The following is a 113,897-nucleotide window of genomic DNA, read 5'->3' as shown; positions in this document are numbered from 1 at the left end:
ACGGCTCCGGTTCGTCCCGTGACTGGGCCGCCAAGGGCACCGCGCTGCTGGGCGTCAAGGCCGTCATCGCTGAGAGCTACGAGCGCATCCACCGCTCCAACCTCATTGGCATGGGCGTCCTGCCGCTGCAGTACCCGGCCGGCCAGAACGCCGCCAGCCTGGGCCTGACCGGCACCGAGTCCTTCTCCGTCGAGGGCGTCACCGCCCTCAACGAAGGCACCACGCCGAAGACCCTCAAGGTCACCGCCACGGCAGAAGACGGCACCACCACGAGCTTCGACGCGGTCCTCCGCATCGATACCCCGGGTGAAGCCGACTACTACCGCAACGGCGGCATCCTGCAGTACGTGCTGCGCCAGATCTCGGCGTAGGGCCCCGTGGTAAACCCGGCAACGCTTTTCCGCCGGGTTTACCACGGGATCGCCGAGATCGTCTCGGCCAGCTAGCACCACCGGCCGAGCCTCCCGGCGAGGCCACCCGAAGCCCCGGACCGTCACTGACGGGCCGGGGCTTCGGCGTTCCCGGGCCCGGCGGGGGAGCGGTGCGCGCGGCCGGCGGCCCGGGATGCGCAACCGGCGGACACGCCGAGGCGTTAGAGTTGTAAGGCATGTCTACTACCCGCAAGGAGGGCCGTTGGGAATCTTGGAGAGCATCCGGAGTCCGCAGGACCTGAACACGTTGTCCCAGGCGCAGCTGGACCAGCTGGCCGCCGAGGTCAGGGAATTTCTGATCGGCAATGTGTCCCAGACGGGCGGCCACCTCGGGCCCAACCTCGGCGTCGTCGAACTCACCATCGCCGTGCACCGCATCTTCGACTCGCCGCGCGACAGCATCGTCTTCGACACCGGCCACCAGTCCTACGTGCACAAGCTCCTCACCGGACGCCAGGACTTCAGCACCCTCCGCCAGCAGGGCGGCCTCTCCGGCTACCCGGACCGGGGCGAGTCCGAGCACGACATCGTCGAAAGCTCCCACGCCTCATCCTCGCTGTCCTGGGCCGACGGCATCTCCCGCGCCCGCCGGCTTACCGGCGACGGCGACCGGTACGTGATCGCCGTCGTCGGCGACGGCGCCCTGACCGGCGGCATGGCCTGGGAGGCCCTGAACAACATCGCCGCGGACAAGAAGCGCCGCGTCGTGATCGTCGTCAACGACAACGGCCGCTCCTACGCCCCGACAGTCGGCGGCGTCGCCGACTACCTCGCCTCGCTGCGCCCCACCATCGACTCGCTCCGCGCCGCCCCCGCTTACGAGGGCGCCCTGGACTGGTGGAAGAAGCGGCTGCAGAGCGGCGGACCCGTGGGCCAGTTCACCTACAAGAGCCTGCATGCCATGAAGAAGGGCATCAAGGACTGGTGGGCCCCGCAGGGCATGTTCGAGGACCTCGGCATGAAGTACATCGGCCCCGTGGACGGCCACAACCTCCAGGCGATGGAAAACGCCCTCTCCACGGCCAAGAACTACGCCGGGCCCGTGATCGTGCACGCCATGACCGAGAAGGGCCACGGCTACGCACCTGCCCGCGCCCACGAGGCGGACCAGTTCCACGCCGTCGGCATCATCGACCCGGAAACCGGCGAACCCACCGAGGCCGGCGGCGCCAAGTCCTGGACCTCCGTCTTCGCCGACGAGATCGCCGACATCGCGGACGAACGCAAGGACATCGTCGGGATCACCGGCGCGATGCTGATCCCCGTGGGTCTGCACAAGTTCGCCGCGCGGCACCCGGACCGCGTGTTCGACGTCGGCATCGCCGAACAGCACGCCCTCACCTCCGCCGCCGGCATGGCGTTCGGCGGCCTGCACCCAGTGGTGGCGGTCTACGCCACCTTCCTCAACCGTGCCTTCGACCAGCTGCTGATGGACGTGGCGCTGCACAAGGCCGGCGTCACCGTGGTCCTGGACCGCGCCGGCGTCACCGGCCCCGACGGCGCCAGCCACCACGGCATGTGGGACATGGCGATGGTGCAGATCGTCCCCGGCCTGCACCTGGCCGCACCGCGGGACGCCACCCGGCTGAAGGAAGAACTCCGGGAGGCCGTCGCCATCGAGGACGCGCCCACCGTGCTGCGCTACTCCAAGGGAAGCGTCGGTGCCGAGGTCGAGGCGCTCGAACGCCTGGCCGACGGCGTCGACGTCCTCGCCCGCCGGCCCGCCGGCTCCACCGACAACGACGTGCTGATCGTCAGCGTCGGCGCGATGTCCGAGCTGGCCCTCGACGTCGCCGGCCGGCTCGGGGCGCAGGGCATCAGCTCCACCGTCATCGACCCGCGCTGGGTGCTGCCCGTACCCGCCTCGGTGATCGCCCTCGCCTCCCACCACCGCCTGGTCATCTGCATCGAGGACGGCGTCCGGGCCGGCGGCGTCGGCTCCCGGATCCGCCAGAAGATGCGCGCCGCCGGAGTCGACACTGCCCTGAACGAGGTGGGCCTGCCGGTCGAATTCCTGGACCACGGGACCCGCAGCCAGGTGCTGGAACGCGTCGGCCTGACCGCCCAGCAGATCACGCACGACGTCGTCGCGCAGGTCCTCGGCACGAAGGTGCCGTTCGCGCGCCCGCTGCCCGGCCAGGAACACCCCAGCACCGGCAGCCTGCCGATCCTCTGACCGAACCACCAAAGGACACACAGTATGAGCGGCATCATCCGCGTCTACAAGCGCGACGAGGAAGGGGTCCTGCACTTCCGGGAGGCCTGGATCGACGAGGAATACTCCGAGTTCGTCATGAACCACGGCGTGGTGGGACACCAGAGCAAGACCGAGGAAACCGAGGTCGCAGACCCGGACGCCGGCGAATCCCTCATGGAGGCCTTCGCCGCGCAGTGCGCCGAGGACGGCTACGCCGAGATCCCCGAGGAGGAACAGTCCTGGGTGGTGGCCCAGTACGCCCTCAAAACCAAGGAGGGCACCAGCCGTGACCGCTACCTCGAGGAGAAGGCCAAGGACGCGCTGATCAGCCACCTCGCCTGGCGCGGCCTGGGCGTGGTGGACCGGTCCGAGTTCTCGGACGCCAAGCTGAACATCTTCTGCCTGACCCCGGACGTGGCCAAGACGGTCAACGCGATCAAGGTCTGCATCCGCGGCGAGGCCCTGGACTTCACCAAACTCAGCATCGGGGCGGCGCCTTATGGCTCCACGGACTATAAACTGAAACACTCCGCAAAGCCGGCCTCCAGCTTCTCGCTGTAACCGGCGGCACCTGCAAGGAGCCGGACCCGGCTCACCTGGAATTGGGGGCAGCGACTGGAAGGACACGCAATGACGCGCAAATCCCCACGACCCGGCAGCACCCCCCTCCCCGCCGGACTGGCCGCCCCGGCCCGCCGCTCCCTGGCCCACGCCGGGGTGGAGACGCTGGAACACCTTGTCCCGCTGGGCCGCCGCCAGCTCGCCGGCATGCCGGGCATCTGCCCGCGCACCCTGGCCCAGCTGCAGGACGCCATGGACGAGCACGGGCTGGAGCTTCCCGCCGGGTAGTTCTCACCACTTTGCCGTCGGGTCCTGCCTGCCACCCGCGGCGGCTGCGCGCTCCGGCCGGGTGCCCGGCGCGGGCGTTATAGGCTGAATTCCATGACTGATTACCGACGCGTAGGAAATTCCGGACTGACCGTCTCCGCCGTAGGCCTCGGCTGCAACAACCTGGGCCGGGCCGGCACCGCCACCGAGACGCAGGAGGGAACGGACGCCGTCGTCCACGCCGCGCTCGACGCCGGCATCACCTTCTTCGACGTCGCCGACGTCTACGGCCGCGAACCGGGCCTGAGCGAAACCATGCTGGGCGAGGCCCTCGCCGGCCGCCGCGATGACGCCGTCATCGGCACCAAGTTCGGCCTCGATATGAACGGCGCCAACGGCAACGACTTCGGCGCCCGCGGCTCCCGCCGGTACATCATCCGCGCCGTGGAGGCCTCCCTGCGCCGGCTCGGCACCGACTGGATCGACCTCTACCAGTTCCACACGCCGGACCCGCACACCCCCATCGAGGAAACCCTCGACGCGCTCAACGAGCTCGTGACCAGCGGCAAGGTCCGCTACATCGGCCACTCCAACCGCGCCGGCTGGCAGATCGCCGAGGCCGAATACGTGGCCCGCGCCCGCGGCGGCGCCCGCTTCATCTCCAGCCAGAACCACTACAACCTGCTGGACCGCCGCGCCGAACAGGAAGTCACCCCCGCCGCGGAGGCCTACGGCCTGGGCGTCCTGCCCTACTTCCCGCTGGCCAACGGCCTGCTCACCGGCAAGTACGCCAAGGGCCAGGCCCCCGAGGGCTCGCGCCTGAGCCACACCCGCACCAACCTGGTCAACGACGCCGACTGGGACCAGCTGGGCCGGTTCTCCGCTTTCGCCGCGGAACGGGACCTCACCGAGATCCAGGTCGCGTTCTCCTGGCTCGCAGCCCAGCCCTCGGTCAGCAGCGTCATCGCCGGCGCCACCCGCCCCGAACAGGTCCGGCAGAACGCCGCGGCCGTGGCCTGGGTCCCGGACGCCGCCGAACGGGCCGAGCTGGACGAGATCTTCCCACGCACGCCGAAGGTTGCCCTGTTCTGAGCGAGGCAGACCCCGGCGCCCCGGCCGCCGGTCCCCGCATCCTGATGGACGTCGACACCGGGATCGACGACGCCCTCGCCATCGTCTACCTGCTGTCCCGCCCCGAGGTGGAGGTGCACGCGATCACCTGCACCGCCGGGAACGTGGGCGCCCGGCAGGTGGCGCTGAACACCCTCTCGCTGCTGGAACTCTGCGGCCGCAGCGGGATCGAGGTGGCCACCGGCGCCGAGGTCCCGCTGCAGGTCCCGCTGGTCACCACCGAGGAAACCCACGGGCCGCAGGGCATCGGCTACGCCGAGCTCCCCGCCCCGGCCCAGCCCATGTCGGACCGGCACGCCGTCGACCTCTGGATCGAGGAGGCCCGCGCCTATCCCGGCGAGCTCACCGGCCTGATCACCGGGCCGTTGACCAACTTCGCCCTGGCCCTGCGCCGGGAACCGGAGCTGCCGCGGCTGCTGAAGTCCCTGGTCATCATGGGCGGCAGCTTCTACTACCAGGGCAACACGACGCCGACGGCGGAGTGGAACACCCACGTGGACCCGCATGCGGCCAAGGAGGTCTACGCGGCCTACCGCGGCCTGCCCGAGGACAAGCTGCCCATTGTCTGCGCGCTGGAGACCACGGAACGGATCGAGATGCGGCCCGAGCACCTGCGCCGGCTGGGGGAGGCCGCCGGGCTGCCGGAGCCGGAACTGGTGCTGCCGGAGCAGCCTGAGGGCCTGCGCAGCACCGCCGCGAACCCGCTGGTTGCCTGCCTTTCCGACGCGCTCCGGTTCTACATGGAGTTCCACCGGCTCTACGACCAAGGCTACGTGGCGCACGTGCACGACGCGTTCGCCGCCTGCGCCGCCGCCGGGCGCACCCCGTTCAGCACCCGGCTGGCGACGGTCGACGTCGAAACGGACTCGCCGCTGCTGGTGGGAACCACGGTGGCGGACTTCCGCGGCCTCTGGGGGCTGCCGCCGAACGCCCGGATTGTCTCCGGCAACGACCCCGATGCCTGCTTCGCCGAAGTGGTCGACTCGGTCGGGGCGCTGGCCCGCACCCTGGGCCCGGACCCGAAGCCGGAACCCGGGCCGAACCCCGGGCCGGTCACCAGGGTCCGCAAAGGCTAAGATGGTAGCTGCGCCGAGGTGACATCAGGCGGACTTTGCCGACCCCAGCCGAAGGATCCCCATGTCACAGCAGCCCCTGACTCTCCCCGCGACCGGACCCCGCGCCGGTGAACCCCGCGGCCGCCGTCGCCTGCTCCTGGAGATCGCCGGCGCCGTGGCCATCGCCGCCACCTACGTCTACCTGGTCCTGACCCAGCCCGTGGAACTGGCCGACGGCCCCACCAGCGCCTCCGCCCTCGTGGCCCTGGGCGGCTTCCTGCTCGGCGCCGTGCTGCTGCTCGTGGCCGTCCTGCCGACCCTGCCCACCTCCACCCTGGTGCTGATGCCGGTCGCGATCGTGCTCAACGTCGTCCTCGGCCAGCTGATCGGCACCACCGGGCTGCCGTTCTACATTGACGCCGTCGGTACCGTCCTGGTCGCGGTCCTCGCCGGACCGGCCGCGGGCGCCGCCACCGGCGTCCTGGGCAGCATCATCTGGTCCTTCTTCAACCCCACCGTCCTGCCGTTCGCCGCCGGCGCCGCGCTGATCGGCTTCCTCGCCGGCATGGCCGCCCGCGCCGGGCTGTTCCGCCGCTTCTACCTCGCCCCCGTGGCCGGGTTCGTCACCGGCATCCTGGCCGGCGTCGTCTCCGCGCCCATCGCGGCTTTCGTCTACGGCGGCACCGCAGGCCTGGGCACCGGCGCCCTCGTCAGCGCCTTCCGGGTCATGGGCGACACCCTGCTGGCCGCCATCACCAAGCAGGCTCTGATCTCCGACCCGATGGACAAGGCGATCGTCTTCACCATCGCCGCCCTCCTGGCCTACGCCCTGCCGCGCCGCACCACCTTCCAGTTCCCCTTCGTCCGCCGCTTCCGGGTCCTGGCCGGCAAGGCCCCGGCCACGCCCGACGCCTAGGGTGCGGCTGCACCCGCTCACCGCGCTCACGGCGGCGGCCTGCACCGCCGTCGTGACGACGGCGGCCGGCAGCTGGCCGCTGTCCCTGGCGGTCGCCGCCGGCGCGGCGCTGCTGGCCGCGCGGGCCGGCGTGGCCGGACGGGTGCTCGGCTCCGCGGCGGTGATCCTCGCCCCGCTCGTGCTCTCCCTGCTGGTGCTGCACGGTCTCTTCTTCCCCGAGGGGCGCACCGTCCTGGCCCAGTGGGGCCCGGCCCGGGTCACCACCGAAGGACTGAGCTTCGCCCTGGAGCTGGCCACCCGCACCACCGCCTCGGTGCTGGTGCTGCTGCTGTTCTCCTTCACCGTCAGCGTGCCCGACCTGCTGGCCGCCCTCGCCGCCCGGCGGATCCCGCCGCAGTTCAGCTTCGTGCTCGCCTCCGCCCTGACCCTGGCGCCCGGGATGGCGGCCAGGCTGGAACGCATCCGGCAGGCCCAGGAAGCCCGCGGCCTGGTGGTCTCCGGCGGCTTCCTCGCCCGGCTCGTCGCCGCCCGGCTGCAGGCGGTCCCGCTGGTCCTGGCCCTCGTCGACGACGCCGGCGTCCGTGCCCAGGCCCTGGACGCGCGCGGCTTCGGCAACCCCGGACCGCGGACCAGCTACCGGGAACTCGAGGACCCGGCCGGTCAGCGGGTGTTCCGCGCCTGCGCCCTGCTGATCGCGGCGGCCGCCGTTGCGCTCCGGCTTGCCGGCGGCTGGTTGGCTATTGGCTGGTCGGTTAGCGGCTGGTTGGGGGTGGGAGCGTGAGCCTCCTCGCCGCCGAGATCCGCGGCTTCACCTACCACGGCGACGACGCCCCGGCGCTGCGCGACGTTGTCCTCACCCTGCGGCCGGGCACCCTCACCGCCGTCCTCGGCGGCTCCGGCAGCGGCAAGACCACCCTCGGCAAGATCCTGGCCGGCTGGCTCCGCGCCGGCACCGCGGGCAGCCTCCGCGGCGCCCTGGCCCTCGGCGGCGAACGCCTTGAATTCACCGGCGGCGACGGCGACCCCCGGATCGACCCCGCCGCCTGGTCCGGCCGGGTGGGCTACGTGCCGCAGGACGCCGCGACCATGCTTTCCACCGTCCGCCACACCGTGGCCGAGGAACTCGCCTTCGGCCTGGAAAACCGGGGCGTGCCCCGCCCGGAGACGCTCCGGCGGGTGGCCCTCACGGCCGAACGGACCGGGCTCGGCGGCCTGCTGGAACGGAACCCGGAGCGGCTTTCCGGCGGCGAACTCCGACGCCTGGCCGTCGCCTGCGCCGTGATCGGCGAGCCCGAGGTGCTGATCCTGGACGAACCACTTGCCTCGCTGGACCCCGCCGGGGCGCAGGGCATCGCCCGCCTGGTGGACGACCTCCGGGCCGCCGGGACCGCCGTCGTTGTCCTCGGCCAGGCCGCCGACGGGCTCGCCCGCAGCGCCGCCTACTGGCTGGTCATGGCGGACGGAACGGCCGTGGCCGCGGGGAAACCCCGCGACATCCCAGGGCAGCTGCTCCGGGACGCCGGGGTCCTGGCGGGCGACGCGGCCGGGGGAGTCCGGCACCCGGCGCCCGTCGACCCTGCCGCCGCCCCCGTCCTGGAACTGCGGGACGTCGGCTTCGGCTACGCGCCCGGCGGCACCGGCCCGGCGCGTTCGGGGCCCCTGCTGTCCCGGCTCCGGCCTAAGAAAAAGCGCGCGGACGACGCCGACATCCCCCCGCTGCTGCGCGGGCTGGACCTGGCGGTCCGGCCCGGCGAGATCGTTGCCGTGACCGGGCCCAACGGCGCCGGAAAGTCCACCCTGCTGCGCCTGGCGAACGGGCTCCTGCAGCCGCGGCAGGGCGAGGTCCGGGTCCTCGGCGCCCCCATCGCCGGCGTCCCCGCCGGCCGGGTGGCGGACTCGGTGGGCCTGCTCTTCCAGCAGCCCCGGGACCAGCTGTTCGAGCGGACCGTGCTGCGCGAGGTCGGCTTCGGCCTGCGCCGGCTGGCCGGCCCGGACGGAGACGCCACGGCGCGCGCCCTGGACGCCCTCACCGCCGTCGGCCTGGCCGGCGCCGCCGCCGCGCACCCCGCCGAGCTGCCCTCGTCCCGGCAGCGGCTCCTGGCCCTGGCCACCGTGCTGGCCCGGCGCCCGGCCCTGCTGGCGCTCGACGAACCCACCGTCGGCCTCGACCGGCACGGCCTGGACCGGCTGCACGCCGCCGTCACGGACGCGGCCGAACGCGGCGCCGGCGTCCTGCTGGTCACGCACGACGCCGCCTACGCACGCGCGGCCGCGCACCGGGTCCTGGAACTCGACGGCGGCAAACTCCGGGAGACGTGGCGGCGGCCCGCACCCTGATCGCTGGCGATCTCCAACCCTTTTCCCGGTATTCCCCCAGCCACGGCCGATACCGTCCAGCCATGACCTCAAAAACCCTTGTCATCAACTCTGCCCTGGGCGCCCTGATTCTCGCGCTCGGAGCGGGCACCTACCTCTCCGTCACGGCCGCAGGGTCCACCACCCCGGCCGCCTCGGTGCGGACGGTTGCGGTGACCAAGGCCGGCATCTCCTCGGTGGCCACCGCCTCGGGCAACGTCACCTCCGCCACCACCACCGTGGTCAATGCCCAGAACTGCACCGGCGCCATCATCTCCGTCAGCGCCGCCGCCGGCCAGCAGGTCGCCGCGGGCCAGCAGCTGCTGACCATCGATCCCACCAACGCCCAGAACGCGCTCAAGACCGCCGAGGCCCAGCTCGCCTCCGTCACCGCGCAGGCCAACCAGCAGGAGGTCAGTGCCGCCGGGCAGGTGTCCTCGGCGAACCAGAGCCTCGTCAACGCCCAGCAGTCCGCCAACCTGGACGCCGCCCAGCAGGCGGCGGCCGTGGCAGCGGCGCAGAAGGCCGTGGACGCGGACAATGCCGCCGTCACCGCGGCCCAGACACAGCCGGTGCCCAACCCCAAGCCGGCCAACTGGACGGACCCCGTCGTCGCGGCCCAGAACCAGCTCGCCAAGGACCAGCAGGCGCTCACCAATGCGCAAAACCAGTCCTCCTCCACCCAGCTCAAGGACAAGCAGCAGCTCGCCACCGCCTCCACCGCGCTGGGTAACGCCCAGAACTCCGCGGCCTCCGCCGGCGGCACCAACATCACGAGTGCCCAGGTGGCGGTGGAGACCGCGCAGGCCAACCTGGCCTCCTGCAACGTCAACGCCCCGGCCGCCGGCACGGTCACAGCCGTCAACGCCACGGTGGGCGCCCTCGCCGGGTCCTCCGGCGGCTCAGGCTCCGCGGCGGCGGGGTCCACCGGAAGCAGCGGAACCAGCGGCGGGGCGTCCGGCGGGTCCGCCGCCTCCGCCGGCATCAGTGCCACCGGGACCAGCGGCGGCTCCTCCGCGGGCCTGGTCACCATCAGCGACACCACGCACCTCCAGGTGGTGGCCGGGTTCTCCGAGTCGGACATCGCCGCCATGAAGCCGGAGCAGACTGCCCAGTTCGTCTTCCCGGCCCTGAACGCGCAGGGCAACGCCCAGCCGGCCACTGCCGCACCGGTGACCGGCAAGGTGGTCTCAATCGCGCAGACCTCCAGCACCACCAACGGCGTCGTGACCTACCCGGTGACTGTGTCCATCGCCAACCCGCCCGCCGGCCTGCGCCTGGGCCAGAGCGCCAACATCACCGTCACCACCGCCGTCGCGGACAACGCCCTCCTGGTCCCGAGCCTCGCGGTGACCACCAGCGGCGACCGGCAGACCGTGAACGTGATCCGGAACGGAGTCACCACCCCCACCAAGGTCACCACCGGAATCACCGCCAACGGCAGGACGCAGATCCTGACCGGGCTCTCTGAGGGCGACCAGATCGAGCTGCCCGCCATCTCCAACACGCTGGACAGCGGCACCGGAACCACCCAGCAGGGCGGTTTCGGCGGCTCCGGGTTCGGCGGCGGCACCCGCGGCGGCGGCAGCCGGAACGGGGGCCAGTAGACCATGGCGGCGGTCATCGACCTGACCAACGTCAGCAAGGTCTACGGCAGGGGAGAGGCCGAGGTCCGGGCCCTGGACGACGTCAGCATCGGGATTGAACGCGGCGACTTCGTGGCCATCATCGGCGCCTCCGGGTCCGGGAAATCCACCATGATGAACATCATCGGCTGCCTGGACGCCCCCACCTCGGGCGGCTACTTCCTCGACGGCATCCGCACCGCGGACCTGGACGAGTACCAGCAGGCGCAGATCCGCAACCGCAAGATCGGCTTCGTCTTCCAGAACTTCAACCTCATTTCCCGCACCAAGGCCGTGGACAACGTGGCCATGCCGCTGGCCTACGCGGGCGTTGGCCGGCAGGAACGGCACACCCGGGCGCTGGCGATGCTCGACGCCGTCGGCCTCGCCAGCCGTGCCGACCACAAACCCTCCCAGCTCTCCGGCGGCCAGCAGCAGCGCGTGGCGATCGCCCGGGCGCTGGTCACCAACCCCGTGCTGCTCCTCGCCGACGAACCCACCGGGGCCCTCGACTCCAGGTCCTCCGACGAGATCCTCGACCTGTTCGAACGGCTGCACGCGGCCGGCCGGACGATCGTCATGATCACCCACGAGATGGACGTGGCGGAGCGTGCCGGCCGGGTGGTCCGGATGCAGGACGGCAGGATCATCTCGGACGTCCGGCAGCGTCCGCTCCGCATCCCCGCCCTGGCGGCCGCGCAGTGAGCCTCCTGGAGTCCGCGCGCTTCGCCCTCGCCGGCGTCGCGGCCAACAAGCTGCGCTCGGTGCTGACCACGCTGGGCATCCTCATCGGCATCGCGGCGGTGATCGTCCTGCTCGCCGTCGGTGCCGGCACCAGCAACGCCATCAAGGCGCAGATCGGCAAGCTTGGCACCAACGTCCTGACCGTCAGCCGGTCCACGTCGGTGGGCGGCCGCGCCGGGGCCGGCGCCGCGGTCAGCGGCACCCGGACCCGGAGCACCAACCTCACCCTGGACGACGAGAAGGCGCTGACGGACCCGGTGCTGGCTCCCGACGTCGCCCGCACCGCACCCATCGTGCAGGCCCAAGGGGTGACCGGGACGTACAACAACGCCACCCACTCGGTGGCGAGCTTCCTCGGCACCACGGCGCCCTACTTCACCATCAGCAACAGCACGGTGGCCGCCGGCAGCCTCTTCACCGACGCGGACCAGCAGGGCGCCGCCCCGGTCGCGGTCATCGGCGCCACGGTGGCCTCGGACCTCTTCGGCACCGCGACCGCCTCCGCCGTCGGCCAGACCATCCAGCTCAACGGCCAGAACTTCACTGTGTCCGGGGTGCTCACCGCCAAGGGCTCCTCCGGCCTGAACGACCCCGATGACATCGTGGTGGTCCCGCTTTCGACGGCGCAGAGCAAGTTCACCGGCTACGCCCCGACGCTCGCCTCGATCACCGTCCAGGCGGCGTCCGCGGACGTGATGAACCAGGCGCAGAACGAACTGCAGATGATCCTGGACGCCCGGCACGGTGTGGACGCCACCAACCGCGATTACCAGATCCGGAACCAGGCGCAGATCCTCACTACCGCCACCAACACCACCCAGACCCTGACCATCCTGCTGGGCGCCGTGGCGGCGATCAGCCTGCTGGTGGGCGGCATCGGCGTCATGAACATCATGCTGGTCACCGTCACCGAACGCACCCGGGAGATCGGCATCCGTAAGGCCATCGGTGCTTCCCGCGGCAGCATCGTCGCCCAGTTCCTGATCGAGTCGCTGATCATCTCCGTGATCGGCGGGGTCGCCGGGATCGTTATCGGCTTCGCCGGCAGCGCCTTCCCGGTGCTCGGCGTGCAGCCCGAGGTCCAGCCGTGGACGGTCTGGCTCTCGCTGGCCGTCTCCGCCGTGATCGGCCTGGTCTTCGGGGTCTATCCCGCCAACAAGGCCGCGAAGCTGCGGCCCATCGACGCCCTCCGCTATGAATAGGACAGCCATGAAGAACGTATTTGCCGGCGCCGACGGTGCGCGCCGCCGCCGGGGGACCGTGGGGGAGAACGACGGCGGGGCCGACCTTTGGAGCCCTGGCGCCGAAACGGCCGGTACCGAGGCGCTGCCGGTGACCGCGGATACCGGGTCCTGGGGAGGTCCGCACCCGGCCACCGAGACCCTGCCAGCCGGGGCCCCAGCGACTGCCGCGGTGCCTACCGAGGCGCTGCCGGCGGCGGCCCCGGAACTGCCGGACGCCGCGGACGAACCGTTCGTCCCGCGCAGCCGCTACGTCATGGGCCGGTCCACCAAGATCCTCGTCTGCGTCGCCCTGGTGGCCGGCGGTATGTTCGCGGGCTCCGCGGTGCAAAAGCAGATCGACGCCGGCAACCGCTCCCAGCGGGCCAATTTCGGAACCTTCCAGAACGGCGGCAATGCCGGCTCCCAGAACGGCGGAGGCACCGGGAGTACGACGCCGGGCCAGGGCCGCCGCGGCGGCCAGACGGGCACCGGCGGGACCACCGGCACCGCCGGCGGAACCGGCGCGGGCGGACAGGCGTCGGCGCCGGCCCAGAGCGGAAGCAAGTAGGCCGGACCCTGGCCGCGCCACGCAGGCTCAGCAGGAAGAAAGCACAGTAAAAAGAGAGCACAGCAAAGCGCCGCCGCTCCCGTCTGTGAGGACAGGGAACGGCGGCGCTCTGTAGCCGGAATAGTCCGGCGAACCAACGTGGGAGGCCGGCAGCCTACGCGGCCGGCTCCGAGGCCACGCCCGCGGGCAGGAACTTCTTCCCGTTGACCCGCTCCGAGGCGCCCACCCGGTCCAGGTAGGGGGTGATGCCGCCCAGGAACATTGGCCAGCCGGCACCCAGGATCATGCAGAGGTCGATGTCCTCCGGCCCGGCGACGACGCCCTCGGAGAGCATCAGGCCGATCTCCTCGGCCAGTGCGTCCTGCACCCGGTGCAGCACTTCCTCGCCGGTCGAGGGCGAGTCGCTGAAGCTCATCAGCGCCAGGGTTTCCTCGGGGATGCGGGGGGAGCCGGACTTCACCGAGGCGGGGTCCCAGACGGAGGTCACGCCGTTGTCGATCAGGGCCTGCAGGTTCTTCGAGACCGGGAAGCGGTCGCCGAAGGCCTCGTGCAGGGATTCCTGGACGTGCTGCGCGACCGGCAGTCCCACCATGGCGCCGAGGACGAACGGCGTCATCGGCAGGCCCATCGGGCGCAGGGCGTTGTCCGCCACGTCCGCCGGGGTGCCCTCGTCGAACGCGGCCGTGACCTCGCCCATCAGCCGCAGCAGGATCCGGTTGACCACGAACGCCGCGGCGTCCTTGACCAGAACGGCGGACTTCTTGAGGCCCTTGGCGAGGACGAACGCGGTCGCCAGCACGGCGTCGTCGGTCTTCGGCGCCCGGACGATCTCCAGCAGCGGCATCACGGCCACCGGGTTGAAGAAGTGGAAGCCCACCAGGCGTTCCGGGTGCTCCAGATCCTCCGCCATGGCGGTGACCGAGAGCGAGGAGGTGTTGGTGGCCAGGATGCACTCGGGCGAGACGATCGCCTCGACCTCCTTGAACACCTGCTTCTTGACGTTGAGTTCCTCGAAGACGGCCTCGATCACGAAGTCGGCGTCGGCGAAGGCTTCCTTGGACACGGAACCGCTGACCAGTGCCTTGGTGCGGTTCGCGGCGTCGGGGCTGATCCGCTTCTTCGCCAGCAGCTTGTCCACCTCGCCGTGGACGTAGGTGACGCCCTTGTCCACGCGGGCCTGGTCGATGTCCGTCATCACTACGGGGACCTTGAGCTGGCGGGCGAACAGCAGCGCCAGCTGGCCGGCCATCAGGCCCGCGCCGACGACGCCGACCTTGGTCACCGGCCGCGCGAGCTTGCGGTCCGGGGCTCCGGCGGGCCGCTTGGCTCGGCGCTGCACCAGGTCCAGGAAGGCGTACACGGTGGAGCGGAACTCGTCGGTCTGCATCAGGTCGGCGAGGGTCTGGCACTCCAGCTCGGCCGACTCGGCCTGGGTCATGGTGCGGTTGGCCTCAAGGACGTCCAGGACCTTGGCCGGGGCGGGGGAGGCGTTGGAAGTCTTGGCCTCCACGAACGCACGTCCCGCGGCGACGGCGCCCGCCCAGCGTTCGGCGACGGCGGGATCGGCCGGGTCGACGGCGGAGGCGCGTGCCGGGGTTTCGACGCCGGCGATCACCTTCGCGGCCCAGGCCACGGACTGCTCCACGAAGTCGGCCGGCTCGAAGATGGCGTCCGCGACGCCGAGCTCGAAGGCCTGCGGGCCGGTCAGGGTGCGGTTGTTGCTCAGCGGGTTCTCGATCATCACCTTGACGGCGTTCTCCGGCCCGATCAGGCGCGGCAGGATGTACACGCCGCCCCAGCCCGGAACCAGACCGATGAACGCCTCCGGCAGCGCCAGGGCACCCGCGCCGGTAGAGACCGTGCGGTAGGTGGACTGCAGCGCGATCTCAAGCCCGCCGCCCAGGGCCAGGCCGTTGATGAACGCGAAGCTCGGCACACCCAGGTTCGCCAGGGTGGAGTAGACGTCGTGGCCCAACTGGGCCATCCAGAGGCCCTGCTCGCGGCCGCTGACCGACTTGACCGTGGACAGGTCCGCCCCGGCGACCAGGAAGTACGGCTTGCCGGTGACGCCGACGCCGACGATCTCGCCGCGGGCGGCCCGCTCGCGCAGGCCCTCGAGGACGGTGCCCAGCTCCACCAGGGTGTTCGGGCCCAGGGTGGTGGGCTTGGAGTGGTCCAGTCCGTTGTCCAGGGTGACCAGCGCGAACGTGCCCGGGCTGGTGCCGTTCACGGCCGGAAGCGCGATGTCCTGGACGTACGAGTGGGTGACCGTCTCGTTCGGGAACAGGGTGGCAAGTTTCTGGAAATCGGCGGCGCTCATGCTGCTTCTCCCGTCTCGGTGGCGGTGTCGCCCGTGGTGGTGGTCTCGGCGCCGTAGTCGGCGTGGTGCGGGTTCTCCCAGATGACGGTGGCGCCCATGCCGAGGCCGATGCACATGGTGGTCATGCCGTAGCGGACGCTGTGGTCCTCTTCGAACTGGCGGGCCAGCTGGTTCATCAGGCGCACGCCCGAGGAGGCCAGCGGGTGGCCGACGGCGATCGCGCCGCCGTAGCGGTTGACCCGGGGGTCTTCGTCGGAAATCCCGAAGTGGTCCAGGAAGCTGAGCACCTGCACGGCGAAGGCCTCGTTGATCTCGAACAGGCCGATGTCCTCGATGCCGAGGCCGGCGTTCTTCAGCGCCTTCTCGGTGGCCGGGACCGGGCCGATGCCCATGACCTCGGGTTCGACGCCGGCGAAGGCGTAGCTGACCAGACGCATCTTGACCGGCAGGCCCAGTTCCTCGGCGGCGTCGGCGGAGGCCAGCAGCGCGGCGGTGGCGCCGTCATTGAGGCCGGCGGCGTTGCCGGCGGTGACACGGCCGTGCGCGCGGAACGGGGTGCGCAGCCCGGCGAGGTCCTCGACCGTGGTGCCGGGGCGGGGCGGTTCGTCCACGGAGTTCACGGTCCAGCCCTGGCCCGGCTTCATGGTGGCCACGGGGACCAGATCCGGCTGGATCTGCTCCTTGGCATAGGCCGCGGCGAGCTTGTCCTGGGATGCGACGGCGTAGGCGTCGGTGCGCTCCTTGGTGATGGCGGGGAACCGGTCGTGCAGGTTCTCGGCCGTGTTGCCCATATTAAGGGCGGCTGGGTCCACGATCCGCTCGGACATGAACCGCGGGTTCGGGTCCGCGCCGGCACCCATCGGGTGGTTGCCCATGTGCTCGACGCCGCCGGCGATGACGACGTCGTAGGCGCCGAAGCCGATGCCGCTGGCCGTGGTGGTCACCGCGGTCATGGCGCCGGCGCACATGCGGTCGATGGCGAAGCCGGGAACGGTGCGGGGCAGTCCTGCGAGCAGGGCGGCGGTGCGGCCGATCGTCAGGCCCTGGTCACCGGTCTGCGTGGTCGCGGCGATGGCGACCTCGTCGATCCGTTCGGCCGGGAGGGAGGGGTTGCGGCGCATCAGCTCGCGGATGCACTTGACCACCAGGTCATCGGCGCGGGTCCCGGCGTAGATGCCTTTCTCGCCGGCGCGGCCGAACGGGGTGCGCACGCCATCGACGAAGACGACGTCGCGCACGGCGCGGTGGGCGGAGCGGGGGGTGCCGCTGTTGCGGGCTCCGCTGGGGCTGGCTTGGCTCACGTGTAACTCCTCATTGAGACAGGGGTGCCGGGCCCGTCCCCGCGGCCGGTGACGGCTGGTGCGCGGGATGGCCCTGGCGGCATCGCTAGCAATGTTACTCGTGAGTAACATCACAAGCAAGGAGCCTGTTCAATGATGTCGGAGTGTCTTCGGTCCGACGTGTGACGTCCCGGAGGGTGCGCAGTCCGGCCGCCTGCCCTCAGGCGGCTGCCCTCAGGCGCCCGTCCGTCAGACAGCGGGCGGCGTGACCGGCTTCGGTTCCTTGGGTGGCAGCGGCTGCGGGTTGAGGAACGAGTCTGCGATCAGCCCGGCGGTGAGCTCGATCTGCCACTGGCGGGCGCCGAGGTTCTGCAGCTCCTCGGCGATGCCCTCCTCGCTGACCTCGGCCGGCGGGCGCCAGGCCACTCGGCGCAGGAAGTCGGGGGTGAGCAGGTTCTCCACCGGCAGGTTCAGTTCCTCGGCCAGGGCCTGCAGCCGGGGACGCGCAGTGGCCAAGCGGGCCGCGGCCTCGGGGTCACGGTCGGCCCAGACGCGCGGCGGCGGGGGAGCGTTGGTGGGCAGGTGCAGCGGAGGAAGGTCCTCGAGGTTGCGGGCGGTGCTGATGCAGCGGAGCCAGCGCGGGGCCTCGCGCTGGGCGGCGCGGCCGTGGAAGCCCTTGGTGCCCAGCAGCTGCGGGACCGTGGTGGGCATCGCCTTCGCCGCGGCCACCAGGGAGGAATCGGGGATCAGCCGGCCGGGGGCGACGTCGCGCTTCTGGGCCAGGGAGTCGCGTTCGAGCCAGAGTTCGCGGACCGCGGCGAGCTGCCGGCGGTCGCGGATCTGGTGCAGGCCGGAGGTCTTGCGCCACGGGTCCACCCGCGGGGGCGCCTGCCCGGCCTCAAGGATCGCGGCGAACTCCTGCTCGGCGTACTCCAGCTTGCCGTCCGAGGTCAGCAGTTCGATCAGTTCTTCACGGAGCTCGGTGAGGACCTCGACGTCGAGGGCGGCGTAGCGCAGCCAGGGCTCGGGCAGCGGCCGGGTGGACCAGTCGGCGGCGGAGTGTTCCTTCGCCAGGCCGAAGCCCAGGAGCTGTTCGATCACGGCGGCGAGGCCCACCCGGGGGAGTCCGGCCAGCCGGGCGGCGAGTTCGGTGTCGAAGAGTTTGTCCGGCCACATGCCCAGCTCGGAGAGGCAGGGGAGGTCCTGGCTTGCCGCGTGCAGGATCCATTCCACGCCGCGGAGCGCGTCGTTAATGATGGTCAGGTCGCGGAACGGTTCCGGGTCGATCAGCCAGGTTCCGGCACCCTCGCGGCGGATCTGGACCAGGAAGGCCCGCTGGCCATAGCGGAAGCCGGAGGCGCGTTCGGCGTCGACGCCGGCGGGGCCGTGGCCCGCCGCGAGGGCCGCGGCGCAGCGTTCCAGGCCGGCCTGCGTCTCGATCACGAGGGGTACGCCGTCGCGCGGGGCGTCTAGGTCGATGACCGCGGGGACCAGGCTGTCGAAGCCCTCGACCGTGATGTGCTCGGCTCCTCCGGGCTCCGGCGTGCCGGCCGCTGTGGCGGCGGCGGTGGGGGCGGCGGCTGGTGCGTCAGCCGTGTCTGCGGGGCTGGAGTCCGGTATCTGAGCGGTCATGGTGACTCCAGTTTACCGATAACCCCGCTGAGCAGGCCGAAAGCCGCTGGACGGGACCCCGCGGCAGGGTCCGGCGAGGGGTCTAAATCGGGCCGCAAGGGACGCCGGCAGGGGGTTCAGGCGGGCCGGGGGCGCCGGCGCGGGAGCGCGGCCACGCCCTCGGGGAGCGGCGGCAGCCCGGCGAAGGTGCAGACCATGTCGGCCCAGGCCTCCAGGTGGGCGCCGATGTCCCGTCCCTCCGGGGTCCAGGAGGCCCGGAGTTCGATGTCGATGGTGCCGGGACGGTCCGCCAGTGTGCCGAAGCTTTCCGAGAGAACGCGGGTGGCGGTCCCGCCGGCGGAGCGGTACGGGGCCCGGTGGTTTTCCAGCGCCTCGACCAGCCAGGTCCACGCCACGGAGCCAAGCATCTCGTCGTTGCCCATATCGGGTTCGAGCTGGGCACGGATGTAGGTGACGATCCGGAATTCGCCGGCCCAGACCTCGGAACCGTCCGGGTCGTGCAGGAGGATGAAGCGCCCTGTGGCGAGTTCGACGTCGTCGCTCCCGGCAGCCGGTGCCAGCGCCGCGGCAGCGGGGCCGTGGACCGCGCCCGGTGCCCCGTCGCCGGGTCCCACCACTTCGGCGCCGAGGGCGACGGAGAAGGGGGCCAGCCGGGCAGGGGCGGGGATCTCGTCGAGGCGCAATTCGCTGCGGCAGCGGGCTTCGCGGAGGGTGCCCAGGGCGAAGAGGAAATCCGCCGGCGCCTGGTCGAGTGCAGTCACAGGGACAGGGTAAGCACGGGGTCCGCCCCGGCCGGGCAGGCTCGCCGCCGGGCCGGAGCGGAGGGACGCCTAGTGGTCCGAGAGTTCGTGCCGGATGGCGGCGACAAACGCATCGACGTCGTCCTCGGTCGTGTCGAAGGAGCACATCCAGCGCACCTCGCGCCGCGCTTCGTCCCAGTCGTAGAACCGGAACGAGGTGCGCAGTCGGTCCGCCACGCCGGGAGGCAGGATGGCGAAGACGCCGTTGGACTCGGTCTTCTGGCTCAGCTCGACACCGGGGACGGACTCGACGCCGGCGCGCAGCCGGGCCGCCATGGCGTTGGCGTGCGAGGCGGAGCGCAGCCACAGGTCGCCCTCCAGCAGGGCGATGAACTGCGCGGACATGAACCGCATCTTCGAGGCCAGCTGCATGTTCATCTTGCGCAGGTAGATCAGGCCGTGGGCGGCCTCGGGGTTGAGGGCCACCACCACTTCGCCGAACAGCAGGCCGTTCTTGGTGCCGCCGAAGGAGAGGATGTCGACGCCGGCGTCGCGGGTGAAGGCGCGCAGCGGCACGCCCAGGTGGGCGGCGGCGTTGGCCAGCCGGGCGCCGTCCATGTGCAGCTTCATGCCCTTGGCGTGCACGTGCTCGGCGATGGCCCGGACTTCCTCCGGGGTGTAGCAGGTGCCCAGTTCGGTGGTCTGGGTGATGGAGACGGCCAGCGGCTGCGCGCGGTGCTCGTCGCCCCAGCCCCAGGCCTCCTGGTCGATCAGCGCGGGGGTCAGCTTGCCGTCCGGCGTCGGGACCTGCAGCAGCTTGATGCCGCCGATCCGCTCCGGGGCGCCGTTCTCGTCCATGTTGATGTGGGCGGTGGAGGCGCAGATGACCGCACCCCAGCGGGGCAGCAGCGACTGCAGGGAGAGCACGTTCGCGCCTGTGCCGTTGAACACCGGGAAGCATTCGATGCCGGTGCCGAAGTGCTCCTCCATCAGCTGCTGGAGGCGGGCGGTGTAGTCGTCCTCGCCGTAGGAGACCTGGTGGCCCTCGTTGGCGGCGGCCAGGGCGGCCAGCACCTCGGGGTGCACGCCGGAATAGTTGTCGGAGGCGAAGCCGCGGACCGCGGGGTCGTGCAGCCGGGCGATCGAGGGTGCTTGTTCGGGGGTGTGGACCGCGCTGGTCATCGTTTCGTTCACGCTTTCAGTGTAGGCAGGTGCCGGTTCAGCGGCTAAGCGGCAGGCGCCGGCCGTTGATTTCCCCGGCGGGGGTGTCGAAGAGCCGGACGACGGCGGCGGCCAGGTCGGCGACGTCTGTGTAGCCCGGGAATTTCCGCTCCGGCGCCGCGGCGCGCATGGCGTCGTCGACGAGCACCTTGACCACGAACACCGCCGCGGCGCTGTGCTGTTCCACCGGGTGTTCCTTGTGGCCGGACTGGTCCCGACGGAAGCCGTCGGCCACGGCCAGGGTCCAGGTCTCGGCGGCGGCCTTGGCCGCGGCGTAGCTGGCCGCGCCGGCGGTCGGGGCGGCCGCGGTGGTGGAGGAGACCATCGCCAGCCGGCCGGTGCCGGAGGCGGCAAGGTCGGCGTAGAAGGCGCGGCTGACGTTGCGGAGCGTGGTCACGGCGTTCCGTTCCAGGAAGTCCCAGTCCTCATCGGGCTGGTCCGCGATGCCCTTGGCGCCGCGCCAGCCGCCCACCAGGTGGATGACACCGTCGAGCCGGACGCCCCGCCCGGCGAGGTCCTCGCGCAGGGCGGCGACGGCGGCCGGGTCGGCCAGGTCACAGGTCAGCGGAACCACGCCCTCGCCGGCGGAGGCCGCGGCGGCCGCGATCCGGTCCGCGTCCGAGCCCACGGTGAAGACCGTGTACCCGGCGCCGCGAAGGGCGCGGGCGACGGCGATGCCGGAGGCGCCGCTGCCGCCCGCGACCAGGACGTTCAACACGTCAGCGCTCATGCGGCGGTTTCGGAGGTGCCGGTGATGCCCGCGGTGGACTCGATGACGGTGCGCATCTTCTTCTCCAGCGCCTCGTAGAACATCGAGAGAGGGAACTCATCATCGAGGACCTGGTCGGTCAGGCCGCGCGGCGGGCCGTCCAGGGGGAGTGCCTCCGGGCCCTTCGCCCAGACCGAGGCCGGGTTGGGCGTGACGGTCGAGGAGATGAGCTCGTACGCGGCCAGCCAGTGGGCGGTCTTGGGCCGGTCGATGGAGCGCCAGTAGAGTTCCTCGATCCGGGCGCCGAGTTCGACGACGACGTCGGCGGCCTCGTCCCAGTCGATGCTGAGCTTGCTGTCGGTCCAGTGCAGGACGTGGTGCTGGTGCATCCAGGCGAAGAGCAGCTGGCCGCCCAGGCCGTCGTAGTTGCGGACCCGGCTGCCGGTGATGGCGAAGCGGAAGATGCGGTCGAAGATCACGGCGTACTGCACCAGCTTGGCGTGCCGGCGGGCCTCCGGATCGGCGTCCTCGTCCTTTTCGATCTTTACGGACTCGCGGAAGGCGGTCAGGTCGCAGCGGAGTTCCTCCAGGGAGTACAGGAAGAAGGGCATGCGCTGCTTGATCATGAACGGGTCGAAGGGCAGGTCGCCGCGCATGTGGGTGCGGTCGTGGATCAGGTCCCACATCACGAAGGTTTCCTGGGTTAGCTCCTGGTCCTCGAGCAGGGCCGCGGCGTCGGCCGGCAGCTCCAGGGAGGTGATGTCCGCGGCGGCGCGCAGCACCCGGCGGAAGCGGGCGGCCTCACGGTCGGCGAAGATGGCGCCCCAGGTGAAGGTGGGGGTTTCGCGGACGGCGACGGTTTCCGGGAAGAGCACCGCGGAGTTGGTGTCGTAGCCGGGGGTGAAGTCGAGGAAGCGGATCGGCACGAAGAGCTTGTTGGAGTACTCGCCCGCCTCGAGACCGTCGATGAATTCGGGCCAGATGACCTCGATCAGGACGGCTTCGACAAGCCGGTTGGTGCTGCCGTTCTGGGTGTACATCGGGAAGACCACCAGGTGCTGGAGTCCGTTGACCCGGTGCTGCTGCGGCTGGAAGGCCTGCAGCGAGTCCAGGAAGTCCGGGACGCCGAACCCGCCGTCGGCCCAGCGGCGGAAGTCCGTGACGAGCAGGTCCAGGTAGGCGGCGTCGTGCGGGAAGGCCGGAGCCAGCGAGGTGATGGCCGCAGTGATGGTGGCGACGTGGTCCGCTGCGGCGGCGTGGTCCGCGGCCTCGGGCACCGACCCGTCCTTGATCTGCAGGGCCTGCAGGGCGGTGGCGGCGGACTTCAGGCGCTGCCAGTCCGGGGACTCGGCGGTGATCGGGGCGGAAACGGTGAGGGCGGTAGCGGTCACGTCGGCGGCCTTTCTGGTTGCTCGGGAATCTACGGCGAGCGTAGCAAGCAAGCAGCATCCCTAACGCAAAATTAGCGCGAGCATAAGAAAGACTGGGGCAACCGTGGTAGCCCCAGTCTTCTAGCTCAAGCTGTCCGCGCCCTTGGCTAGTCCTCGGCCGGGACCAGGGTCAGTGACACGGAGTTGATGCAATACCGCTGGTCCGTGGGGGTGCCGTAGCCCTCGCCCTCGAAGACGTGGCCGAGGTGCGAATCGCAGGCCGCGCAACGGACCTCGATGCGCTCCATGCCCAGGGTGCGGTCACGGATGTAGCGGACGTTGCCCTCCGCGAGGGGTGCCCAGAAGGAAGGCCAGCCGCAGTGCGAGTCGAACTTCTCTGCGCTGGTGAACAGCTCCGTACCGCAGGCGCGGCACTTGTAGACGCCCTGGGTGTGGGTGTCCCAGTACTCGCCGGTGTAGGGCCGTTCGGTGCCGGCCTGACGGAGCACCTGGTACTCGGCCGGGCTCAGTTCCTGGCGCCACTCATCCTCGGACTTGACCACCGGCTGCACGCCGGTGCCGGCAGACTCCGGTTCGGTGACGGGGGAGGTGACGGGTGAATTCTTGGGTTTGTTGCCAAAGATACTCATGGCATCCATAACGCTTAGGAGTCCCCGATAAATCCCGAGCCGGCATACAGGTGCAGCACCGGCAGGCCCAGCTTGTCCTGCGCCTCGTTGGCCCAGTCGGTGTGGAAGGTATCAGCCACCGCGTGCGGGCGGGTGATGACCACGGCCTGGCCTGCGTTGAGTTCCCGTGCCTTGGCAACCAGAGCATCCACCGGCTTGCCCTCGACCACCTCTCCGGTCACGCCGCCGCCGATGCCGCCCAGGGCGGTCAGCGAGGCCGCCAGGGTCTCCGCGGCGGCCGTGCGCTCGTGCTCCGGATCCGGCTGCTTGCCGGAGAGCTCGCGGAATGCCTTCGCGAACTCCAGCATGGAGAGGTTCTCCAGGAAGTCCACCAGCAGGTGCCGTTCGGTGTTGGCCGGGACCAGGACCACCAGCGGCATGTCGCCGTCGGCGACCAGGGTCTCGATGTTGACGCGGTCGTCCGCGTTCAGGGGCTCTTCTGTCAGGATGACAATCGGGTCGCTCATGCCCCCAGCCTAGTCCCCGCGGTCAGCATCCGGGCCGGTCCCGCGCCCGATGCCGGACTGGCGTGCCGGGTGGGTGAGAATGATGGCATGGTCTCCCTTCCGCGTCCCTCCCGGCGTCCGGCGCCGGCACCGATGTCAGCCGCCCTCGCCGGGCAGAGTCCGTCTCCGGCGTCTCGCACCATGCAGCGTTCTTCCGGCAGTGCGTTCCGCCGAGGCACCAGCCGCCGCGTCCTGCCCGTGGCGGTTGCCCCCGCGCCGGCCGCGTCCCTGACCCGCAATGCGAAGTGGGCGGCGGCCGGGATTGCCGGGGGCGGAGCCGCTGCCGGACTGCTGGCCGCCGGATCGTCGGCGCTGGCGCTGTACTTCGCCCGCCGCGTGGTAACCCCCGTCCGGGTACGGGAGGAGGACCAGGAGGTCCTGGCCGTGATCCGCGACGGCGGCGGGAAGCCGCAGGTCATCCTCAAGGCCACCCCGGACGCCGTGGTGGACGGCGTCTATGGGTTGTTCTTCGACGGCGGCCGCGGGCACGCCCGGATCGGCCGGATCGTCTCCTACTCCCCGGCGGAACAGACCGTGCTGCGCGAGGTGGAGGCCGTCTATGGCGGAGACCTCAGCCAGGTCCGGCGCGCCTACTGGAGCGGCGCCGTGCATCCGGATCCCGCGGCGCTGGGCCTGCCCGCTGAGGACGTCGAGATCGAGGTCGACGGCGGCACGGCGCCGGCATGGCTGGTGCGGCCAGCGCCGGCCGTCGACGCGCCGGCCGTCGACGCGCCGGCCCTCGACGACCCGGCCGCCGCTCCCGCCGCAGGTGAAGCCCCCGCCGCTCCTGGTGCCACGGCGCCGTCGTCGGACGTGTGGGCGATCATGGTCCACGGCCGCGGCGCCTCACGGCAGGAGGGCCTGCGGGCCGTCCGCGTGGCCCGCGACCTGGGTCTCACCAGCCTGCTGATCACCTACCGCAACGACGGCCAGGCGCCCTCGGCCCCGGACGGTCGCTACGGGCTGGGCTGGACCGAGTGGCGCGACGTCGAGGCGGCCATTGGCTACGCCCTGGAGCACGGCGCCCGGGAGGTGGTGCTCTTTGGCTGGTCCATGGGCGGCGCCATCGGCCTGCAGACCGCGGATCTCTCCCGCTACCACCACCTGATCCGCGCCATGGTGCTGGACGCTCCGGTGATCAACTGGGTGGACGTGCTGGCCCACCACGCCCAGCTGAACCGGATCCCCTCGGGCATCGGACGCTACGGGCAGCTGATGATGAGCCACCCGCTGGGCCGGCGCCTCACCGGGCTGGCCGCGCCGGTGGACCTCAAGGCGATGGACTGGGTGTCCCGCGCGGTGGAGCTGCGGACGCCCACGCTCATCATCCACTCTGTCGACGACGAGTACGTTCCGTACGGCCCCTCCGCGGTGCTGGCGGAGAAGAACCCGGAGATGGTCACTTTCGAATCGTTCGACACCGCGCGGCACACGAAGGAGTGGAACGTGGACCCGGAACGCTGGGAAGCGCTGGTTACGGCCTGGCTGGGACAGCAGTTGGCCCCGCGGGCCACCCCGGTGGATTAGGCAGAACGTCCGGCCGTTAGCGGCCGGTGCCGATCCGGGCCGTGCGGGCGCCGGTCAACCGGATCAGGTCCTGCGGGCTGAGCTCCAGGTCCAGGCCGCGCCGTCCGCCGGAAACCAGGATGGTCTCGAGGGCCAGGGCGCTCTCGTCCACCACGGTGGGGGAAGCCTGCCGCTGGCCCAGCGGTGAGATGCCGCCGAGGACGTATCCGGTGCGTCGCTCCGCGGTCGCCGGGTCTGCCATGGCAGCTTTCTTCCCGCCGAGGGCCGCCGCGATGGCCTTGAGGTCCAGGTTGCCGCTCACCGGCACCACGCCGACGGCAAGCCGGCCGTCGACGTCGACCATCAGGGTCTTGAACACCCGGGCCGGGTCAATGCCCAGCACCTCGGCGGCCTCCATGCCGTAGCTGGCGGCCGCCGGATCGTGGGTGTAGGGGTGCGCGGTGAAGGAAACCCCGGCCGCCGCGAGTGCCGCGGTGGCCGGGGTTCCCTGGGAGGCAGTCTTACGTGCCATGGTGCCGCTCAGCCCTGCTGCGGCAGTTCGGCGACCTTGCGCTTAATCCGGCCGAGCATCGCGGTCATGCCGCGCATCCGCAGCGGCGTGATGGCGCGGGTCAGGCCCAGCAGCTCGGGCATGTCGTCCGGCACCGCCAGGATCTCCGCGGGGCTCAGCCCGTCCAGTCCCTCGTGCAGGACACCGGCGAACCCGCGGGTGGTCGGAGCCTCCGGCGGGGCCTTGAAGAACAGCCGGACGCTCTCGGCCCCGGACTGATCCGCGGCGGGCTCGGTTTCGATCGTGAGGAACAGCGGCGACTGGCACTCGACCACCTGTTCCATCAACTCCGGGTGGTCCTGGAGCCGGGCCGGCGGGTCGGGCAGTTCGCGGGAGAACTCCAGCAGCAGCTGCAGGCGCTCGGATTCCTCGAGTGCCTGGAAGTCGTCAACGATCTCCGCCAGGGCGGTGGGCAGGGCAGTGGAAGTCACGATTCCAGCTTACTTTCCCGCGGGGACGGTGCCGCGCTCGGTGCCCCTGGCGATGGGGACGCGGACGGCGTTGCCCCACTCGGTCCAGGAGCCGTCGTAGTTGCGGACGTTCTCGAAGCCCAGCAGGTACTTCAGGGCGAACCAGGTGTGGCTGGAACGCTCGCCGATCCGGCAGTAGGCCACGACGTCGTCGCCCGGGGTCAGCCCCGCCTCGCCCAGGTACAGCGCCTCAAGCTCGGAGCGGTCGCGGTAGGTGCCGTCCGCGGCGGCGGCACGGGCCCAGGGGACAGAGGCGGCGGTGGGGATGTGGCCGCCGCGGAGGGCGCCCTCTTCGGGGTAGGCCGGCATGTGGGTGCGCTGGCCGGTGTATTCCTCGGGGGAGCGGACGTCGATCAGGGGCTTGCCCAGGTGGGCCAGCACGTCGTCCTTGAAGGCGCGGATCGGGGCGTCGTTGCGCTCGACCACGGGGTACTCGGCCGGTGCGACGGCGGTCTTGTCCGTGGTGAGCGGCCGGCCCTCGGCGATCCACTTGTCGCGCCCGCCGTCGAGCAGCCGGACGTCCTCGTGGCCGAAGAGGGTGAAGACCCAGAGTGCGTAGGCGGCCCACCAGTTGGACTTGTCACCGTAAATGACCACGGTGCTGTCACGCGAGATGCCCTTCGCGGAGGCCAGGGCGGCGAACGCTTCCCCGTCGACGTAGTCGCGGGTGACCTCATCGTTCAGGTCCGTGTGCCAGTCGATCTTGACGGCGCCCGGGATGTGGCCGGTCTCGTAAAGCAGCACGTCCTCGTCGGATTCGACCACCACAAGCTGGCCGTTCCCGACAGCCCCGTCCTCCAGCGCGGCGGCGAGCCAGTCGGTGGAGACCAGCCGCTCGGGGTGGGCGTAGCCGGCAAATTTCTCGTTCTGCTCAACGGGGTAGGGCATCAAGAGCGCCTTTCACTGGAAGTCGGGGGGGTGCCGGGCGGACGCGTGTCGCGGCCCCGGGCCTATGACAACACTAACCACGGGCGCGCAGGATTGTTCCTTCGGGGTTCTCAGGGGGAAATATGGTCTTCGTCACGGCCGCGGTCGCCGCCGGTGGCCACTGCGGCTTTGCCGGTAGTCTTTCTGGGGACACGAGACCAGCAGAACGGACCACCTTGGTACAGATCGAACAGCTCGCCGCCAGAACCCCGGCGGTTTCCGTGGATGAACTCCTCAAGGGTTTTTATCCATCGCCGCGCTTTGGTGAGGTCTCTTTCGCCAGCTACCGCCCCGATCCGGCCCAGCCCAGCCAGGCCCACGCGGTCCGGGCGCTGGAAACCTTCGCGGCCGGCGTCGGCGCCGGAAGCGGCGATGGCCTGTTCAAGCGGCTCTTCGGCAAGAAGGAGACGTCCCGCGCGGGCATCTACCTCGACGGCGGGTTCGGCGTCGGCAAGACCCACCTGCTGGCCTCGCTCTGGCACGCGGCGCCTGGACCCAAGGCGTTCGGCACCTTCGTGGAGTACACCAATCTGGTGGGTGCGCTGTCCTTCCGGAAGACCGTGGAGGCCCTGAGCAGCTACAAGCTGGTCTGCATCGACGAGTTCGAGCTCGACGACCCGGGGGACACCGTGCTGATGTCCCGGCTGATGCGTGAGCTCGCCGACGCCGGCGTCAAGCTCGCGGCGACCTCCAACACCCTGCCCGGTTCCCTGGGCGACGGCCGCTTCGCCGCCGTCGACTTCCAGCGCGAGATCCAGGTGCTGGCGGACCAGTTCGACGTCGTCCGGATCGACGGCGAGGACTTCCGCCACCGCGGCCTGCCCAAGGCACCGTCGCCGCTGCGCAACGACGAGCTCACGCACCACATGCAGCGGGAGTTCGACGGCAAGACCGTGGCCAAGGACGAATTCAGCACGCTGATCAACCACCTGGCCGGCGTGCACCCCAGCCGCTACCGGCAGCTGATCGACGGGATCGACGCCGTGGTGTGGCGCAACGTGGAGACCATCACCGAGCAGGCCGTCGCGCTGCGCTTCGTGGTGCTCGCCGACCGGCTGTACGACAAGGACGTCCCGATCCTGGCCAGCGGCGTGCCCTTCGACCGGCTCTTCACCGAAGAGATGATGACCGGCGGCTACATGAAGAAATACTTCCGGGCGGTCTCGCGCCTGACCGCCCTGGCCCGCGAGGGCCAGAACCACGAGCCGTCGTAGGGCGTACGGCGTCGGCTTCTCAGCCCAGCTGATTAAACGACGAAGGTGCCGGCGCCACCTATCGGCGGGACCGGCACCTCGCTGACGTACCTGGGTTAGAGGCCCTGCTGCCGGGGTTCCCCGGCTACTGGCGGGACTCCCGCGACGTGGGGTTCGCTGGCGGGACCCGTTTCGGGCCGGCCATTGGCGTTGTCCACATAATCGGAGGCGCCCCGCTGGACGGTGTCGACGCGGTCGGCGTACTTTCCGCCGGTCTTGGAATCGACGAAGTCACCGGCCTTCTCAATACCGTCCTTGATAGCCGTTTCGTTGCCATCAATCAGCCGCTGAGCCTTGCCCTTTAGATCGTCAAGTAAACCCACGGGCACCTCCTTTCAGTCGCGGAGCCAGATCGCTCCTAGCGCTTTCGATCCTAGCCCCGGCCCGGAGGCATGCCAAGGGTGCTGACGGTTTGTACGCCCAGAGGAGAAAGCCATGGCGGGATGGTCATCACGACGGCGGCCGGCCGCTGGGCCAGGAAGGGTGGAAACGAAAAAAGCAGCTCCCGGGGGAGCTGCTGTGAGAGTGGGCGATACTGGGATCGAACCAGTGACCTCTTCCGTGTCAGGGAAGCGCGCTACCGCTGCGCCAATCGCCCGCAACCGGAAGAATCCGGAGTGGATGGTAAAGAGAGCGGACGACGAGATTCGAACTCGCGACATCCACCTTGGCAAGGTGGTGCTCTACCAGCTGAGCTACGTCCGCATTTAGTCCGTCCGGCAATGCCGGCGGTACTGGATCAAGCAAGTTGCCTTGCTTTGGTGGGCGATACTGGGATCGAACCAGTGACCTCTTCCGTGTCAGGGAAGCGCGCTACCGCTGCGCCAATCGCCCCTATGCATCCGGCCGGAACCGGAAACCAGGGTTTTCACCGAGGTGGGTACGGGATTCGAACCCGTGTATACGGCTTTGCAGGCCGCTGCCTCGCCTCTCGGCCAACCCACCGTGTAGACAGAATCCGTGAAGATTCTTATCCGTGACAGTGTCCTGCGAGCGGACGACGAGATTCGAACTCGCGACATCCACCTTGGCAAGGTGGTGCTCTACCAGCTGAGCTACGTCCGCAGTGTTGATTGTTGATTTCCCGCCGCACTCGGCAGTTCCTCGCGTTCCAACGAGTAAGAACTCTATAGGAGGTTCAGGCAATCTACAAATCGACGGCGCTGCGCCGGCTTCCTACCCCCGCGGATCCCTGTAACCACGCGGATTTTGCTAATTACAGGGCTGTAATTCGAGGCCGTTTCAGGGAGCGCCAAATGGGGTTGAGAGTGCGGGTTGAGCGGGGCCATGCTCGGCATGGCGCAATTCGGGGGGTCCGCTTTGTTGGTCGGGCGCTCTCGAACCCTTGCTTTGCAGCTCCGCGGGTTCCACGGAGGATCCGACGCCAAGCGGTCCGGGTACACACCCGCAGTCGGACCCGATGTGAGGCGAAACCAAGTCGCCTCGAAGTCCCCGACGACGATGGGTTGCCCCGGGCGCCTCGGGATAGCGGGTCCCGGATCTGCTCGGGAACGCCCGACACCGACACTATGGCAACCCGCGACGCGAATACGACGCGGGCCGGGGATACGACGCGTGGCCTAAAGACGACGCGGGACCGGGAAGCAGCGCAGGCCTGGGGTACGAGGTCGCCTCGATTCCTCGATTCCCCGATGCCACTCGGCCGCGGCGGACGCTCATTCGACGACCCCGCGCAGCGTCGACAGGGCACTCAACGGGCTGCCTCGCCGCAGTTGAAGGCCGATTTTAGATTTCCGCCGGGGTGGGCTAGCATTCAAGGGCACCCGGGGCGATTGGCGCAGTGGTAGCGCGCTTCGTTCACACCGAAGAGGTCACTGGTTCGAACCCAGTATCGCCCACCAACAGATGGTCCGTTCCGCTCGTAGAGCGGGACGGACCATTGTTTTTTGGCGGTCAGGCGGCGTTATCGGCTGGGCCGGTCGGGCCGAGGCCAGGGCGGTCTTGGGCAACTCGGCGGATACCGACCGCGGGCAGCGCCTCCCGGCTATCTACCGGCTACCGGCTACCGGCGCACGCAACCGCCGTCGTCGTTGGTCGCCTCCACAGTTTTCATATCGCGTCAGACCCCTGTGAAAGAGTTTTTGCCATGACAGCCCCACTCCTCGCCCACGCCACCGAGTACGGACGGATGTACGCCCGTTCCACCTCGGCCCAGTTCACGGTTCCCTCGATCACCACAGTGATCGGCCAGCAGCCGCACGGACTGGATGGCTGGTTTGGCTACATGGGCGCCAACAGCCTGGCCGCCGATCCGTCCCTGCCGGAGATTCTGGGCAGCCCGGCAAAGGTCCGCCAGGCCGTCAGCCGGGCGGCGAAGGCCGCGGAAACATACCGGGACGACGCCGCCAAGCGCGGCGACCGGGTCCACAACTACTGCGAACAGGTTGCCTTGCGCGCCCTGGGCCGCCCTCACCAGATGAAGGAGACCCGCGAGGCACTGGCGGCCAACGGCGAGGAAGCCTTCGCCGCCCGCTTCGACGAATGGTGGGAGCTCTTCCAGGTCGAACCGATCGCACCGGAGATCACTGTCTGGAATCAGACGGTGGGATACGCGGGCACGCTCGACCTGGTGGCCAAGATCAACGGCCGCACCTGCCTGATCGACTACAAGACCAAGGGCACCACGCGGGACGGCATGGTGAAGCCGCTGGACGCCAAAGTGGTGATGCAGCTGGTGGCCGGCATGAAGGCCGAGGAGAGCCTGGTGGACCCGGTGGCGGGGGAGTGGGAGCCCTGGCAGCACGGTGACTCGCCCATCCTGCTGGCCGTGGCGATCGGCGAGACCGAGGTCCGCCCGGAACGCGCCAACCCGAATGTGCTGAAGCACCACTGGTGGAAGTTCTGCGCGCTGCGCAGGGTCTGGGAGATGTCGGCCGACACCGTGGCGGCAGGTCCGGCTCTGCTGCCGATCGCCCCGCCGATGGCACGCTAACCCTTCGCCTTAGCGCGTCTTTCGGGCCGAAACGCCCTTCCGCGAAGCGGCGCCGGGTAAGCACCCTAGGGCATGGCTAATCGGCGTAGCTCTCTTTATCACTGCATGGTCGGTGCCCTCACCATGGCACTGCTAAGCGGTTGCGCGGCTCCCGGCGGGCCGGGAGAGGGGACGGCATCCGCAGCACCCACCGTGGAATCGGGATCCCCGACCGCTCAGGCTCCTGGACCAGCGACCACGCCGGCATCCCGGTCGGGCGCCCCAGCCACTACGGCCGTGCCGGCGTCTGAGACTCCTGTGGCCGTGCCGTTCAACCTCTTCACGCATTGCGGTATCCGCGAGGCATTGGTCGACGGGACGTACTTTCTCGCCGATAAGATCCTCGACGACGGCAATGGCAACCCTCCCGGCGGCTGGGACAACCCTTACCAGGCCGGCACGATGACGGTCAGTGGCTCCACAGCGGTCTTCCGGGACGACGCGGGACACACAGTGACTTTCCGTTCGCGGCCGGGAGCCACCGGTTTCCTGAACATGTGTTCGTGACAAGGGTTCCCCGGAGTGCGACAGCACTGCCGCGCCGGCCGGATGCCTACCGGATGCCTATGGTCGCGCCCGGGCCAAGACAGCGTGGCCGGGGATGCCGGCGACAATGGGACGGAAGTATCGGGACGGAAGTAGCAGCACCGAGGTAGCGGGACGGAAGAACCGGCTAGGCAGCAACGGGACGGAAGAATCCGTTGCGGCGCGGTCTTCGGTCGGGGTCAACGTGCGGCGGCGGGATGAACCACGGCACCCCCAGGCGGACACGGAGCTCCCACTGCTCCTTATGGAGCACGTGGTGGTGATGCGAGCACAGCAGCACTCCGTTGTCCGTACTGGTGGCCCCGCCGCGTGACCAGTAGTCGATGTGGTGCGCCTCGCACCACGGTGCCGGGATGGAGCAGCCGGGGAAGGCGCACCCTTGATCCCGGGCAACCAGTGCCTTCCGGATATGCGGCGGGAACACCCGGGACGCCCTGCCGATGTCCAGGACGCGGCCCTCACCGCCGAGCACCACGGGAATGATGTCCGCGTCGCACGCGATCTTCCGCACCGTGGATGCTGTGACCGGTCCGGCGAAAAGCATCGACGCCGTGCCCTCGCTCGATTCGATCCGTTCCCGCAGGTCCCGATAGTCGATCGTCACCATCACCTGGGGCCGCAGTCCACCCGCAGCAGGCAGACCGCCGGAACCGAGGGCAAGCTTGCAGCCGCCTACCAATCCATCGAGACGTTTCTGGGCAACGGAACGCAGGTCCAGGGACACGCCGTCGTCGCTCCCGATCCGCGGGTTCGTCGCCGTGTTCATGACGGTGATGAGGTGTTCGCACTGCTCATCCGTGGCGAAAATCTCTAGGTGGTGCAGACCGTGCCTCCGCCTCCGGATGAAGGCGCCTTGCAACTGCCGGAGCAGTTCCTCCGACGGTTCGCTCCCGTCCTGGTCCACCGCGTTCAGCCACCGCTGGGCGATCCGGACAAGAAAATCGGGGTCATGCTCGACGGCGCTGCGGGTGAGCGCGTGTTCCATGCGTTCGAGCGTCCGGGCGTCGCAGACGGGTTTGGCCCTTTCCAGGGCCGCCACGGTGACGCCGGCCGACCGAGCGGAGACGTCGCCCGCTGCCACCGCGGCTCCGAGTTCCTCGCGGACCGGCGGCAGGAGTTTCCCCGTGAGGTCCTGCCGCGGCAGCACTGCCTCGGCCAGCCGCAGCCTGCTCCGCGCCTCGGCGAGAGAGATGTGCAGCCTGGCCCGGAGGAATTCCGCGGTATTCCGGAAGCCGTCGTCGGCGGCGCAAGACGCGGTGGCGCCGGCTTGCTCGTCGTCCATCAACCGCCCGGTTGCCGCCGTCGGTGCTGCAGCCGCAGTGGCTGAGACTGTGGGCGTGGCCGACTCCTGCCAGCCGGTGGTCCAGCCGGGAACGGCGCGGGCTTCGGGCGCGGCCAGCTTCCGGCTCCGGTTCACCGCCGCCGCGGCCACAAGTTGCCAGTATTCGGTAAGGCGGGAAAGCTCCTCGGCTGCATCCGCCAGATCGGCCGCGTCCTGTAGATCGAGCAGGGAGGCATCCCTAGCCCCCGCGGGACCGGCCTCCCGCATCAGGGACAGGGCCGCATACACTCCGGCGACCGACGTCGGTCCGGAATCGATCTCCGCGATGAAACCCCCGATGGCTTCCATGTATCGAGTCTCCTGCGGGGGTCTGACATTTTAGGCGGCCCATGGACATTGCGGGGGGAGAAGCATCCCCCCAAAATCCTCGGCACCGAATCTGGCACTAAACTGGATGGAATCCCTGACCGCCCAGCTCGAAGGACAGATCACCCATGGCCATTTTGAACATCCGCATCATCGGGGACCCTGTGCTGCGCACAGTTGCCGATCCCGTGACGGAGTTCGGGCCCGAGCTGGAGAAGCTGGTGGCGGACATGCTCGAAACCATGGAAGACGTCGAGGGCGCCGGCCTGGCCGCCCCGCAGGTGGGCATCAGCCAGCGCGTCTTCACCTACCGGATCCGCGGCGTCGAAGGTCACATCATCAACCCCGTCCTCGAAAACAGCGAGGACTTCCAGCCCGACGAGGTGGAGGGCTGCCTCTCCATCCCCGGCCTGGGCTTCCCGGTCCGCCGCTTCCGCCACACGCGGGTCACCGGCGTCGACGTCCGCGGCAACCCGGTGGAACTCGAAGGCGAAGGCATGCTTGCCCGCGTCTTCCAGCACGAGACGGACCACCTGGACGGCATCCTCTTCACCGACCGTCTGGAGGGCGAAGACCGGAAGACTGCCCTGCGCGCCATCCGCAACGCCAACTACGACTCCATCACCGAAAAGACGACGTCGAAGCGCGCCAAGACCGTCGGCTCCAGCTTCGGCGCCGGCGCCTCCTTCGGTTCCGCCCAGTGAAGGTCCTCTTCGCCGGCACTCCCGCCGTAGCCGTCCCCTCGCTGGACGCACTGGTCGCGGCCGGGTTCGACGTCGTCGCAGTCCTGACGCGCCCCGACGCGCCGCTGGGGCGCAAGCGCATCCTAACCCCGTCGCCGGTGGCGGCGCGGGCAGCCGAGCTCGGGATCGAGATCATCCACGCGGCCAGGGTCGACGCAGACGTGACGGCCAGGATTGCTGCGGCCGCCCCGGACGTCGCCGCGATCGTCGCCTACGGCGGCCTGATCCCGCGGGCCGCGCTCGACGTCCCCGCCCACGGCTGGATCAACCTGCACTTCTCGCTGCTGCCGGCCTGGCGTGGTGCCGCCCCGGTCCAACGCGCCCTGATCGCGGGCGACGACGTGACCGGCGCAGTCACCTTCCGGCTCGAGGAAGGCCTGGATACCGGCCCCGTCTACGGCACCCTCACCGAGGCCGTCGGACCCGAGGACACCGCGGGGGACCTGCTGGAACGCCTTTCCCACAGCGGCGCCGTGCTGCTGGCCCAAACACTCTCCGCGGTCGACGCCGGCAAGGCCGCCGCGGTCCCGCAGCAGGGCGACGTCACCCTCGCCCCGAAGCTCACCCTCGAGGACGGCCGCCTGGACTGGCAGCTTCCGGCGCTGGCAATCAGCCGACGCTCCCGCGGCGTCACCCCGGAACCTGGGGCGTGGACCATGCTGGACGGCCAGCGGATCAAACTTGAACCCGTCCGGCTCCGGCCCCAGGCAACGGCGCTTCCGCCGGGACACCTGGCGTTGGATGGCAAGGCCGTCCTGGTGGGAACCGGCTCGCACCCGGTGGAATTGACCCGGGTACAGCCCGCAGGCAAGAAAATGATGGCCGCCGCCGACTGGGCGCGCGGGCAGGCAACACTGGAAAGCGTGGTCTTCGAATGAGCGAGTCCGGATCGAACGGAAACGGCCGCGGCCGCAGCGGAGGCGGCGCGGGCAACCAGCGCGGCCAAGGCAACTCCGGCAGCCAGCGCGGTAAGGGCGGCGTAGGGGCCGACAGCTCCCGCGCCGGCGTGCGCCGCGACGCGCAGGGCCGCGAACGCAACCGGGGACCCAAGCGCAACTTCACCGAGAACGCTCCGGCCCAGCGCACCCGCCGCGCCGACCCGGCCCGGCTGGTGGCGTTCGAGGTGCTCCGCGCCGTCGCCGCCGAAGACGCCTACGCCAACCTGGTGCTCCCGGCCCGGATCCGCCACCACGGCCTGGACAAGCGCGACGCCGGCTTCGCCACCGAACTCAGCTACGGCGCCCTCCGCGGCCAGGGCACCTATGACGCCATCCTGGCCCGCTGCGTGGACCGGCCGCTGGACCAGCTGGACCCGGCGATCCTCGATGCCCTGCGGATCGGCACACACCAGCTGCTGGCCATGCGTGTCCCGGCGCACGCCGCCCTGGATGAGACCGTCGGCCTGGCCCGCGCCGTCATCGGTGCCGGCCCCTCCGGCCTGATCAACGCCGTGCTGCGTAAGGTCTCCGCCCACACCCTCCACGAGTGGCTCGAGCTCCTGCTCGCCGGCGAAGCGGACGAGACCAAGGGCGCCGCCATCCGCTATGCCCACCCGGAATGGATCGTCCGGGCCTTCCGCCAGTCCTTGGTGGCGCACGGCCGGCCGGTCTCCGAGATCAACAGCCTGCTGGAGGCGGACAACGACGCCCCGGTGGTCAACCTGGTGGCCCTGCCCGGCTTGGGCAGCCTCGACGAGGCACTCGAGAACGGCGCCACGCCCGGTGAGCTGGTGGAGGGCTCAGCGCTCTCCAGCGGCGGCGACCTGGGCCGGCTCGCCTCCGTCCGCGACGGCAGCACCCGCGTCCAGGACGTCGGCTCCCAGCTCGTGGCCCGCGCCCTCGCCGCGGTGGACCTCGGAGAGGCAGGCCACGGCGACGACAGGAACGACGACGGCGAACGCTGGCTTGACCTCTGCGCCGGACCCGGCGGCAAGGCGGCCCTCCTCGGCGCCCTCGCCCGGCAGCACGGTGCCACGCTGCTGGCCAATGAACCTGCCCCGCACCGCGCCAAGTTGGTCAGCCAGGCCCTCAACGCAGTCCCGCGCGAGTCCTGGCAGGTCCGCACCGGCGACGGCCGCGAGGTGGGAACCGAGATGACCGGACAGTTCGACCGCGTCCTCGTCGACGTGCCCTGCACCGGCCTCGGCGCCCTGCGCCGCCGTCCGGAATCACGCTGGCGCCGCACTCCCAAGGACCTCGCGGACCTCGGCCCGCTGCAGCGGGAGCTGCTCAAGTCCGCACTCGACGCGGTCAAGCCCGGCGGCGTCGTCGCGTACGTGACCTGCTCGCCGCACCCGGCCGAGACCACCGCCGTCGTCAGCGACGCCCTGCGCAAGCGCGAGGACCTGGAACTGCTCGACGCCGGTGCCGCCCTGGACGCCGTTAGCCTCACCGGGCACCTGGAGGCCGGCCATGAGTCGACCGCCCAGCTCTGGCCGCACCTGCACCGGACGGATGCAATGTTCTTGGCGCTCATCCACAAAAAGGCCTGATCCAGCGGTCATACTGGCACCACACCGGCACCACAGCAAAGGACTTTCATGACGCACACCTGCATCAACCCCAGCATCCTCTCGGCCGACTTTGCGAACCTGCAGACGGAGCTGGCGAAGATCCGGACCGCGGATGCGGTGCATGTGGACGTGATGGATAACCACTTCGTGCCCAACCTCTCCCTGGGCCTGCCCGTGGTGCAGCGGCTGCAGGAGATCAGCCCGATCCCGCTGGACGCCCACCTGATGATCGAGCACGCGGACCGCTGGGCGCCCGCCTACGCAGACGCCGGCGTCGCCTCCGTGACCTTCCACGCCGAGGCGTCGATCGCCCCCGTGAAGCTTGCGCGCGAACTGCGGGCCAGGGGAGCGAAGGCCGGGCTGGCGCTGCGCCCGGGAAGCGGCGTCGAGCCGTTCTTCGACATGCTCGGCGAACTGGACATGATCCTGATCATGACCGTGGAGCCCGGCTTCGGCGGCCAGGAGTTCCTGGAACTGACCCTGCCCAAGATCCGCCGGGCCCGCGCGGCCATCGACGCGTCCGGCCTGGACGTGTTGCTGCAGGTCGACGGCGGCATCACCGAGGACACCATATGGCGCGCCGCCGAGGCCGGGGCGGACGTCTTCGTCGCCGGTTCCGCGGTCTACGGGGCCGACGATCCGGCCGAGGCGATCGAGCGGCTCCGCGAGGCCGGAAAGCGCTGACACCGGGCCCGGCGCCTGTTGCGTCCGGTGACGGCCGTGGGCCCGGAATACCCTGCCGTCAGTCGCGGTTGTGTCAGAATAGCTACACACATACGTGCTCCGGGGTCGGTGTAAGTCCGAACCGGCGGTGACAGTCCGCGACCCGCGAGCCGGCGCCTTCCAGCAGGAGGGCAACGGCGGACGGTTGAACCGGTGGAATTCCGGTACCGACAGTTAAAGTCTGGATGAGAGAAGCACGTACAGCTGTTACTGCGGCGCCCCTTCGCGCCGCGGCACTGCGCTGTCGTATACCCCCGGAGCCATCGCGGTTCAGAGGAAAGGTATAGACAGACACATGAACCCCCTGCGATGGCTCTTCAACCGCACCGCGGTCCTCCGGGATCGGGCGGGCGGCCGATGAGCGTTCACCCCACCACACCTGACTTCAGCGCAGCAGAATCCGCTGCCATGGATGCCGCCCTCGCCGCGGCCGCCCTCGGCCCCCGCGGCGCAAATCCGCTGGTGGGAGCCGTCATCATCGCCCCCGACGGTTCCCCGCTGGTCACCGGCTACCACCGCGGCGCCGGCACCCCGCACGCCGAGGCCGACGCGATCGAGCAGGCGAAGCTGGCCGGGTTCGATCTCACCGGCACCACCATGGTGGTCACGCTCGAACCCTGCAACCACGTGGGCCGCACCGGCCCCTGTGCCCGGGCCATCATCGACGCCGGCATCGCCAACGTCGTGTACGCCGTGGACGACCCGCATGATCCCGCCGCCGGGGGAGCGGCCACCCTGCGCGCCGCCGGGGTCACCGTACGTTCCGGCCTGGCAGAGGAGACGTCGCTGGAGCTCAACCGGCGGTGGTTCGACGCCGTCGCCGCCCAGCGGCCGTTCGTCACCCTGCACATCGCGCAGACCCTCGACAGCAGGATCGCCGCCGCGGACGGCACCAGCCAGTGGATCTCCAGCCCCGAGTCGCTTGAGGACAACCACGCCCTGCGCGGCCGGATCGACGCGATCCTGGTGGGCACGCAGACCGTCCTGGTGGACAACCCGCGGCTGACGGCCCGCACTCCCGACGGCCGGAACGCGGACAAGCAGCCGCTGCGCGCCGTGATGGGGCTGCGGGGGATCCCGGAGGACGCCGCCGTGCACGGCGACGACGGCAAGGTGCTGCACCTGCCCACCCGCGAGCCGGCCGAGGCGCTGGAACAGCTGTTCGACGCCGGCGTCCGGCACCTGATGGTGGAAGGCGGTTCCAGGATCCTCAGCGCGTTCCTGTCAGCCGGCCTGGTAGACGAGCTGATCCTCTATTTGGCGCCCACCCTGCTGGGCTCCGGCACGGCCGCCCTCGAGGACCTCGGCATCGGCACCCTCGCCGACGCCCAGCACTGGTACTGGGACGAGGCCACGGGCGGCTCCGTGCAGCGGCTCGGCCGCGACCTGCGGCTGCACCTGCGGCCCCGCACCGGCAACGCCGCCAAAGAAACAGCCACCCCTTCTTCATCCGAGACCACCCCGCGCCATGCCGCGGTCACTGCCCCAGGAGGCAACTGATGTTCACCGGAATCATCGCCGAACAGGGAAAGGTGCTCTCGGTCTCCCGTGACGGTGACACCAGCGCCACCCTCCGGCTGCACGCACCCACCAGCACCGAAGGCCTGGCCCACGGCGGCTCCATCGCCGTCAACGGCGTCTGCCTGACCGCCACGGACATCGACGAGACCGACTTCAGCGTCGACGTCATGGGCGAGACCCTGGTCCGGAGCACCATTGGCAGCCTCGCCGCGGGGGACCAGGTCAACCTGGAACGCTGCCTCCCGGCGGGTGGCCGGCTGGACGGGCACGTCGTCCAGGGCCACGTCGACGGCGTCGGACACCTCGTGGAGCGCGAGGCACTGGGCAACTGGGACCGGCTGCGCTTCGGTGTGCCCGCGCCGCTGGCCCGCTACATCGCCGAGAAGGGTTCCATCGCCGTCGACGGCGTCTCCCTCACCGTCACCGCGGTCAGCCCCGCCCCGGCATCCGAGCCGTGGTTCGAGGTGGGACTGATCCCCACCACACTGGCCGAAACCGGGCTGGGCGCCAAAGAGGTCGGCGCCCCGGTGAACCTGGAGGTGGACGTTCTGGCCAAGTACACCGAACGGCTCCTGGCCTTCGCACCCGCCCGGATCACCGGAGAGGACGCATCATGAGCACGCTGCAGAACCGCCAGGACGACGCCGTTCGCGCCGCCGGCGCGGGTGTCCGGGTGCTGGACCCGGTCGAGGACGCCGTCCGCGCCATGGCGGAAGGCCGTCCGGTCCTGGTGGTCGACAACGAGGACCGCGAAAACGAGGGCGACATCATCTTCGCCGCCGCGCACGCCACCCCGGCGCTGATGGGCTGGACCATCCGGCACAGCTCCGGCGTGATCTGCGTGCCGCTGGAGGACGACCGCGCCGACTCCCTTGCCCTGCCCCCGATGGTCACCATCAACGAGGACGCCAAGGGCACCGCCTACACCGTCTCCTGCGATGCCGCGATCGGTGTCAGCACCGGAATTTCCGCCACGGATCGGGCCCTCACGGCCCGAATTCTGGCCGATCCCACCAGCGAACCCAGCTCCTTGACCCGGCCCGGGCATGTTTTCCCGCTCCGCGCCGTTAAGGGGGGTGTGCGGGAGAGGCCCGGCCACACCGAAGCAGCCGTCGAGCTGTGCCGGCTGGCCGGCGTCGAACCCGTTGGTGTGATCGCAGAAGTAGTGCACGACGACGGAGAGATGATGCGGCTGGACGGACTTCGCAGCTTCGCGCTGGAGCACGGCTGCCCGCTGATCTCGATCGCCGACCTGGTGGCGTACCTTGAGGCCGGGAACACCGGTAGCCACGCGGCGGCCTCCGCCTAGGACCTTGGACAGAGGAGAAACAATGACGACTTCCCCAGCGCAGCCGGCCACCCCGGCGCAGCAGCCGCACCCGGTCAGCGGCGGCCCGATCGTGCAGCTTCCCACCGCCTTCGGCGAATTCGTGGCCCAGGCCTGGACGGACCTGGAAACCGGCGCCGAGCACCTGGCGGTGAGCTCCCCGCTGCCCGCCACCGACGGCAAGGCGCCCCTGGTCCGGCTGCACTCGGAGTGCCTCACCGGCGACGTGTTCGGCTCCTACCGCTGCGACTGCGGCGAGCAGCTGGCCTACGCCCTGGAACTGATCCACGAGCACGGCGGCACCCTGCTCTACCTGCGCGGCCAGGAAGGCCGCGGCATCGGCCTCGCGAACAAGATCCGGGCCTACGCGCTGCAGGAAGCCGGCTTCGACACGGTCGAGGCCAACGAGCAGCTGGGTCTGCCCGTGGACGCCCGCTCCTACCAGGCCGCGGCCCAGATCCTGGCGGAGATGGGCCTGAACGAGGTCCGGCTGCTCAGCAACAACCCTGACAAGCAGGACCGGCTGGCCCAGGCCGGCGTGCACGTGGTCGAAATGGTGCCCACCGAGGTGCCCTCCCGCGAGCAGAACCTGCGGTACCTGCAGACCAAGAAGGACCGGATGGACCACCGCCTGGTCCTCGACATGCAGCCGACCGCGCTGGACCCGGGAGCCGGGGCCGCCGGCGTCGAATCCGGTGTCCAGGCCGGCTAGGCCGCACGGAATCCCCACCCACTTTTCCCACAGAACCAACAGCAAGGACACCCCATGAGCGGCCACGGCGCCCCCACGATCGACCTGACCACCCAGTCCGCGGAAACCGGCAACCTCAAGGTGGCCATCGTCGCCGCCAGTTGGCACACCACCATCATGGACGGTCTGCTCGACGGCGCCCTGCGCGCAGCCAAGGACGCCGGCATCGCAGAGCCCACCGTCCTGCGCGTGCCCGGCACCTTCGAGCTGCCCGTCGCCGCCGCCCGGCTGGCACCGCACTTTGACGCCGTCGTCGCCCTCGGCGTCGTCATCCGCGGCGGCACCCCGCACTTCGAATACGTCTGCGAGGCGGCCACCATGGGCCTGACCGAGGTCAGCGTCCGCACCGGCACTCCGGTGGGCTTCGGCGTGCTCACCTGCGACACGGAGCAGCAGGGCATCGACCGGGCCGGCCTGCCCGGCTCGAACGAGGACAAGGGCCACGAGGCGTTCACCGCCGCCGTCGCCTCCGCCGTCACGCTCAAGCAGTACAGCTAGGCTGTGGAATCCCTCACATCAGGGGAGTCATCAGGAGACCCGGCAGGCGGGGCTACGTCCCGAGCAAGTAGGCTGGAGGGTGTGAAGAATTTCGAGTCGCTGTTCGCAGAACTGAGTGAGAAGGCCGCCAGCCGCCCGGCAGGCTCCCGCACCGTCGCCGAACTTGAGTCCGGCGTCCACGGCATCGGCAAGAAGGTCGTGGAGGAAGCCGCCGAAGTCTGGATGGCCGCCGAGTACGAATCCGACGAGGCCGCAGCCGAGGAGATCTCCCAGCTGCTGTACCACCTGCAGGTCCTGATGCTCGCCAAGGGACTGACCCTGGAAGACGTCTACAAGCATCTCTAGCCACGAGGTTCCGCGTCCCCGGCCCACGCCGGCGGACGCGGAGCAGTCCGTGGCCCGCAGTGCCTGTTACCCCATGACGATCCACCCAGAAAGAAACCTCCCATGCTGAGAGTTGCCGTCCCGAACAAGGGATCCCTGTCCGAAGCCGCCTCCGCCATGCTCGCCGAGGCCGGCTACCGCCAGCGCCGCGACAGCCGCGAACTGGTCATGGTCGACCCGGACAACGACATCGAATTCTTCTTCCTCCGCCCGCGCGACATCGCCGTCTACGTCGGGCAGGGAACGCTCGACGTCGGCATCACCGGCCGCGACCTGCTGCTGGACGCCGAGGTCGACGCCGAAGAGCTGCTGCCGCTCGGTTTTGCGGCTAGTACGTTCCGCTTTGCCGGCCCGGTGGGCGACTTCAGCTCCATCGACCAGCTCGAGGACAAGCGGCTGGCCACCAGCTACGACGGGCTGCTCCGCGGATACCTGTCCGAGCGCGGCATCAACGCCAAGGTGGTCCGGCTTGACGGCGCGGTTGAATCCTCGGTCCGCCTGGGTGTGGCCGACGCGATCGCCGACGTCGTTGAGACCGGCACCACGCTTAAGGCCGCCGGCATGGAAATCTTCGGCGACCCGATCCTGAAGTCCGAGTCGGTGCTGATCGGTCGCAAGGGCGAGCAGAACCCCGCCGTCGAGATCCTCATCCGCCGGCTCCAGGGCGTGCTCGTGGCCCGCCAGTACGTGCTGATGGATTACGACATCCGCAACGAGCTCGTGGAGCAGGCCGCCGCCCTCACCCCGGGCCTGGAATCGCCCACGGTGTCGCCGCTGCGTGACTCCGACTGGGTTGCCGTGCGTTCGATGGTGCCGAAGAAGGACACCAACCGGATCATGGACGAGCTCTACGACCTCGGCGCCCGCGCGATCCTGGTCAGCAGCATCCACGCCTGCCGGATCTAGCCGCCCGCCGTCACACCAACTTTTCCGCAGCCCGCCAGCCGTGGGCCCAGGTCAGGAGCAGAAATGTCAGTCGCTGTACGCGTCATCCCGTGCCTGGACGTCGACGCCGGCCGTGTGGTCAAGGGCATCAACTTCGAGGGCCTGCGCGACGCCGGAGACCCGGTGGAGCTGGCGCACCGCTACGACAACGGCGGCGCTGACGAGCTGACGTTCCTCGATGTCACCGCGTCCTCGGGCAACCGGGAGACCACGTTCGACGTCGTCCGGCGCACCGCCGAGGAAGTCTTCATCCCGCTGACCGTCGGCGGCGGGGTCCGCGGCGTGGCCGAGGTGGACAAGCTGCTGCGCTTCGGCGCGGACAAGGCCGCGATCAACACCGCCGCCGTGGCCCGGCCGGACGTGATCGACGAGATCACCCGGCACTTCGGCTCGCAGGTGCTGGTGCTCTCGGTGGATGCACGCCGCACCCGGCCGGGGTCCAAGCCCACGCCCTCCGGCTTCGAGGTCACCACCCACGGCGGCCGCCAGGGTACCGGCATCGACGCGCTCGAGTGGGCGCGGGAAGCTGCGGACAGGGGAGTGGGGGAGATCCTGCTCAACTCGATCGACGCCGACGGCACCAAGGACGGCTTCGACCTTGAACTGATCCGGCTGGCCCGCGCCGCCGTCAAGGTCCCGCTGATCGCCTCCGGCGGCGCCGGGCGGCCCGAACACTTCCCGCCGGCCGTGGCCGCCGGGGCCGACGCCGTGCTGGCAGCCTCCGTCTTCCACTTCGGCCCGCTGGACATGATCGCCCAGGTCAAGACTGCAATCCGCGAGGCAGGGTTCGAGGTCCGTTAGGTCGGACCGCTCCTGCGTGGGGTCCGGGGAGTCCCGCAGACTTCCGTTCTAGGGGGTCGCGCCGATTGCGTCCGCCTCCAGGCCCCGCTGAGCGTGTCTCATAACTAACGTCGGATACTCCGATTTCTCCGCATGGTTTCGAGACATAGTTATGAGAATCGCTGGCGCTTGGGGACCGCCGCATTTCGGCGTGGTCACCTGAGAGGCGAATGAGGCGCCTCGTATCCCAAGGGCTTTGAGACGCCGCGGTGTGTAGCGTTTATGGCACCTTCACCGGGCAATTTTGTGGGCGGGGCATACGGGACACCTCAAACCGCGCTCCTGTATTGCAGCGCGTCCGAGACGGGTGTCGCAGTAGGGGACCGTCTTACGGGGACACTTGGCGGCTCAGCAGTTCGAGACAGCTATCGCAGGGTATGTCGGTCTTTCGTGTGAGATTGTGATCGTGATGGAGCGAGCAGTGAAGTTTGTACTCCACCTCCGGTGAAGAACAGGTGTAGATATCCGAGGTTTACGGCTAGGCTGGCCGCAATCTTTAGGATGGGATGCCGGAATCATGGAGCTACTCATTGGAAGCCTCGTTGCGGGAATCGCCGTCGTTATTGGTGTTCTCTTGATCGTAAAGCGCAGAGCGTTCAGCAAATTGATGGAAGACTCTCAACGATCAGCGTTTGGCAAGGCGGGCACCAAGTTGATGGGGCGGCCAGAGCCTGGGTACATGGTCGTTGTTGGGCTAGGTGCTGTCCTCATTGGAGTGGCGATAGTTATTATGCTGATAACCCGTTGAATTCGTATGTCGGTCGTTCAGCCGGGAGCGGTCCAACGTGGAACTCAAGGGGCTCGGCGGCATCGCGGGGCAGGGTGCGGCCTTCCTGCTGGGTCTTGTTCTCATGAATGCGTGGCGGGAAAGCAGGAAGCAAAGCAGTGACGACGGTCGATCTACTGGGTGATCGACGCGTCCGTTAGCCGATCCCATTCCGGGCGCCAAGGCTTCCGGAATGCAACCGGCTCACGGGCTCCCCTTTGAGGAGCATCCTGCGGCTGTGACTTGCGGCGGATGCTCGAGGGGGTAGGCTCGCGGCATGGCGCCCTCCCATATACCGCTGGCATGGTTCGACAATGGCATGATCCAAAAGCCCGCAGAACTGGGGAAAAGATGACCGCCGGACGATGGGGACTACTCGTCGTTGCAGTAGCGGTCCTGATCGTCTCCGTAGTTCTCGCTGTTCAGGGTTCCACGGGCCTTTGGTTCACCGCAACGGCAATGGGCATCCTGATCTTCGCGACCTTGCGTGCAGGACTCAAAGAAAAGCGGCGGTCCCCCGGAGAGTAATCGTTGAACTGTTCCAGGGGCCTTCTTACTGTCCGGAAGGGGATCGGCTAACGGGCAAGCTCTGATTCTTTCACCAAGGCCAGTGGCAGGATCGAATCAATCACGTGGGTACCGGAGGTCTGTGGGATGATCTGCTGGTCTGGGCGACGGGACAGGCCGTGGAGGGTATCCCGCGGGCGGATATCCGCGGAGTTAGGGCGGCGGAAGGCTTTGCTACACAACGCCGATTTTCATGTCCGGCCCATACGGCTCGATCTGACGGTCATATTCTCCGAAACCAACCGAAAAATCTAACCTCATACCCGTCGAACAGCCACGGCCGCCGAGGATAGAGTCGTATTGTGGCTACGCCTTCGCAAGATCCTCGACCCGAGATCCTTGTCGACGTCGATTACGGGTACACCTGGCCGATGTCCACCATATTTTGGGCGCTAGAAGATGTGCCTGATTGGAAGAGTGAACTTCCAGAGGCTCTGTACGAAGATCTTGAGGCCTGGGCAAAATTCTTCAACGAACATGCCAATGAAGAGACAGGGATGTTTGGGAGTGAACAACGCCGCAAACACTTTGACCTGGAAGGGGTTCGCCTCCGAGATGAACTCGAAAAAGTTCTCGGAGATAGATTTCGCTTCCGTCTCCGACTTTGGTTCTAGATAACGGTCAAATGATGCAGCCCTTTGCGCACTGGGGACTGCTCCGGCTTTAGGTGACTCCTAGGCGCCGGATGACTTGAGGTGTCCCAGTGAGGGATCCCCCCCAACGGACGGGCTGATGGCTGGTTTGTGCACCGTCGCGCGCCCACACGCGGATCCCCAAGCGGGCACCGCAGCATCCAGAGGCACGGGCAGTCCTGGTTCCCTTCGGCGGAGTGCGCTGCCGGGACTTTCACTTATAGGGTCTGAATCATTGCCGGTGTGCTTGCCCACCATTGACTTTCGGGACCGGCTGCGGTGGCGGAAGCACCACGATGAACAGGGTGGCAAAGGCCGACGAAGACGGAAATAAGAAACCATGCGATCCTGCTTCGGTATTTCTGTTCAGCCAACCCAGCGTTGATCAACGCGATGGCGAACCAGGCTGCGCCTCCAGTCGAATAGTCATTCATAGGGCTACTCAACCACAGCCGAATCTCTGTGCTTCGAAAAATCCCGGCTCATAGGTACCCAACAAAGTGCCCGGTAAGCGATCCCTCACCGGGACATCTCGAGCAGATGAGCTCGTCGGACGCAGAACTTCGGAGGTTGGCCGTCGTGATTAGACGCCTGAGCGCAGTTAGGGTGACTGCATGAAGGTACTCACACATGCTCCTGCTGATCTCGTCATCGGAACGAGCGATGGTGTCGACGTGCGCTTTGCCGGAGCCCAGTTGGAAGACACGCCGGGCGACGTCGGTGGTCCCAATGCACGAAGGATCGGTATCCACTTGTTTCTCAGTGGTGTGCGCGGTGAAGAGACGATGTCTCGGGACGTCCTGTTTGAACGGGACCGCTATGAGTGGGCGGAACGGCGCAAGGCTGCGGGAGCGGATGCAACCGAGAACGCTCCGGCGATGCCTGGTGTCGCTGTCTTTGAGCGGCTGACCACCGTCGTGTCGGATGATCTCGGGACCGAATACCAGTGGTCAGGAGGCCAGGTAGCGGGCGGTGGCACGGAATGGGAAGCCCATTGGATCTACACCCCGGCTCCACCCGCGGAGGCCCGGACGCTTCGTTTTGAGTTCAGCATCGATGGGCAGCCAACCGGACGGTACTGCGAGCTCAAGCTCTCGGAGTCCGACGCCGCTGGCCTTTGAAGGTCACTTTGCACGACGGAGGATCTTCTTGCGGACTCCGGAACCGGCTGTCAGGGCTGACCGAGCTGTCTCATAACCTCGGTGCCTCAAAACCCTAGAGTTATGAGACAGCCGGCAGCGTAGCGGTTAGGGCACCTTCACCGTGCGGGTAAACGAGCGAACAGAGGCACGCGACGACGTCGAGCGAGGAATTCACTCTGGCTGCTGGCTAGGGGACCGGCGTACGGACGCTGCAACGGAGTTTCAGCGTCGTGGGGATTGTAGGATCGAGACGTGACTCGCACGGACCGGCTCTATGCCCTCGTTGAGGAGTTGCGTGCCGTGGCACCACGCCCCAGGAGTGCCCGTTGGCTTGCCGAGAAATTTGGCGTCAGCACACGCACCATGGAGCGGGACTTGTCGGCGCTGCAACAAGGTGGCGTCCCTATTTGGGCGGAACCCGGGCGTTCCGGTGGCTACTGCCTTGATAGGGCGCATACCCTGGCGCCGCTCGGGTTCACCGTTGACGAAGCTCTCGCGGTGACGATCGCGCTCGGGATGCTGGCGGCGTCTCCGTTCGGAGACGCCGCGAGTTCCGCGCAGCGGAAAGTCGCTGCAGTCATGGAAGATCGAAATCTTAGTGAGACTGCGGGACTTGCTGCGCGCATCCATCTCCTGGACGAGGAGACCAGGGCAGTGGTGCCTGACCAATTCGCAACGGCGCTTCGATCCGGGCAGGTTCTTCGCATCGCCTACGTCGACCGCAACACCGTCACTACTTCACGCGAAGTCGAACCGATGGGCTACGTCGGGAAGGGCCGCGACTGGTACCTGGTTGCCTGGTGCCGCCTCCGAGACGGCGTTCGTGCGTTCCGTGGCGATCGCATCAGCATGGCTGAACCGACCGGCGAAAAGCCGCCGCAACGCCCACTGAAACCAGAGGACCTCGGCATTGTCCATGGGGTTCTCCGCGAGATCACCCCCGGCGGAGAAATTGCTAAACACCGACACTACGGTGTCGGGACATCACTTTAGGCTGGACGGGTTAAGGCAAGACCCTACAGACTGGAGAACCCATGGAATTCGCATCAATCCGCATTATCACCCACGACGTAGAGCGGCTCACCCGTTTCTATGAGATAGTCACGGGCACGACCGCTCTAAGGCCGGCTCCCGTTTTCTCAGAGATCCGCACCGGCACGTGTGTTGTCGCGATCGGGGGCACAGCGACCGTGAGTATGCTTGGCGACCAGGCTCCGAAGCCGGCTAGCAATGACAGCCTCGTCATCGAGTTCCTCGTCCCGGACGTGGACGCTGATTTTGCTCGACTTCGCGAGTCGCTGGAGAGCATCGTGCTCGAGCCGACCACCATGCCGTGGGGCAACAGGTCGACGCTGTTCCGCGATCCTGATGGCAACCTTGTCAACCTGTTCTCGCGCCCCGCCAATTGACCTTTAAAGGATCCCCTTACCGGTCAACTGTCGGGTTGGTGCGTGCTGTAAGTTCATTGACTGCGTTGCTGATTTGGGTGAGCTCCTCGCTGGCTTACCGGCGTGAGACCTAGCCCAGTACCGCTTTGTTGATTTCGGCCAGCCGATGCAACGAGATTCCGGAAGCTTGTTCTCTGACCAGAGGGTGGTCGACGGACGGGTCGAGCTCAATGTAGGGAACCACTCCTGGCACCCTATTGTGCACGTGCGTCGCGATTGAGGTCGTAGGCGTCTCGTAGGGCAACTCGTTGCATAGCCAGCCGACCACCGGGAGCATGGAGGCTCGCGCAGGATCATCCCAGTGGTCAGCAATCATCTGGATGCTTTCCTCACTCAGGGAGACCCAAGCAGACCAGCTGAAGACGTCACCGGGGGAATCAATGAGAGGGATCTCAATGTGTCCCCTAAGGAAATAATGCCGTTCTCCTCCGACTTCAAGCACGCACATGTCGCCGCTCAATTCGCCCGCTTTCCGTTCGTTTGCGCTGGCCTGCAGCCAAACGTCCGGAGCTTGGGCTCCGAAAACCGTAGCGAGCCCTTGATGCTGCTCTCCGCACGTCCCACAGTGCCATTCGTTGCCGCTCCGGCTACTCAATTCTTCCCCCAATATTTCGTGATCACTTTTAGCTCCTCGAAGCCTACCTACGAAGCAGGCCCGTTCCTCGGGTTCGTTGGAGGATCCTCAACCAGGACGAGATAGGCCAGACCTGAAAGGCTGGATGAGGAGTCAGGCCGGCAGGGAAGTCAGGATGTCATGCGGCCATTCTCTTTCAAGCACGTCGTTCAGCTCGTCGTTAGGGCTGCTTACACAGTAGGGTGTGTGGTCCGGGTTTAAAACGGCGAGATTCACGGGGACCTTGTAGAGGCCCCATGGCTGGATCCGGTTGGCTAGATAGCCAGTAAGTCGAAGGTCACTGTATTCAGGAGCGTTCCAGACTTTGCAGGCCCTCTGAAGGTCGTTGGGGTGAATGGCAATCCATACCCCGAACCGGAACTCGTGGCCGCCCTGCAGCTTAATCGGCAGCAACGCGCGGACAAACGGGCTAAGGTTCGGGATTTGCATCAGCGTTGCTTTGGCCGGCTCTGCGTCGCTCAGCCAGCTGCCCTCAGCCCGATGTTGCTCAGGACTGCTCAGGACAGGCTCCGGTAGCCTGAATCGAACGTCCCTGTCGTGTGCCGCCAGACTCTGCCCGCATACCTGGCACGAGCTCTTTTTGCCGAAAACCATTGATCCCCCCAATTCCTGTACTCCACGGCGAGTGTACTCGGAACTCAGGACTAGCTTGTTAGCCTGTCCGGGCCAGAAGTTCCGTTCGAGCCAAGAAGCCCACCCGGACGCACTGGGCACCATGTTGGAGATCGCCGGCAGACAACTCGATCTGTCGGAAACGGAGCTCCGCGTCGTTTGCCGGAGGTAGAGGTGTTTAGACCGTGAGCGCCCCGGTCATCCAGTCCTCGAGATACTGGAGTACAGAGCTCGAGACCCATCGCCGGCTGTCATCCTCGTGATTCCAGACGTAGACCTCGTGATTGCCGCTCAACGATAGGGCGAACTGGTCGCCGTTGCCGGCGTCGGCGAAGAAGACCAGTCCATGGAATGGCATATAGAGCTGGAGGAATTCGGCGCTGTTCCTGAAGCGGTCGTTATCTTCTGCGATCCGTTCGGCGCTCCACAGCAGACCCAGACCGTAGTCACCCTGGATGCCATTGGTCTCTTCCAGGAGCTGGCGAAGGTGATGGGGGAGTCGGTGCCCCAGTCGGGCTTCGCACGCGCTCAGAGCCCCCGGCGACGGTGGGGCGTTGAACGTGGCGTTGCCCCAGCGCCGGATTTCGTTCGCGATCATGGCACCATCTTGACGGATGCGGAAGCCGAAAGCGGTCAAACGCGAGAAGGTGTTCGCCTACCCGGTCACCCCGGGCATGCGGAATTCCGCCAACCAAGAACGACTTTAAACTGAATCTCACAGCGCGGAGGTGATGACTCAAATCATCCCCGATGATGTCCTGCCGCTCTTTCACGATGGAAATCATTGTCGAGTCACCAGCCGCCAAAGACCGTGCAAATAAGGACGCCCTTCGCGCGCACTCTAAGAACTTTTTAGAAGAGGTGAGGCATTTGCTTGACGGACAGCAGCTAGGCCACGACATGACCGCGACCCTAAGTGCAACATGATCTACTCCCCGCGTCTTGACCCGTGCACAAAGCTAGGTAGGCTCGGCCTTCAGTGATCGCTCCAGGCGACTCGGCCCGGCGGACCCGGAGAGAGCCGTTGTTCTACATTCAGAAGCAGGTGACCCTGAGTCTTCGGCCACCTCCATAACCTTGGTGGGCAGTTGTGCAATATATTCTCGTTCTGCAGTGGCCAGCCGACTTGGAGGCAGACTACGACGCCCTCATCGCCATGGAGGACGCGCTGGAGGGTGCGCTCCCCGCTGCCCATGGCTTCGTGGATGGGCATGACTTCGGTGCAGGCGAGATGAACATCTTCGTCCACACCGACGAGCCCCTCGAAGCGTTCGGGGACGCGTTGTCGTCCCTTGGGTCTCACCCAAGATGGGAAGAAGTACGAGCGGCGTACAGGCCGACAGAAGGTGATCACTACATTCTCGTGTGGCCGGAAATGCTTAAGGACTTCTCGGTGTCGTGATGCACCGAACCTTGCTCACGTTCTCGGCAACGCGCAGACTGACTCTTGCACGGGCTGCCACGTTAAAGCGCTGTTGGTGTCGGCATTAATTGTGGCGGCGATCATCGTCGGAGTGACGGTGACGCTCTTAGTTCGGTGGACAGGCATCTGGGCCGGAAGGACGACGGCGGCGAAGGCATTCTCTCGTCTTAACAGGGCACAATTCGTAACGACCTTTGCGGGCTTCGCCGCGAGAACTTCCGCTTTCGCTTCAGGTATTGTTCACTACAGATATGCCGCCCAAAGCGGTCAATAAACGGGGGAAATATGAGACCAACGAAAATGGGATCCGGCTGCTCTTCATATGCGATGGAGCGCACAATCTGTGACGACAGAGCGGACGAAGGTACCGTCACCGTACTTGCTTTGACCGTGCAGTGAGGGCTAGCGAAGGCCCGGGAAGGCCACCATCAACGCGCCGGGTGCCTTCAGAGGAAGTTCACGAGACGACGCCGGCAGAGGTTGTGCCTGCGGCTACACCTGCCCGGCCGCGCCCTGCCTACGGTGAGATACGTGAAGAACCAAGCGCGGAGCTTGGTCAGCAATCCAGTCGACCTCACCCCTTGAAGAAACGATTCGACGCCCGGCTTGTCTGGGCACTTACCGCGGCCGGGTTGGTCATCGCCCTGCAGGCCTACCAGGCAGGGGACTTGTCTGGTGGGTGGCCAGCGGCCCGTCGCCCGGAGGGCCAAGTTTTAGCATTGCCAGTAGGTCCGGCTCCGACGCCCGAAGCACCATCTGCTACTGCTCCCGTCAGCGAAGCAGCAGTGCCGACAACGACCGCTTCAGCCAAGCCAAATAGCCGTTACAGGACCGCACCCACACCCGGAAGGGAATCCCAGCCCACGCCACTCGGAACCCCGGCACCGGTCCCAACGAGAAGTGACTCCTATGCATTCCTCGGCATTCCTGAACTGAAACAGGACATTGTCACTTACGACCCTTGCCGACCCATCCACTACGTCACGAGGGCAGCGAACTCCCCGGCAGGCGGCCAGGAGATGATTAACCAAGGGTTCGACGATCTCTCGCGCATCACTGGACTTCAATTCATCAACGACGGCGAAACTCTCGAAGCCCCTTCAGAGCAGCGGCCCATATACCAGCCGGACAGCTACGGCGACCGCTGGGCGCCCGTTCTACTCGCATGGTCCAACTCTGAGGAGTCACCTAGGCTCTCGCGTGAGCAAAGCGGTGAGCGATTCACGGAGGCGCTCGGCTATGCCGGCAGCGGCGCCGTCTTACCCAGCTCTAGAGATCGCTACGTATACGTCACGGGTCAAGTCGTCCTCAACACCCAAGCTCTTGCCGAAGCGTCCGCCGTCGAAGGCCCCGCACTTACACCGTCAGTCATCGCACACGAACTCGCTCACCTTGTCGGCTTGGACCACGTCAATGACCCGACCCAGTTGATGTACCCCGAATCAAGCTACCAACGGCCCACCTACGCCGATGGGGACCTCACAGGCTTAGCAGCCCTCGGCCGCGGCACCTGCTCACCAGGTCTCTAACCGGCTGTTGCTGCTGGACTTAGTGAGGTTGTGGAGGGCCTGGAGTGGAAGGGTACGTGGGCGAAATTCCAAGACAAGATCCTCGAGCCCGCGAGTGAGGCTGGAGCTTCTTACTGTGAGCCTCTCGGTGTGACGCAGCCGGACGGCTCTTCGTACCTCGCCTATCTTCGAGAGCGCGCACATTCATCGGACAACAGGCCGGACCCGACACCCTAAGGGCACGTCTAGCGATCGGCCAACGGCGGGGATTTCGGAGCCGGTGGGACGCAAGGTGGAGCGGGGTGAATCATCCTCCGAAGACATGCGCCGTGAATCGTGCACTGTCCTACTACTGTGGGGCCATGACATTTGCGAATGTGGGAACGCTTGGCACAGTCTCTGGTAAGCGCAACGAACTGGTGCGTCATTTGACGCGGCGCAGCGAGACCCTTCGGCAGGTCGGCTGCCTTGCCTACGAGGTGGGAGTCAACGAGGATGACCCGGACACCGTGTTTGTCGTGGAGCTGTGGGAAAACGAGGAGGCGCATCGGTCGTCCCTCACATTGCCGGAGGTTCAGGCGTCTATCGCCCTCGCACGCCCGCTACTGTCCGGCGCATTTGGAGGGTTCCGATTCGAGGTTGTCGGGTCACCGCTCCGTGACTGAGCCACGACAGCAGCGTCGGCGCCAACAACGGCTCTTGCCGCTGCTAGGCAGAAGCGGCGGCCCCGACGCCATCGTTGGGTCCATGCTCGATGAGCGGGCCCAAGACGTCTCCGATCCGGGTACCCTTCTCGGTTGTTGCGCCCATGACCATCACTCCAAACTCGAAGCCCGAGTACCGCCTCCGCTTAAATGGGCCGGCCTTCGGCTCAGCATGCCCGCCGGGCCCGACCGCCGATATGAAGACGTCACGGGCCTCGTCACCACTGGCGACGAAGGTCACCCGACGGTGGAATGTCTCCGAGTCGAAACGGGCGCGTAGCTCGATGACAAACTCGCCACCCACCTTCACATCAGGATGCAGGATGCGCAGTTCGCCCAAGACGACTTCTCCTGAAGGCTCCAGGGTCCCGTCAGCCTGGCGGACCAAAATCGTGGCGCTACCTTCCCGGACCCTGCCATCTTTCGCCCAGGAGACGTCGTCGCGCGGATAACACCCCACAGTCACTTCGTCCGCTTTCACAACATGCGCCCTTTCCTGGTCCATTGGGCACAACCTTACGGTGAGGCGAATGGGATTCCGCCGGCATGTGGCTGGCGCCTTCACCAAAATCGCATAAACAGTCAGTGCGCCGTAACGCCGTTGGATTAGGGCGGCGGATACTTCCGCGGTTACGACCCGCTGCGGCCCGGGATTATCGGCGGTGGCCCGTATTATCCAGGCCGACAAAATGTGAATTGCCCAGGGTCTGGCCGCGGTGAAAGTCGCGAAGCGCCCGTTCCGAATCCGGGCCCGATACCGCTGGCGGCCGTAGCGACTTTCTTGAGACATCGCGCCAAATAGATGCAACGATAATGACCAGAGCGGCAATGCCTAAAAGAATCCATTCCATGACTTCCCCCTAGGTCATCAGTCTAGCCCGGGGCCTGCGGGCCGCCTTGAATCAGGGCTTTCCCACATGCGCAGCACGTCGGTGGGTAGCATGCGGAGGATGACGATCAAACTGGAGAACGTTGGGATTGCCGTCCGCGACATCGAGGCGGCGATCGCCTTCTTTGTTGACTTGGGCCTCGAACTTGTCGGCCGGGACACCATTGCGGGGGAGTGGGCGGACACCGCCGTCGGCCTCGACGGTAACCACGCCAAAATCGCCGTCCTGACGACGCCGGACGGGCACGGGCAGATCGAGCTCTTCGAATACCTCCACCCCGACGCCATCGAGACAGGCCCCACCCTGCCCAACGAGATTGGCATGCACCGCGTTGCGTTCTCCGTGGACGACATCGACGCGGCGCTGGACATAGCGTCCCGGCACGGCTGCTATCCGCTTCGCGGGGTGGCAACGTACCGGGACATCTACAAGCTCACGTACCTCCGCGGTCCGAGCGGCATTTTGGTCATGGTGGCCGAGGACCTGACGAAGAACAGAGGGCCGGCTGAGTAGCGTCCCTACTTGCGTCGGGCGGCCAAAAAAACAAGTAGTGCACTCTCTGTTGCCTCGCCGTCGCTTTGGATAGTTTGGGCGCCATCGCGCCAGCGAGCGGCGCGCGAGGGGGACGCGCTGCACCTGCCGTTGAGTCTGCGGGGCCCGGACCCGCGTGCTGCTTACCTGCGTTGAGCTAGACGCCGCACGGTCCGGCTCCTATCGGGGCACCGCATCCGGGTGGTGCCGGAGCGCGCCCCCCCCGGATCGGGAGGCGGACCGGTGATCCGAGAAGGGACGCCTCATGCAGCGAACATCCACCACGGCGGCGATCATCACGGCCGCCTTGCTTTCCCTCACCGGCTGCGGAACGGGGTCCGGCACCGGAGGAGGTACCGCGACGGCGGAGGCTACGCCGGCGGCGGCCCAGCCATCCTCGTCCACACCGACCCCCGTGAAGACCTTCAGCAACGCAGACCTCAGCGGCTTGCTCTCCACGCTCAGGGATGACCAGGGCCAGCCCCTGACCGTCGTTCCGGCCGCGCAGATCGATCAAGGCATTCTCAGGGCCAAAGAGCTGCTCAAGACCGCAGTGGTGAGCCCCGAAACCTGCAAACCTCTCGTCGACAGCAACGCAAATGTCCCGGACGGCAGTACCTACGCCGGAGGCACGTCCATCTCCGCGGCCGACAAAACGACGATCGCGGTGACGGTCATCGCACTGAAGGACACCAAAACCATGACCCAACAGCTTGCTGCCTCACAGGCTGCGGCCGCTCCGTGCAAGTCGTTCACCATCGAGGTGGGCGGCCAGAAAATAACCACTGAGACCACGCCCGTTGACGCCAAGTCCGACGGCGACGCGTCCTTTGCGGCGCTCACCACCCAGCACCTTGCCACCGGACAAGCCCAGACCGCACTGACCGTCACCGGCGTCAAGGGCAATCTCGCCGTCACTGCGGTGAAGGCGGGGCCGGCGGTGACTCAAACGGCGTCGGCCGAGCTCATCAAGCTGATCAACACGGTCCTCGCCCACGACTGACGCGATGGTTGGTTCAGGGTCCCGCAGCGGACCCTGGACCAACGGCCGGCCTACGGGCCACCATGTTGGGTCTCGCGGCGCTGCTCGATCTCTGTGGCTATCCATCCGCCACACCGGGGCGGAGAATGACAGGATGAACACCATCGAGTGGTGGACAAATTTGGACGCCGATGCACGGGCATGGTTGATCGAACACAACGGCGAGGCTATCGCCGCTGATGTCGTGATCAAGATCGCGGCCGCCGGCGGCGACGTTGCATCGAACGCCTGGTGGATCGGGGAACGGAATTCCGAAGGAATTTTTCTCTCCGACGAAGCCGTCGATTGGATCGAGGGAACCGCCAACGGCGAATGAACCGGAGCGTGCCAGAGGGAAGATTCACTGGCCCCGAAAGTCGTGATGGACCAGGCGGGTCGGTGATGACTGGAGGGCAGCACAGAGGGGAACCGCCCGGCCTCCGCGCGTAGGATCGGGTGATGAGCTGCCAGAAGGAATCCCCAGCCACGCAGGTCAAGAGAACCGGAATCATGCGGTGAATCCAGTGGATAGCCTGCTTTGATGTACTCGCAGGGCGGTCTTGGGGCCAGTCGGGGCCAGCCGCCCTCCGTGGCCCAGCTCGCGGTCTATCCGGTGGGACAAGCGATTCCCTTGGGCGTGACGCCCGGCCTGTTGATACCTCAGGGCATGTTTTTACGCATTGAACGCCCCGCCACACGAACAGAGAAGAGCAACCTCATGACCACTGTCCTCGTTGCCGGAGCCACCGGTGATCTCGGCCATCGGATCGTCCGCGAGCTGCTCGCCGCCGACGCCGAAGTCCTTGTTCGTGTTTTGACCCGCCCAGGCGGCGGCGCCGCTCAGGCGCAATACGGCGGGCGTGACCGCGTTGAGGTTCGGGCGGCGGCCTATGCGGACCACCTCGGCCTCGTCGACGCCCTCCGCGGCGCCGACGTCGTCGTGTCTGCCGTCAGCGGCGCGCGCTCCGTCATCGTCGACGTCCAGCAGGCGCTGCTGGCAGCGGCCGTTGAGGTCGGTGTGGCACGCTTCATCCCGTCCGACTACTCCGCTGACTATCGCCGGGTAACCCCTGGCAGCAACCGCAACTTCGAGCTGCGCCGGGAGTTCGCCGCCGCCGTCGATGCCACTCCGCTCCGCGCCACGTCCGTGCTCAACGGGGCCTTCGCGGACATGCTGACCGGTCAGGCTCCGATGATCCTGTTCAGGAGGCACAAGGTCCTCTACTGGTCCTCGTCGGACCAGCTGCTCGACTTCACAACCAAAGACGACGTCGCCCGCACCGTCGCTCGCGTGGCACTGGACGGCGCCGCGCCACGCGTCGTCGAGGTGGCCGGGAGCCGGGTGACAGCCCGGGATATCGCGCGGATTATGTCCGAGCTCACCGGCGCCGCGTTCAGCACCCAGTGGGCGGGCACCACGGGATTGCTGTCCGGCATGGCCCGGATCGGACGTCGCATATCAAGGGACGAGGACGCGACGTTCCCTGCCTGGCAGGGTATGCAATATTTCGTGAGCATGTTCAGTGGCGAGGGCCAGCTGCATCACGTGAACAACGACCGCTACGGGCCGCAGGCGTGGACCAGCGTCCGTGACGTCCTTGAGGCGCACGTGAAGGACGGTGCGACCAGGGGCTGACGACGGCGACGCCGCCTCGGCTTGGCCCGCGGGAACGAGAAGGCGAGCTTGCGGTACTCGGCGGGGAGCATCACCCGCAGAAGTGTCATGATGGTCTGAAAGCCGGTGGGGCCGAGCTGCACGGCGCCCATGGGACAGGGGTGTGACTGTTTCGGTAACAGCGGCGTGGAAGGGCAGCCATGATTGATGAGCGGGTAGCCGCCGAGCGCTTTGACCGGATTGTCCTGATCTTCAATCCCGGCAAGCCCGGGATGGGTGCCAAGATCGATGAGGTGCGGCGAAGCCTGGCTGACGGATTGCCGGGTCTGCCGGTTGAGTCGATGCCATCGGAGTTCGCCGGGCATGCCCGGGAGCTGGCGCGGTCCGCGGCCGCCAGGGGTGCGCCCCTTATTGTTTCCATCAGCGGCGACGGCGGGTACCACGAGGTCGTCAACGGGGTCATGGATGTACGCGACAGCAGGGCTGTGTGTACCGTCGTCGCGGCCGGCAACGCCAATGATCATCACCGCAGCATGCCCGCGCGTTCGTTGCCTGCTGCCGTGCGTGAAGGCCGGATCCGCCACATCGACTTGTTGCGCATCCGATTCAGCGGGGAACACGGCGAGCAGACGCAGTACGCCCATTCGTATATAGGCTTCGGACTCACACCCTTGATGGCGATCGGCATCGAGAAGGGCCGCAAGGGAAAAATCCTCGAACTCATATCCGTGGCCCGCACCCTTTCGGCGTTGAGTCCGTTTGAGCTCATTCGGGGAGACGGAGCCACTGCGCGCTTTGACAGCCTGATCCTTGCCAACATTTCCCGGATGGCCAAGTACGGAACGGTCAGCGAAATGGGCACTCCGGACGACGGCATGTTCGAGGTGGTGACGCTGCCACATGCCGGGCGGTGGAAGATGGCGTTGATGACGCTGCGGGCTGTGACGCTGGGCCTCGGCCACCAGCCAAGCGTGAGCAGTTACGCCTTCACCACGAGGGACGCCGTTCCGTGCCAGATCGACGGCGAGGTCCTTCACCTTCCGGCGGCAACGCACGTGCTGGTGGAGAGCGCCAAGGGGGCCTTGGCAGTCGTGTGACTCCTGAGGCCTTGCCCCAGTCGCTGGATGGTGGACCGCCGGGCGATCCGAACCCACCGCTCGACCATTGATGTGTCAGTTTCCACCTATCTCAGCGGACGAGGGCGTACAGTCAGAGTATCGGGACGGCCTGACTGGACATCCGGTATTCCGACTATTTGAAACCAGCTCCGCGCCCGCCGCCGGCACCATGCGGCTGCGACATCCGGTCACTGCAACCTCGTGGTGATGAGCTGGGATGACGAGGGCGGCCCCACCGTTCTGCCGCGTGCAGGCCGGACTCTTGCGGCCCTGCCCTCCCTACCGATAGGCCCGGTTTCGGGTTCGTCGACCTCCAGCCGCCGTTGATCCGCCCGTTTTCCGGCGTTGTCGACTGCGCATCTCCAAGAAATGTTGGCGCTATGCCATGACCACCACCCCAGTACAGCCCGTCCAAACCGTGGGGAGACTCGCCCTCAGCGGGGTTCTCGCCTCCGCCCTGCCTCACGACCTCGGCACGGCGAAGGCCGCGTCTCGATACATTGTCCCTGTCGTCTTCTCCCGTAGGCCCCAGCCCCGGGAACTGGACCTGCTTCATGATCAGAGCGTCACCCGGCGCTTGGCGGAAGAGGGCTACAGCGACGTCGAGCTGCGAGTCTCTGACCGCCGCCTCCTCATTACCAACACCAATCTGCAGGACCTTAAGTCAGGTCTTGCGCACCTGGTTGGCACGATCCTGCGCGAGATCTCAGTGCAAGCCGACGCGGAACGCGCGCATAGATCAGAAGAACTGGATACTTTGGGGCTTCTCGAAGAGCAGCGAATCGAAGCAGTCCGCCGGTCCGCGGCCGACATCAGCTTCGACTAATACTCCCAGGCGCACTGGCGCGAATTCTGCGCCGCGGGTTGCTTTCTCGGCACGTAGTTGGGGGCCGAGAAAGCATCGTCCTGGAACGACCCGCAACGGAAAAGGAAACAATGACTTCCATGCATCTTGAGGAACACTGGCACCGCCTGTCTCCGGCCAGCAAGCAGTGGTTTATCGACAACCCTGGTTGTGTAGTTCTACCCCGGACCATCTCGGCCGAAATCAATGCCGAATCCGGAGAGAACGCCGATTCTGATAGACACGGCGAAACGGTCCTGTCGCAGGAAAATATCGATTTCATCCGATCCAAAACACACCCGGAAGAACCTTCCATGGCGCAGCCGCCCTATCGGTTCTTCGACTCCGTGCAGCCCTGAACTGCTGCCGGCGGCCACCCAGGATTGAGGCCGGCCGGTTCCCTCGTGCCCGAATCATGTGGGCCCGCTCAAGAAGCAAACAAACAGATCCGCACGTTGCTGAGAAGACGGCTCGGCGGGGGATAGTTGGAGGTGTGGCAATTCACGACTCCCGGAGTTTTTACACGCGGGGTGATTCCATTAGCGTCGGTGCTTCACGGGAACACATCGAACGTTCCCTGCTGAACTTTGGGGCAACCGAGATTATTTTCAGCCAACGTGGCCATCTGAACGCTATTTCGTTCAGGGCCTGCGGAAGGCAATTCCGGATGGTGCTTCCGCTGGTGCCGGCAAAGGCGCACGCTACTGCTCCGGATGGAGTCTCCGAGGTCCCCGGCCGGGACGCTTCCGCACGAGTGCTCGAACTCGATGCCCGTCGCTTCTGGCACGCCTTAGCCCTGTCGACGGATGCCAAACTCGCGGCAGCGACAGCGGGCGTTGCAACGCTGGAGTCCGAATTTCTGGCCCATGTGGTGCTCCCCGGGAACCATACGGTGATGGATGAGCTTGGACCCGTCATAGCCTCGGCCTACAGGTCCGGGCAGCGACCCACGATCGGCACTGCGTGTCCTCCGACCGCGGCCAAGGCGAACACCATGACGTGAATCACCGGATTTCCCTGATTCCTATCGGACCGTTCCCGAGGGTTTAGAGTCGAGGCACAACTAATGGGGGGAGTCTCGGTGCAGCAGCTGACTGGTCAGAACAGGCCGAATACAACGCCGGCGCCGGAACGTGGGCCGGCAATTGCTGTTGTCACCGCTGTGGCGGGTTCGCTGCTGCTCATTCTCTTGACGGGCTATCTCACGATGCAGCTTGTGATGTCCGGGATGAGCGCATTCATGACCTTTGATTCCCGCGCCGTTGGGATCTCAGCCGGCTGGTTGCCATACGTGTGGCGGCTGAGTCTGATTCTCCTCGCCCTCGCAGCGGTGATGGTGCACCGCAATATCCTCCGGGGCACAGCCGGCCGGATCGTAGCGCTGGCAACCCTGGCTGCTGTTGCGTTCATCGGCACTACGATGACGACTGGACAGCACCCCGCCGGGGAGCAGCAGTCCCTGATCCTGGTGATCGCTGCAGAAGGTGCCAAATCACCGCTAATCCTGGCTCTCATTGGAGTAGGTGTTGCCGACCTGGTTGCCCGCCGCCAACCGACGCGTGCGCAGTAACCTGCCGCGGCACCTGACAATTGACAGCTAGGGAAGCGTCCTTTGCGCGGTCATGCGACGGCGGGAATCCGCGGCGGCCTGCTCTCGGGACGTTGGGCACTGTCTCGTGGGCTCGGTGGGGTCTAGGGTTTGGACCCTCTTGGTCGGCGTCGTGGGGGCGGTGCGCGGTTCCCGGGAGGGCCTGCTAGCCCCGGGCGGGAAACTACCCGCGTTGTCCTAAGCGGGCCCAGTGATTCATGGACGGCGCCTTTGGAGGCAAAGGCGACAGATCGGAACAGCAATGATGGCTGACCCGGAATTCCCTCTGCCCGTTGCCGCTCCTGGCGGCGGAGTGTACCTGTTAGACGACCACGAAATTGTGCGGCGTGGCGCGCGCTATTTGGTGGAGTCTGCCGGATTGGTCGTTGTGGGCGAGTCCGGGTCGGCGCGTGAGGCGTCCCGCCGGATTCCTGCCCTGCGCCCGGCCTTGGCCATTCTCGATGATGATCTTCCGGACGGCTCGGGAGCGGAAGTATGCCGTGCCGTCACCACGGCCGACCCATCTATCCGGTGCATCCTCATGACAGCCAGCGACGACGAATCGGTGCTCATCCGCTCAATCCTCGCGGATGCCTGGGGTTGCCTTTCGAAGCTGGATGACAGCGGTGAGCAGCTCAGGCTGATTTCCCGCGTCCTCTCCGGCCACGCCGCGTACAGCCGCAGGTTTTACCCGGCCCTCATGGGACCGGCCCGGGATGTGCATCCAGGGGTTGACGAGATGAGGCTACGGGACCTGTCGAAGCGCGAATCAACAGTTGCCCTCGGCATCGCCACCGGGCTCAGCAATCGGCAGATTGGTCAGGAGATGTTCATCGCGGAGAAGACGGTAAAGAACATGGTCTCCTCGATATTGAGCAAGCTTGGCATGGCCCGAAGAACCGAGGTGGCCGTCATGGTAGCCGGGACGCTCAACCGTTCACGTGCCGTCGCTGCCGACGGCGCGGACTACCGGTCCTGCGCTTTCCCCGACCTGGTCTCCGATGTCACGGCCGCACTGCGGGAATGCGTCAGCGAGGATCCTTCACAATCCGAGGCCACAGGGGGGCGGACCGCAGCTGCTGCCAGGCTCGCCCGGACGCTGGCCGCCACCAAGCCTTGAGCTGTCCCAGCTCATGGCTTCCCTGCAGTCGTGCCCGCGGGCAGTCGCCTAGAGCCCGACTTCGGCGGACTGCAGGAGGGCGACGGCGTCGGGCTGGCCCTCGAAGGTGACCAGCGCGTGCCGGGTGCGGCCGTGGGCATGCATCAGCAGTTCGCCGGGCTCGCCGACGATCGCCACGGAGACGGGGGCCCGCTTGGCGACGTGCCGGGGTCCGGACGGGCTGACCAGCACGATGCCCAGGTCGACGCCGCGGTAGAGGATGGCGGCGCGCTTGATCAGGTCATCCCACAGCGCATCCGAATAGCCCTCGTCCAGCGCCCGCGGGGCCCAGCGGTCCACAGCCCGGCGCACGTCCTCTGTGTGGACGAAATATTCGGTCAGGTTGGAGCTCTCATCCAGCGCCTTGATCCGCATGGGGGACAGGGCGGGCGGACCGGCGCGGAAGGTGTTGACCAGCGTCGCGTACGCCTCAGGGCTCTTCAGGGTCTCCGCGAGTTCCGCCGTCGCCTCATCCGAGGTCTTCCTCAGGCTCTTGATCAGCAGGCCCAGTCCAACGCGCGCCTTACGCTCGCGCAGGTACAGGTGCGCGGCAAGATCACGCGTCTGCCAGCCCTTGCAGAGCGTGGGGGAGTCGGGGCCGGCCGCAAGCAGGGTTTCGGCCAGGACTTCTCGGGACGGGTCGACGAAATGCATCACTTGTGAAACTAGCACGAGACGCCCCTCCCTGCGCACAGGAAACGGCCGTCATTTCGCAACCCGTGGCCGTAACCCGTGGTGCGGGTGATGAAGGAGATAGGGCGACGACGGCGGGCCAAGCCCGGCGGGTGCCCCGGTGCACGGCGTCGAGGTCGCCCGGAGGTGGTTCGGTGGCGCCGAAGACTTCGCACTGGGACCCGGCGGGTGGCGTGTCCCGCGCAGGCACTAGACTTGGGGGTGATGTCTGAGCAGCCCGCCCCCGCCCCCGCCGCGCCTTCCGGCCCCCTCCCCGAGGACCTCGCACGGTCCCTTAAGCGGGACGCCGCCGGACTGGTCGCCGCGATCATCCAGCAGTTCGATACCGGCGAGGTGTTGATGCTCGGCTGGATGGATGACGAGGCGCTGCATCGGACCATGACCACCGGCCGGGTGACCTTCTACTCCCGGTCCCGCCAGGAATACTGGCGCAAGGGCGATACCTCCGGCCACGTCCAGTGGGTCAAGTCGCTGGCGCTGGATTGCGACGGCGACGCCCTGCTGGTCCGCGTGGACCAGGTGGGCGCAGCCTGCCACACCGGCACCCGAACCTGCTTCGACGGACGCGACCTCGACGCCGTCGTCGGCCACGCCGGCTGACCCGTCCGGCACCATCCGGCGCAGCCGGCGCCGCCGCAGCCGGGAACTACCGCAGCCGAACCAACCCGCACACCTTAGACCTACAGAACAGGTGGAAGTACGCAGCCATGCAGGACCTCGGAATCATCAGCCCCAGCCTGGAGGAGTTCCGCGAGCTCGCGGCCGGCAACCGCGTCATCCCGGTCCGCCTCAAAGTGCTGGCCGACGCCGAAACACCTATCGGCCTCTACCGCAAACTCGCCCAGGGCCAGCCGGGAACGTTCCTGCTCGAATCCGCTGCCGTGGGCGGATCCTGGTCCCGGTACTCCTTCATCGGTGCCCGTTCGCGCGCCACGCTGACCACCAAGGACGGCCAGGCGCACTGGCTCGGCGAACCGCCGGTGGGCGTCCCCCTGTCCGGCAGCCCCGTGGACGCGGTCCGGGACACCGTCCGCGCCCTGCACACCGAACGCTTCGAGGGCCTGCCGCCCTTCACCTCGGGCCTGGTCGGCTTCCTCGGCTGGGAATCCGTGCGCCACTGGGAAAAGCTCACCAGCCCGCCCGAGGATGACCTGCAGCTGCCCGAGATGGCGCTGAACCTGGTCACCGACATGGCCGTGCACGACAACATGGACGGCACCGTCCTGCTGATCGCCAACGCGATCAACTTCGACAACAGCTCCGAACGCGTGGACGAGGCCTGGCACGACGCCGTCGCCCGGGTCAAGGAACTGCTCGCCAAGGTCAGCACCCCCACCGCGCAGCCCGTCTCGGTGCTGGAATCCGCCGCCCTGGACTTCGCCTCCAGCGTCCAGGAGCGCTGGGACGAGAACCAGTACCTCGCCGCCCTGGACCGCGGCAAGGAGGCGATCGTTGACGGGGAGGTCTTCCAGGTGGTGATCTCCCGCCGCTTCGAGATGGAGTGCGGCGCGGACCCGCTGGACGTCTACCGCGTGCTGCGCAACACCAACCCCAGCCCCTACATGTACCTGTTCAGCCTCGCCGACGCCGACGGCCGCGAATACTCGATCGTCGGCTCCTCGCCCGAGGCGCTCGTGACGGTTACCGGCGACGAGGTCATCACCCACCCGATCGCCGGATCCCGCCCGCGCGGCAAGACCGTGGAAGCGGACAAGGCCCTGGCCGAGGAACTGCTCGCCGATGAGAAGGAACGCGCCGAGCACCTGATGCTGGTGGACCTCTCCCGCAACGACCTTTCCAAGGTCTGCGTCGCCGGCACCGTGGACGTCACCCAGTTCATGGAAGTGGAGCGGTTCAGCCACATCATGCACCTGGTCTCCACCGTCGTCGGCCGGCTCGCCCCCGACGCCACCGCCTATGACGTCCTGAAGGCCACCTTCCCGGCCGGAACGCTCTCCGGCGCCCCCAAGCCGCGCGCCCTTCGCCTCCTCGACGAGCTGGAACCCCACCGCCGCGGCATCTACGGCGGCGTGGTGGGCTACCTTGACTTCGCCGGCGACATGGACATGGCCATCGCCATCCGTTCCGCCCTGCTGCGCGACGGACGCGCCTACGTCCAGGCCGGCGGCGGCATCGTGGCGGACTCGGTCAACGCCGCGGAAGCCCAGGAAACCATTAACAAGGCCGCGGCCCCCATGCGCGCGGTCCACACGGCCCAGTCGCTGCACACCATCACCCCGGACAGCCTCCCGGGTGCCGAGGGGAGCCGGGCATGAGCGGCACCGTCAAGAGCACCAGCCCGGTGGTTCCCCGCTGGGCCCGCAAGTCCAGCCTGGTCCTGTTGATCGTGGTGCTGGCCCTTGCGGTCTTCGGCGCCACCACCCAGACCTGGCTCACCGTCCGGCTGGACGCCGGGCAACTGGGCCAGGCGGTGGCCAACCGTGACGGCCTCCAGGTGCAGGGGAGCAAGGCCGCGACGGCGGTCACGGCGCTGGCCCTCGTGGCCCTCGCCGGCGGACTTGCCGCAGCCATCGCCGGCAAGGTGGCCCGCTGGGTCATCACGGTCATCATCCTGCTCGCCGCCGTCGGAATCGTCACCGCCGCCGGCACCGTGCTGGCTGACCCGCTGGCCGCCGCCCAAGGTTCCATTGCCGCCGCCACCGGCATCAGCGGCAGCAACGTCTCGGTGGCCGCCACGGTCTTCCCCGTCCTGGCCGTTGTCGCCGGGGCGCTCCTGGGCCTGTCCGCGCTGCTGATCGTCCCGGCCGGCCGGCACTGGAAGAGCCGGACGAAATATGACGCCGCCGCCGTCAAGGCCGGCACCGGGGGTCCCGCCGACGAAATCGACAGCTGGGACCGGCTCACCCGCGGCGACGACCCGACGTAGGCAGCGCCCCGCGCGGCCCGGCTCACGTGCCGACCGGCCCTCCCGCGTCCCCGGCCGTTGTCACGGCCAAAAAATGGCAGAATGTAAGCAGTATTGATCCTGAGGAGATTTCCATGAGCAAAGCCCCCATGTCTGCACCGAAGCCCGCCGCCGGCACCGGCATCTACGACGACGTCGACCACAGCGAGCCCACCGGCCACGGCAACAGCCCCGCCGCCTGGACCACCGTGATCATCATGCTGGTGGGCGCACTCATCGCATCGATCGCCTTCGTGATCGCCAACACCCCGATCTTCGTCGCCGGCGCGGTCATCATGCTGGTGGGCCTGGTGGTTGGCTTCGCCATGCGCAAGGCCGGCTACGGCGTGGGCGGCAGCAAGCTGAAGAACTCCGGCCACTAGGAGTGAGTGTTCTCGACGACATCAATGCCGGTGTCCGGGAGGATATGGAGGCCCGCCAGCGGCTGGTTTCGCTCGCCGAGCTGAAGGACCGCGTGGCGGCCGTCGCTTCGGCCCGCGATGCCTGGGCCGCCCTGGGCGGGGACTCCGCCAGGGACCAGCTGAAGGTGATCGCCGAGATCAAGCGCAGCAGCCCCTCCAAAGGGGCGCTGGCCACCATCGGCGATCCGGCCTCGCTCGCGCGGCAGTACGCCGACGGCGGCGCGGCCGTCATCAGCGTCCTGACCGAGCAGCGCCGCTTCCACGGTTCCCTCGCGGACCTGGACACGGTCCGCGCCGCGGTGGACGTCCCGCTGTTGCGCAAGGACTTCATGATCGATGAGTACCAGTTCTGGGAAGCCCGCGCCCACGGCGCGGACCTGGTCCTGTTGATCGTCGCCTCTCTCTCCGACGCCCAGCTCCGTGATTATGCGGCGCTGAGCCACGAGCTGGGGATGAACGTCCTGGTCGAGACCCACACCCCGGAGGAAGTCGAACGGGCCGCGGCCGCGGGCGCCAGGATCATCGGCGTCAACGTCCGCAACCTCAAGACGCTCAACGTCGACCGCTCCGTCTTCGCCGACCTCGTCGCCGCCATCCCCGCCGGCGCGCTCGTCGTCGGCGAATCCGGTGTGCGCGACGTCGACGACGTCCGGCACTACGCGGCGCACGGCGCCAACGCCGTCCTCGTCGGCGAAGCCCTGGTCAAGAACGCGACCCCGCAGGAGCGGATCGCCGAATTCATGGCCGCGGGCGCCGAGGAAATCGCAGCACGGTCCTGACGCCGGGAAGGCGCCGGGCCTCTGCGGTCCGGCCCTCCGGCGCCTCCGTGCGGCCCCCAAGATCTAGTTAGCAGTGGAACAGGATGGTGAGACTGATGGTCGATGCACCCATGACCGGCTCAGAGGAAAGCCCCGCGGACGCGTTCCTGCAGGGTAACCGGCCCGATGAAGCAGCGCAGGGCACGCCCTCGCTGCGGCACGCCCCGGGACCGTACTTCGGTTCCTACGGCGGCCGCTGGATGCCCGAATCCCTGATCGCCGCCCTGGACGAACTCGAGGACACCTTCGAGAAGGCCAAGGCCGATCCCGAGTTCACCGCCCAGATCGCCGAGCTGAACAAGAACTACTCCGGCCGGCCCTCGCTGCTGACCGAGGCCAAGCGGTTCGCCGAGCACGCCGGGGGAGTGCGGATCTTCCTCAAGCGCGAGGACCTCAACCACACCGGCTCGCACAAGATCAACAACGTCCTCGGCCAGGCCCTGCTGGCCAAGCGGATGGGCAAGACCCGCGTCATCGCGGAGACCGGCGCCGGCCAGCACGGCGTGGCCAGCGCCACCGCCGCGGCCCTGCTGGGGCTCGAGTGCGTCGTCTACATGGGTGCCGAGGACTGCCGCCGGCAGGCCCTCAACGTCGCCCGGATGGAGCTGCTCGGCGCCACCGTGGTCCCCGTGACGAACGGCTCCCAGACCCTCAAGGACGCCATCAACGAGGCCCTCCGCGACTGGGTGGCCAACGTGGACAGCACCCACTACCTGCTGGGCACCGCCGCCGGTGCCCACCCGTTCCCGGCCATGGTGCGCTACTTCCATGAGGTCATTGGCGAGGAAGCCCGCGCCCAGATGCTGGAACAGACCGGCCGGCTGCCGGACGCGGTCTGCGCCTGCATCGGCGGCGGCTCCAACGCCATCGGCATCTTCCACGGCTTCCTGGACGATCCCTCCGTGAAGATCTACGGCTTCGAGGCCGGCGGCGACGGCGTCGAGACCGGCCGCCACGCCGCCACCATCACGCTCGGCCTCCCGGGCGTGCTGCACGGCGCCCGCTCCTACCTGATGCAGGACGAGGACGGCCAGACGGTTGAATCGCACTCCATCTCCGCCGGCCTGGACTACCCGGGCGTCGGCCCGGAGCACTCCTACCTCTCGGACATCGGCCGCGTCAGCTACGAGCCCATCACGGACAGCGAGGCCATGGACGCGTTCCGGCTGCTGTGCCGCACCGAGGGCATCATCCCCGCCATCGAGTCGGCCCACGCCCTTGCCGGTGCCATCAAGATCGGCCAGCGCCTCGCCGCGGAAGCGGCAGAGTCCGGCAACCCGGAGAGCGTGCACGAGAAGATCGTGCTGGTAAACCTCTCCGGCCGGGGCGACAAGGACGTGGCCACCGCCGCGGAATGGTTCGACCTGCTGGACAAGAACTCTCCGGAAGCGGAGATCGCCAAGGAAGGGGAGCAGCTGTGAGCTCCGAGACGCCTGCAACGGCCAGCAAGTCAGCCGCCGCTATCGACCGCGCGCGGTCCCAGGGCCGCGCCGCGCTGATCGGCTACCTCCCCGCCGGGTACCCCACCGTCGAGGACACCATCGCCGCCGGCATCGCGCTGGCCGAAAACGGCGCCGACCTGATCGAAATCGGGATCCCCTACTCCGACCCGGTCATGGACGGCCAGGTCATCCAGGCCGCCACCACCGAGGCCCTCGCCAAGGGGTTCCAGGTCAGCCAGGTCTTCGACGTCGTCCGCGGCATCACCAGCAAGACCGACGCCGCCGTCCTGGTCATGACCTATTGGAACCCCGTGGTCCGGATGGGCGTGGACGAATTCTCCCGCCGCCTGGCCGAGGCCGGGGGAGCCGGGCTCATCACGCCCGACCTGATCCCGGACGAGGCCGCCGAATGGATGGCCGCCTCGGATGAATACGGCCTGGACCGTGTGTTCCTGGTGGCGCCGTCGTCGACTCCGGAGCGCATGAAGCGGACCGTGGACGCCAGCCGCGGCTTCGTCTATGCCGTCTCCATCATGGGCGTCACCGGTGCCCGCACCTCGGTGAGCTCCGCCGCGAAGAACGTGGTGTCCGCGGCCCGTGCCGCCGGCGCCGAGCGGGTCTGTGTGGGCCTGGGCGTCTCCAACGCCGGCCACGTCCGCGAGATCGCCGCCTACGCGGACGGCGTGATCGTCGGCACCGCGCTGGTCGCGGCGATCGGTGAGGGCGGCGTCGATGCGGTAGCGTCCCTGACGAAAGAGCTCAGCACCGGCCTCATCAAGGAAGAAGCGTAGTCAATGCAGGCAGTCCTCCACGCGGCAGCGCTGGTTCCCGCGAGCATACCGAGCCCGGTCTGGTCCGGGTTCGACATCCCGCTGCCCTGGGGCTCCCTGCGGATCCACGCCTACGCGCTGTGCATCCTGGCCGGCATCATCGCCGGCCTCTGGCTCACCTCCGTGCGCTGGGCCAAGCGCGGTGCCCCTGAGGGCAGCGTCTGGGACATCGCCATCTGGGCCATCCCGTTCGGCATCATCGGCGGCCGGCTCTACCACGTGGTCTCCTCCCCGGACGCCTACTTCGGCCCTGGATTCGACGGCACCGGCGACCTCTCGCTCATCCCGCAGATCCAGCGCGGCGGCCTCGGCATCTGGGGCGCCGTGCTGCTCGGCGCGGTGGGCGCCTGGATCGGCTGCCGCCGCGCCGGCGTCAAGCTCAGCGCCTTTGTCGACGCCGCCGCGCCCGGCCTGCTGCTGGCCCAGGCCATCGGCCGCTGGGGCAACTACTTCAACCAGGAACTCTTCGGCGGGCCCACCACCCTGCCGTGGGGCCTCCAGGTGGACCCCACCAACCCGAATTTCCCGGCAGGAATGCCGGCGGACACGCTCTTCCACCCGACCTTCCTCTACGAGTCCCTGTGGAACCTCGTCGGCGTCGTGATCCTGCTGGCCCTGGACCGGAGGTTCTCCTTCCGCCGCAGCCGGCTCTTCTGGCTCTACGCCATGTACTACACGCTGGGTCGGGTCTGGATCGAGGCCATGCGCATCGACGATGCCGAGCAGATCAGCCTGTTCGGCATCACCACCCGCCTCAACGTCTGGACCAGCCTCCTGGTCCTGGCCGGCTCGCTGCTGGCCTTCATCCTCCTGGGGCTGCGGAAGAAGACGGGCGAGGACACCGTGTACCTGCCCGGCCGCGAACCCGCCGCCGTCGAGGGTGACGCTGAGGATGCCGACGACGACCACGTCACCGAAGGCAGCGCGGAGGAGCGCGATGCCGCCGAAGGCAGTGCGGAAGAGCGCGACGGCGAACGGGACGCGGAGGACCGCGACGGCGACGCCGTCGAGGGCGGCCGCGACGCCGAGAAGGCCACCGTCCCGGCCGTCCGCCATTCGGACTCGGCTGTCTCAGATAATGAATCCCGTGATAATCTCCCGGTGAATACCAGCGGTCCGGACCGGGCTTCGGCCCAGGCCGTAGCCGCGGGCGAACCCAACGGCGGCCACGATGCCGCCGCCGCGAAGCCGGCAACCGGGAAAACCGGCCGCCGCGCCGCCGGAACCGCGCCGGAGACTGACGCCACCCCATAGTTCAGGACCGGCATTCGGGCTGCAGGGAAACCCCCGGCCGGGCCCGTTACCCACAGCGTCGTGGTCTCATAGGACAGCGCGTCCGGCACATAACAGCCGCGCGCAAGTCCGGCCGGCGGCCCGCGTAACTGTTCGTGCAGTATGCGGCCCTGGCCTACAATTCCAGTAGGAAAATCACACTGTTGTGCCCGTCACACCGGCGCAGCGTCACGGGCCAATGTTGTCCCTCCCATACGCTCGATCAGGAGGAAGGACGTCTCCCATGACCCAAACTCTGCACAGCCCCAGCTGGTCCGAACCGGACCAGCCCGCGACGGCACTCTCGCCTTTCCGGCGCTTCGCGGCACTGCCCGACGCCGCAGGCCTCTACAACCCGGAGCAGGAGAAGGACGCCTGCGGCCTGGCCATCATTGCCACCCTCCGCGGCGAACCCGGCTACGACATCGTCGATGCCGCTCTCACCGCCCTGCGCAACCTCGAACACCGCGGCGCCGTCGGAGCCGATGAGGGAACCGGCGACGGTGCCGGCCTCCTCATGCAGATCCCGGACGAGTTCTTCCGTGCCGTGACCAGCTTCGAGCTGCCCGCCGCCGGCCAGTACGTGGTGGGCACCGCCTTCCTCCCCGCCGAACAGCGCGAAGCCGACGCCGCGAAGGCAGGCATCGAAGCCCTCGCCGCCGATGAGGGCCTCACCGTCCTCGGCTGGCGTGAGGTGCCAGTCGTCGCCGACCTGGTCGGCGCCATGGCCCGGGCCTGCATGCCCTACTTCTCCCAGCCGTTCCTGGCCTCCAGCACCGGTGAGGTGCTCTCCCACAATGACCTGGACTCCCGGGCCTGGCGGATCCGCAAGCGCGCGCAGAACAAGTTCGGCGTCTACTTCCCGTCGCTCTCGTCCCGGACGATCGTCTACAAGGGCATGCTCACCACCGCGCAGCTGGAGCCGTTCTACCCGGACCTCTCGGACAAGCGCTTCAAGACCAAGCTCGCGATCGTGCACTCGCGCTTCTCCACCAACACCTTCCCGTCCTGGCCCCTTGCCCAGCCGTTCCGCACCATCGCGCACAACGGCGAGATCAACACCGTCAAGGGCAACCGGAACTGGATGCGGGCCCGCCAGTCGCAGCTGGCCAACCCGCTGCTGGGCGACAGCCCCGAGGAGCTGTACCCGATCTGCACCCCCGGCGCCTCGGACTCGGCGTCGTTCGATGAGGTCGCCGAGCTGCTCTGGCTCTCCGGCCGGCCCATCACGCACTCGATCATGATGATGATCCCCGAGGCCTGGGAAAACCATGCCACCATGGACCCCGCCCGCCGGGCGTTCTACGAGTACCACTCCCTGCTGATGGAGCCTTGGGACGGCCCCGCCGCGGTGTCCTTCACCGACGGCGCGCTGGTGGGCGCCACCCTGGACCGCAACGGCCTGCGTCCGGGCCGTTACTGGATCACCGAGGACGGCCTGGTGGTCTTCGCCTCTGAGGTCGGCGTGATCGACGTCGAACCGGCCAAGGTGGTCAAGAAGGGCCGCGTCTCGCCCGGCAAGATGTTCCTGGTGGACACCGAGGCCGGCCGGATCATCGACGACTCCGAGGTCAAGGCCGAGGTGGCCGCGGCGAACCCGTGGGCCGAATGGCTCAAGGACAACCTGATCGACCTCAAGGATCTGCCCGAGCGCGAGCACGTGGTGCACACCGCCGCGTCGGTGAACATCCGCCAGCGCACCTTCGGTTACACCACCGAGGAACTGAAGATCCTGCTCGGCCCGATGGCCCGGACCGGTGCCGAACCCCTCGGCGCCATGGGTTCGGACACCCCGGTGGCCGTGCTCTCCAAGCGGCCCCGGCTCTTGTTCGACTACTTCGTGCAGTCCTTCGCCCAGGTCACCAACCCGCCGCTGGACGCCATCCGCGAGGAACTGGTCACGTCGCTGACCTGCGCGATCGGCCCCAACGGCAACCTGCTGGACACCAAGCGGGTCCGCCAGCCGCAGGTCTCGCTGCCGTTCCCCGTGATCAACAACGACCAGCTGGCCAAGATCGCGAACATCGAGAACGCCGACGGCGACCGCGTAGCCATGAAGGTCCGCGGCCTGTACCGGCCCGAGGGCGGCGAGAACGCGCTCCGGGCCCGGCTGACCGAGATCTGCGAGCAGGTTTCCGGCGCGATCAACCGCGGGGTGCAGTACATCGTGCTCTCGGACCGCGACTCGAACGCCCAGTGGGCCCCGATCCCGTCCCTGCTGCTGGTCAGCGCCGTGCACCACCACCTGCTGCGCAGCGCCAACCGCACCAAGACCGCGCTGGTGGTCGAGGCCGGAGACGTCCGCGAGACCCACCACGTGGCCGTGCTGATCGGCTACGGCGCGTCCGCGGTCAACCCGTACCTGGCGATGGAATCCGTGGAACAGCTCATCGCCTGCGGCGACGTCACCGGCGTCACCCCGCAGGACGGCGTCTACAACCTGATCAAGGGCCTGGGCAAGGGCGTCCTGAAGATCATGTCCAAGATGGGCATCTCCACGGTGGCCTCCTACACCGGCGCCCAGACCTTCGAGGCGCTCGGCCTCGGCCAGGAACTGGTGGACGAATACTTCGCCGGCACCCACTCCCAGCTCGGCGGCGTCGGCCTCGACGTCATCGCGGCCGAGGTGGCCGCCCGGCACCGCATGGCCTACCCGGAGAACGGAATCGAGCAGCCGCACCAGCCGCTACTGGGCGGCGGCGAGTACCAGTGGCGCCGCGACGGCGAACCGCACCTGTTCAACCCGGAGACGGTCTTCCGGCTGCAGCACGCCACCCGGGAACGCCGCTACGACATCTTCAAGGCCTACACCCGCGGCGTGGACGACCAGTCCACCAACCTGATGACCCTCCGCGGGCTGCTGAAGTTCAAGGACGGACTCCGCCCGGCCGTGCCGCTGGAAGAAGTGGAACCGGTCTCCAGCATCGTCAAGCGCTTCTCCACCGGCGCGATGAGCTACGGCTCCATCTCCCAGGAGGCCCACGAAACCCTCGCCATCGCGATGAACCGCCTCGGCGGCAAGTCCAACACCGGTGAGGGCGGCGAAGACGTCGAACGCCTGCTGGACCCCACGCGCCGCTCCGCGGTCAAGCAGATCGCGTCCGGCCGGTTCGGCGTCACCAGCCTTTACCTGACCAACGCCGACGACATCCAGATCAAGATGGCCCAGGGCGCCAAGCCGGGCGAGGGCGGCCAGCTGATGGCCCAGAAGGTCTACCCCTGGGTGGCCCGGACCCGGCACTCCACGCCCGGCGTCGGACTCATCTCCCCGCCGCCGCACCACGACATCTACTCGATCGAGGACCTGGCGCAGCTGATCTACGACGCCAAGCGGGCCAACCCCTCGGCGCGGGTGCACGTCAAGCTCGTCTCCGAGGTGGGTATCGGCACCGTGGCCGCCGGCGTGACGAAGGCCAAGGCCGACGTCGTGCTGGTCTCCGGCCACGACGGCGGCACCGGCGCCTCCCCGTTGAACTCGCTCAAGCACGCGGGTGTGCCGTGGGAACTCGGCCTCGCCGAGACCCAGCAGACCCTGATGCTCAACGGCCTGCGCGACCGCGTGGTGGTCCAGGTGGACGGCCAGCTCAAGACCGGCCGCGACGTCGTGATCGCCGCTCTGCTCGGCGGCGAGGAATACGGCTTCGCCACCGCGCCGCTGGTGGTCTCCGGCTGCATCATGATGCGCGTCTGCCACCTCGACACCTGCCCGGTGGGCGTCGCGACGCAGAACCCGGAACTCCGGTCCCGGTTCAACGGCAAGCCCGAGTTCGTGGTCAACTTCTTCGAGTTCCTGGCCGAGGAAGTCCGCGAGATCCTCGCCGAACTGGGCTTCCGCAGCCTGGAGGAGGCAATCGGCCACGCCGAGATGCTGGACACCCGCGAGGCGATCAGCCACTGGAAGGCCGAGGGCCTGGACCTGGACCCCATCCTGCACGGGTTGGAGTTCGACGACGACGCGCCGCTGCGCAACCTCACCGGCCAGAACCACGAACTGGACAAGCACTTCGACCAGCGCCTGATCGGGATGGCCGCCGAGGCCCTCAGCGACCGGACGCCGGTGAAGATCTCCGTCGACGTGATCAACACGGACCGCTCCGTGGGTACGATGCTGGGCCACGAGGTCACCAAGGCCTTCGGCACCGACGTGCTCGCCCCGGACACCATCGACATCACCCTGACCGGCACCGCCGGCCAGTCGCTCGGCGCGTTCCTGCCCGCGGGCATCACGCTGCGGATGTTCGGTGACTCCAACGACTACGTCGGCAAGGGCCTCTCGGGCGGCCGCGTCATCGTCCGCCCGGACCGCACCAACGTCTTCCCGGCCGAGCGCAACGTCATCGCCGGCAATGTGATCGGCTACGGCGCCACCAGCGGCGAGCTGTTCCTGCGCGGCCAGGTGGGGGAGCGGTTCATGGTCCGCAACTCCGGCGCCACCGCCGTCGTCGAGGGCATCGGCGACCACGGCTGCGAGTACATGACCGGCGGCCAGGCGCTCATCATCGGACGGACCGGCCGGAACTTCGGCGCGGGCATGTCCGGCGGTACCGCCTACGTTCTGGACCTGCAGCCCGAACGGGTGAACAAGCAGGCCCTCGACGCGGGCGAGCTGCTGCTGCGCGAGCTCGACGCCGAGGACCGCGAGATCGTCCGCGCGCTGCTGACCCGGCACGTGGAGGAAACCGAGTCCCAGCACGCCGCCCGGCTGCTCGAGGACTTCGACGACACCGCCGCCCGCATCACCAAGGTCCTGCCGCGCGACTACGCGGCGGTCCTGCAAACCCGTCTCGACGCCATCGAAGAGGGCCTGGACCCCGACGGCGAAGAAGTTTGGTCTCGAATCCTGGAGGTTACCGGTGGCTGATCCACGCGGATTTTTGAAAGTACGCCAGCGTGAGACCCAGCCGCGCCGCCCCGTCCCGGTCCGCATCATGGACTGGAAAGAGGTCTACGAGGCGCAGGAAAAGGGTGTCCTGAAGGCCCAGGCCGGCCGCTGCATGGACTGCGGCGTGCCGTTCTGCCACCAAGGCTGCCCGTTGGGAAACCTGATCCCCGAATGGAACGACCTGGTCTGGCGGGACAAGGGCGAAGAGGCGATGGAGCGGCTGCACGCCACCAACAACTTCCCCGAGTTCACCGGCCGGCTCTGCCCCGCCCCCTGCGAGGCGTCCTGCGTGCTGGGCATCAACCAGCCCGCCGTGACCATCAAGCAGGTTGAGGTCTCGATCGTGGACCAGGCGTTCGACAACGGCTGGGTCACCCCGCTGCCGCCGGCGCGCCTCACCGGCAAGACCGTCGCCGTCGTCGGCTCCGGCCCGGCCGGCCTGGCCGTGGCCCAGCAGCTCACCCGGGTGGGCCACACGGTTGCCGTCTACGAACGCGACGACAAGATCGGCGGCCTGCTGCGCTACGGCATCCCCGACTTCAAGATGGAAAAGGACCACGTCGACCGCCGGCTGGACCAGATGAAGGCCGAGGGCACCCGCTTCCGCACCGGCGTCGCCGTCGGCACCGACGTGACCTGGGAACAGCTGCGCCGCCGCTACGACGCCGTCGTGATCGCCACCGGCGCCACCGTGCCCCGTGACCTGCCGATCCCGGGCCGCGAGCTCGAGGGTGTGCACTTCGCCATGGACTACCTGGTGCCCGCGAACCGCGTGGTGGCGGGGGAGACCGTGGAGAACCAGATCAACGCCGCGGGCAAGCACGTGGTGATCCTCGGCGGCGGCGACACCGGCGCGGACTGCCTCGGCACGGCCCACCGGCACCAGGCCGCCTCCGTGACCACCCTGGCGATCGGCAAGCAGCCGGCCGCCGAGCGTGCGCCGCACCAGCCGTGGCCCACCTTCCCGACCCTGTTCGAGGTGGCCAGCGCCCACGAGGAAGGCGGCGAGCGGACCTACCTGGCGTCCACCGTCGAGTTCGTCGGCGAGAACGGCAAGCTCACCGGCGTCAAGGTCGCCGAGACTGAGTTCGTCGACGGCAAGCGCCTGCCCAAGGCCGGGACCGAGCGGATCATCCCGGCTGACCTGGTGTTCCTTTCGCTCGGCTTCACCGGCGCCGAACCGGCCGGCATCACCGAGCAGGTCCACGCCGACTTCGATGGCCGCGGCAACGTGGCCCGGGACGGCTACTACATGACCAACACCGAGGGCGTGTTCGTCGCCGGTGACGCCGGCCGCGGCCAGTCGCTGATCGTCTGGGCGATCGCCGAGGGCCGGGCCTGCGCCGCCGCCGTAGACAAGTTCCTGATGGGCAGCACCACGCTGCCCGCGCCAGTCGCGCCGACGGACCGTGCCATTTCGGTCCTCTAACCCGGCTCCGGGCCGGCGGGGCGATCCCTCGCCGGCCCGTGAAGGACGCCTGCCGTTCTTCTCCCCGTCAGCTTAAACAACCAAGAGACTACTAGGGTAGGTATATGAGACGCGCTAAAATTGTGGCCACCTTTGGACCGGCGATCGCCAGCTTCGAGAACACTCTCGCCGTGCTGGAAGCCGGCGTGGACGTGGCCCGGATGAACATGAGCCACGGCGACTACTCCGTGCACGACAACACGTACGAGAACGTGCGCAAGGCCGCCAAGCAGCTGGGTAAGGCCGTCGCCATCATGGCCGACCTGCAGGGTCCCAAGATCCGCCTCGGCCGCTTCGTCGACGGCCCGCACCTGCTGGCCGTCGGTGACATCTTCACCATCACCACCGAGGACGTCCCGGGCACCAAGGACATCTGCTCCACCACCCTGAAGAGCCTCACCGAGGACGTCAACCCGGGCGATGCCCTGCTGATCGACGACGGCAAGGTGGCACTGCGCGCCCTTGAGGTCGACGACGTCAAGGTCGTCGCCCAGGTGGTCGTGGGCGGCTTCGTGTCCAACAACAAGGGCATCAACCTCCCCGGCGTGGCCGTCAACGTTCCGGCGCTGAGCGAAAAAGACGAGGATGACCTCCGCTGGGCCATGAAGCGCGGCGTCGACATGGTGGCGCTGTCCTTCGTCCGCGACGCCTCTGACATCACCCGCGTCCACGAGATCATGGACGAGGAGGGCCGCCGGGTTCCGGTCATCGCCAAGATCGAGAAGCCGCAGGCCGTCGAGCAGCTGCCCGAGATCATCGACGCGTTCGATGCCATCATGGTGGCCCGTGGCGACCTCGGCGTGGAGCTTCCGCTGGAGGAAGTGCCGATCGTGCAGAAACGCGCCGTCGAACTGGCCCGCCGCTGGGCCAAGCCGGTCATCGTCGCCACCCAGGTGCTCGAATCCATGATCGACAACCCGCGTCCGACCCGCGCCGAGGCCTCCGACTGCGCCAACGCCGTGCTCGACGGCGCCGACGCGGTCATGCTCTCCGGCGAGACCAGCGTGGGCAAGTTCCCGATCGAGACCGTCAAGACCATGGCCCGGATCATTGAATCCACCGAGGTCCACGGCCTGGAGCGCGTCCCCCCGCTGGGCACCAAGCCCAAGACCCGCGGCGGCGCCATCACCCGTGCCGCCGTCGAGATCGCCGACCAGCTGGAGGCGAAGTACATCTGTACCTTCACCCAGTCCGGTGACTCCGCCCGTCGCCTCTCCCGCCTGCGCCCCACGCGCCCGGTCTTCGCGTTCACTCCGGTGGAGCACGTGTGGAACCAGCTGGCGCTGACCTGGGGTATCCAGCCGGTGCTGGTCCCGATGGTGGGCCACACGGATGAGATGACGGCCCAGGTGGACCGCAACCTCCTCGAGATGGACCTCGTCGACGACGGCGACATGGTGGTCATCGCCGCCGGTTCGCCTCCGGGCAAGGCCGGTTCGACCAACATGCTCAAGGTGCACCGCGTGGGCGACCTCGCCGACGCCGGCAGCCAGGGCGACGCGACCGTCACCAAGGACAAGCTCGGCCCGTGGCCGGAAAAGAAGAAGAAGAACAACAAGATCTAGTTCTTCGGACGCACAAGGAGGGCCCCGCCGCTGGAATCCAGCGGCGGGGCCCTCCTTGTTATGTCTCTGTGGTGCCGTCCGGGCTTTAGTTGACCTGGTTGATGATGGTCTCGGCGACCTCGCGCATGCTCAGGCGGCGGTCCATCGAGGTCTTCTGGATCCAGCGGAACGCCTCCGGCTCCGTCAGGCCCATCTTGGTGGTCAGCAGACTCTTCGCGCGCTCGACGAGCTTGCGGGTGGCGAACTGCTCCTGCAGGTCGCTGACCTCGCTCTCCAGGGCCTTGATCTCCTCGTGCCGGGAGAGGGCGATCTCCAGGGCGGGGATCAGGTCCGCGGGGGTGAAGGGCTTGACCACGTAGGCCATGGCGCCGGCGTCGCGGGCGCGCTCGACCAGTTCTTTCTGGCTGAAGGCGGTCAGCAGCACGACGGGGGCGATGCGGGCCTTGACGATCTTCTCGGCGGCGGAGATGCCGTCCATGACGGGCATCTTCACGTCCATGAGGACCAGGTCCGGCTTCAGCTCCTCGGCGAGCTGCACGGCCTTCTCGCCGTTGTCCGCCTCGCCGACGACGTCGTAGCCCTCGCCGCGCAGGATCTCGATGATGTCCAGGCGGATGAGGGTCTCATCCTCGGCCACCACGACGCGGCGGGCGGGCTGGGAAGCGGGGGTGGAATCCGTCTGTTCTGACACGGGAACTCCTTGAAAAGGTACGGCGGGCGTTGTGCCATTCTGTGGCGCGTCCGCGGGTGTACTGGGGCCGTTGGGGATCGATGCGGCTTCACTGGCGCGATTCTGGAATTCAGCCTATCTGCATGTAGAGTAAATCCGCGCACCGGAAGCGATCGCGTTGCTCACAGGACCCCTGGAGCGGCCGATTATGACAGCCGGTGTCTCCGCGCCCGAGTGGCGGAATTGGCAGACGCGCCGCACTCAAAATGCGGTATCGAAAGGTGTGTGGGTTCGAGTCCCACCTCGGGCACAGTATTTCCGCAGGTCGACTGCGTTGAGACTCCCCAGACTTCACGCTCCAGCTAGAGCCTGAATCAGTCCTCAAGCTTGGAATGCTCGCCCAGCCGATGCCATGAACGGTTGTGGTAAACCAGTGCGTCGCCGGGTTCGCCCGCTTGGACCTCACGCATCACACGGGACTCCAGGGCGTGAACGGCGACGATGGTGGAGGTCCCTACCTCCATGCGATCGATGACGGCGCAGCGCACCCAGGCGCGGACATCCTCATACACCGCTTCGCCGGTTCGAAGGGGCGCCCAGCGGTGCGTCTGGTCAAAGCGGTCGGCCCCGGGGGTCGCTCCACGCTTCGCCAGGTCGACGTCGTGCGCGTCCAGCAGGTGCACGACGACGGTGTTGGCGCGCAGAAGTACCTCCGACGCCGAGGAAAGCGCCGAGACCGAGAAAATCAGCAACGGAGGTTCGGCACTCACAGACACGACCGACGATACCGTCAGCGCCACCGGTCCATCGCCGGCGTCCGCCGTGATGACGGCGACACCTCCCGGGTGGCCAAGGAACAGTGCCTTGAATTCGTCGGCCGTGAGGGACGACGGGAAGCGTTGCTCGGGTGGCTGTAGCCAGGTATCCGGAGGGTAGGCGTGGAACACGGTTACGACGCCCCGGGGGAGGAGCGGGCGAGCTCCTCCCGAACGATGTTCGTCCCGGCACTCAGGGCACTCAGCTTCGCCAGTGCCACATCCCGGGGAAACGGCGCCATGCCGCAGTTGGAGCTGGGGATCAGCTTGTCCGCATCCACGAACTGCAGGGCCTTGCGGAGCGTGTTGGCCACTTCTTCCGGGGTCTCGATGGTCTCGCTTGCGACGTCGATGGCCCCGAGCATGACCTTCTTGCCGCGGAGGAGCTCGATGAGGTCCATGGGCACGTGGGAGTTCTGGGATTCCAGCGAGATGATGTCGATGCTGGAGCTCTGCAGCAGCGGGAACGTTTCCTCGTACTGCCGCCACTGTGAGCCGAGCGTCGCTTTCCAGTCGTTATTCGCCTTGATCCCGTAGCCGTAGCAAATATGCACGGCGGTCTCCGCACGAAGTCCCTCTGCCGCTCTCTCCAGGGCGGCTACGCCCCAGTCCTTGACCTCGTCGAGGAAGACATTGAACGCGGGCTCGTCGAACTGGATGATGTCCACACCGGCCGCTTCCAGTTCCTTCGCCTCCTGGTTCAGGATCGTGGCGAACTCCCAGGCCAGCTTTTCGCGGCTCTTGTAGTGGTCATCGTAGAGGGTGTCCACCATTGTCATGGGGCCGGGAAGGGTCCACTTGATCGGGCGGTCGGTGGTTGCGCGAAGGAACTTTGCGTCGTCGACGAATACCGGCCGTTCGCGGCGCACCGGTCCGACGACGGTCGGTACGCTCGCGTCGTAGCGGTCGCGGATGCGTACGGTCTTGCGCTGTTCAAAGTCGACCCCGCTGAGATTCTCGATGAAGGTCGTGACGAAGTGCTGGCGGGTCTGCTCGCCGTCACCGACGATGTCGATGCCGCGTCGGCTCTGCTCGTGGATTGCGATGCGCAGCGCATCTTCCTTGCCCTCGAGCAGTGCATCTCCCTCCAGTTTCCACGGGGACCAAAGAGTTTCCGGCTGGGCGAGCCACGACGGCTTCGGCAGGCTTCCGACGACGGTGGTGGGCAAGAGTGTGTTCATGAGTGAGGATTCTCCGTGGGTCAGCTGACGAGGGCGGGGTAGTTGGCGGTCCACTGGTGCAGTAGATCCTTGTGGGGCGTTATGAAGTGCTCTTCCGTGTACTTCGCCTGAGTGATCGCGAGCTGACCGCGCTCGACGCGGTCGTAGGCGATCTGGGTCCGCGAGTAATCCTGCTCGCCCAGGCTCGGCTGGTAAACGGCGGCGGCGGCGGAGTTCGCGTTGTAGACCTCCGGGCGATAGATCTTCTGGAACGTCTCCATGGTGCTGATCGTGCCGACGAGCTGCAGGTTGGAGTAGTCGTTGAGCAGGTCGCCGCGGAAATAGAAGGCAAGCGGCGCAACGCTGCCTCGTGGCATGAAATAGCGGACCTGCAACCCCATCTTTGCGAAGTATGCGTCGGTCAGCGAGAACTCGTCCTGTTGGTACTCGACGCCCAGGACTGGGTGCCGGTTCTCCGTCCGCCGGTACGTCCTGCTCGTTGAGACGCTGATGCACACCACCGGCGGCTGCGGGAAGCGTTCCTGGCATGCCGGGGAAGCGAGGAACTGCTGGAACAGTTTGCCGTGAAGATCGCCGAAGTCCTCGGGGATGGTGGGCTTGCCGGACTCCGCTGCTGCCGCCGGCAGCACGACGCTGAAGTCGAAGTCACGGACGTAGGACGAGAAGTTGTTCCCGACGATCCCGTGGTGGCGGACCCCGTTCAATCGGTCGACGATCGAGATGTCGAGAACCTCGAACAGGGGGAACTGCCGATCCGTACCATCCGCGGTGAACTCTATTTGTACGGAGACGATGTCGAGCTCGAGCGCATAGCGGTCCCTGTCAGGGTTGTCCCAGTCTGCGAGATCGTTGAAGCGGCGCCGCATCATTGTCAGGGCGTTGCGGAGGTTCTCCCGGCGGTGCTCGCCCCGTGCCAGGTTGGCGAAATTCGTCGTGATCCGGGAGTCCTCCGACGGGGTGTAGTCCTCGTCGAAGCGTGTCGTGGTGATGCTGAAGGTGAAGTCGTCTGCCATGTGCTGCCAATCCTTTGATGGGCCGGAGACGGCCATTCCTAAGCGGATGTACCCATGGTGCAGTGTCCCTGGGGGTATCGGGTAACTAGTGCTCACTATGCATTCATATAGAATTTTCCTATGGCCCAGATTTCGAGCGGACTGACCCTGCAGCAGCTCCGCTACTACATAGAAGTTGCAGCGGAGGGGTCGATCTCCGCGGCCGCCGATCTTCTCTACGTAGCCCAGCCGACCATGTCCGCGGCGATGAAAGACCTTGAGGCCCGGGTGGGCCGGGCGCTCCTGGTTCGCTCCGCCCGCGGGGTCACCCTCACCGCCGACGGGGCAGAGTTCCTCGGGTATGCGCGGCAGGTCGTCGAGCAATTCGCCCTCCTCGAGCAGCGTTACCTTGGCAGGCCGCCGACGCGGCGCCTGCTGGGGGTGTCAACGCAGCACTACTCGTTCGCGGTGGACGCCTTCGTCCGGATGGTCAAGGCCACTGAGGTGGCCGAATACGAGTTTTCGCTCCGTGAGTCCCGCACCTGGGACATCATCGAGGACGTCCGCACGCTCCGCAGCGAGATAGGCATCCTTTACCGGAACGATTTCAACCGCAAGGTCATCGACAAGCTGCTCCGGGAATCCGGGCTCGCGTTCACTCCACTCTTCCTCGCCGATCCGCACATTTTCGTTGCACGGAATAACCCGCTTGCATCCAAGGAACGCGCGACTCTCGACGATCTCGCCGGCATGCCGCGGCTGACTTTCGATCAAGGAGCGAACAACTCCTTTTACTTCGCCGAAGAGATTCTCTCCACCATGTCCAGCAAGCAGGAGATCCGGGTTTCCGACCGTGCCACGATCTTCAACCTCATGATCGGGCTCCACGGTTACACGATCTCGACGGGCATCATCAGCGGGGAGCTGGACCCCGAGATCGTCGCCATCCCGCTCGACGTTGACGAACGCATCGAAATCGGCTGGATCGGACACGCCGCCATCCCTCTTACGGAGCAGGCGAAGCGTTACCTCGGGGAATTGCGGGCCGTGGTCTCTGAGTTCGGCGTAGGGCTCCTCGGCTAACTGCACTTGAGCGGGCGGGTCTTCCCGGGCGAAGGAGGCGCCCCCATCGCGTTCGATTCCTGTCGCGGGCACAGTGTCCTGTCCTGTCCTTCTCTTGGCTCCCCGGCGCGTTCCTGTTGCGCCGAATGTGATCTGGGATAAGCTCCAAAGATGGCACCGCGGAGTTTTCTTGAATGGCCGGTCATCCGGCAGCTCAGCACCGGCGATTTGCTGGGGCGCGGTCCCTCCGTGACCTCGCCCAAGACCCGAAGCATCGCCCCGCGCACGGCCACCGCCGACAAGGTGGTGCAGAGCGTCTGCCCGTACTGCGCCGTCGGCTGCGGCCAGCGCGTCTACGTGAAAGACGAACGCGTCGTCCAGATCGAGGGTGACCCGGATTCGCCCATCTCACGCGGCCGGCTCTGCCCCAAGGGATCCGCCAGCGAACAGCTCGTCAACTCTCCCGGCCGTCAGACAAAGGTCCTCTACCGCGCCCCGCGCGCCAAGGAATGGCAGCGGCTGGAACTCTCCACCGCCGTCGACATGATCGCCGACCGCTTCATCGAAAGCCGCCGCCGGACCTGGCAGCAGACCGACGACCACGGGCGCCTGTTGCGCCGGACCATGGGCATCGCCTCGCTCGGCGGCGCCACCTTGGATAACGAAGAGAACTACCTGATCAAGAAGCTGTTCACCGCGGCCGGAGCGGTACAGACGGAGAATCAAGCCCGTATATGACACTCCGCCACGGTTCCCAGTTTGGGAGCCTCGTTTGGACGCGGTGGTGCAACGCAATCACTGCAGGACATGGCCAACGCCGACTGCATCATCATTCAGGGATCCAACATGGCCGAGTGCCATCCTGTCGGATTCCAGTGGGTGGCGGAGGCGAAGGCACGCGGAGCCAAGGTCATCCACATCGACCCCCGGTTCACCCGCACCTCGGCGGTCGCTGACAAGCACGTGCCGATTAGGGCCGGATCCGACGTAGTGCTTCTTGGCGCCCTGATCAACTACGTCATCGCCAATGACCTGTGGTTCAAGGAGTACGTGTCCGCATACACCAACGCGGCCACCCTGGTCCACGAGGATTACCGCGACGCCGAGGATTTGGGCGGCCTGTTCTCCGGTTTCGACCCGGAGAAGGGTGCCTACGACAACTCGTCCTGGGCCTACGACGAAGCCGAAGACGGCTCCATCAGCGAACCCGGCGGACCGGAACACGGCGCGGAGGCGGGTGCCCGGGCATCCGGCGACGCCTTCGGTAGCGGCGGCCCGCCCCTCGAACACGCCGAGGTGCTCCGCGACGACACGCTGCAGAACCCGCGGACCGTTTTCCAGATCGTGAAGCGGCACTACGCCCGCTACACCCCGGACATGGTGCGCGACATGTGCGGCATCAACGAGGCGGACTTTGCCTACCTGGCGAAGACCATCACGGAGAACTCCGGCCGCGACCGGACTACCTGCTTCGCCTACGCCGTTGGCTGGACCCAGCACTCCCTGGGAGCCCAGTTCATCCGTGCCGCCGCCATCCTCCAGTTGCTGCTGGGGAATGTGGGGCGCCCGGGCGGCGGGATCATGGCTCTGCGCGGCCACGCCAGCATCCAGGGCTCCACCGACATTCCCACGCTGTTCAACCTGCTGCCCGGCTACCTGCCGATGCCCAGCGCCGGCCGCCACGACACCCTCGAGGAGTACCTCAAGGCCAACGCCTCGAAGAACCAAAAGGGTTTCTGGGCGGATGCCGACGCGTACACCATCAGCCTGCTGAAGGCGTGGTGGGGTGACGCGGCCACGGCGGACAACGACTGGGCGTACGACTATCTACCGCGCCTGACCGGTGCGCACGGGACCTATGAGACCGTGATGAGCATGCTTCGGGATGAGGTGGAAGGCTACTTCCTGCTGGGCCAGAACCCGGCGGTGGGCTCGGCCCACGGCCGTATGCAGCGCCTGGGCATGTCCCACCTTAAGTGGCTGGTGGTCCGCGACCTGAACATGATCGAGTCAGCCACGTGGTGGAAGGACGGCCCGGAGATCGAGTCCGGTGAACTCCGCACCGAGGACATCGAGACCGAGGTCTTCTTCCTGCCGGCAGCGACCCACGTGGAGAAGGCCGGGTCCTTTACCCAGACCCAGCGGCTGCTGCAGTGGCGCCACCAGGCGGTGGCCCCGCCGGGGGAGTGCCAGAGCGAACTGCAGTTCTTCTACGAACTCGGCCACCGGATCCGGGAGAAGCTCGCGGACTCGCAGGACGAACGCGACCGGCCGCTGCTGGACCTGACCTGGGACTACCCGACGGACGAGCACGGCGACCCAGATCCTGAGTCGGTGCTGGCCGAGATCAATGGCCGTCACCTCACCGGACCGGATGCCGGGAAGCCTCTTTCGGCCTACACCGAACTCCGCGCCGACGGCTCGACGACGGCGGGGTGCTGGATCTACACCGGTGTCTACGCCGAGGGGATCAACCACGCCGCCAACCGGAAGCCGGGCCAGGAGCAGGGCCCCGCGGCCCCCGAGTGGGGCTGGGCCTGGCCGGCCAACCGCCGGATCCTGTACAACCGTGCCTCCGCCGACCCGGACGGCAAGCCGTGGAGCGAGCGCAAGAAGTACATCTGGTGGGACGAGGAACAAGGCAAGTGGGTGGGCGACGACGTCCCCGACTTCCCGCCGACCCTCGCCCCCGGGACCAAGCCCGATCCGTCAGTGGGCGGGCCGGCCGCGCTCAGCGGAGACGATCCGTTCATCATGCAGTCCGACGGCAAGGGCTGGCTCTTTGCGCCGAAGGGACTCGTGGACGGGCCGCTCCCGACCCACTACGAGGCCCAGGAATCACCGGTCGCCAACGGCCTCTACCCGCAGCAGCAGAGCCCGTCACGCCTGAAATACCCCCGGAAGGACAACCTCAGCGCGCCCAGCGCAGGCGACCCTGGCGCTGACGTCTACCCGTTCGTGTTCACCACGTACCGGCTCACCGAGCACCACACGGCCGGCGGCATGAGCCGTTGGCTGCCGTACCTGTCCGAGCTGCAACCGGAGATGTTCTGCGAGGTCTCGCCCGAACTGGCCGCCGAGCGCGGACTGGAGCCCTACGGCTGGGCCACCATCATCTCGGCGCGGTCGGCCATCGAGGCGAAGGTGCTGGTCACGGAGCGAATGACGCCGCTGACCGTCGGGAACCACACCGTTCACCAGATCGGGTTGCCCTACCACTGGGGCGTCGGGAACAGCGCCGTCGTCAGCGGCGACGCCGCCAACGACCTGCTGGGCGTAACCCTCGACCCCAACGTCCAGATCCAGGAATCGAAGGTGGCCTCCTGCGACATCCGCCCCGGGCGCAGGCCGCGGGGACCGGAACTGCTGGCGCTCGTCGCCGAGTACCAGGAGCGCGCCGGGCTCACCGTGGAGACCAGCAACAGCACGGTGACCCATCCGGACGTCGAAGGTGAGCACCCGGGTCAGCATCCTGGCGGGCCGACGCCGTGACCCGCGCCCCGGGAGCTGCCCGGCACGCAGCAAATCTTGCCCGGTCCGGGCGGCGGCACCTCGCCGCCGCCCGGACACCGACCCGACGTTGGAGGACCGCATGGGCCAGCTGACCGGACCGACCGACCCCACCACCGACGCGCACTGGGAACACAACCATCCCCGCAAGGGATTCTTCACCGACACCTCCATCTGCATCGGCTGCAAGGCCTGCGAGGTGGCGTGCAAGGAATGGAACCACAACCCGCAGGACGGGAACCTGGAACTCCTGGGCTCCTCCTATGACAACACCGGGTCCCTCGGTGCCAGCACCTGGCGGCATGTCGCCTTCATCGAGCAGGGCCAGGAACGCATCGCCGAGGCGCGGGAATCCGGCCGTGCGCTGGTGAGCCTGGGCATGCCGCGCATCGGGCCGCCGCCGCAGCCCGGGACAGTCGTCGCGGGTGCGGACACCACGCCGCCGGACACCGCCGACTTCCGCTGGCTGATGTCCTCGGATGTGTGCAAGCACTGCACGCACGCCGGCTGCCTGGACGTGTGCCCCACCGGGGCGCTGTTCCGTACCGAATTCGGCACTGTGGTGGTGCAGGACGACGTCTGTAACGGCTGCGGCACCTGCGTGGCGGGCTGCCCCTTCGGCGTCATCGAACGGCGCAGCAACGGCACCGTCAAGGTTGCCACCAGCCGCGAGGAGCAGCACGCCGGGCACCCAGAGGTCCCGAACGCCGGCGTCGCGCAGAAATGCACGCTCTGCTATGACCGGCTCGTGGCCGACGAGACGCCCGCCTGCGCCAAGGCCTGCCCGACGACGTCGATCAAGTTCGGCGACCACGACGACATGGTGGAGACCGCGAAGGAACGGGTCGCCACCCTGCACGCCGAGGGTATGACCGAGGCGCGGCTCTACGGCGCGAACGAGAACGACGGCGTGGGCGGCACCGGCTCGGTCTTCCTGCTGCTCGACGAACCCGAGGTCTACGGCCTCCCGCCGGACCCTCGGGTTCCCACCGCCGACCTGCCGAAGATGTACCGGCGCGCCGCCGTCGCGGTCGCCGGCATGGCGGCGGCCGCCGCCGTGGCATTCCTTGGAGGACGCGAGTGACGCTTTCCGAATTCGACAGCTTCCGTCCCGCGGAACCCGCCCGACGCCGCCGTAACGGGGGCAAGCGGGGACCCGGCCGACGCAGGGACAACGGTGACGGCTCCCGCGAAATGCCGATGGTGCCGGAGCCGGAGTTCACCTCCTACTACGGCCGCCCCGTCGTCAAGCCGGCGCCGTGGGGCGACGACGTCGCCGCGTACCTGTTCCTCGGCGGCGTTGCCGGCGGCTCGGCCCTGCTGGCCGCCGGCGCCCAACTGAGCGGACGGCTGCTGCTGCGGCGGAACGCCCGGCTCGGTGCCCTCGGCGCCGTCGGCCTCGGCGCCGTCGCCCTGGTCAAGGACCTCGGGCGCCCGGAACGCTTCCTGCACATGCTGCGCACCTTCAAGGTAACCTCCCCGATGAGCGTCGGCTCTTGGATCCTCAGCGCCTTCAGCGCCGGGGCCGGCGTCGCCGCCGCCGCGGAGGTCGACCGGCTGACCGGTGAACGGCTGCCGCTGGGACCGCTGCGGGGCGTGCTGCGCGCCGTCGAAGGCCCGGCCGGCCTCGAAGCCGCCGTCTTCGCGGGCCCGCTGGCGGCCTACACTGCCGTCCTCCTCGGCGACACCGCGACGCCGACCTGGAACGAGATGCACGGAGAACTGCCGTTCGTGTTCGTCAGCTCCGCCAGCCTGGCCTCCGCCGGGCTAGCGATGGTGACGACGCCGGTTCGAGAGGCCGGCCCCGCTCGGAACCTCGCGCTCCTCGGCGTGGTCGGGGACGTCGTGGCCATGAAGATCATGGAACGCCGGATGGACCCGGTGGCCGCAGAGCCCCTGCACCAGGGCAAGGCCGGCACCATGCTGACGTGGAGTGAGCGGCTTGTCCTGGCCGGGGGACTGGGAACCCTGCTCGGAGGCCGCAACAGGATCGTGGCGGCGGCATCGGGACTGGCGCTGCTGGCCGGTTCGGCGCTGACCCGCTTCGGCGTGTTCGAGGCCGGGCTCGCCTCGGCCAAGGATCCCCGCTACACGATCGAACCGCAGAAGCGGCGCCTGGAAAAGCGGCGTGCCGCCGGGATCACCGGAGACGCCATCACCACCGGCAGCTGACGGAGCGGCCCGGGCCTACCACGCGGCGCAGGCCGCCCGACGCGGGCCGTCGGCGCGCCGGGTCTAGCTGATCCGGATGCCCGGGCCCGCCGTCGTCTGGCCGATCACCGGGTAGCCGGGCACCTCGCCGACCACCAGCAGTCCGCCGGAGGTCTGCGCGTCCGCCAGGAGCAGCAGGTCGTCCTCGGTGATCCCGGCGCCGGCGTCGAGGTGGGCGCGCACCCAGTCCAGGTTGCGCTTGGTGCCGCCGGAGACGAACCCGTCGCGGAGCGCCTCGCGGGCCCCGTCCACCAGCGGGACGGACTGCAGGTCAATCACGGCGCCGATTCCGGAGGCGCGGACCATCTTGTAGAGGTGTCCCAGCAGGCCGAATCCGGTGACATCCGTGGCTGCCTTCGCCCCGGCGGCGACGGCCGCGTCGGAGGCATCCCGGTTGAGGCGCGCCATCGTCTCAACCGCCTCGGCGAAGACCTCGCCGGTTTGCTTGTGGCGGTTGTTGAGCAGCCCGACGCCGATGGGCTTGGTCAGGGTGATGGGCAAGCCCGGCGCGGCGGCGTCGTTGCGCAGCAGGCGGTCCGGGTGCGCGATACCGGTGACGGCCATGCCGTACTTGGGCTCCGGATCGTCGATGGAGTGCCCGCCAAGCACCGGGCAGCCCGCCTCGGTGGCGACGCTGAGCCCGCCGCGGAGCACCTCGGTCATGAGTTCCATCGGGAGAACGCCGCGCGGCCAGCCGAGGAGGTTGATGGCCGTCACGGGCCGGCCGCCCATGGCGTAGATGTCGGACAGTGCGTTGGCCGCGGCGATGCGGCCCCAGTCGTAGGCGTCGTCGACCACAGGGGTGAAGAAGTCGGCCGTGGTGAGGACCGCCAGGTCCTCGCGGACCAGGACGGCGGAGGCGTCGTCGCCGCTGTCCAGACCGACCAGCACCTCCGGCCCGGGGTGCCCGATCAGGCCGCGGACAGCGTCCTCGAGTTCGCCCGGCGGGATCTTGCAGGCGCATCCTCCGCCGTGGGCAAAGCCTGTGAGCCGGATGGGCTCGGCGCCCTCTTCCGGCTCCCGGATAGTTGTCTGGGCCTCGGTCACCCGCCCAGCGTACCCCCAAGGCAACCCTGCTATATTGATGCGCGGTGGCGTCCGGGTCCTGGTGGGCCCCCCGGTCTTCAAAACCGGTGCGGCCGAGCATCTCGGCCTGGCGGGTTCGATTCCCGTCCGCCACCGCCAACTTTCAGGCGTAACTGCCGCCGGCCGAGGAGGACCGTGGACCAGATCGACCCCCGGCGATTCATTCCGCGGACGAACGACCTGCTTGCCCTGCCCGCCGTCCGGGAAGCCGCCGGGCGGCTCGGCGGCCACGTCATCCGCGAGCTGGTCCGGGACGTCCAGGACCGGGCCCGGCGCGGCGAACTGGTCCCCGACCGGGTGGAACCGACACTGACCGCGGCGGTCAACGCCCGCCGGGCCACCACCCTGCGGCCGGTACTCAATGCCACCGGCGTCATCGTCCATACCAACCTCGGGCGCGCCCCGCTCTCGGACGCCGCGAAGGAAGCTCTGCTGGCCGCCAGCGGCTACGTCGACGTCGAACTCGACCTCCGGGAGGGCAGCCGTTCCAGCAGGGGAGCCGGCGCCCGCGCGGCCCTGCTCGCCGCCTGCCCCGCCGCGGAGGCCGCGCTGGTGGTCAACAACGGAGCGGCAGCCCTCGTCCTGGCCACCACTGCCCTGGCGGCCGGCAAGGAAGTGGTCCTGAGCCGCGGCGAACTGGTCGAAATCGGCGCCGGCTTCCGGCTGACGGACCTGATGGAATCCACCGGCGCCGTGCTGCGTGAGGTCGGCACCACCAACCGGACACATCTGGCCGACTACGAGAACGCCATGGGAGCGCAGACGGGATGCGTGCTCAAGGTCCACCCCAGCAACTTCCGGGTCGACGGGTTCACCTCGGCCGTCCCGGTCCGGGAACTGAGCCGGCTGACCCGTTCCAGCGGCGTGCCCCTGGTGGCCGACCTCGGCAGCGGACTAATGGAGCCCGACCCGCTGCTGCCGGATGAGCCCGACGTGACCTCGGCACTCCTGGAAGGCGCCGACGTCGTGATCGCCAGCGGCGACAAGCTGCTCGGCGGCCCCCAGGCCGGGCTGCTGCTGGGCCGCAAGGACATCATCGACAAACTGGCCCGGCACCCGCTCGCCCGCGCGGTCCGCGCCGACAAACTCGCCCTCGCCGCCCTCGAAGCCACCGTCACCGCCGGCGCCACGCCTGTGTCCGAGGCCCTGCACGCCGACGCCGACGAGCTTCGACGGCGTACCGACAGGCTCGCCGCCGCCCTCGACGTGCCGGTCGTGGCCCACGACGGCAGGGTCGGCGGCGGCGGAGCCCCCGGCGTGCCGCTGCCGGGCTGGGCGCTGCAGCTGCCGGAGCGGCTCGCCAAGCCGCTGCGTACCGGCACACCCGCCGTGCTGCCGCGGGTTCACGACGGCGCCTGCCTGATCGACCTCCGCTGCGTGCCTGCCGCCGACGACGACCGGATCCTCGACGCAGTCCGCCAGGCCCGGGCAGGCCTCGCCGCCGCCGACGCCGGGGGCGCGGCCTGACGCATGCACGTCATCGCCACGGCCGGACACGTTGATTCCGGCAAGAGCACCCTGGTCCGCGCCCTCACGGGGATGGAACCGGATCGGTGGGAAGAGGAACGCCGCCGCGGGCTGACCATCGACCTGGGCTATGCGTGGACCGCGCTGCCCTCCGGCCGGGACGTGGCCTTCGTCGACGTTCCGGGACACGAGCGGTTCCTTGGGAACATGCTTGCCGGCATCGGCCCCGCGCCCGTGGTCTGCTTTGTGGTGGCCGCCGACGAGGGGTGGCAGGCGCAGTCCGGCGACCACCGGGACGCCGTCGTTGCCCTCGGCATCGAGCACGGCGTGATCGTCCTGAGCCGGTCCGACCGTGCCACGGAGCAGCGCCGCGCCGAGGTCCTGGCCAGGACCCGAGCGGAACTCGCCGGAACCGGCCTGCGCGACGCGCCCGCCGTCGCCGTCTCCGCCATCGACGGCACCGGACTGGACGAGCTGCGGGCCGCGCTCGACGACGTCCTCGCCCTGGTGCCGCCGCCCACCATGACCGGACGGGTGCGGCTCTGGGTGGACCGGTCCTTCACCATCACCGGCTCCGGGACCGTGGTGACAGGGACTCTCGCCGCCGGAACCCTTGCCCGCGGCGACCGGCTGATGCTGCTGGGCGACGCCACCGCACGGCCGGTGGCCATCCGCGGGCTGCAAAGCTGCGATACCGCACGGGCTTCCGTGGAACCGGTCAGCCGGGTGGCCCTGAACCTCCGCGACGTCGGCCCCGCCGAGATCCACCGGGGCGATGTCCTGGTCACGCCGGACGCGTGGCCCACCACCGCCGTCGTCGGCATCCAGCGCGCCTCGGGCCTCGAGTACACGGAGGTGCCGGAGAACATCATGGTGCACGTGGGAACCGCCGCGGTCCCGGCCCGGTTGCGTCCCTTCGGCGCCGACCTTGCCCGTCTGGTCCTCGACCGGGCCCTGCCGCTGGTGCTGGGGGACCGGCTGGTGCTGCGGGACCCCGGCCGGCACTCCGTCCTGGGCGGCGCCCGCATCCTCGACGCCGACCCGCCCGCACTGGAGCGCCGCGGCGACGGGGCGAAATGGGCGAGGCGGCTGGCCGCGATGGACCCGGCCGGCGACGTCCCCGGCGCGGTCGCGGCCCGCGGGGCGGTCCGGGAGGACCACTTGCGGCGGCTGGGGCTGCTGACCAGCCAGGACCCCGCAGCGTTCGACGACATCCGGGTCGTGGGGGACTGGTGGGTGCACGCTCCCGTCCTGGAGGCATGGCAGCAGCGGCTGCGCGCGGCCGTCGAGGAGCTGCGGCAACGGGACCCGCTGGCCCCCGGGCTCTCCATGGGGGCCGCGGCCGGGCTGCTCAACCTGCCGGACGAACGGCTGCTGCCTCACGTGATCGAGGGTGCCGCGCTGGAGGCTGACGCCGGCCACATCAGGGTGCCCGGCAGCCGCGACGACCTCGGCGCCGCAGAGCCCGCAGTCGCCGAGATCGAACGCCGCCTCGCCGCGGACCCGTTCCACGCGCCGGAGGCAGAGGACCTCGCCAGGCTGCGCCTGGGCAGCCGCGAACTGGCCGCCGCCGAGCGCGCCGGGCGGCTGCTGCGGCTGAGGGACGGGGTGGTGCTGCTTCCCGCAGCGCCGGCTCTTGCCATGCGCGCGCTGGCCCGCCTGGACCAGCCGTTCACCACCAGCCAGGCCCGGAAGGCGCTCGACACGACCCGCCGGGTGGCGATTCCGCTGCTGGAACACCTTGATTCCCGGGGCTGGACCCGGCGCCTGGACGCGGGTCACCGCACCGTGGTGCGCTGACCCGCTCCGGCAGGGCTACGGGTTGGTGCCGCCGCTCGGGGTACCGCCACCCTGGGCGCCGTCCTGGGAGCCGCTTTGTGAGCCCGGTCCCGTCGGCTGGCCCTGCCCGCCGCCGCGGCGGCCCTGGCCGTTGAAGCCGCCCTGGCGGCCGTTCTGGAACCGCTGCGCGGCCTGGTGCGCCGCGTCCGACTTACCCAGGGAGTACCCGATCGCGGCACCGCCGCCACCGGCGAGCAACACGGCGATTCCGGCGGCCACCAGGACCTTCGGCAGGCTCCACCAGGACCTCTTCGCGGGCCGTCCCGGCCCGGGGGAGCCGGGGCCAGGGGCTCCGGGACCGGGGGTTCCGGGACCTGCGGACCCGTTGCCCGGGTAAGCCGGGCCAGGGGTTCCCCACACCGGGGCCGCCGGGGCCGACGACACCGGCTGCGGTCCGGCGTTCGATGCAGCCGGCCCGACGTTCGGTGCAGCCTGCCCGGTGTGCGGCACCGGCATTGTGGGCGGCGTGGTGGGGCCATAGTGCGGGGTGCCGGGGGCCTGGCCGGCTCCCTCCGGGTAGCTCTGTTCGTCCACGGTATTTCTCCTCAAAACGTGAAGTTTCCGCCCCAAGTTAAGGGCAGAAGACTGGGCGGATGCTGTGATCCGGCAGGGGATCCGCCGCGCACCGGCGGGACGCGGCGCACGACGGCGAAAGCGGTCCGTCATCCGGAACGCCGCGGCCAAACCCTTGGGCTGCCAACAATTTGCAGTTACGATGCAAATTGTTGTCCCGATGTGACCTGGATCGCATGGGCCGCAACCCCTAGGCAAAGGAGCCCGCAGTGTCCGGACCGGAAATCACCAGTGATTACTTCCTGCTCGATGACGAGCTCTCCGCGGAGGAACGCGCCCTGCGGGACCGGGTCCGCGCCTTCGTCGAGGCGGACATCCTTCCCGTCATCAACGACCACTGGGAGCGGGCAGAGTTCCCCTCCGGTCTGATCCCCGGCCTCGCGGGGCTGGGGATCATCGGCAGCACCATCCGGGGCTACGGCTGCCCGGGACTGAGCCGCCGCGCCGCCGGCATCGTGGCCCGCGAGATCGCCCGCGGCGACGGCTCCATCAACACCTTCGTCGGGGTCCATTCCAGCCTGGCCATGGGCAGCATCAACATGCTCGGCTCCGAGGACCAACGCCGCCGCTGGCTCCCGGCCATGGCGGCCATGGAGAAGATCGGCGCCTTCGCCCTCACCGAACCGCTGCACGGCTCCGACTCCGTCGCCCTGGCAACCTCCGCCCGCCGGGACGGGGACAGCTACATCCTCAACGGCCACAAGCGGTGGATCGGCAACGGCCACATGGCCGACGTCGTCGTCATCTTCGCCCGCGACGACGCCGACGGCCGCGTGAAGGCGTTCGTCCTGGAAAGGGACGACGACGGCAACCACCCGGCCGGCTACCAACCCACCGTCATCACCGGCAAGATCGGCAAGCGGGCCATCCAGCAGGCCGACATCGTCATCGACAACCTCCGCATCCCGGCCGGGAACCGGCTGGAGAACTGCACCTCCTTCAAGGACGTCACCACCGTCCTGTCCGCCACCCGGGGCGGTGCCGCCTGGGAGGCCATGGGCCACGGCATGGCCGCCTACGAGATCGCCGCCCGCTACGCGCTGGACCGGGAGCAGTTCGGCCGGCCGATCGGCTCCTTCCAGCTGGTGCAGAACAAGCTCGCCAACATGCTCAGCGAACTGACCGCCATGCAGCTGATGTGCCACCGCATGGCCGAACTGGCCGAGTCCGGGCGGCTGACCGGGCCAATGGCGTCCATGGTCAAAATGGCCACCGCACAGAAGGCCAAATGGATCTGCGCCGAGGCCCGGGACATGCTGGCCGGCAACGGCATCCTGCTGGAGCGGCACGTCGCCCGCCACATGACCGACATGGACGTGGTCAGCACCTACGAGGGCACCGACTCCATCCAGTCCCTCCTGGTGGGCCGGGACATCACCGGCATCTCCGCCTTCAGCTGACCCCTCCACGCCGGAACGGCCTCGGCCGCCGGCAGAAAGGCAGGCACCCCGTGGGCGAACCTGCAGATCGAAGTGTCGACGTCTCAGTAGCGGACGGCGTCGCCCGCCTCACCATGCGCAGCGGCAGCGTCAACGCCCTGGGGCGGGACCTGCGCCGTGCACTGGCTGCAGCGCTGGACCGCGCCGCCGCCGACCCGGACGTCACCGCCGTCCTGCTGCTCGGCCAGCCACGGGCGTTCTCCGCCGGCGCGGACATCACCGAGTTCAACAGAGCCGAATCACACAGAGCCGAATCACACGGTGCCGATGTCGAAAGTGCCGGCGCCGGGCAGGCCGGCCACGCGGACGGCCCGGACCTGCGCGCGCTGGTGGCGCAGGTCGAAGACTTCCCGAAACCCGTCATCGCCGGGATCACCGGCGTGGCCCTGGGCGGGGGGCTGGAACTCGCGATGGCCGCGCACGCCCGGATCGCCGCCCCTGAGGCCCGGCTCGGACTGCCGGAAATCACGCTGGGCCTGATCCCCGGAGCCGGCGGCACCGTCAGGCTGCCACGCCTGGTGGGCCCCGGCCGCGCCCTCGCCATGATTCTCACGGGCAAGGACGTCACCGCGGCCGATGCGCTCCGCGACGGGCTGATCGACGCGGTGGCGGAAGACCCCGGCGCACCCGGTGCCGTCACGGAAGCCATCGCGCGCGTCAATGCCCTGACAGCGCGGCGCACCCGGGACCGTGGGGACAGGATCGCGGAGGCGGCTGCCGCCCCCGGCACGGTGGAACGGCTCGCCGGGGCAGCGCTCAGCAAGGCCAAGGACCCGTTCGCCGCCCGTGCCGCGGTAGACGCCGTCGCGGCCGGCATCGAGCAGTCCTTCGACCGCGGCCTGGAGGTGGAGCGGGAGAAGTTCCAGGAACGGCTCGCCAGCGCAGAATCGGCGGCCCAGCGGCACCTCTTCGCCGCCGAACGTGCGGCCCGCCGCCCGGCCGGCCTGGACCCGGAGGCGGCCCGGCCCGTCCGCCGGGCCGGGGTGGTAGGCGCGGGAACCATGGGCGGAGGCATCGCCATGGCACTGGCCTCCGCCGGCATCCCCGTCACGGTGGTCGAAGCCGAACGCTCAGCCCTGGACCGCGGCCTCGCCCAGGTGGACAAAAACCTTGCCGTGTCCGTCTCCCGCGGCAGCCGGAGCGAGGAGGACGCCGCGGCACTGCGGTCCCTGATCACCGGAAGCCTCGACTACGCGGACTTCGCCGACGCCGACCTGGTCATCGAGGCCGCCTACGAGGACCTGGGCGTCAAACGGGGGATCTTCGCCACCCTGGACGCAGTTGCCCGTCCCGAGTGCACCCTCGCTTCCAACACGTCGTACCTGAGCATCGACGTCATCGCGGCTGGCACCCGCCTGCCGTCCCGGGTGCTAGGCCTGCACTTCTTCAGCCCGGCCAACGTCATGCCCTTGGTGGAGGTGGTGCGCGGGGCCGCCACCGACGCCGCGGCGTTGGCCACCGGGGTCGCCACGGCGCGCCGGATCGGCAAGACGCCCGTCGTCGTCGGGGTCTGCTACGGCTTTGTCGGCAACCGGATGCTGGAGGTCCGTTCCGCCCAGGCCGAGCAGCTGCTGCTGGAGGGGGCGCTGCCGGGCCAGGTGGACCGGGTCCTCAAGGACTTCGGATTCCGGATGGGCCCCTTCGAGATGGGGGACATGGCCGGCCTGGACATCGGGTGGCGCAACCGCAAGGCCGAGGGCACCACCGCCCCGGTGTCCGACGCGCTCTGCGAGGCGGGGCGGTTCGGCCAAAAGACCGGCGCCGGCTACTACGCCTACGACGGGCGGGAAGGCCGCGAGGACCCTGAGGTGGAGCGCCTGATCGTCGAGGTCTCCCGCACCCAGGGGGTCACCCGGCGGGACCTCTCCGACGCCGAGATCCTTGAGCGGCTGCTGTTCCCGATGATCAACGAGGGCGCCCGGATCCTGACCGAGGGCATCGCCGAGCGCGCCGGGGACATCGACGTTATCTGGGTCAAGGGCTACAACTGGCCCGCCTACCGCGGCGGACCCCTCTGGTATGCCGGCCACGTGGGCCACGGGTACGTCGCCGAACGACTGCGGCACTACGCCGAGCAGACCGGTGACGCCACGCTGCTCCCGGCCGGGTTCCTCGCCGGCGCATGACCGCCACCGACGGGCGCAACGCACGGACCCTGCGGACCCGGCAGGTCATCCGCGACGCCCACATGGCCCTCCTGAGGGACGGTGAACTCAAACCCTCGGCCCGGCAGATCGCGGCGCGGGCCGGGGTCTCGGTCCGTGCCCTCTGGGACCACTTCAAGGACCTGGAAAGCCTCATGGCCGCGACGGCGGCCAGGCAACTGGACGACCAGGACGCCGGCGTCGAACCCGTCCCGGCGGCGCTCCCGCTGGCGGAGCGGATAGAGGCCTACTGCGCCCAGCGCGCCGCCGTGCTGGAAGCCCTGGCGCCGCTGGCGCGGGCGGCGGACGTGCAGCGGCCCTTCTCCGCGGCGCTGCAGGAGAACCTGCGCGGGAACCTGGAGCGGATCAGGGCCGACGTCGAACGGCTGTTCGGCGCGGAACTGGCCGCCCTGGAGCCGGAACACCGCGACCGCACGGTCCTCTCCGTCTGCGCCGCGGCGGACTGGGCCACCTGGAAACTGCTGCGGGACCAGCTGGGGCAGTCCCCGGAGCACGCCCGCGCGGTCCTGGAGAACACCCTGACGGCCGTCCTGGCCGGACCCCTCACCGGACGTGAACACGAGAGAAAGCAGAACCCATGACAGCGTTGTCGCTCGCTTCGATCCTGGCCGAATCCGCCCGCAAGTACCCGGACAAGACCGCCGTGATCAGCGGTGGCCGGTCCTATTCGTACGGCACCCTGTGGCGGCAGGCCCTCAGCTACGCCGGCCAGCTGGAGGACGCCGGGGTCCGCCCCGGGGACGTGGTGGGACTGATGGCACCCAACGTCGTCGAATTCCCGGCCGCCTATTACGCCATCCAGGCAACCGGCGGGGTGGTGGTGCCCGTGCACCTGCTGCTGACCGTCCGGGAAGTCATCCACGTGCTCCGCGACAGCGGCGCCACGGCGCTCGTCTGCCACCCGGCGTTCCTCGAGGTGGGACGGCAGGCGGCGGGGGAGGCGGGGATTCCCCTCCTGCTGGTCGGCCCCGCTGCGGCCGACGGCGGACCGGGCTCAGGCGCCACGGGCGGGAACGGCGACGGCGGCATCCGGCACCTCGACCCCGAGGCCCCCGGGGGACGCGAGACCTACGTGAGCCGTGAGGCGGAGGACCCCGCGGTCATCTTCTACACCTCCGGCACCACCGGCCGCCCGAAGGGTGCCATCCTGACGCACCTGAACATGGTCATGAACGCCACCGTCTCCGCCGTCGACGCCAACGACGTCCGCTCCAGCGACGTCGCCCTCGGCTGCCTGCCCCTGTTCCATGTCTTCGGGCAGACGGCCAGCATGAACGCCCTGTTCCGGTTGGGCGGCACCCTGGTGCTGCTGCCCAAATTCACCGGCGAGGCGGCGCTGGAGCTCATCACCACGCATCAGGTGGACATCTTCCACGGCGTCCCGACGATGTACATGCAGCTGCTCGCCGCCGCCGAGGGTCGGGCGGGCCTGCCGGCGCTGCGGCTCTGCGTCTCCGGCGGCGCGCCGATGCCGCTGGCCGTGATGGAGAAATTCAACGCCGCCTTCGACGTCACCATCTACGAGGGGTACGGCCTCTCCGAGACCTCCCCGGTGGTCTCCACCAACACGCCCCACGCCGGTGCGCGGCCCGGAAGCGTGGGCCAGGCGGTCTGGGGCGTGGAAGTCACCATTGCCGACCACCGCGAGCCCGAGCGCGTGGTCCCCATGCCCACCGGCGAACTGGGGGAGATCCTGGTCCGCGGCCACAACGTCTTCGCCGGCTACCTCAACAACCCGGAGGCGACGCGCGAGGCCATGGTGGACGGCTGGTTCCGCACCGGCGACCTCGGCACCATGGACGAGGACGGCTTCATCTACGTGGTGGACCGGACCAAGGACGTCATCATCCGCTCCGGCTACAACGTCTACCCGCGCGAGGTGGAGGAGGTGCTCTCCCGGCACCCCGCCATCGCCCAGGTAGCCGTCGTCGGACTGCCCGACGAACTCCGCGGCGAGGAGGTCTGCGCCGTCGTGGTCCTGGACCCCGCGCACACCGACAACCCGCCCACCGAGCAGGACATCATCGACTGGAGCCAGCAGCACCTGGCCAAGCACAAGTATCCCCGGCACGTCCGGTTCACCGGCGAATTCCCGCTGGGCCCAAGCCACAAGGTGCTCAAGCGGGAACTGCGCCGCACGCTGGCGGACGGCAAGGGATAAGGAGACGACGCGTTGTAGGGAGACAACGCAGAAGGCGACGACGGCGGCGGGGCCGGGTGAGGGGGCGATGCGAGACGGCCACCGCCGCGCAGTGTGATGTTCGCCGGCAGTAGGCCCGGCCGTTACTTGCACTGGAACAGTGCGGCGGGGATCAACTGTAGAACAATGCATGAGGAGCAACTCAGTGCCAGCCGTGAACCGCCGTCGTTTCCTTCAACTCTCCGCCGCCGCCGGTGCGGCCACCGCGATCTCGCAGATGATGGGGCAGAGCATCGCCCGCGCCGCCGGGATCCCTGCGAACCGGGCGACCGGGTCCATCAAAGACGTCGAACACGTCGTGATCTTTATGCAGGAGAACCGCGCCTTCGACCACTACTTCGGCACGCTCAAGGGCGTGCGGGGCTTCTCGGACCCGCACCCGGCCCTGCTGCCCTCCGGCAAGGATGCCTTCCACCAGGCCAACGCCACCCGCGAAGTCACGCCCTTCCACCCGCCGGCACCCGACCTCGGCATGCAGTTCATGGAGGACCTCGACCACTCGTGGCAGCTCACCCATGAAGCCTTCAACAACGGCCGGTACGACAAGTGGCTGCCGGAGAAGACCGATGCGACCATGGCGTTCTACGGGCGCAAGGACATCCCGTTCCACTTCGCCCTGGCCGACGCGTTCACCGTCTGCGACCAGTACCACTGCTCGGTGCTCGGCCCCACGGACCCCAACCGATACTTCATGTTCACCGGCGGCGACGACCCGGGCCGGAAGGGCGGCGGCCCCGACCTGTGGAACGGGGAAAAGGGCTACTGGTGGAGCACCTACCCCGAAGAGCTCGAGAAGGCCGGGGTGAGCTGGAAGGTCTACCAGGACATCGGACAGGGCCTCGACCCGGCGCACTACGAGGGCTGGACCGATGACGCGTTCATCGGCAACTATGGCGACAACTCGCTCCTGTACTTCAAGCAGTACCAGGACGCGAAGCCCGGTTCTCCGCTGTACGACAGGGCCCGGACCGGGACCAACGCCAAGGCCGGCGATGACCTGTTCGGGATCCTCCGGGAGGACGTCAAGACCGGAAAGCTCCCGCAGGTGTCCTACATTGTGGCCCCCGAAGCCTACTCGGAGCACTCCAACTGGCCGCCCAACTTCGGCGCCTGGTACGCCGCCAACGTCATGGACATCCTGACCTCCAGCCCGGAGGTATGGAGCAAGACCGCGGTGTTCTTCATGTACGACGAGAACGACGGCTTCTTCGACCACATCGTCCCGCCGCACCCGAACACCCCGCAGATCCCGGGCGCCTCCACCGTCCCGACCGACGGCGAGTGGTACGACGGTACCCCCACCTTCTACGGGAGCAAGGACGTGCCGGGCCACTTCGGCCTGGGCGTCCGCGTGCCGATGATCGTGGCGTCACCGTGGAGCATGGGCGGATTCGTCTGCTCCGAGACCTTCGACCACACGTCCATCATCCGGTTCCTGGAGACCCGCTTCGGCGTCGCGTCGCCCAACATCACGCCGTGGCGCCGGGCGGTCAGCGGCGACCTGACAAGCGCCTTCGATTTCTCGGCCGCGGGTGGGGCCGCGCCGGCCCTCCCGGACACCTCCGGGTACAAGCCTGCCGACCACGCCCGCCACCCGAGCTACGTACCGAAACCCCCGGCGACGAACACGGTGCCGACGCAGGAGAGCGGAACGCGCCCGTCCCGCCGCCTCGGTTACGCGCTCGACGTCGAGACCACCCTCGACGGCGGGAAGCTCGCCGCCCGCTGGACGAACCGGGGCACGCTCGGGGCGCAGGTGCAGGTCCGCTCGAACCTGCTGCCGGCCGCGCCGTACTCGTACACCATCGGTGCCGGCGCAGCCCTCGACGCGTCGTGGGCCCTCGGTCCCTCCTACGACGTGCAGCTGCATGGCCCGGCGGGCTGGTTCCGGCGCCTCGCGGGAACGACGGCGTCCCCGGACCTCCGCGTCAGCGTGGCCTCCGACGGCAAGTCCCCGCACGCCCAGTTCCGGATCGAAAACAAGGGCCGCTCCGCCGCGCCGCTGACCCTCAAGGACGCCTATGGCGCCGGCAACCAGTCCCTCACGCTCAACCCGGGCCAGGCGAAAACGGTCACCATCCCCACCCAGGGCGGCTGGTACGACCTCACCATCACCTCGGCCGCGGACCCCACGCTGGTCCGGGTCCTCGCCGGCCGGTTCGAAAACGGCGCCGGGCTCACCAGCGACCCGCAACTCGGCACCGCCTCCACCGGCCGCTAAACCCGGCCCGGCCTGCCGCGGTTATCGCGCGGCCCCTCAGCGACACTCCACAACTCCTGCGCCGGCTCACCCCGGCGCGCCCCGAAAGGACCACCCATGCCCACCATCACGAAGAACAGGCGGGCGAAGGCAGCGGCTCTCGCCGCCGCCGTCGCCCTCACCGGCCTTGCCTCAACCGGCGCCGCCGCTCCCGCTGACGCACGGACGCCTGCGAACGCCGCCGCACCGTCCGAGGGCCAGGGCGCCAACGGCCCCGACCACGTTTTCGTCATCATGATGGAAAACCACGGCTACGACCAGGTGATCGGCAACACGGCGGACGCCCCGTACATCAACTCCCTCGCCCAGCGGTACAACACGGCCACGAACTACCACGGCGTCACCCACCCCAGCCTGCCCAACTACCTGGCCAGCATCTCCGGAAGCTCACAGGGAATCTGGGACGACTGCAAGGCCGGAGCCGACGTCACCTGCGCACCCGAGGAATTCGTGCCGGGCTCCAGCGACCCCGGTGCCACCGGAAGCCTTACCGCCGCCCAGGCCGCGAGCGCCGCGTCGACCCCGCACATGTTCGCGGGAAAGACCATCGTCGACCAGCTGGAGGACAAGGGCCTGAGCTGGAAGGCCTACATGGAGAGCCTGCCGGCCACCGGTTCCCAGGTGGAATACGCCCCAACGGTTGGGTCCAGCCCGGTCAAGCTGTACGCGCAGAAGCACAACCCCTTCATGTACTTCTCCAACATCAACTACCCCGGCAGCCCCCGGCTGCAGCACATCGTGCCGCAGGAAAACAACCTCACCGCTGACCTGTCCAGCGGCAAGGTGCCGAACTTCGTCTGGATCAGCCCCAACCAGTGCCACGACATGCACGGCATGGCACCCTCGGGCGCGGACCTGATCGGGATGCCCGATTGCGGATACCCCGCATCCGGCCTGGACCACAGCGTGATCCAGCGCGGCGACAACTACGTCAAGAGCACCGTCCGGCAGATCATGGACTCGACGACGTGGAAGACCAGCAAGTCCAGCATCGTCCTGGCCTGGGACGAGAACGACTACTCCGGTTCCACCGGCGGTCCCGGCAGCCCCGTGGGCCAGAACGGTGACGTGCTGGGCGGAGGCCACGCCCCGATGATCGTGATCAATTCGGCCGCCGGACCGCAGAAGAGCACCAACCGCGTGTCGGATCACTACACCCTGCTGTCCACGATCGAGCACATGTGGCACCTGGGGTGCCTCGCAAACACCTGTTCACCGGAAACCTCGGGCACCTTCGAGGAACTCTTCCGGCCCTGACGCCAGGGCTCTGACTCCAGGGGGCGCCGGCGGCTCGGCGTCCGAATGACGGCTCCTCCAACGGCCCGTCCGCGCTTCGGCGTGGGCGGGCCGCTCTCGTCGCTTCGTCATTGCCGGGCGGCCTCCGCCGGGCCGCACGACAGGAGGAGGCAGTACCCAGCGTGTCCCCAGGAATCACGGAGTGTGTTCCCACCCGGCAGGCCGACAATGGGGTCGACACCACCAGATGGTGGCGCACGGTATGGTTCGGGGGAGATACAACAGCTCGAGAAGGACCGGCCATGACTGTCCCGCCAAGCACCCCAAATCCCGGGTACGGCGCACCTGGTAACCTGCCCGCGCCGGGTTGGTACACGGACCCCGCGGGATCCGGTTCCCTGCGCTGGTGGGACGGGACGGCCTGGACCGGCCACCTCAGCGCGGGGCACCAGAGCGCCCCTGCCAACCCGTACCGCACCGGGCGCCCTCATATCAGCCCCTCCACCCCGGTCTACAACCCGTTCATCTGGCTCATCGCCACCCTGCCGATCATCCCGCTGATCAGCCTGGCATTTTGGAATCCCGTGCTCCGGACCAGGACGACGGGGCTGCGACGGGTGCAGACCATGGACCCGGCATCGATCCTCACCCTGCCCTACCTGCTGGCTCTGGGCACCGGCCTGGTCATCTACGCCGTCTCCGCCGTGCTTGCCTACCTGGACTGGCAGAGGCTGCGCCGCGACGGCGTGGTCCGCCCGTTCCACTGGGCCTGGGTCTTCCTCAGCCGGGAGCTCTACGTGATCGGCCGGTCGGTGGTGGTGCACGAGGCCGCTCCCCGCCGCGGGCTGGCACCCGTCTGGGTGACCCTCGGCATGATCGTCCTGACGGCCGCACTGATCGGTATCAAGGTCTCCACGCTGGTTACCGCCGTCGCCGGGCACACCATCATCTGAGTCCCCGGCGACGCCGCTCCCGGCATCGGCGGTTAGTCCTTCTTCCCGGCGATGTTGACCAGCCAGGCGACGCCGTACTTGTCGTTGCACATGCCGAACGCGTCGCCCCAGGGCGACATGGACAGCGGCATCGTGACGGTGCCGTCCTGGGAGAGCTTGTCCCAGTAGCCGCGCAGTTCGGCGTCGTCGTCGCCGCTGAGCGAGACGCTGAAGGTATTGCCCGGCGTGTAGTCCATCCGCGCCGGGGTGTCGGAGCCCATCAGGACGAACCCGCTGGGGGACTCGAGCTGGGCGTGCATCACCAGGGTGTCCTCGGACGGATCCTGGCTGGCCTGGAAGTCGGCGAAGGTGCTCACGGTCAACTGGCCGCCGAAGACATCGCGGTAGAACTCCATGGCCTCGCGGGCGTTGTCGCGGAAGCTCAGGTAGGGGTTGAGATGTGTGGCCATGGCGGTTCTCCTTGCGGGCTGGGGTGGGACTCCGGGATGCGGACGCCTGACCGGGTTTCGGCGGCGTCCGCGCCCATGCTAGCAACGCGCTGCCGTCCCGGACAGGGGTCCCGGGACACTTCGGAGGACGCGGCGCCGGGACAGGGCGTACGGGCGTCGCCCACGGCCCGGGCGCGGGAGTCTTCCCACGTCGGTGCCGGATGGTTTGATTAGTCGGTGCTCCGACTCAAACGCCTCCTCGTCTTCGGCCTGCTGGCCGTGGCCGTCATCGCCGGTTTCTCGTTCTGGGCGGTGGGCCGGTCCGGGGAGGGCATCCGGACCGCGGTCGCCGCACCGCCGAGCGCGGTAGCGAAACTCGAGGGCGCCGACATCACCACGGCGGTCAACGTCACCCCCAGCCCGGATGCGCAGTGGCTGACGGGCGCCGCCGCCCGGACCGGCGTGCCGGCCCGGGCACTGCGGGCCTACGTCGCTGCCGCGGTCACCGCGAACGCCACCACCCCCGGCTGCGGCATCGGCTGGAACACCATCGCGGCGATCGGCTTCGTCGAAACGGCGCACGGCAGCTACGGCGGCGGCAGCCTCAACGCGGCCGGCCAGGTCAGCGGCCCGATCGTGGGGCCCAGCCTCAACGGCGACGGGTTCGCCGCGATCCCGGACACCGACGGCGGGGCGCTCGACGGCGACCCGCACTGGGACCACGCCGTCGGACCCATGCAGTTCATCCCCTCCACCTGGCGGCTGGCGGGACGGGACGGCAACGGCGACGGCGTCGCCGACCCCTTCAACATCGACGACGCCGCCCTCAGCGCCGCCGACTACCTCTGCGGGCGCGGCAGGGACCTCACCACCCCGCGCGGCTGGACCGACGCCATCTACGCCTATAACCAGTCCGACGCCTACATGCGCAACGTCCAGGCCCGGGCCACGGCCTACGCCGCCCAGGGCTGAGAGCCCGGCAACGGCAGCGCACCGGACCGCACCGCGGCCGCCGCCGGCCGAGACCGCAGTACCGAAGCCCTTGAGCGGGCCGCCCGCCGCTCCTAGAGTGGGCACGGAAACCCGGCCACCCGCCAAGGAGCTCACATGTCCCTCGTCCGCGTTCACAACTTCTCTATCTCCCTGGACGGCTACGGCACCGGCGAGGGCCAAAGTCTCGACGCGCCCTTCGGCCACGCCGGCACCCGTCTGATGCAGTGGGCGTTCGGCACCCGCACCTTCCGCGCCATGGGCCTGCCCGGCGACGGCGAACCATCCTTCGGCGTGGACGAGGCGTTCGCCGGCACCTGGGCGCCCGGCATCGGCGCCGAAATCATGGGCCGCAACAAGTTCGGACCGCAGCGCGGACCCTGGCAGGACGAGGACTGGAAGGGTTGGTGGGGAGACAACCCGGTCTTCCACACGCCCGTCGTCGTCCTCACCCACCACCCCCGGCCCGTGCTGGAGATGGAGGGCGGGACCACGTTCCACTTCCTCGACGCCGGCCCCGCCGAGGCGCTTGAACGGGCCCGGGAGCTCGCCGGCGGCAAGGACGTCAGGATCGGCGGCGGGGTCGCCACGGTGCGTCAGTTCCTCGCCGCCGACCTGATCGACCACCTGCACCTGGTCCTGGTGCCGATCCTCCTCGGCCGCGGGGAGCGGCTCTGGGACGGGCTGGAAGATCTTGAGCAGCGCTTCGAGATCGAGGCGACGCCCTCGCCGTCGGGCGTCACCCACCTGGTCTTTACCCGGCGTCCGCGGGACTAATTCCCGTCCCGCCGGAGTTATGACCTCGGAACCGCGCGGTTCCGGGCGCCGTACGGCGTGGACGACGACGGGAACGAAACCAGTGACGACAACAAGCGACGGAGTCGGCTTCCGCTCCACCCGGGGACCGATCCTTATTGCCCTGATGCTCTCGACCGGCCTGGTGGCGATCGATTCGACGATCGTGGCCACCGCCGTGCCCTCGATCGTGCGCGACGTGGGCGGCTTCTCGTCCTTCCCGTGGCTGTTCTCCGCCTACCTGCTGGCCCAGGCCGTCTCCGTGCCGGTTTACGCGAAACTCTCCGACGTGGTGGGCCGCAAACCCATCATCCTGATCGGCATCGGCCTGTTCCTGCTCGGATCCATCCTCTGCGGCATCGCGTGGAGCATGCCCGCACTGATCGCCTTCCGGGTGCTGCAGGGCCTCGGCGCGGGCGCCGTCCAGCCGATGGCCATCACCATCGCCGGCGACATCTACACCCTGACCGAACGGGCCAAGGTGCAGGGCTACCTCGCCAGCGTCTGGGCCATCTCCTCCGTGGTCGGCCCCACCCTGGGCGGCGTGTTCTCCACCCTCGGCATTTGGCGGGGCATCTTCCTGGTCAACATCCCGCTCTGCCTGCTGGCCGGCTGGATGCTGCTGCGCTCCTTCCGGGAGGACGTCAAACGCCAGGGCCACACCGTGGACTACCTCGGCTCCGCGCTGCTCACGGCGGCGCTGACCCTGCTGATCCTCGGCGCTCTCGAAGGCGGCCAGGCCTGGGCGTGGAACTCCGCCCCCAGCATCGGCGTCTTCGCGGGCGGCGCGGTCCTGCTGGCCGTCTTCGTGCTGGTGGAACGCCGCGCGGCCGAGCCCGTCCTGCCGCCGTGGGTGGTTTCCCGCCGGCTGCTGGCGACGACGGCGCTGGTCTCCTTCGGCGTCGGCGCCGTCATGCTGGGCCTGACCTCCTACGTGCCGACCTTCCTCGAGGGATCCATCGCCACGTCACCGATCCTGGCCGGACTCGCCCTGGCGGCCCTGACCATCGGCTGGCCGATCAGCGCCTCCCAGTCCGGCCGCTTCTACCTGCGCCTGGGCTTCCGGACCACCGCGCTGATCGGCATCAGCATCACCGTGGTGGGGACCGCGGTGCTGGCGCTGACCGCCTCCTCGCCGAGTGTGCTCCTGGTCGCGGCCAGCTGCTTCATCGTGGGGCTGGGCCTGGGCCTCGTCGCCACGCCCACGCTGATCGCCGCCCAGTCCAGCGTGGAATGGAACGAACGCGGCGTGGTGACCGGCACGAACCTGTTCGCCCGCTCGATCGGCAGCTCGATCGGCGTGGCGGTCTTCGGCGCCGTCGCGAACGCCATCTACGCCGGGACCCCGGGCGGGGACACGAATCCCGGGACCGTCGTCACCGCCTCCGGCGCGGTGTTCCTGGCCGTACTGGTGGGCGCGGTGCTGACGGTGATCGCCGTCGTCGCGATGCCCGCCACGGGCCGGAAACCCGCCGAGCAGGCCCACGCCGGTGACGCCGCGGATTCCGCGGTGGCGGAGCGCAGCTAGGCGCCAGGCTGGTTGAGACGGGGCTGGTGAGAGACGGGGCGGGCTAGGGACGCTGCGCGGCGGCAGCCTCGGGGCTGAGATCCGAGAGGTCGAGCCGGTGCCGGGGCCCGTCCGGGAACGGAAACGTGGACCTGACCGCCAGGTCCGGTCCCACGCGCAGCAGCTCACCGGGGGCCAGCGCCCGCCAGCCGGGATCGTGGTCCATCGGTTCGGTGGCGATCAGCACCTGCGGCCCGGCGGCAAGGTCCTCGCTGCGTGCGTGGATGCGGTGGCTGCGGGCCTCCAGCGGCGCGGCGGGGCCGTGGATGCGCCCGGGATCACGCTCCAGCATGTGCAGTTCGTGGGTCTCCGGGTACCGCAGCGCCCACAGCTCCGTGGCCGTGGTGATGATCAGGTTCAGGCTGAGCACCGGCAGCTCCGCCGCGGCCCAGGCCACCGCCCGGGTGATCCCGGCGCCGACGTCGCCGTCCGCCCGCCGGGTCTCGGCGGTGATCAGGGCGAAGAGGCGTTCGCTGTCCGTCTGCCCCCGGACCAGGTCCGCGACCCCCAGCGCGGCGAGCCGGGCGTCCAGCCGGTCCAGGCCGCCGAAGGCGCCGTTGTGCGCGAACAGCCGCCCGTCCTGCTCGAACGGGTGGGTGTTGGCCACGGTGTGGGCCCCCGTGCTGGCGTAGCGGACGTGCGCGAGGAACGTGGTGCTCCGCAGGGTCCTGGCCTCCCGGGCGAAGGCGTGGTCCTCCCACGCCGCGAGCGGCTGCTTGGCCACGTGCGGCTCTCCGAGCTCATCGAAGGTGCCGATGCCCGCCCCGTCCGGCTCGCGCCGGCTCTGGACGGACAGGCTGTCCGGCGCGTCCAGCAGCCAAAAGGTGGCGCGGACCGTTCGGGCGCCGGCGTGGAGCCCGAACAGTCGGCACATGCTGGCTCCTCCGTGGTTGACGCGGCGTTATGGGAGCCAGTGTACGTCCCGGTTACTGCCAGGCGCGGACGTAATCCACCAGGACCTGAGACGCCGGGCCGTAGGCCGGGTTCGTGGAGGAGGCTCCGACGTTCAGGACCAGGTACTGCGGGGCGTTGCCGTCGTTGGTCGGGTAGGACTTGACCTTGACGCCGTCGAAGTAGACGTCCGAGGAGCCGGCCATCCGGTGCAGGCCGAAGGTGTGGTACTCATTGGCCCAGTTGCCGCCGACGCCGCCCTGGTTCTGGGCGCCGCTGGTGGAGTGGTAGTTGACCGTCATCTTGGCCTTGAGGACCTCGGCGATGTCGTTCTCGCCGGTGGCGGGCCAGGACTGGCCGGTGGACCAGAAGGCGGGCCAGTTGTAGAGGCCGTTGGCGTTGCCGGGGAACTTGATCCGGGCCTCGACGTAGCCGGTGGTGAACTGGTAGCCGGTGCCGGCGCCGCCGCGGGGGTTGGAGGAGACCAGCGCACCGGAGGAGGCCGAGGCCAGGTTGAGGACCAGGTTCCCGTTGCTGACGGAGACGTTGGCGGGGCTGGTGCTGACCTTGTTCATGGTTCCGCAGCCGGGGGCGAACCAGCAGGCGGCCCACTTGTTGGTATCCAGGCCGGTGCCGTTGAAGTCGTCGTTGAACGCCAGGGTCCAGTTGCCGGGGACGCCCAGGGGTGCCGGGCCGCCCGTGGAGGCTATGGCCAGGGCCGGTGCCGGGGCGGCCTGTACGGCGGCGGGCGCGGGGGCGGCTGCCGGGGGAGCGGCCTGCACCGGTGCGGGGGCCGCCGTCGTTGCCGGGGGGGAAGGGGCGGAAGGGGCCGCGGCCGCGGTGGTGGCGGGTGCGGCGGGGGTTGCTGCCGGAGAGACCGGGGCGGAGGCGGGGGCGGCCTGGGAGACCTCCGACGCCTGCGCCTGGGACAGGCTGTTCAGGGTGGCCTGGCCGAGTGAGCCGAGGCCCACGACGGCGACGGCCGCCGCCGCGGCGAGGGTCAGGGCGCGGGGGGACTTCAGCCGAAGGGCGGTGCGCCGGAGCGGGGAGGGGGCGGTCTGGTCACGACGGCGCGCGGGGGCGCAAGTCTGATCCTGGGGTGCAGACATGGAAGGTATACCTCTCGACGCCTGCGGAGTTAGCTGTCGGGTTCGGATGAGGTCATCCGGCCGTGGGAAATCACGGCTTCACCCCGAGGGCAGGCCAACGCCATACCCGGGACACTTGGGTCCCCCGCCTCTGCCTTATATCTAGCGGATCCCGGGCGCGGCAGAGCTCAGCGACGCACGGAATTGGGACCAACGTTGACGGTCCACCCGTCGACCGTACGGCATTGAGCCGGTTAATCACAATTAAGTAACGGCAGTCACCGGCCTCCGCGTGGCGGCTTGAGGTGCGGCCGGAACCGAGTCAACGGCGCGGCTCAGGGGCCGCGGCGTCCCGGCCAGGCCGAATGCAGCAGCGGCAGCACGGAGACGGCCAGGAGTACCGTCGCGAGGGCCGGATCGTCGTGCCGGAGAATGGCGCCGGCGATCAGCAGGGCGGCGAAGAGAATGGCGGACACCGCGCGGCGCACGGTGCGGTCCAGCCGGGCCACCTGGCGCTCCAGCCGGGGGTTGCCCACGGTCAGGGAACCCTCCTCGGCGCGGGCCGCCAGGCGGTCGAGGCGCTGCGGCAGGCGGAAGGCCACCGCCGCGGCGTCGAAGACCTGGCGGCCGGCGTCCTGCAGGAGGTTTCCGCGCTCCTCGCGCAGCAGCCGTGCCGCGTACGGCTCCACCGAGTCCCAGAGGTTGAAGCGCGGGTCGAGGGAACTGCACACCCCGGAGGTGAGCGACATCGCCCGGATAATCAGCAGGAAATTCTCCGGGACCTGAAACGGCAGCGAGCGGACCAGTTCGCCGAACTCGTTGGCGAAGGCCAGGAACTCCCGCGGGTCCACCTCGCGCAGTTCGGCGAAGCCCATGCCGCCGAAGCGGGTGAACAGCCGGGACATGGCCCGCTCCAGTTCGGCGGTATCCGCCGTGGGCAGCAGCACCCCGATCTCGCCGATCGCCGAGACCAGGCCTCCGCCGTCGCGCGCGGCCGCCGCGATGAGCAGCTTCCGCAGCCCGCTCCGGGTGCCCGGGGGCACCTCGCCCATCATGCCGAAATCGATGAACGTCAGCCGCCAGGGCAACCCTCCGGCGCCGGGGGTCGGGGTGACGAAGATGTTCCCCGGGTGCGGGTCGGCATGGAAGAACCCGGTGGTGAAGAGCTGGTCGAACATCACCGATGCGAAGACCGGAGCCACCTCCACGGGGTCGATCCCCGCGGCCCGGAGGCCGTCCGTGTCCGTGATCTTGATGGCGGTGACGTCTTCCAGGGTCAGGACCCGGCGGGTGGTCCGTTCCCAGGCGACGCGGGGGACGGCCACCCGCTCGTCGCCGGCGAAGTCGGCGTCGAACCGCTCGGAGTTGGCCGCCTCCTGCAGGTAGTCGACCTCCTCGAGGCTGGTCTGGGCGAACTCCTCCACCAGGGACGGCATGTCCGCGCGGTCCGAGACCAGCCGGAAGTGGCTCAGCCAGCCGCCCACCCGGCGCAGGGCGGCCAGGTCGACGTCGACGATCGCCTCGATCCCGGGGCGCTGAACCTTCACCACGACGCCGCTCATGCCGGCATCCTCCGCCGCCGCGGGCAGCAGCGTCGCGCGGTGCGCCTGCCCGAGGGACGCCGCGGCGATGGGCGTCTCCTCGATGACGGCGAAGATGTTCTCCAGCGGTGTGCCCAGTTCTGCCTCGGCCAGGTCCCGGATGGCCGGGAACGGGACCGGGGGAACCTCGTCCTGGAGGTCCTCGAGTTCCTTGGTGATCTCCGGCGGGAGGACGTCCAGGCGCGAGGAGAGGAACTGGCCCACTTTGATCATCAGGCCGCCCAGCTCCACGGCTAGGGCGCGGAAGCGCCGGGCGAAGCGGATCATCCGTCGGGTCCGGCTGCGCTCGGTGATCCGTCGCAGGCCCAGGCGGGGGAGCAGCAGCTCGTGCCACCAGGTCACGGCGAGGTGCCAGGCCGCGAAGCGCAGGATCCTCCGGTAGCGGGCGCGGGTGCTCCCGGTCCCGGCCGCCGGGTCCGCCCGGGCCCGGCCAGCCTCCGCCACCCGCGTCAGTCCTGGGCCAGGATCGAGTACAGCCGGCGGCGCGCCTCGTCCAGCACGGCCACGGCCTGCTTGACCTGCTCCGGCGTGCCGGTGCGGCCCACCTGGGATGCGGCCTGGGCCAGCTCGATGCCGGCCTTCGGCAGTGCCCCGAAACCGGGGGCCTGGTCCGCGTCGGCGGACTCCCAGGGAGCCGAGGTGCCGCCGGAGACCTCGTCGCGGCCGGCGTCCGTCAGGGAATAGATCTTCCGCCCGTTGGACTCCTCGGCGCGGATCAGGCCCTCGTCGGCCAGCAGCTGCAGGGTCGGGTAGACGGAGCCGGCGCTCGGCTTCCAGCTGCCGCTGCTGCGCTCCTCGATCTCGCGGATGATCTGGTAGCCGTGCATGGGCCGCTCCGCCAGGAGCGCCAGTACGGCCGAGCGGACCTCGCCGCGGCCGGCGCGGCTGCCGGTGCGCTTTTCGAAGCGTGAACGCAGGTCCTCGACGGCCTGCCACATGCCATCAAAGCTGGGGGCGCCGAAGCCGCCCATCGGGTATGAGTTACGCATGGTGCTCTCCTCCAAGGGTTCGCTAACGATACTTAACGATACGTCCCGATATGCGGAAACAACAGGGTTGCGCTGTGGGCGATAGGGCGACGGGGGTGGGAGCCTCAGGCGGCTGCGGGCCGGGGGAGGTGGACGAAGACCTCGCCGCGCTGCTTCATCGCATCGAGGGCGCGGGCCAGGCCGGCCGCGGTCCCGCCGGCGGGGTGGTTGCCGTGGGATATGACGATGTCCCCGGCGTGTGCGCCGGAGATTTCCTTGGCCACGGCCGGGGCGGGGAGCGTGGCACCGGCGTCGCCGTTGACGGAGAAGCCGACGGGCGTGACTCCGAGGGCATGCACGATCTGGGCGGAGACATCGTCGAGGTAGGCGGTCCCCGGCCGGAAGAAGAGCGGGCGCTTTCCGGTGAGCTCCGCGATGCGGGCGTCGTTGGTCATGATCTCGTCGTAGACCTCGCCCGGGTTGCGGGTGCCCGGAATGTTGTAGGCGCTCTTGCCGGACACGGACAGCGGCCGGTGTGAGGTGCCATGGTTGGCGAGCTCGAAGAGGGGATCCGCGGCGAGTTCAGCGGCCAGGGCGGCATTGGCGGCGATCCAGCGGTGGTTGAGGAACAGCGTTGCCGGAACCCCGTGGCGGCGGAGTTCGGTGAGGACGCCGGTGTCGGCGGCGTTGCCGCCGGTACCGCCGCAGAAGTCAAAGGTCAGGGCGACGCCGGCGGGCGCGGGCAGGCGCGAGAGCACGCCCGGGGCGGCAAGCCCCCAGTAGCCGGCGGTGCGATGGGAGAAGGCCCCAATGACCTGGTCGCGGGACGGGGCACCCTGGGGCTGGGCCGTGGCCGGGACCGGGGCAGGCTGCGCGTCGGCGCCGGCCGTCTCCACCAGAGGCCCGTCGGCCGGGGTTGCGTCGGGCTCGCGGAGATCCTTCGGGCGGCTGTCCTGCGGCAGCGCCGCCAGGCCCCCGAGGGAAAGGGCGGCGGCCGCCACCAGGAATGACCTCCGGTCAGGGGTCCACGCCACGTGCATGTCCGTTCTCTTCGCGGCCCGTCTACTGGGTAGTCTGCGGAATCCTGTCGTCTCAAACCTCGCCCATCGTAGTGGACGCCGGGGCGTGCTGACGCCCCGGTGACGCGGGGTCCCGCCTCGTGTCGCCCGCTAGCCGCCGGCGGTAGCCTGGCAGGTCGTGTCGCTGCCGGTCTGGGACACCGCCCCGCCGGCCTGCGACGGCGGCGCCGCGGGCTTGGAACCCGTGGCGAAGTCCTCGCCGGCGTAGAGCTGGACGCCCTGCACCCCGGGGACCTGCTGCACGCTGGAGGCCGGGAGGCCGAACACCGCCGCCACGTCGGCGGCGACGTCCTCGAACCCGGCGCCGAAGTAGACCATGGTCTGCTGGCGCGGCTGGGCCGGGATGCGGGAGAGCTTCGTGAACCCGGTGTCGGAGAGGATTGTGCCGATCTCGGCGCCGCGGCTGGCGACGTTGGTGCCGTTGGCCACGGTGATCGGCTGCAGTGCCTTGTTGTAGGCGGGGGCGGCCGGGGCGCTGGAGGTCTCCGGGGCCGCGGAGGCCGGCGCGGGCTGGGACAGGTCCGGGCTGCGGCGCAGGGCGGCGAAGAGGTTGTCCGCCGCCGGCTCGTCCAGGGTCAGCCGGTTGGGATCCGACGGCGCCGGTACGGTGGGGGTGGTGATGAAGTTGACCTTGG

General features: G+C 68.6%; 105 protein-coding genes, 8 tRNA genes and 2 riboswitches (2 of these 115 running past the window's edge). Of the genes, 76 read left to right on the top strand and 37 right to left on the bottom strand.

Annotated elements, in window-relative coordinates:
* From ABC337_RS00820 to ABC337_RS00760, 13 genes are all read left to right on the top strand, one after another.
* Positions 1-371, top strand: the final stretch of a protein-coding gene (locus ABC337_RS00820) for an aconitate hydratase (RefSeq protein ID WP_412882748.1). It extends 2,440 nt beyond the left edge of the window; the window shows 371 of its 2,811 coding nt (coding positions 2,441-2,811); its start codon lies off the left edge, out of view; its stop codon occupies positions 369-371.
* Positions 372-633: 262 nt separating this feature from the next.
* Entirely contained in the window at positions 634-2,607 is a 1,974-nt protein-coding gene (gene dxs / locus ABC337_RS00815; RefSeq protein ID WP_412882749.1) for a 1-deoxy-D-xylulose-5-phosphate synthase, read from the top strand.
* Positions 2,608-2,631: 24 nt separating this feature from the next.
* Positions 2,632-3,189, top strand: a complete 558-nt coding sequence (locus ABC337_RS00810) for a hypothetical protein (RefSeq protein ID WP_412882750.1) — start codon at positions 2,632-2,634, stop codon at positions 3,187-3,189.
* A gap of 69 nt (positions 3,190-3,258) precedes the next feature.
* Positions 3,259-3,477 (top strand): helix-hairpin-helix domain-containing protein, encoded by a 219-nt coding sequence (locus tag ABC337_RS00805; RefSeq protein ID WP_290258105.1) that lies wholly within the window; start codon positions 3,259-3,261, stop codon positions 3,475-3,477.
* A gap of 93 nt (positions 3,478-3,570) precedes the next feature.
* On the top strand, positions 3,571-4,548 hold the full coding sequence (locus tag ABC337_RS00800) for an aldo/keto reductase (protein ID WP_412882751.1): 978 nt from the start codon (positions 3,571-3,573) through the stop codon (positions 4,546-4,548).
* A gap of 44 nt (positions 4,549-4,592) precedes the next feature.
* Positions 4,593-5,663, top strand: a complete 1,071-nt coding sequence (locus ABC337_RS00795) for a nucleoside hydrolase (protein ID WP_412882752.1) — start codon at positions 4,593-4,595, stop codon at positions 5,661-5,663.
* Between the two features lie 61 nt (positions 5,664-5,724).
* Positions 5,725-6,558: an ECF transporter S component gene (locus tag ABC337_RS00790; RefSeq protein ID WP_412882753.1), complete on the top strand. Its 834-nt coding sequence runs from the start codon at positions 5,725-5,727 to the stop codon at positions 6,556-6,558.
* Between the two features lies 1 nt (position 6,559).
* Entirely contained in the window at positions 6,560-7,339 is a 780-nt protein-coding gene (locus tag ABC337_RS00785) for an energy-coupling factor transporter transmembrane component T (protein WP_412882754.1), read from the top strand.
* On the top strand, positions 7,336-8,895 hold the full coding sequence (locus ABC337_RS00780; RefSeq protein ID WP_412882755.1) for an ABC transporter ATP-binding protein: 1,560 nt from the start codon (positions 7,336-7,338) through the stop codon (positions 8,893-8,895). The genes ABC337_RS00785 and ABC337_RS00780 overlap by 4 nt, the downstream gene beginning before the upstream one ends.
* Before the next feature lie 62 nt (positions 8,896-8,957).
* A complete protein-coding gene (locus ABC337_RS00775; protein ID WP_412882756.1) occupies positions 8,958-10,520 on the top strand; it encodes an efflux RND transporter periplasmic adaptor subunit in 1,563 nt (520 codons plus the stop codon).
* Positions 10,521-10,523: 3 nt separating this feature from the next.
* A complete protein-coding gene (locus ABC337_RS00770) occupies positions 10,524-11,243 on the top strand; it encodes an ABC transporter ATP-binding protein (protein WP_412882757.1) in 720 nt (239 codons plus the stop codon).
* Positions 11,240-12,484, top strand: a complete 1,245-nt coding sequence (locus ABC337_RS00765) for an ABC transporter permease (protein WP_412882758.1) — start codon at positions 11,240-11,242, stop codon at positions 12,482-12,484. Before ABC337_RS00770 ends, ABC337_RS00765 begins: the two co-directional genes overlap by 4 nt.
* 7 nt (positions 12,485-12,491) lie before the next feature.
* Complete coding sequence (locus ABC337_RS00760; protein ID WP_412882759.1) at positions 12,492-13,073, top strand: hypothetical protein; 582 nt, start codon at positions 12,492-12,494, stop codon at positions 13,071-13,073.
* Positions 13,074-13,227: 154 nt separating this feature from the next.
* On the opposite strand, the gene ABC337_RS00755 is transcribed toward ABC337_RS00760, so the two are convergent.
* The 9 genes from ABC337_RS00755 to ABC337_RS00715 all read right to left on the bottom strand — a co-directional run bounded on the left by ABC337_RS00755 (position 13,228) and on the right by ABC337_RS00715 (position 23,501).
* Positions 13,228-15,393: a 3-hydroxyacyl-CoA dehydrogenase NAD-binding domain-containing protein gene (locus tag ABC337_RS00755; RefSeq protein ID WP_412882760.1), complete on the bottom strand. Its 2,166-nt coding sequence runs from the start codon at positions 15,391-15,393 to the stop codon at positions 13,228-13,230.
* Complete coding sequence (locus tag ABC337_RS00750; RefSeq protein WP_412882761.1) at positions 15,390-16,694, bottom strand: thiolase family protein; 1,305 nt, start codon at positions 16,692-16,694, stop codon at positions 15,390-15,392. The genes ABC337_RS00755 and ABC337_RS00750 overlap by 4 nt, the downstream gene beginning before the upstream one ends.
* A 228-nt stretch (positions 16,695-16,922) precedes the next feature.
* Complete coding sequence (locus ABC337_RS00745) at positions 16,923-18,305, bottom strand: HRDC domain-containing protein (protein ID WP_412882762.1); 1,383 nt, start codon at positions 18,303-18,305, stop codon at positions 16,923-16,925.
* 116 nt (positions 18,306-18,421) lie between these two features.
* Complete coding sequence (locus tag ABC337_RS00740) at positions 18,422-19,066, bottom strand: DUF3000 domain-containing protein (protein ID WP_412882763.1); 645 nt, start codon at positions 19,064-19,066, stop codon at positions 18,422-18,424.
* 69 nt (positions 19,067-19,135) lie between these two features.
* Complete coding sequence (locus ABC337_RS00735) at positions 19,136-20,227, bottom strand: threonine aldolase family protein (protein WP_412883254.1); 1,092 nt, start codon at positions 20,225-20,227, stop codon at positions 19,136-19,138.
* A 37-nt stretch (positions 20,228-20,264) separates the two neighbouring features.
* Positions 20,265-20,996 (bottom strand): SDR family NAD(P)-dependent oxidoreductase, encoded by a 732-nt coding sequence (locus ABC337_RS00730; protein ID WP_412882764.1) that lies wholly within the window; start codon positions 20,994-20,996, stop codon positions 20,265-20,267.
* On the bottom strand, positions 20,993-22,366 hold the full coding sequence (locus ABC337_RS00725; protein WP_412882765.1) for a DUF6421 family protein: 1,374 nt from the start codon (positions 22,364-22,366) through the stop codon (positions 20,993-20,995). The genes ABC337_RS00730 and ABC337_RS00725 overlap by 4 nt, the downstream gene beginning before the upstream one ends.
* Positions 22,367-22,512: 146 nt before the next feature.
* Positions 22,513-22,995 carry a peptide-methionine (R)-S-oxide reductase MsrB gene (gene msrB, locus ABC337_RS00720; protein ID WP_412882766.1) on the bottom strand — a complete coding sequence of 161 codons (483 nt, stop codon included), beginning with the start codon at positions 22,993-22,995 and terminating at the stop codon, positions 22,513-22,515.
* Positions 22,996-23,009: 14 nt separating this feature from the next.
* Positions 23,010-23,501: a hypothetical protein gene (locus tag ABC337_RS00715; protein WP_290258084.1), complete on the bottom strand. Its 492-nt coding sequence runs from the start codon at positions 23,499-23,501 to the stop codon at positions 23,010-23,012.
* Between the two features lie 180 nt (positions 23,502-23,681).
* On the opposite strand from ABC337_RS00715, the gene ABC337_RS00710 reads away from it, so the two are divergent.
* Positions 23,682-25,067: an alpha/beta hydrolase family protein gene (locus ABC337_RS00710; protein WP_412882767.1), complete on the top strand. Its 1,386-nt coding sequence runs from the start codon at positions 23,682-23,684 to the stop codon at positions 25,065-25,067.
* Between the two features lie 16 nt (positions 25,068-25,083).
* Here ABC337_RS00710 and ybaK read toward each other — a convergent pair whose 3' ends face one another.
* From ybaK to ABC337_RS00695, 3 genes are read right to left on the bottom strand one after another with little or no spacing between them, the layout of a single operon-like run.
* Positions 25,084-25,578 carry a Cys-tRNA(Pro) deacylase gene (gene ybaK, locus ABC337_RS00705; RefSeq protein WP_412882768.1) on the bottom strand — a complete coding sequence of 165 codons (495 nt, stop codon included), beginning with the start codon at positions 25,576-25,578 and terminating at the stop codon, positions 25,084-25,086.
* Between the two features lie 8 nt (positions 25,579-25,586).
* Complete coding sequence (locus tag ABC337_RS00700) at positions 25,587-26,048, bottom strand: SufE family protein (RefSeq protein WP_412882769.1); 462 nt, start codon at positions 26,046-26,048, stop codon at positions 25,587-25,589.
* Positions 26,049-26,057: 9 nt separating this feature from the next.
* Complete coding sequence (locus ABC337_RS00695) at positions 26,058-26,975, bottom strand: sulfurtransferase (RefSeq protein ID WP_412882770.1); 918 nt, start codon at positions 26,973-26,975, stop codon at positions 26,058-26,060.
* A gap of 215 nt (positions 26,976-27,190) precedes the next feature.
* Between ABC337_RS00695 and zapE the strand changes: the two genes are divergently transcribed.
* Entirely contained in the window at positions 27,191-28,228 is a 1,038-nt protein-coding gene (gene zapE, locus ABC337_RS00690; RefSeq protein ID WP_377972930.1) for a cell division protein ZapE, read from the top strand.
* 95 nt (positions 28,229-28,323) lie between these two features.
* On the opposite strand, the gene ABC337_RS00685 is transcribed toward zapE, so the two are convergent.
* From ABC337_RS00685 to ABC337_RS00660, 6 genes are all read right to left on the bottom strand, one after another.
* Complete coding sequence (locus ABC337_RS00685; protein ID WP_412882771.1) at positions 28,324-28,590, bottom strand: antitoxin; 267 nt, start codon at positions 28,588-28,590, stop codon at positions 28,324-28,326.
* A gap of 203 nt (positions 28,591-28,793) precedes the next feature.
* Positions 28,794-28,865, bottom strand: a tRNA-Val gene (locus ABC337_RS00680).
* A gap of 34 nt (positions 28,866-28,899) precedes the next feature.
* Positions 28,900-28,972, bottom strand: a tRNA-Gly gene (locus ABC337_RS00675).
* A 54-nt stretch (positions 28,973-29,026) separates the two neighbouring features.
* Positions 29,027-29,101, bottom strand: a tRNA-Val gene (locus ABC337_RS00670).
* A 40-nt stretch (positions 29,102-29,141) separates the two neighbouring features.
* A tRNA-Cys gene (locus ABC337_RS00665) sits at positions 29,142-29,212 on the bottom strand.
* A 47-nt stretch (positions 29,213-29,259) separates the two neighbouring features.
* Positions 29,260-29,332: transfer RNA gene (locus ABC337_RS00660), tRNA-Gly, on the bottom strand.
* 722 nt (positions 29,333-30,054) lie between these two features.
* Here ABC337_RS00660 and ABC337_RS00655 point away from each other — a divergent pair.
* From ABC337_RS00655 to ABC337_RS00645, 3 genes are all read left to right on the top strand, one after another.
* Positions 30,055-30,129, top strand: a tRNA-Val gene (locus ABC337_RS00655).
* 245 nt (positions 30,130-30,374) lie between these two features.
* Positions 30,375-31,220: a cytochrome gene (locus ABC337_RS00650; RefSeq protein ID WP_377972928.1), complete on the top strand. Its 846-nt coding sequence runs from the start codon at positions 30,375-30,377 to the stop codon at positions 31,218-31,220.
* Positions 31,221-31,523: 303 nt separating this feature from the next.
* Entirely contained in the window at positions 31,524-31,766 is a 243-nt protein-coding gene (locus tag ABC337_RS00645; protein ID WP_412882772.1) for a hypothetical protein, read from the top strand.
* A 166-nt stretch (positions 31,767-31,932) separates the two neighbouring features.
* Here the strand turns inward: ABC337_RS00645 and ABC337_RS00640 are convergent, their stop codons facing one another.
* Entirely contained in the window at positions 31,933-33,435 is a 1,503-nt protein-coding gene (locus ABC337_RS00640; protein WP_412882773.1) for an HNH endonuclease, read from the bottom strand.
* A 146-nt stretch (positions 33,436-33,581) separates the two neighbouring features.
* On the opposite strand from ABC337_RS00640, the gene def reads away from it, so the two are divergent.
* The 16 genes from def (at position 33,582) to ABC337_RS00560 (ending at position 48,213) form a co-directional block, all read left to right on the top strand.
* Entirely contained in the window at positions 33,582-34,157 is a 576-nt protein-coding gene (gene def / locus ABC337_RS00635) for a peptide deformylase (RefSeq protein ID WP_412882774.1), read from the top strand.
* Positions 34,154-35,074, top strand: coding sequence for a methionyl-tRNA formyltransferase (fmt, locus tag ABC337_RS00630; RefSeq protein ID WP_412882775.1), 921 nt, complete (start codon positions 34,154-34,156; stop codon positions 35,072-35,074). Before def ends, fmt begins: the two co-directional genes overlap by 4 nt.
* Positions 35,071-36,687, top strand: coding sequence for an RsmB/NOP family class I SAM-dependent RNA methyltransferase (locus ABC337_RS00625; RefSeq protein WP_412882776.1), 1,617 nt, complete (start codon positions 35,071-35,073; stop codon positions 36,685-36,687). Before fmt ends, ABC337_RS00625 begins: the two co-directional genes overlap by 4 nt.
* A 48-nt stretch (positions 36,688-36,735) precedes the next feature.
* Positions 36,736-37,392 (top strand): ribulose-phosphate 3-epimerase, encoded by a 657-nt coding sequence (gene rpe, locus ABC337_RS00620; RefSeq protein WP_412882777.1) that lies wholly within the window; start codon positions 36,736-36,738, stop codon positions 37,390-37,392.
* Between the two features lie 90 nt (positions 37,393-37,482).
* A riboswitch (FMN riboswitch) is annotated at positions 37,483-37,633 on the top strand.
* Positions 37,634-37,788: 155 nt separating this feature from the next.
* Positions 37,789-38,931 (top strand): bifunctional diaminohydroxyphosphoribosylaminopyrimidine deaminase/5-amino-6-(5-phosphoribosylamino)uracil reductase RibD, encoded by a 1,143-nt coding sequence (gene ribD, locus ABC337_RS00615; RefSeq protein WP_412882778.1) that lies wholly within the window; start codon positions 37,789-37,791, stop codon positions 38,929-38,931.
* Positions 38,931-39,569, top strand: a complete 639-nt coding sequence (locus ABC337_RS00610; protein ID WP_412882779.1) for a riboflavin synthase — start codon at positions 38,931-38,933, stop codon at positions 39,567-39,569. Before ribD ends, ABC337_RS00610 begins: the two co-directional genes overlap by 1 nt.
* Complete coding sequence (ribB, locus tag ABC337_RS00605; RefSeq protein WP_412882780.1) at positions 39,566-40,261, top strand: 3,4-dihydroxy-2-butanone-4-phosphate synthase; 696 nt, start codon at positions 39,566-39,568, stop codon at positions 40,259-40,261. Before ABC337_RS00610 ends, ribB begins: the two co-directional genes overlap by 4 nt.
* Before the next feature lie 22 nt (positions 40,262-40,283).
* A complete protein-coding gene (gene ribA / locus ABC337_RS00600) occupies positions 40,284-40,991 on the top strand; it encodes a GTP cyclohydrolase II (protein WP_412882781.1) in 708 nt (235 codons plus the stop codon).
* Between the two features lie 54 nt (positions 40,992-41,045).
* The gene (ribH, locus tag ABC337_RS00595) at positions 41,046-41,528 is read left to right on the top strand and encodes a 6,7-dimethyl-8-ribityllumazine synthase (RefSeq protein ID WP_412882782.1); all 483 of its coding nucleotides are present in this window, start codon (positions 41,046-41,048) and stop codon (positions 41,526-41,528) included.
* Between the two features lie 81 nt (positions 41,529-41,609).
* The gene (locus tag ABC337_RS00590; RefSeq protein ID WP_290258065.1) at positions 41,610-41,873 is read left to right on the top strand and encodes a phosphoribosyl-ATP diphosphatase; all 264 of its coding nucleotides are present in this window, start codon (positions 41,610-41,612) and stop codon (positions 41,871-41,873) included.
* A gap of 102 nt (positions 41,874-41,975) precedes the next feature.
* Complete coding sequence (hisG, locus tag ABC337_RS00585; RefSeq protein ID WP_412882783.1) at positions 41,976-42,818, top strand: ATP phosphoribosyltransferase; 843 nt, start codon at positions 41,976-41,978, stop codon at positions 42,816-42,818.
* 63 nt (positions 42,819-42,881) lie between these two features.
* Positions 42,882-43,658, top strand: coding sequence for an imidazole glycerol phosphate synthase subunit HisF (gene hisF / locus ABC337_RS00580; protein WP_412882784.1), 777 nt, complete (start codon positions 42,882-42,884; stop codon positions 43,656-43,658).
* 1,743 nt (positions 43,659-45,401) lie between these two features.
* On the top strand, positions 45,402-45,644 hold the full coding sequence (locus ABC337_RS00575) for a hypothetical protein (RefSeq protein ID WP_412882785.1): 243 nt from the start codon (positions 45,402-45,404) through the stop codon (positions 45,642-45,644).
* 632 nt (positions 45,645-46,276) lie between these two features.
* On the top strand, positions 46,277-46,783 hold the full coding sequence (locus ABC337_RS00570; RefSeq protein WP_412882786.1) for a hypothetical protein: 507 nt from the start codon (positions 46,277-46,279) through the stop codon (positions 46,781-46,783).
* Positions 46,784-47,056: 273 nt separating this feature from the next.
* Entirely contained in the window at positions 47,057-47,797 is a 741-nt protein-coding gene (locus tag ABC337_RS00565) for a helix-turn-helix transcriptional regulator (protein ID WP_412882787.1), read from the top strand.
* A 41-nt stretch (positions 47,798-47,838) separates the two neighbouring features.
* Positions 47,839-48,213, top strand: a complete 375-nt coding sequence (locus ABC337_RS00560; protein ID WP_412882788.1) for a VOC family protein — start codon at positions 47,839-47,841, stop codon at positions 48,211-48,213.
* Between the two features lie 109 nt (positions 48,214-48,322).
* Here ABC337_RS00560 and ABC337_RS00555 read toward each other — a convergent pair whose 3' ends face one another.
* The 3 genes from ABC337_RS00555 to ABC337_RS00545 all read right to left on the bottom strand — a co-directional run bounded on the left by ABC337_RS00555 (position 48,323) and on the right by ABC337_RS00545 (position 50,096).
* Entirely contained in the window at positions 48,323-48,847 is a 525-nt protein-coding gene (locus ABC337_RS00555; RefSeq protein WP_412893300.1) for a DUF2199 domain-containing protein, read from the bottom strand.
* Positions 48,848-48,979: 132 nt separating this feature from the next.
* A complete protein-coding gene (locus ABC337_RS00550; RefSeq protein ID WP_412893200.1) occupies positions 48,980-49,480 on the bottom strand; it encodes a DUF2199 domain-containing protein in 501 nt (166 codons plus the stop codon).
* Positions 49,481-49,676: 196 nt separating this feature from the next.
* Positions 49,677-50,096, bottom strand: a complete 420-nt coding sequence (locus ABC337_RS00545; RefSeq protein WP_412882791.1) for an SMI1/KNR4 family protein — start codon at positions 50,094-50,096, stop codon at positions 49,677-49,679.
* A gap of 528 nt (positions 50,097-50,624) precedes the next feature.
* Between ABC337_RS00545 and ABC337_RS00540 the strand changes: the two genes are divergently transcribed.
* From ABC337_RS00540 to ABC337_RS00530, 3 genes are all read left to right on the top strand, one after another.
* On the top strand, positions 50,625-50,900 hold the full coding sequence (locus ABC337_RS00540) for a hypothetical protein (RefSeq protein WP_412893199.1): 276 nt from the start codon (positions 50,625-50,627) through the stop codon (positions 50,898-50,900).
* Between the two features lie 1,040 nt (positions 50,901-51,940).
* Positions 51,941-52,450, top strand: coding sequence for a matrixin family metalloprotease (locus ABC337_RS00535; protein WP_412882793.1), 510 nt, complete (start codon positions 51,941-51,943; stop codon positions 52,448-52,450).
* A gap of 341 nt (positions 52,451-52,791) precedes the next feature.
* Entirely contained in the window at positions 52,792-53,094 is a 303-nt protein-coding gene (locus tag ABC337_RS00530; RefSeq protein ID WP_364137653.1) for a putative quinol monooxygenase, read from the top strand.
* A gap of 43 nt (positions 53,095-53,137) precedes the next feature.
* Here ABC337_RS00530 and ABC337_RS00525 read toward each other — a convergent pair whose 3' ends face one another.
* Complete coding sequence (locus ABC337_RS00525) at positions 53,138-53,614, bottom strand: hypothetical protein (protein ID WP_412893198.1); 477 nt, start codon at positions 53,612-53,614, stop codon at positions 53,138-53,140.
* A gap of 469 nt (positions 53,615-54,083) precedes the next feature.
* On the opposite strand from ABC337_RS00525, the gene ABC337_RS00520 reads away from it, so the two are divergent.
* From ABC337_RS00520 to ABC337_RS00475, 10 genes are all read left to right on the top strand, one after another.
* Entirely contained in the window at positions 54,084-54,536 is a 453-nt protein-coding gene (locus ABC337_RS00520; protein WP_364137649.1) for a VOC family protein, read from the top strand.
* A gap of 283 nt (positions 54,537-54,819) precedes the next feature.
* Positions 54,820-55,557, top strand: a complete 738-nt coding sequence (locus ABC337_RS00515) for a hypothetical protein (RefSeq protein WP_412882794.1) — start codon at positions 54,820-54,822, stop codon at positions 55,555-55,557.
* A gap of 133 nt (positions 55,558-55,690) precedes the next feature.
* Positions 55,691-55,912, top strand: a complete 222-nt coding sequence (locus tag ABC337_RS00510) for a hypothetical protein (RefSeq protein WP_412882795.1) — start codon at positions 55,691-55,693, stop codon at positions 55,910-55,912.
* 330 nt (positions 55,913-56,242) lie between these two features.
* A complete protein-coding gene (locus ABC337_RS00505; RefSeq protein WP_412882796.1) occupies positions 56,243-57,211 on the top strand; it encodes an NmrA family NAD(P)-binding protein in 969 nt (322 codons plus the stop codon).
* Between the two features lie 179 nt (positions 57,212-57,390).
* Positions 57,391-58,287, top strand: coding sequence for a diacylglycerol/lipid kinase family protein (locus tag ABC337_RS00500; RefSeq protein ID WP_412882797.1), 897 nt, complete (start codon positions 57,391-57,393; stop codon positions 58,285-58,287).
* A gap of 406 nt (positions 58,288-58,693) precedes the next feature.
* Complete coding sequence (locus ABC337_RS00495; protein ID WP_290258052.1) at positions 58,694-59,134, top strand: hypothetical protein; 441 nt, start codon at positions 58,694-58,696, stop codon at positions 59,132-59,134.
* 110 nt (positions 59,135-59,244) lie between these two features.
* Complete coding sequence (locus ABC337_RS00490) at positions 59,245-59,511, top strand: hypothetical protein (RefSeq protein ID WP_366173058.1); 267 nt, start codon at positions 59,245-59,247, stop codon at positions 59,509-59,511.
* A gap of 134 nt (positions 59,512-59,645) precedes the next feature.
* On the top strand, positions 59,646-60,155 hold the full coding sequence (locus tag ABC337_RS00485; protein ID WP_412882798.1) for a hypothetical protein: 510 nt from the start codon (positions 59,646-59,648) through the stop codon (positions 60,153-60,155).
* A gap of 78 nt (positions 60,156-60,233) precedes the next feature.
* Positions 60,234-60,722 carry a hypothetical protein gene (locus ABC337_RS00480; RefSeq protein WP_364137639.1) on the top strand — a complete coding sequence of 163 codons (489 nt, stop codon included), beginning with the start codon at positions 60,234-60,236 and terminating at the stop codon, positions 60,720-60,722.
* A 280-nt stretch (positions 60,723-61,002) separates the two neighbouring features.
* On the top strand, positions 61,003-61,860 hold the full coding sequence (locus ABC337_RS00475; RefSeq protein WP_412882799.1) for a response regulator: 858 nt from the start codon (positions 61,003-61,005) through the stop codon (positions 61,858-61,860).
* Positions 61,861-61,908: 48 nt separating this feature from the next.
* Here ABC337_RS00475 and ABC337_RS00470 read toward each other — a convergent pair whose 3' ends face one another.
* On the bottom strand, positions 61,909-62,553 hold the full coding sequence (locus ABC337_RS00470) for a TIGR03085 family metal-binding protein (RefSeq protein WP_364137635.1): 645 nt from the start codon (positions 62,551-62,553) through the stop codon (positions 61,909-61,911).
* A gap of 243 nt (positions 62,554-62,796) precedes the next feature.
* Here ABC337_RS00470 and hisI point away from each other — a divergent pair, with 243 nt between their 5' ends.
* The 11 genes from hisI (at position 62,797) to pyk (ending at position 78,196) form a co-directional block, all read left to right on the top strand.
* Positions 62,797-63,192, top strand: coding sequence for a phosphoribosyl-AMP cyclohydrolase (gene hisI, locus ABC337_RS00465; RefSeq protein WP_364137633.1), 396 nt, complete (start codon positions 62,797-62,799; stop codon positions 63,190-63,192).
* Positions 63,193-63,299: 107 nt separating this feature from the next.
* On the top strand, positions 63,300-64,868 hold the full coding sequence (locus tag ABC337_RS00460; RefSeq protein ID WP_290258045.1) for an anthranilate synthase component I: 1,569 nt from the start codon (positions 63,300-63,302) through the stop codon (positions 64,866-64,868).
* Positions 64,865-65,479: a Trp biosynthesis-associated membrane protein gene (locus ABC337_RS00455; protein ID WP_412882800.1), complete on the top strand. Its 615-nt coding sequence runs from the start codon at positions 64,865-64,867 to the stop codon at positions 65,477-65,479. The genes ABC337_RS00460 and ABC337_RS00455 overlap by 4 nt, the downstream gene beginning before the upstream one ends.
* Before the next feature lie 113 nt (positions 65,480-65,592).
* Complete coding sequence (locus tag ABC337_RS00450) at positions 65,593-65,880, top strand: HGxxPAAW family protein (protein WP_290258043.1); 288 nt, start codon at positions 65,593-65,595, stop codon at positions 65,878-65,880.
* A gap of 2 nt (positions 65,881-65,882) precedes the next feature.
* Positions 65,883-66,698, top strand: a complete 816-nt coding sequence (gene trpC, locus ABC337_RS00445) for an indole-3-glycerol phosphate synthase TrpC (protein WP_412882801.1) — start codon at positions 65,883-65,885, stop codon at positions 66,696-66,698.
* 95 nt (positions 66,699-66,793) lie between these two features.
* Positions 66,794-68,158, top strand: a complete 1,365-nt coding sequence (trpB, locus tag ABC337_RS00440; RefSeq protein WP_412882802.1) for a tryptophan synthase subunit beta — start codon at positions 66,794-66,796, stop codon at positions 68,156-68,158.
* Positions 68,155-68,970: a tryptophan synthase subunit alpha gene (gene trpA, locus ABC337_RS00435; RefSeq protein WP_412882803.1), complete on the top strand. Its 816-nt coding sequence runs from the start codon at positions 68,155-68,157 to the stop codon at positions 68,968-68,970. Before trpB ends, trpA begins: the two co-directional genes overlap by 4 nt.
* A gap of 3 nt (positions 68,971-68,973) precedes the next feature.
* Positions 68,974-70,263, top strand: coding sequence for a prolipoprotein diacylglyceryl transferase (gene lgt, locus ABC337_RS00430; protein ID WP_290258039.1), 1,290 nt, complete (start codon positions 68,974-68,976; stop codon positions 70,261-70,263).
* 262 nt (positions 70,264-70,525) lie between these two features.
* Positions 70,526-75,142, top strand: a complete 4,617-nt coding sequence (gltB, locus tag ABC337_RS00425) for a glutamate synthase large subunit (RefSeq protein ID WP_412882804.1) — start codon at positions 70,526-70,528, stop codon at positions 75,140-75,142.
* The gene (locus tag ABC337_RS00420; protein WP_400159196.1) at positions 75,135-76,592 is read left to right on the top strand and encodes a glutamate synthase subunit beta; all 1,458 of its coding nucleotides are present in this window, start codon (positions 75,135-75,137) and stop codon (positions 76,590-76,592) included. The genes gltB and ABC337_RS00420 overlap by 8 nt, the downstream gene beginning before the upstream one ends.
* A gap of 104 nt (positions 76,593-76,696) precedes the next feature.
* Positions 76,697-78,196 (top strand): pyruvate kinase, encoded by a 1,500-nt coding sequence (gene pyk, locus ABC337_RS00415; protein WP_377972891.1) that lies wholly within the window; start codon positions 76,697-76,699, stop codon positions 78,194-78,196.
* Between the two features lie 85 nt (positions 78,197-78,281).
* Here pyk and ABC337_RS00410 read toward each other — a convergent pair whose 3' ends face one another.
* On the bottom strand, positions 78,282-78,887 hold the full coding sequence (locus tag ABC337_RS00410; protein ID WP_290258035.1) for an ANTAR domain-containing response regulator: 606 nt from the start codon (positions 78,885-78,887) through the stop codon (positions 78,282-78,284).
* A 207-nt stretch (positions 78,888-79,094) separates the two neighbouring features.
* Between ABC337_RS00410 and ABC337_RS00405 the strand changes: the two genes are divergently transcribed.
* Positions 79,095-79,176 (top strand) — tRNA-Leu (locus ABC337_RS00405).
* Positions 79,177-79,240: 64 nt separating this feature from the next.
* On the opposite strand, the gene ABC337_RS00400 is transcribed toward ABC337_RS00405, so the two are convergent.
* Genes ABC337_RS00400 through ABC337_RS00390 form a run of 3 tightly spaced genes read right to left on the bottom strand, consistent with a single transcriptional unit; the run spans position 79,241 to position 81,875 of the window.
* Entirely contained in the window at positions 79,241-79,813 is a 573-nt protein-coding gene (locus ABC337_RS00400; RefSeq protein ID WP_412882805.1) for a flavin reductase family protein, read from the bottom strand.
* 2 nt (positions 79,814-79,815) lie between these two features.
* Positions 79,816-80,862, bottom strand: a complete 1,047-nt coding sequence (locus tag ABC337_RS00395; protein ID WP_412882806.1) for a methionine synthase — start codon at positions 80,860-80,862, stop codon at positions 79,816-79,818.
* Between the two features lie 20 nt (positions 80,863-80,882).
* Positions 80,883-81,875, bottom strand: coding sequence for a DUF1852 domain-containing protein (locus ABC337_RS00390; protein WP_412882807.1), 993 nt, complete (start codon positions 81,873-81,875; stop codon positions 80,883-80,885).
* 120 nt (positions 81,876-81,995) lie between these two features.
* Here ABC337_RS00390 and ABC337_RS00385 point away from each other — a divergent pair, with 120 nt between their 5' ends.
* The 4 genes from ABC337_RS00385 (at position 81,996) to nrfD (ending at position 88,598) form a co-directional block, all read left to right on the top strand.
* Positions 81,996-82,937, top strand: a complete 942-nt coding sequence (locus ABC337_RS00385) for a LysR family transcriptional regulator (RefSeq protein WP_412882808.1) — start codon at positions 81,996-81,998, stop codon at positions 82,935-82,937.
* A 150-nt stretch (positions 82,938-83,087) separates the two neighbouring features.
* Positions 83,088-86,408: a formate dehydrogenase gene (gene fdh / locus ABC337_RS00380; RefSeq protein ID WP_412882809.1), complete on the top strand. Its 3,321-nt coding sequence runs from the start codon at positions 83,088-83,090 to the stop codon at positions 86,406-86,408.
* 100 nt (positions 86,409-86,508) lie between these two features.
* The gene (locus tag ABC337_RS00375) at positions 86,509-87,510 is read left to right on the top strand and encodes a 4Fe-4S dicluster domain-containing protein (protein ID WP_412882810.1); all 1,002 of its coding nucleotides are present in this window, start codon (positions 86,509-86,511) and stop codon (positions 87,508-87,510) included.
* Positions 87,507-88,598, top strand: coding sequence for an NrfD/PsrC family molybdoenzyme membrane anchor subunit (nrfD, locus tag ABC337_RS00370; RefSeq protein WP_412882811.1), 1,092 nt, complete (start codon positions 87,507-87,509; stop codon positions 88,596-88,598). Before ABC337_RS00375 ends, nrfD begins: the two co-directional genes overlap by 4 nt.
* 63 nt (positions 88,599-88,661) lie before the next feature.
* Here nrfD and selD read toward each other — a convergent pair whose 3' ends face one another.
* A complete protein-coding gene (gene selD, locus ABC337_RS00365; protein ID WP_412883255.1) occupies positions 88,662-89,663 on the bottom strand; it encodes a selenide, water dikinase SelD in 1,002 nt (333 codons plus the stop codon).
* Positions 89,664-89,727: 64 nt separating this feature from the next.
* On the opposite strand from selD, the gene ABC337_RS00360 reads away from it, so the two are divergent.
* From ABC337_RS00360 to selB, 3 genes are all read left to right on the top strand, one after another.
* Positions 89,728-89,822: transfer RNA gene (locus ABC337_RS00360), tRNA-Sec, on the top strand.
* A 36-nt stretch (positions 89,823-89,858) separates the two neighbouring features.
* Positions 89,859-91,190, top strand: a complete 1,332-nt coding sequence (selA, locus tag ABC337_RS00355) for an L-seryl-tRNA(Sec) selenium transferase (RefSeq protein WP_412882812.1) — start codon at positions 89,859-89,861, stop codon at positions 91,188-91,190.
* A 3-nt stretch (positions 91,191-91,193) separates the two neighbouring features.
* Positions 91,194-92,990 carry a selenocysteine-specific translation elongation factor gene (gene selB / locus ABC337_RS00350; protein ID WP_412882813.1) on the top strand — a complete coding sequence of 599 codons (1,797 nt, stop codon included), beginning with the start codon at positions 91,194-91,196 and terminating at the stop codon, positions 92,988-92,990.
* A 15-nt stretch (positions 92,991-93,005) separates the two neighbouring features.
* Here the strand turns inward: selB and ABC337_RS00345 are convergent, their stop codons facing one another.
* Positions 93,006-93,563, bottom strand: a complete 558-nt coding sequence (locus ABC337_RS00345) for a hypothetical protein (RefSeq protein ID WP_412882814.1) — start codon at positions 93,561-93,563, stop codon at positions 93,006-93,008.
* A 248-nt stretch (positions 93,564-93,811) separates the two neighbouring features.
* Here ABC337_RS00345 and ABC337_RS00340 point away from each other — a divergent pair, with 248 nt between their 5' ends.
* From ABC337_RS00340 to ABC337_RS00310, 7 genes are all read left to right on the top strand, one after another.
* Positions 93,812-95,002, top strand: a complete 1,191-nt coding sequence (locus ABC337_RS00340; protein ID WP_412882815.1) for an acyl-CoA dehydrogenase family protein — start codon at positions 93,812-93,814, stop codon at positions 95,000-95,002.
* Between the two features lie 50 nt (positions 95,003-95,052).
* Entirely contained in the window at positions 95,053-97,167 is a 2,115-nt protein-coding gene (locus tag ABC337_RS00335) for a 3-hydroxyacyl-CoA dehydrogenase NAD-binding domain-containing protein (RefSeq protein WP_412882816.1), read from the top strand.
* Positions 97,164-97,787: a TetR/AcrR family transcriptional regulator gene (locus tag ABC337_RS00330; RefSeq protein WP_412882817.1), complete on the top strand. Its 624-nt coding sequence runs from the start codon at positions 97,164-97,166 to the stop codon at positions 97,785-97,787. The genes ABC337_RS00335 and ABC337_RS00330 overlap by 4 nt, the downstream gene beginning before the upstream one ends.
* Positions 97,784-99,367, top strand: a complete 1,584-nt coding sequence (locus tag ABC337_RS00325; RefSeq protein ID WP_412882818.1) for a long-chain-fatty-acid--CoA ligase — start codon at positions 97,784-97,786, stop codon at positions 99,365-99,367. Before ABC337_RS00330 ends, ABC337_RS00325 begins: the two co-directional genes overlap by 4 nt.
* Before the next feature lie 169 nt (positions 99,368-99,536).
* On the top strand, positions 99,537-101,627 hold the full coding sequence (locus ABC337_RS00320; RefSeq protein WP_412893197.1) for a phosphocholine-specific phospholipase C: 2,091 nt from the start codon (positions 99,537-99,539) through the stop codon (positions 101,625-101,627).
* 96 nt (positions 101,628-101,723) lie between these two features.
* Positions 101,724-102,923 carry an alkaline phosphatase family protein gene (locus ABC337_RS00315; RefSeq protein WP_412882820.1) on the top strand — a complete coding sequence of 400 codons (1,200 nt, stop codon included), beginning with the start codon at positions 101,724-101,726 and terminating at the stop codon, positions 102,921-102,923.
* A gap of 281 nt (positions 102,924-103,204) precedes the next feature.
* Positions 103,205-103,855: a DUF2510 domain-containing protein gene (locus ABC337_RS00310; RefSeq protein ID WP_412882821.1), complete on the top strand. Its 651-nt coding sequence runs from the start codon at positions 103,205-103,207 to the stop codon at positions 103,853-103,855.
* Positions 103,856-103,887: 32 nt separating this feature from the next.
* Here the strand turns inward: ABC337_RS00310 and ABC337_RS00305 are convergent, their stop codons facing one another.
* Entirely contained in the window at positions 103,888-104,304 is a 417-nt protein-coding gene (locus ABC337_RS00305; RefSeq protein WP_412882822.1) for a VOC family protein, read from the bottom strand.
* Positions 104,305-104,520: 216 nt separating this feature from the next.
* Between ABC337_RS00305 and ABC337_RS00300 the strand changes: the two genes are divergently transcribed.
* From ABC337_RS00300 to ABC337_RS00290, 3 genes are all read left to right on the top strand, one after another.
* The gene (locus ABC337_RS00300; protein ID WP_412882823.1) at positions 104,521-105,255 is read left to right on the top strand and encodes a lytic transglycosylase domain-containing protein; all 735 of its coding nucleotides are present in this window, start codon (positions 104,521-104,523) and stop codon (positions 105,253-105,255) included.
* 135 nt (positions 105,256-105,390) lie between these two features.
* Complete coding sequence (locus ABC337_RS00295; RefSeq protein ID WP_412882824.1) at positions 105,391-106,050, top strand: dihydrofolate reductase family protein; 660 nt, start codon at positions 105,391-105,393, stop codon at positions 106,048-106,050.
* 145 nt (positions 106,051-106,195) lie between these two features.
* On the top strand, positions 106,196-107,596 hold the full coding sequence (locus ABC337_RS00290; RefSeq protein WP_364137956.1) for an MFS transporter: 1,401 nt from the start codon (positions 106,196-106,198) through the stop codon (positions 107,594-107,596).
* 43 nt (positions 107,597-107,639) lie between these two features.
* On the opposite strand, the gene ABC337_RS00285 is transcribed toward ABC337_RS00290, so the two are convergent.
* From ABC337_RS00285 to ABC337_RS00260, 6 genes are all read right to left on the bottom strand, one after another.
* Positions 107,640-108,509: a class II glutamine amidotransferase gene (locus tag ABC337_RS00285; protein ID WP_412882825.1), complete on the bottom strand. Its 870-nt coding sequence runs from the start codon at positions 108,507-108,509 to the stop codon at positions 107,640-107,642.
* Positions 108,510-108,561: 52 nt separating this feature from the next.
* Entirely contained in the window at positions 108,562-109,635 is a 1,074-nt protein-coding gene (locus ABC337_RS00280) for a glycoside hydrolase family 16 protein (protein WP_412882826.1), read from the bottom strand.
* 6 nt (positions 109,636-109,641) lie between these two features.
* A riboswitch (cyclic di-AMP (ydaO/yuaA leader) is annotated at positions 109,642-109,792 on the bottom strand.
* Positions 109,793-109,949: 157 nt separating this feature from the next.
* Positions 109,950-111,659: an ABC1 kinase family protein gene (locus ABC337_RS00275; RefSeq protein WP_412882827.1), complete on the bottom strand. Its 1,710-nt coding sequence runs from the start codon at positions 111,657-111,659 to the stop codon at positions 109,950-109,952.
* Positions 111,660-111,664: 5 nt separating this feature from the next.
* Positions 111,665-112,204, bottom strand: a complete 540-nt coding sequence (locus tag ABC337_RS00270) for a PadR family transcriptional regulator (protein WP_290258006.1) — start codon at positions 112,202-112,204, stop codon at positions 111,665-111,667.
* A gap of 104 nt (positions 112,205-112,308) precedes the next feature.
* The gene (locus ABC337_RS00265) at positions 112,309-113,217 is read right to left on the bottom strand and encodes a polysaccharide deacetylase family protein (RefSeq protein ID WP_412882828.1); all 909 of its coding nucleotides are present in this window, start codon (positions 113,215-113,217) and stop codon (positions 112,309-112,311) included.
* Positions 113,218-113,352: 135 nt separating this feature from the next.
* Positions 113,353-113,897 carry the 3' end of an LCP family protein gene (locus tag ABC337_RS00260; RefSeq protein ID WP_412882829.1) on the bottom strand. The gene runs 964 nt beyond the window's last position, so the window shows 545 of its 1,509 coding nt (coding positions 965-1,509); its start codon lies beyond the right edge, outside the window — the gene reads right to left on this strand; its stop codon occupies positions 113,353-113,355.

Origin of the sequence: Arthrobacter phoenicis, assembly GCF_047238215.1 — a bacterium.
Classification (GTDB): domain Bacteria; phylum Actinomycetota; class Actinomycetes; order Actinomycetales; family Micrococcaceae; genus Arthrobacter.
The sequence above is the reverse complement of the archived record's forward strand: the minus strand, read 5'-3'. Positions and strand labels throughout refer to the sequence as shown.

What these genes read in the sequence shown, in the direction of transcription:
- ABC337_RS00810 (WP_412882750.1), top strand. Translation starts at nt 2,632, where the DNA reads ATGAGCGGCATCATCCGCGTCTACAAGCGCGACGAGGAAGGGGTCCTG.
- ABC337_RS00805 (WP_290258105.1), top strand. Translation starts at nt 3,259, where the DNA reads ATGACGCGCAAATCCCCACGACCCGGCAGCACCCCCCTCCCCGCCGGA.
- ABC337_RS00800 (WP_412882751.1), top strand. Translation starts at nt 3,571, where the DNA reads ATGACTGATTACCGACGCGTAGGAAATTCCGGACTGACCGTCTCCGCC.
- ABC337_RS00795 (WP_412882752.1), top strand. Translation starts at nt 4,593, where the DNA reads ATGGACGTCGACACCGGGATCGACGACGCCCTCGCCATCGTCTACCTG.
- ABC337_RS00790 (WP_412882753.1), top strand. Translation starts at nt 5,725, where the DNA reads ATGTCACAGCAGCCCCTGACTCTCCCCGCGACCGGACCCCGCGCCGGT.
- ABC337_RS00775 (WP_412882756.1), top strand. Translation starts at nt 8,958, where the DNA reads ATGACCTCAAAAACCCTTGTCATCAACTCTGCCCTGGGCGCCCTGATT.
- ABC337_RS00770 (WP_412882757.1), top strand. Translation starts at nt 10,524, where the DNA reads ATGGCGGCGGTCATCGACCTGACCAACGTCAGCAAGGTCTACGGCAGG.
- ABC337_RS00760 (WP_412882759.1), top strand. Translation starts at nt 12,492, where the DNA reads ATGAAGAACGTATTTGCCGGCGCCGACGGTGCGCGCCGCCGCCGGGGG.
- ABC337_RS00755 (WP_412882760.1), bottom strand. Translation starts at nt 15,393, where the DNA reads ATGAGCGCCGCCGATTTCCAGAAACTTGCCACCCTGTTCCCGAACGAG.
- ABC337_RS00745 (WP_412882762.1), bottom strand. Translation starts at nt 18,305, where the DNA reads ATGACCGCTCAGATACCGGACTCCAGCCCCGCAGACACGGCTGACGCA.
- ABC337_RS00735 (WP_412883254.1), bottom strand. Translation starts at nt 20,227, where the DNA reads ATGACCAGCGCGGTCCACACCCCCGAACAAGCACCCTCGATCGCCCGG.
- ABC337_RS00730 (WP_412882764.1), bottom strand. Translation starts at nt 20,996, where the DNA reads ATGAGCGCTGACGTGTTGAACGTCCTGGTCGCGGGCGGCAGCGGCGCC.
- msrB (WP_412882766.1), bottom strand. Translation starts at nt 22,995, where the DNA reads ATGAGTATCTTTGGCAACAAACCCAAGAATTCACCCGTCACCTCCCCC.
- ABC337_RS00715 (WP_290258084.1), bottom strand. Translation starts at nt 23,501, where the DNA reads ATGAGCGACCCGATTGTCATCCTGACAGAAGAGCCCCTGAACGCGGAC.
- ABC337_RS00710 (WP_412882767.1), top strand. Translation starts at nt 23,682, where the DNA reads ATGCAGCGTTCTTCCGGCAGTGCGTTCCGCCGAGGCACCAGCCGCCGC.
- ybaK (WP_412882768.1), bottom strand. Translation starts at nt 25,578, where the DNA reads ATGGCACGTAAGACTGCCTCCCAGGGAACCCCGGCCACCGCGGCACTC.
- ABC337_RS00695 (WP_412882770.1), bottom strand. Translation starts at nt 26,975, where the DNA reads ATGCCCTACCCCGTTGAGCAGAACGAGAAATTTGCCGGCTACGCCCAC.
- ABC337_RS00650 (WP_377972928.1), top strand. Translation starts at nt 30,375, where the DNA reads ATGACAGCCCCACTCCTCGCCCACGCCACCGAGTACGGACGGATGTAC.
- ABC337_RS00640 (WP_412882773.1), bottom strand. Translation starts at nt 33,435, where the DNA reads ATGGAAGCCATCGGGGGTTTCATCGCGGAGATCGATTCCGGACCGACG.
- def (WP_412882774.1), top strand. Translation starts at nt 33,582, where the DNA reads ATGGCCATTTTGAACATCCGCATCATCGGGGACCCTGTGCTGCGCACA.
- ABC337_RS00625 (WP_412882776.1), top strand. Translation starts at nt 35,071, where the DNA reads ATGAGCGAGTCCGGATCGAACGGAAACGGCCGCGGCCGCAGCGGAGGC.
- rpe (WP_412882777.1), top strand. Translation starts at nt 36,736, where the DNA reads ATGACGCACACCTGCATCAACCCCAGCATCCTCTCGGCCGACTTTGCG.
- ribD (WP_412882778.1), top strand. Translation starts at nt 37,789, where the DNA reads ATGAGCGTTCACCCCACCACACCTGACTTCAGCGCAGCAGAATCCGCT.
- ABC337_RS00610 (WP_412882779.1), top strand. Translation starts at nt 38,931, where the DNA reads ATGTTCACCGGAATCATCGCCGAACAGGGAAAGGTGCTCTCGGTCTCC.
- ribB (WP_412882780.1), top strand. Translation starts at nt 39,566, where the DNA reads ATGAGCACGCTGCAGAACCGCCAGGACGACGCCGTTCGCGCCGCCGGC.
- ribA (WP_412882781.1), top strand. Translation starts at nt 40,284, where the DNA reads ATGACGACTTCCCCAGCGCAGCCGGCCACCCCGGCGCAGCAGCCGCAC.
- ribH (WP_412882782.1), top strand. Translation starts at nt 41,046, where the DNA reads ATGAGCGGCCACGGCGCCCCCACGATCGACCTGACCACCCAGTCCGCG.
- hisG (WP_412882783.1), top strand. Translation starts at nt 41,976, where the DNA reads ATGCTGAGAGTTGCCGTCCCGAACAAGGGATCCCTGTCCGAAGCCGCC.
- hisF (WP_412882784.1), top strand. Translation starts at nt 42,882, where the DNA reads ATGTCAGTCGCTGTACGCGTCATCCCGTGCCTGGACGTCGACGCCGGC.
- ABC337_RS00575 (WP_412882785.1), top strand. Translation starts at nt 45,402, where the DNA reads ATGTCCACCATATTTTGGGCGCTAGAAGATGTGCCTGATTGGAAGAGT.
- ABC337_RS00570 (WP_412882786.1), top strand. Translation starts at nt 46,277, where the DNA reads ATGAAGGTACTCACACATGCTCCTGCTGATCTCGTCATCGGAACGAGC.
- ABC337_RS00560 (WP_412882788.1), top strand. Translation starts at nt 47,839, where the DNA reads ATGGAATTCGCATCAATCCGCATTATCACCCACGACGTAGAGCGGCTC.
- ABC337_RS00550 (WP_412893200.1), bottom strand. Translation starts at nt 49,480, where the DNA reads ATGGTTTTCGGCAAAAAGAGCTCGTGCCAGGTATGCGGGCAGAGTCTG.
- ABC337_RS00545 (WP_412882791.1), bottom strand. Translation starts at nt 50,096, where the DNA reads ATGATCGCGAACGAAATCCGGCGCTGGGGCAACGCCACGTTCAACGCC.
- ABC337_RS00535 (WP_412882793.1), top strand. Translation starts at nt 51,941, where the DNA reads ATGATTAACCAAGGGTTCGACGATCTCTCGCGCATCACTGGACTTCAA.
- ABC337_RS00530 (WP_364137653.1), top strand. Translation starts at nt 52,792, where the DNA reads ATGACATTTGCGAATGTGGGAACGCTTGGCACAGTCTCTGGTAAGCGC.
- ABC337_RS00520 (WP_364137649.1), top strand. Translation starts at nt 54,084, where the DNA reads ATGACGATCAAACTGGAGAACGTTGGGATTGCCGTCCGCGACATCGAG.
- ABC337_RS00515 (WP_412882794.1), top strand. Translation starts at nt 54,820, where the DNA reads ATGCAGCGAACATCCACCACGGCGGCGATCATCACGGCCGCCTTGCTT.
- ABC337_RS00510 (WP_412882795.1), top strand. Translation starts at nt 55,691, where the DNA reads ATGAACACCATCGAGTGGTGGACAAATTTGGACGCCGATGCACGGGCA.
- ABC337_RS00505 (WP_412882796.1), top strand. Translation starts at nt 56,243, where the DNA reads ATGTTTTTACGCATTGAACGCCCCGCCACACGAACAGAGAAGAGCAAC.
- ABC337_RS00500 (WP_412882797.1), top strand. Translation starts at nt 57,391, where the DNA reads ATGATTGATGAGCGGGTAGCCGCCGAGCGCTTTGACCGGATTGTCCTG.
- ABC337_RS00495 (WP_290258052.1), top strand. Translation starts at nt 58,694, where the DNA reads ATGACCACCACCCCAGTACAGCCCGTCCAAACCGTGGGGAGACTCGCC.
- ABC337_RS00490 (WP_366173058.1), top strand. Translation starts at nt 59,245, where the DNA reads ATGACTTCCATGCATCTTGAGGAACACTGGCACCGCCTGTCTCCGGCC.
- ABC337_RS00475 (WP_412882799.1), top strand. Translation starts at nt 61,003, where the DNA reads ATGATGGCTGACCCGGAATTCCCTCTGCCCGTTGCCGCTCCTGGCGGC.
- ABC337_RS00470 (WP_364137635.1), bottom strand. Translation starts at nt 62,553, where the DNA reads ATGCATTTCGTCGACCCGTCCCGAGAAGTCCTGGCCGAAACCCTGCTT.
- hisI (WP_364137633.1), top strand. Translation starts at nt 62,797, where the DNA reads ATGTCTGAGCAGCCCGCCCCCGCCCCCGCCGCGCCTTCCGGCCCCCTC.
- ABC337_RS00460 (WP_290258045.1), top strand. Translation starts at nt 63,300, where the DNA reads ATGCAGGACCTCGGAATCATCAGCCCCAGCCTGGAGGAGTTCCGCGAG.
- ABC337_RS00455 (WP_412882800.1), top strand. Translation starts at nt 64,865, where the DNA reads ATGAGCGGCACCGTCAAGAGCACCAGCCCGGTGGTTCCCCGCTGGGCC.
- ABC337_RS00450 (WP_290258043.1), top strand. Translation starts at nt 65,593, where the DNA reads ATGAGCAAAGCCCCCATGTCTGCACCGAAGCCCGCCGCCGGCACCGGC.
- trpB (WP_412882802.1), top strand. Translation starts at nt 66,794, where the DNA reads ATGGTCGATGCACCCATGACCGGCTCAGAGGAAAGCCCCGCGGACGCG.
- lgt (WP_290258039.1), top strand. Translation starts at nt 68,974, where the DNA reads ATGCAGGCAGTCCTCCACGCGGCAGCGCTGGTTCCCGCGAGCATACCG.
- gltB (WP_412882804.1), top strand. Translation starts at nt 70,526, where the DNA reads ATGACCCAAACTCTGCACAGCCCCAGCTGGTCCGAACCGGACCAGCCC.
- pyk (WP_377972891.1), top strand. Translation starts at nt 76,697, where the DNA reads ATGAGACGCGCTAAAATTGTGGCCACCTTTGGACCGGCGATCGCCAGC.
- ABC337_RS00395 (WP_412882806.1), bottom strand. Translation starts at nt 80,862, where the DNA reads ATGAACACACTCTTGCCCACCACCGTCGTCGGAAGCCTGCCGAAGCCG.
- ABC337_RS00390 (WP_412882807.1), bottom strand. Translation starts at nt 81,875, where the DNA reads ATGGCAGACGACTTCACCTTCAGCATCACCACGACACGCTTCGACGAG.
- ABC337_RS00385 (WP_412882808.1), top strand. Translation starts at nt 81,996, where the DNA reads ATGGCCCAGATTTCGAGCGGACTGACCCTGCAGCAGCTCCGCTACTAC.
- ABC337_RS00375 (WP_412882810.1), top strand. Translation starts at nt 86,509, where the DNA reads ATGGGCCAGCTGACCGGACCGACCGACCCCACCACCGACGCGCACTGG.
- selB (WP_412882813.1), top strand. Translation starts at nt 91,194, where the DNA reads ATGCACGTCATCGCCACGGCCGGACACGTTGATTCCGGCAAGAGCACC.
- ABC337_RS00330 (WP_412882817.1), top strand. Translation starts at nt 97,164, where the DNA reads ATGACCGCCACCGACGGGCGCAACGCACGGACCCTGCGGACCCGGCAG.
- ABC337_RS00325 (WP_412882818.1), top strand. Translation starts at nt 97,784, where the DNA reads ATGACAGCGTTGTCGCTCGCTTCGATCCTGGCCGAATCCGCCCGCAAG.
- ABC337_RS00320 (WP_412893197.1), top strand. Translation starts at nt 99,537, where the DNA reads ATGAGGAGCAACTCAGTGCCAGCCGTGAACCGCCGTCGTTTCCTTCAA.
- ABC337_RS00315 (WP_412882820.1), top strand. Translation starts at nt 101,724, where the DNA reads ATGCCCACCATCACGAAGAACAGGCGGGCGAAGGCAGCGGCTCTCGCC.
- ABC337_RS00310 (WP_412882821.1), top strand. Translation starts at nt 103,205, where the DNA reads ATGACTGTCCCGCCAAGCACCCCAAATCCCGGGTACGGCGCACCTGGT.
- ABC337_RS00305 (WP_412882822.1), bottom strand. Translation starts at nt 104,304, where the DNA reads ATGGCCACACATCTCAACCCCTACCTGAGCTTCCGCGACAACGCCCGC.
- ABC337_RS00295 (WP_412882824.1), top strand. Translation starts at nt 105,391, where the DNA reads ATGTCCCTCGTCCGCGTTCACAACTTCTCTATCTCCCTGGACGGCTAC.
- ABC337_RS00290 (WP_364137956.1), top strand. Translation starts at nt 106,196, where the DNA reads ATGCTCTCGACCGGCCTGGTGGCGATCGATTCGACGATCGTGGCCACC.
- ABC337_RS00285 (WP_412882825.1), bottom strand. Translation starts at nt 108,509, where the DNA reads ATGTGCCGACTGTTCGGGCTCCACGCCGGCGCCCGAACGGTCCGCGCC.
- ABC337_RS00280 (WP_412882826.1), bottom strand. Translation starts at nt 109,635, where the DNA reads ATGTCTGCACCCCAGGATCAGACTTGCGCCCCCGCGCGCCGTCGTGAC.
- ABC337_RS00270 (WP_290258006.1), bottom strand. Translation starts at nt 112,204, where the DNA reads ATGCGTAACTCATACCCGATGGGCGGCTTCGGCGCCCCCAGCTTTGAT.